Origin of the sequence: uncultured Litoreibacter sp. (genome assembly GCF_947501785.1) — a bacterium.
Lineage (GTDB): Bacteria > Pseudomonadota > Alphaproteobacteria > Rhodobacterales > Rhodobacteraceae > Litoreibacter.
Genome location: NZ_CANMXB010000001.1, coordinates 165,063 through 276,750, shown reverse-complemented (window position 1 = coordinate 276,750; position 111,688 = coordinate 165,063). Strand labels below are relative to the sequence as shown.

Below are 111,688 nucleotides of genomic sequence, written 5' to 3'. Positions count from 1 at the left end.
ACAGGCAAGGCGCAGTCCCGCAGCGAAATCACCTCGCTGCGCGTTCTGGACTCGTTCGACTCCTTCTTTTCAGACCTCTACGACGCGTGCGAAGTCATGGGCATCCCTGCGCAGACCTCCATCAGCGAAGGCGGCGTGGGCCAGTTCGAGGTCAACCTGACCCACCAGGACGCAATGCGCGCCGCCGATGACGCGTGGCTCTTCAAGCACATGGCCAAGGGGCTGGCCCGCAAACATGGCCACATTGCCAGCTTCATGGCGAAACCCTACGCAGATGATGCGGGCAACGGGCTGCATGTTCATTTCTCGGTGGTGGACGCATCAGGCACAAATATCTTTGACGATGGCGGGTCTGGGGGCACGGCTATCCTGAAACACGCTGTTGCGGGCGGCCTGCAGGCCATGAAGGCCTCCACCCTGATCTTCGCGCCCCATGCCAACAGCTACACGCGGCTGGTCAAGGGCTCGCATGCGCCAACGGCGATCTGTTGGGGCTATGAAAACCGCACCGCCTCGATCCGCATCCCCGGGGGGCCGCCGCAGGCCCGCAGGATCGAACACCGCGTCGCAGGCGGCGACACCAACCCGTATCTGATGTTGGCCGCCATCCTGGGCGCGGCCATGAACGGTATCGAGGACGCGGCCGCCCCGCCGACGGCCATCAAGGGCAACGCCTATGCGCAGGACTTGCCGCAGCTGGCAGGCGATTGGGCATCCGCCATCGACCTGTTTGCCGCGTCAAAGGACGTCGCGCGCATCTTCACGCCCCTGCTGATCGACAACCTGACCCGCACCAAACGCCAGGAGCTGCGCAAATACGCCCCCCTGTCCCCAGAGGATCAAATGAAGCTGAGCCTGGAAACCGTCTAGCCTATCACTGTTTCAAAAATACCTGCCCCGCAGGGTCCCACCTTCCCAAGGGCGCAGCGCTCGGATAGCTTGGCGCAAACACCACCCAAGAGGCCCCCATGAAAATCGGCATTCTCGAATGCGGCCACACCATGCCCGAGGTCAAATCCAAGCATGGCACCTTCCCTCAAATGTTCGAGCGGCTGCTGCGCCATGGAAACTTCACCTTCGCAAGCTATGACGTTGAATTCATGCAATTTCCGCAAAGCGTTGAGGAATGTGACGGCTGGCTGCTTACGGGCTCGAAACATGGGGCCTACGAGGACCACCCGTTTATCCCGCCGCTCGAGGAGTTCATCCGAACCGCCTACGCGCGGGCCGTGCCAATGGTGGGCATTTGTTTCGGCCACCAGATCATCGCGCAGGCGCTGGGCGGCCATGTCGAGAAGTTCAAAGGCGGCTGGGCGTTGGGGCTGAACGACTACACGTTCGACGATATCGGAACGGTGCAGCTTAACGCGTGGCATCAGGATCAGGTCATCACGCGGCCCAGCGGGGCCACGCCCGTGGCCAGCAACGCCTTTTGCGAAAATGCGGCGCTGCTCTACGGCGACCGCGCCTTCTCGGTGCAGCCGCATCCCGAATTTGGCGGGGCGATCATCGCCGATTATGCGAAACTCCGCAAAGGCACCGCCGACTACCCCGATGCGCTGATGGACCGCGCCGCCGCGCAGGCAGACCTGCCTGACGACAACGACGCGCTCGCTGCCAAAATTGCCGCCTTCTTCCACCAGCCGCGGGAGGCCGCCCATGCGTGACACCGGCCCCGACCACTGGATGGAAGCCCTGCCAGATGCCGCCAACCAGTACCTGCGCGGCAAACGGCTGGATGAGGTCGAATGCGTGGTCTCCGACCTGCCCGGCATCGCGCGCGGCAAGGCGGTGCCAGCGTCCAAATTCGCGCGGCAAAACCAGTTTTTCCTGCCCAATTCGATCTATTTTCAAACCATCACCGGCGGCTGGGGGGAAGCGGCGGGCGATGACGGTTTTACCGAGCCTGATATGGTGCTGAAGCCCGACATGGACACCGCGACCGCAGCGCCCTGGACCGGTGACTGGACCTTGCAGGTGATCCATGACGCGTTTGATCAAAAGGGCGCGCCCGTCCCCTACTCCCCGCGCAATGTCTTGAAGCGCGTGGTGGAGATGTACCGCAAAGAGGGTTGGGAGCCGGTTGTGGCCCCTGAGATGGAATTCTACCTGGTTGCCCGCAACATCAACCCGGCGGAGACCATTCAGCCGATGATGGGCCGCTCCGGCAGGCCAGCGGCGGCGCGGCAGGCCTATTCCATGTCCGCCGTCGATGAGTTCGGGCCGGTCATCGACGACATTTACGACTTTGCCGAAATGCAGGGCTTTGAAATTGACGGCATCACCCAGGAGGGCGGCGCGGGGCAGCTGGAGATCAACCTGCGCCACGGCGATCCGGTCAAGCTGGCGGATGAGATATTCTACTTCAAACGCCTCATCCGCGAGGCAGCGCTGCGCCATGACTGCTTTGCCACCTTCATGGCCAAGCCGATTGAGGGCGAGCCCGGCTCAGCTATGCATATCCACCATTCCGTGCTCGACCGCGCGACCGGCAAGAACATCTTCTCCGGCCCGCGCGGGGCGGAAACCCCCGCGTTCATGCATTTCATCGGCGGCTTGCAGCACCACTTGCCCAGCGTCATTGCCCTGATGGCGCCCTATGTGAACAGCTACCGGCGCTACGTCAAAGACCATGCCGCGCCCATCAACCTTGATTGGGGGCGGGACAACCGCACCACCGGCATCCGTGTGCCGGTCGCCGACGCCGCCTCGCGGCGGGTGGAGAACCGTTTGGCGGGCATGGATTGCAATCCCTATCTCGCCATAGCCGCGTCGCTGGCCTGCGGGTATCTGGGGTTGAAACACGGGCTAAAGCCGTCAAAGATGGTTCAGGGCGAGGCCTATGACGGGGATGAAAACATCCCCAGGGACCTGTTCACCGCGCTCAATCTCCTGACGGAAAACAAAGACATAACGCATCTACTTCACCCCGACTTCGTGCGGGTCTACTCCATTGTGAAAGCCGCGGAATATGACGAGTTCCTGCAGGTGATCAGCCCGTGGGAGCGGGAGCATCTGTTGTTGAATGTCTAGGGGCCGCACGCTTGCATGGCGCGTCGGGCTGACCGCCCTTGTGCTGGCCGGGCTTTGCGGCGCTTATTATGTGTCGGCGCCCTATAGACTGTGGGCCCCGTGGGCATCTTCCTACGCCGTCGATAGTGCCGAGGCCAGCCCCACCGGTTGGGATCGGGAGCCAATCGCGTGGAATGACGCCGACCCGCCCGTGGTGACCGCCAAGCGGACTTGGCTCCTGCCGCGCGAGGCGGAGCTGCAAGACCGTTACGTGCTGATCCTGACGGACGCCGCCACCGGGCGCGGCGACATGGTGATCACCGACCGTGACGCGTTGTTGGCGGCGCAGGGCAAGGCATTCGTTGAACACGCCCATATGGGGGTCGGCAGCTCCATCTTTGCCTCCGTCGTCACGCTGGGCCAGGGTCTCAGTCAGGTGTCCACCCTTGCTCATTTTGGCCATGGCGGCTGGGTCAGCCGCAGTTTGACCTGCTGGTTCTGCGCCCATGACGGCAAGACCGCCCTGCCGCGCTACTTCGCCGGGCTGCTCGACGCAGGCCGGCCCGTGACCCAGGTCACCCTGCGCTACGACACCCGCGCGGCCTATGACGCCGCCTTCAAGACCCTGCGCGCGCAGGATGGTCTTTGGATCGAAATGACGGGCAGCTACTGGTCGGAGGCAACAGAGACCACCCCCGCCGGCGGCCGGATCAAGACCTGGCAGCTTGCCGCGGAATGAACCTGCTCGACGCCAATGACCGCCGGGGTGCGTACCCCGCCAGCTGGTACGCGGCGACGGCCCGGCCGCTGGATCCGTTCGCGCCGTTGCGGGGGCAGACCAAGGCGGACCTCTGTGTTGTCGGTGGCGGATATACCGGGCTTTCGGCCGCGCTGCACGCGGCTGAGGCCGGGTTGAAGGTGGTGCTGCTGGACGCCCAACGCGTGGGCTTTGGCGCGTCTGGCCGCAATGGCGGCCAAGTCGGAACCGATTTCAATGTCAGCCAGCAAGCGCTTGAAAAGACGCATGGTTTGCACGATGCCCGAAAGCTCTATGATCTGGCGCAAGAGGCGGCGCGCCTGACCCGCGATTTGGCCGCGCAGCATGCGCCGGATGCGGGCTACACCCCCGGTTTGATCCATGCCTACCGTTTCGCGGCGGAGGTAGACCATACCAAGGCCGACATCGCCCATCTGCAGGACCGCTACGGCAGCGCCGATCACAAGATGCTGGACGCGGATGAGATCACGGCGCTGACCGGCAGTCCTGCCTATGCGGGCGGCGCGCAGAATATGGGGGCCGGTCACCTGCACCCGCTGCGCTACGCGTTGGGGCTGGCGCGCGCCTGCGTGGCGGCCGGTGTGCACATTTTCGAGACGTCGCGCGTTCATACCATCACCCATGGCGACCCGGCCGTGGTGCGCACCGATCAAGGTCAGGTCAGCGCGGGCCACGTCATTGTGGCGGCCAACGGCTACGGCACCGCGTTGACGCATCAGACCCGGGCCCGGGTCATGCCGATCAACAATTTCATCGCCGCGACCGCGCCATTGGGCGATTTGGCGGATACTATCCTGAAAGACAATCATTGCGCCTATGACAGCCGCTTCGTGGTGAATTACTACCGCAAATCCGAGGATAACCGGCTGCTCTTCGGCGGCGGCGAGAGCTATGGCTACCGCTTCCCGCGCGACATCGCCGCCGTGGTGCGCAGGCCCATGGAACAGGTCTTCCCCCAGCTCATGGGCATTCAGATCGACTACGCCTGGGGCGGCACGTTGGCCATCACCAGGTCCCGCCTGCCCTATGTGGCCCGTGTCGCCCCCAACGTCCTAACGGCCTCGGGCTATTCGGGCAGCGGCTTGGCCTTGGCGGGCATGGCGGGCAAGCTGATGGCGCAGGCCGTCAAAGGCCAGTCCGACGGGCTGGTGCTGCTGGAAAGCCTGCCGACCCCGCGCTTTCCCGGCGGGGGCACGTTCCGCAGCCCGCTGCTGGCCTTGGCGATGAGCTGGTACGCGTTGCGGGACCGGATTGGAGTCTAGGCGCGACTCAAAAACTGTGTTACTGAAATTCCGAAACTAGATTTCGGAAAAGGTAAACCGATGCGAGATTTCCAGAGCGCCGCCCCCGACCTCCACGAAGCCGAACCCATCCCCGCCGCGGCCAAAGCCGCGATTGAGACCCTGCTGCGCTCTGGCGACCTGTTTCGCTACACCGCGCCCGAAGACGCGCCGGTGGCCCTGCTGGAACGCGAATTTGCCGCGATGATGGGGACGAAATACGCGCTCGCTGTGTCCTCCTGCTCGGCGGCGCTGTTTCTGTCGCTGAAGGCGTTGGGCCTTCCCAAGGGGGCGAAAGTGCTGATCCCCGCCTTCACCTTCGCCGCCGTGCCCTCGGCGGTGGTTCATGCCGAGATGCAGCCGGTCCTGGTCGAGGTCGGCGACAATTACCGCATCGACATCGCCGATCTGAAGGCAAAAATAGCGGATGCCGACGCCGTGCTGATCAGCCATATGCGCGGACATACCTCTGACATGGACGCCATTCTTGAGCTGGCAGAAGCGCATGACCTACCGGTGATCGAGGACGCGGCGCATTCGTTGGGCACACTCTGGGATGGCAAGAAAATTGGCACTCTGGGGCGTGTCGGCTGCTTCTCTTTCCAGTCCTACAAGATGATCAACGCGGGCGAAGGCGGCATTCTGGTGACCGATGACGCCGATCTGGTGGCCCGCGCGGTGATCATGTCGGGCGCATATGAGCACAATTGGAAAAAGCACGACATCGTGGGCGAGCGGGCCGAGGCGTGGCAAAACCAATTGCCGCTCTACAACCTGCGCATGCAAAACCTCAGCGCCTGCGTGATCCGGCCACAATTGGCGGAATTGCCCCGCCGCGTGCGCGACGGGCTGCAGAACCACGACTATGTTGCCGCGCAGCTCAACAACAGCCCGCATTTCGATGTGCCACCCCCCCTGCCGCGCGAGACGCGCGCGCCGGATTCGATCCAATTCAACCTGACAGATTTCACCGAGGCCGAGGCCCGCGCCTTCCAGATGTTCGCCAAGGAAAACGGCGTGGGCGTGCAGGTCTTCGGCCTCAGCACCGACAACGCGCGCGCGTTCTGGAATTGGCAATTCATTGAAGGTGAGATGCCCGAGCTGCCCAAAACCCGCGCCATGCTGGCCAATGCCTGCGACGTGCGCCTGCCTGTGAGGCTGACCCGCGACGAGCTGGATTTTGTGACAGGCGCGCTGCTGGACGCCGCAATGATGGTAAAGGGCTAAACCCCACAGGTTTCATCTTGGCAAAAATATGCAAAAGCGTTGCGCTAAACACAGGCGCTGCGCCCGCATGGTTAACCATCCGCTCATTCCAACGCGCTAAACCCGCGCTCGGATCCAGCGGGGCCTAACAAACCTCGCAAAGACAGAACGGGACAGCGGCAGTTCGTTTGGGCTGCCTTGCACCCTCCGGAGACAGGCAAGGCCGGTCGGGGCCAAAACCCCGGCGGGAACCGCGACCCCTCATGTCGATCAGGGTGGCGCCACCTTTCTTCCTTCACCGTCCGAGATAGCACCGAAACCGCGCAGCCGCTGGCTGACGCGGGCAAAGGTGCAAGAATTTTCGTCGAAAATTCTTGGAAAAAACTTTTTGCAAAAGTTTTTCTACCCGAGCACTTTCATCTGATCGCCCAGCCACGGCATCCGGCCTTGGCAAAACGCGACGATCTCCTCCGAGATCAACGGCCGGATGGTTGCGGCCAAAGTGGCTGGCATGTCCTGCTCGTCATCGCGACGCGCAATCAATGAGATTTGGCGCGACAAAGGCGCGAAGGGCAGCGGGAAGGTTTCGACCCGGTCCATGAAGCGTTTGGCGCGCATGACACCCAGGGGCGTCAGGATGGTCCAGCCCTCGCCCCGCGCCACCATCGCCATGATGGAATGGTAGCTGTCGAGCTCGAACCGATGCGACAACACCAGGTTTTGCCGCGTCAGATGCGCCGCAATCTGGCGGCCCATCACGTGGCGGGAGGTATATTGTATCAAAGGCTTGGCGCGCAAAACATCCAGCATCTTGGCCTGATCACGGATCATCCGTTTGGGCGCCACAACGACGTATGGGTCCTGCAACAGAGGGTGCACTTCCAGCGCCGAGGACAGGTCCGTGGGCTCCGCCGTCACGGTCAGATCCAACCCGCGCGTTTCGAGCTTGTCGAGCAGCCGGTGGCTGGCCCCGGTTTCCAGCAGGAACCGCGCCTTGGGCATGGTTTCCGACAGCTTCATCAGCAGCGCGGGCGTCACATCCGCATCAAAATCCTCGATCATGCCAAGACGCAGCCGGACGCGGGACGACATGTCGCGCACGGTCAGCTCTGCCGTGGCCTGCGCGGCCTCGTTCAAAATGGCCTGCGCGCGTTTGAGAAACATCTCACCCGCAGCGGTCAGCGGCATCGGGCGCTCGCCGCGTTCCAAGAGCCGCGCACCAAGCGCGCTTTCGAGGTTGGACAATTGCTGCGACACGGCGGAATTGGACGCGCCCAACCTGCGGGCGGCGGCAGAGATGGAGGATTCCTCGGCCGCGGCCACGAAAATCTCGACCTGCCACAGCGTGATCTTGCCCGGTGTATCAACCATGTCTTTCTCCCGTCGCGGAACCGATTGCCCCGTTGCTCGTCTCCCTCTAGCGTAGTTTTGGACCATCAGGGAGACCCCAAATGCGTGACGACAGCCCCAACTCGTGGGAGGCGCGTGCCGACGCCCACTCCTTCTACGGATTTACCGACCTGCCTTCAGTGGCCGAGCGTGGCGCGGTGGTGCTGACCCATGGCCAGGGGCCATATGTGTTTGACGTGCATGGCACCCAATATCTGGACGCCAATTCGGGCCTTTGGAACATGGTTGCGGGCTTTGACCACCCCGGCCTGGCCGAAGCCGCCAAGGCGCAATATGACCGCTTCCCCGGCTACCACGCGTTTTTCGGGCGGATGAGTGACCAGACGGTCATGCTGTCCGAGAAGCTGGTCGAGGTGTCGCCATACAACCGCGGCAAGGTGTTCTACACCAATTCCGGCTCAGAGGCGAATGACACGATGGTCAAGATGCTGTGGTTTCTGGGCGGCGCTGAGGGCAAGCCGCAGCGGCGCAAGATCCTGACGCGCAAGAACGGCTATCATGGGGTGACAGCCGTGTCGGCCTCAATGACCGGCAAGCCGTATAACGAGGTGTTCGGCCTACCTTTGGACGGCTTCATCCACCTGACCTGCCCGCATTATTGGCGGGAGGGGCGCGACGACGAAAGCGAGGCGGCGTTCACCGCGCGGCTGGCGCAGGAATTGGAAGGCGTGATTGCCCGCGAAGGGGCGGACACGATTGCGGGGTTCTTTGCCGAACCAGTGATGGGCGCAGGCGGGGTGATCCCGCCCCCTGAAGGCTATTTCCAGGCGATGCAGGCGGTGTTGAAGAAACACGGCATCCCTTTGATCTCGGACGAGGTGATCTGCGGCTTTGGCCGCACCGGCGACACATGGGGCTGCGACACCTACGATTTTGTGCCGGACGCGATCATTTCGTCGAAGAACCTCACCGCCGGCTACTTCCCCATGGGCGCAGTGATCCTGGGGCCGGACTTGACCGACCGGCTGCAGACCGCGTCAGACGCGATTGAAGAATTCCCGCATGGCTTCACCGCCTCGGGCCACCCTGTGGGCTGCGCCGTGGCGCTGAAGGCCATCGACGTCATTATGAACGAGGGGCTGATCGACAATGTGCGCGCCCTGACCCCCAAATTCGAGGCCGGATTGGCCTATCTGGCCGACACCCCCAATATCGGCGAGGCGCGTGGCAAGGGGCTGATGGGCGCGGTGGAAGCGGTGCGCGACAAGGCCACCAAGACCCCGTTTGAAGGGCATCTGAGCGTCAGCGAGCGGATTGCCAACACTTGCACCGACCACGGGCTGATTTGCCGCCCGCTGGGTCAGGCCGTTGTTCTGTGCCCCGCCTTCATCATGACCGAAGCGCAGATGGACGAGATGTTCGACAAATTGGAAACCGCTTTGAAACAGGTCTTTGCGGAGTTTGCCTAAGCCGCTTTAACGCGAAATTAGCGTCTCTGCGCCATCAGGGGTCGGATTTTGATTGTCCCCTGCTCAGGCGATACGATGCTGCCTCACTACGCGTTTCTCGGAAATAGCCTGCTGTTCCTGCTCATGGCCTCCCTGCAAATGGGGGTGTTTGGCGATCTGTTCGACGATGAGGACAATGACGACGCCTCCGGCGGCGGCGCGCCGGTGGGCGCAAACATCACCCCCGACCCGCTATACATCGCCTCCCTTTATGACGGATCGACCATGGGGACCGACGCAGGCGACCGTTTCGTCGGCGCGGAAGGTGAAGGAGACCAGGCCTACTTTCTGGGGGCCGGCAACGACACGTTGGACGCCGCATCAGGGGATGACTATGCGCAGGGCGGTTCCGGCGACGACCGGTTGTTGATGCGCGGCGGCGCGGATCTGGCGTTGGGGGGCAGCGGAAATGACCAGATTTTCGGCGGCGCAGGGGACGACACGCTGTTTGGCGGCGAGGGGAACGACCGGTTAGAGGGCAGCACCGGCGACGACCTCCTGCATGGCGATGACGGGGGGGACCAGTTGGCCGGCGGGCGCGGCAATGACACGTTGCTTGGCGGCGCGGGCAACGACCAGATGTCGGGCGACAGGTTTGAAGGCATTGGCGGCATTGAACGCGGTGTCGACACGCTGGATGGCGGCGCGGGTGACGACACGTTGTGGCTGTTTGGCCAAGACAGCGGCACCGGCGGCGACGATGCCGACCTGTTCCGTGTGGTCAACGCCAATGACGGCGAAACGCTTGTCACGATCACCGATTTCGACCCGGAGGCCGACCAGATCGAGGTGATCTATTCCGAGATTGACGGCTCCCCCGCCCCGACATTGAGCGTCGAGGCAATCGACGGCACCAATGACGCGCAGCTTCTGTTGAATGGGCAAGCCGTGGCCACGGTTGTGGGCGGGGCCGATCTGGCATCGGACGATGTCGCGCTGACTTCGACGCTTTAGGCGGTCGCCGTGATCCAAACGGCGGCGAAAAAGAAGGCGGAGGCCACCACAACGAACCCATGCCAGATCGCATTGGCGAATTTCAGGCTCTCCCAGTGGAAAAACACCACGCCGCTGGAATAGAGCAGCCCACCCGCCACGGCGCACCACCCGGCGACCGGCGAGGTTTGGAAAACCGACCAGACCAGAAACACGCTGATCCAGCCGAGCCCGAGATAAAGACCGGCATTCAGCTTGCCCGGCGTGCGCCACATGAACAGCTTCAGGCCCGCGCCGATTAGCGCCAGCGTCCAGACAATGGCGAGGATGACATAGCCGAACACCGTCCCGATGGAGATCACCAACGGCGTGTAAGTCCCCGCAATCTTGAGAAAAATCGTTGCGTGGTCGGCACGCCGCAGCGTCGGGCGCAACCTTTCCCACGGGGTCATATGGTAGCAAAAGGACACGCTGAGCATGGCAACGAGACCGGCCCAGTAGATGGTGAGCCCCGTCATGGTGCCCGCCCCGACCATGTCAAAATGGAAGACCATGAAGACCGCAATGGCCGCAACTGCGCACCCGATGCCCGCCAAATGCACCGCCCCATCTGCCAGCTTTTCAGAAAGGGCGTAGTCCGGATATGCGTCAGGGTCAGGCTGTGACATGCCGGGAGCCTGGCGCAAAACCCTTAACATTTCAAAGAGAACGCTACGGAAAGCCGCCGCGCTCACCTGTTTGTGACGCGGCGGGGGGCATTCGTTTTGAGTGATCCCGGGGCTACTTGGTCATCTTTTGCAGCGCGGCCTGCATCTCGGCCAGTTGTTTGCGGATCGTGTCGAGCTCCGATTTGTCATCGGATTTCGCCTCTTCCGAATTCTCGTCCTGCTCTGGCGCGGAGCCCGCGGCCCAGCCCCCCATCATGGTTTTCATGAAGGCCTCTTGCTGGGCTTTGATCTGGTCGAAGCCGGGCAAGGTGGTCATCGGGTTGGACATGGTTTCCATCACTTTGGACTGCCCATCACGCAACATGTCGAAGCTGGCGGCCAGAAAGTCGGGCACCATGGTTTGTGCGCCCTCAGTATAGCTGCGCACGAGATCGGTCAGCACATTGGTGGGCAGCACATTGTCGCCCCGGCTTTCATGCTCGGCAATGATCTGCAGAAGATATTGGCGGGTGAGGTCGTCGCCGCTTTTGAGATCGACAATCTGCACATCGCGGCCGGCGCGAATGAAGCCGGAAATGTCATCCAGCGTGACATAATCGCTGGTTTCGGTGTTGTAGAGCCTGCGGCTCGCATAACGCTTGATCAGCAGCGGTGTGCCTTCGGATTTAGCCACGCAATCTCTCCCCATATTGCAGTGCAGAAAACGCTAGCGCAGGTGCAGAAGAAAAGAAAGAGATACGTTGGGTTCAGTTTTTTCTGCGTTTTCACGGCATTGCGAGATGCGTCTTGGCCGGTCCCGTGCAAAGCTGCGCGAAATTCTGTGACCGGAGCCTGATATGCGCAGCCTAATCTTTGCACTCGCGACCTTGCCCAGCCTGGCCCTCGCCGACGCCCCCTGCGGTCAGGACGCAGCCTGCGAAATTGAAGGCGGCAGCTACCACATGATTGCGCCGCCGGACTGGGATGGGGTGACGCCCTTGCCCGCCCTTGTGTTTTTCCATGGGCATAACTCATCCGCTGCAATGGTGTTCAAGTCTGGCGGGCTGAAACGGGACTTCGTCGAACAGGGTTATTTACTGATCGCACCAAACGGCGCGCTACTGCCCGGACGCAAGACCCGGGCCTGGCCTGCACGCACCACATGGGCGGGGCGTGACGATGTGGCGTTCACGTTGGACGTAGTGGAAGACGCGGCAGCGCAGGTGCCTGTGGATCTGGACCGGGTGTATGTGTCGGGGTTCTCAGCAGGCGGGTCGATGGCGTGGATGATGGGGTGCTATGCGGGCGACCGGTTTGCAGGTGTGGCGTCCGTCTCCGGCGCGTTGCGTCGGCCAATTCCTGATGAGGCCTGCCCGGCCGGCCCTGTCAATTTGCTGCAGGTGCATGGGTTCGCCGACGGGCAAGTGCCCTTTGAAGGCCGCGCCATTGGCGACTGGCATCAGGGCGATTTGTTCGAGGCGCTGGGGCTATTGCGGAAGACAAATTCCTGCCGCACCAATCCCGACGAGATCACCATTGGCGACACATTCCGCTGCCGCGAATGGTCAGCCAGCTGTGACGGCAGCGCGATCAAATTTTGCGAGCATGATGGCGGCCACGGGTTGCCGCGCGGCTGGACGGCCATGGCGCGCGACTGGTTCGAAGCGCAATGAAAAAGGCGCACCCCGCGAGGGATGCGCCTTCAGATACGTACGGTCCGTCTTGGGAGGATCAGAACCGCAGTAAGAGGTAAGCCTTAGGCTGCTTTTGCAGCTTTCTTGGCTTGTGCTGTCAGGTCGTCAGTTGCTTTTTTGACGGCAGCGGTTGCTTCTTCCGAAGCGTCTTTGCCAGCAGCCATCATCAGCTCAACAGTTTCCATTTGAACTTTTTTCGCAACTTCAGCGAAAGCAGCCATGTGCTCGGCGGAAGATTCAGCTTGAGCGGAAGCGAAGTCGGTCACTGCTTTTGTGTAGTCAGCAGGCTCGGCTTGAGCTTTGGCAACACCGGACATCTTGTTCAGTGTTTCTTTTGTCCATTTCGAGGACAGCTCAGTCGAGGTCGCAGCGGCGTCCAGAGCAACTTTGGCGAATTTCTCGCCGAATGCTGCGGAGTTTTTCACTGCTTCGTTGTAAGCAGTCATGTCCACTGGGAATGCTGCTGTCATGTCAGCGAATACTTTTGTGAAGTCTTGTGTCTTAGCCATTGTATTAGTCTCCGATGTAGGGACCTGTTCAGCGGCCCCGGGTTCTGTTTGCGTCTGCAGAATATATACGTGCTGCACTGCAGCATTTCAAGTATTTATTCTGCAGCGCAGCAAAACTTTTACAATTGGAGATTTTGCTTATTATTCAGCGGCTTCCTTGGGCAACACATAGGTTCCTGGCGCCTTTTCCAGGACCGGATGCGATTTTATTCCGGGCTTTCTAGCCTTGATTTCGGCACCAGAGCGCGACTCAAGCCACGTTTCCCAACGCGGCCACCACGAGCCTTCGTTGAAGTCCGCCGCTTCCATCCACGCATCCGGTTCGCCCGAGATTTTGGGGTTCGTATAGTGGCCGTATTTCTTCTTGCTGGGCGGGTTGATGATGCCCGCGACGTGGCCCGATTGGGACACGATGAAAGTCTTGTCCTCCGACCCCATCTGCTTGACCCCGTTAAAGCTGCCCTTCCAGGCCGCGATATGGTCCGTCTCGCACGCAACCGCGCAAAGCGGCGTTTGCACGGTGTCGAGGCTGACTGTTTCACCCAGAATTTCCATTGTGCCCTTGGCGAATTGGTTGCCCTGACAAAGCTGGCGCAGGTAATCGACCACGAAACGGCCGGCCAGATTGGTACTGTCGCCGTTCCAGTAGAGCAGATCAAAGGCAGGCGGTGCCTCCCCCATCATGTAGTTGCGGATGGCGGGCGCGTAGATCAGGTCATTTGCGCGCAGGTATGAGAAGGTGCGCGACATGAAGTAGGAGTGCAGATAGCCGCGTTCCGCCACCTGACGTTCGATCCCGTCGACGAAATCGTTGTCGAGGAAGACGGTCATCTCGCCCGCATCCTCGAAATCAGTCAGCGTGGTGAAAAGCGTGGCGGATTTGATCGACGTGTCGCCGCGTTTTTCCATCAAGGACAGCACCATCGACAGCGTCGTGCCCGCGATGCAGTAGCCGACCGCGTTGACCTGATCCTGTTTGGTGATCTTTTTGACCTCGTTGATCGCGGTCAAGTAGCCGTCATCGACGTAATCGTCGATGCCCACGTCGCGATAGGTCTCGTCCGGGTTGACCCAAGAGACGATGAACAGCGTGTAGCCCTGATCGACGATCCATTTGATCAGCGAATTCTTGGGCTTGAGGTCCATGATGTAGAATTTGTTGATCCAAGGCGGGAAGATGATCAGCGGCGTTTCCTTCACCTTATCGGTGGAGGGTTTGTACTGGATCAGCTCGAACATGCGGTTGCGGTAGACCACGGAGCCCTCAGTCGCGGCGATGTTTTCACCGACCTTGAAGGCTTTTTCATCGGCGAGGCTGACCAGCAGGTCGCCCTCGTTATGTTCAATATCATGGACCAGATTTTCAAGCCCACGCACGAGGCTTTCGCCATCGGTTTCCACCGCTTTGGTCAACGCATCGGGGTTTGTGGCCAAGAAGTTCGTGGGCGACAGCATTTCGGTGATTTGACGTGCAAAGAAGGAGACGCGGGATTTGTCTGCCCCTTCCAACTGCGGCAGGTCATCCATGGCTTGGGTGATCGCCTCGGATGAATGCAGGTATTGCTGCTTAATGAAGTTGAAATAGGGATTTGAATCCCACAGCTCGTTCTTGAAGCGCGGGTCGGACGGGCCGGTGTCTTCGGGTGGGGACAGTTTGCCATTGGCCAGCTGCTGCTGCGCCTCGGCATAGTGTTTGAGCGATTTGCCCCAGTACCCGACCTGTTGCTCGATCATTTTGGCCGGATTGCTCATCATTTCGGCCATATAGGCGGCGGCGGCCTTCACGTACATGTCCTGCCCCGGTCCTTGCAGGCCCGGATCGGACTGTTTGCGCCGCCCCATCGCGGCAACCATTCGTTTAGTCAACTCGTCTATACGGGTCATATTCGCGTTGAGGCGTTCTAGCCGCTCTGCAGAAAGTTTCTCTTCCGTTTGGTCAGTTTCGGTTGTCATCGAAATTGTTCCACCATATCTTGATGCTGCAGATGCATTATAACGTGTGAGGCCCTGTTAGCGTTCCACCGCCACAGTGAAAAGCCGAGTTAGCACATAGCGGGTATGTTACCCGCGAAAGGAGGCCACTGTGAAGTACATGGCGACATATGACCTTATGGAGTCCATGAGGTTGACCAATCAGTGGCTCGGCGCGACGGCTCAGGCGATCGGCGCGCACCCGGCAATGGCCATGACCCCGAACCCGATGTTCAAGATGCTGGACGCATGGGGACAGGTCACCGAACGCAGCTTTGCCCGCATGGTAGCAAAGCCCGATTGGAACATCCCATCTGTCGTTGGCGAAGACGGCCGCGACCACCTGATCGAAGTTGAAACCGTCATTGAGCGCCCGTTTGGCGATCTGATCAAGTTCAACGTCACCGACCGACCTTTGAAGCCCCGCAAGATCCTGCTTGTCGCCCCCATGTCCGGCCACTATGCGACCCTGCTGCGGTCCACCGTCATGTCGCTGCTGCCCGACGCCGAGGTCTATGTGACCGACTGGCATAATGCGCGCGATATTCCGGTGTCCGAAGGCAAGTTCGACATTGAAGATTACACACTGTATCTCGTTGAATTCATGCGGCAAATGGGACCGGACACGCATGTTATCGCCGTCTGTCAGCCTGCGCCGCTGGCCTTGGCCGCGACCGCCTATCTGGCGGAGGAAGACCCATCGGCGCAGCCGTCCACATTGACGCTGATCGGCGGGCCGATTGACCCGGACGCCGCCGCCACCGATGTGACCGATTTTGGCCGCCGCGTGACCATGGGCCAGCTGGAAGAAATGGCCATTCAGCGGGTTGGGTTCAAATACAATGGCGTAGGCCGTATGGTGTATCCCGGCCTGCTGCAGCTGCAGTCCTTCATGTCGATGAACGCCGAAACCCATGGCCGCGCCTTCTTTGAACAAATCCTGCGCGTGTCCAAAGGTGAGGCCGCAGATCACGACCGCCACAACAAGTTCTACGACGAGTATCTGGCCGTGATGGACATGACGGCGGAATTCTACCTGTCGACCGTGGAACGCATCTTCAAAAACGGCGAGATCGCGAAAAACGAATTTGTTGTCGGCGGCAAAACCGTTGATATCGGCAAAATCACCTCTGTCGCGGTGAAGACCGTAGAGGGCTCAAACGACGATATTTCCGCGCCGGGTCAATGCGTTGCGGCTTTGGACATGCTGACGGGGCTGCCCGACAGCAAAAAGGCCAGCCATCTGGAAGACGGCGCCGGGCATTACGGGATTTTCGCGGGCAAAAGCTGGCGCAACAATATCCGGCCGCTGGTTCTGGACTTCATCGACGCCAATTCGGGGATCAAATCGAAGCCGCGCAAGCGGGCGAAGAACCCAGCGAACGTGACGCCGATCAAAACCGGGCGCGTTGCAATTTAACGCGCGAGCCAGTCGCGCATCGCTTGCGTGGTGGCGTCCGGATTTTCCAAAGTTGGCAAATGCCCCGCGTTGGGGATGACCGATAGCGTCGCCGTCTGGATCAGCTCGGCCATGAATTCGTGGCGTTTGACGGGGCAGAGCGTGTCATCCTCCCCACACAGCACCAGCGTCGGCAGCGTCAGTTTTACAAGCGTGCTTTGCTGGTCGAGCCGGCGTTGAAGGGCGCGGGATTGGCGGACAAACACCCCCTCCCCCTGATCCATGGCCATGGCCATCACCAATTCCAGCACCTCTTCGCGCTGCGGGCCGTCCGCCAAATAGGTTGGCTTCATCTCGTCGCGCATCACCTCGGGCAAGCGCCCCGCCATGACACGGGCGATCTGCGGCTCGCGATTGGCCGCGATTTGCGGGGTTTCTTTCAGCGGATTGGTGTCCATGAGGGCAAGCCGCGTCACGCGCGCGGGCGCAATGCGGGCGACCTCCATCGCGACGATGCCGCCCAAGGACAGCCCGGCCAAAGCGAAGGTGTCGGGCGCGCCATTCAGCACATCGACGGCCATCTTCTCGATCCGGTCATGTTGCCCGATGGGTGGCAGGTGGATTGCGCGTTCCGACCCAAACGCCATGATCTGCGGCCCGAACAAGCGGGCGTCGCACATCATGCCGGGCAGCAAGACCAGCGGTTCCTTCATGCGCGTTGGTTCGCGATTTGGGTGCCTTCGACCAGCGAGCTCAGCTTGGCGTAGGCAATATCGGGATCAACGGCCCCAAAACCCGCAAATGTTCCAAAACCACAATCTGAGCCTGCAATCACGCGATCCGTCCCCATGAAAGGTACGAAACGGTCAAGCCGCTGGGCCACCACTTCGGGGTGTTCAACGAAGTTTGTGGTCGTATCCACGACGCCGGGGACCAATATTTTTTCTTCCGGGATCTCGGACGCGCGGTCGCGGAAGACCGTCCATTCGTGCGCGTGGCGCGGGTTGGAAGTCTCAAACAATAGCTGCGAGGCATTCACGCTCATCAGCGTGCCGAACACCTTGGCCATGTCGATGTCGCAAACATGCGGGCCCTCGTAATTGCCCCAGCAGATATGCACGCGGACGCGGGTCGGGTCGATGCCTGTCAGCGCGTGGTTCAGGGCCTCCACATGGGTGGCGGCGATCTTGAGGAATTCGTCGTCGCTGAGGTCCTGGAACAGCATGTGGCGCGACAAGGCGAGGTCAGGGCAGTCGAGCTGCAGGTAAAGGCCCGCGTCGACGATGGTGCGATACTCCTCGGCCATAGCGTCCGCCAGAGCGGCCAGATATTCCTCACGCGTTGCGTAGAAATCGTTTTGCAGAAACAGCGAGATGACGCCCGGGGAGGCCGCGTTCATGAAACCTTCTTCGATGCCGTTGGCGGCCATACCCGCTTTGAGGTTCGAAATGTCAGCCTGCAGATCGTCCTGGCCTTTGGATTTCACCTCCCCCGTGCACATGGGCCGCGCGTATTGCGGTGTACCGCCATCGTCGGCCAGGCGCTTGAGGAAGGACGGGAACAGCTTGAGATCACCCGGCGCGTTGCGCGGACTGTCGCCTGAGAAGCCCGTGTAGCGGTCTTTGACGTAGGTGGCGTAGCTGATCTTGGAGGTCTCGCCGTCGCTGACGATGCCCACGCCCACTTCGGCCTGCTTCTTCACCGTATCGGCGCAGGCCTTGGTCATGACCGCGTCAAAGGCCGATTGGTCATAGCTTTCGCCGTTTTCGCGGGCAAAAATCATGTCCACGACCTCTTGGGTGCGTGGCAGGCTGCCGGTGTGGGTGGTTTTGATGGTCATTGTGAACTCCCTCGTTGCGGTAGTTTCACCACGAAAAGGAGAACGGGAAAACCCCTATCCGCCCGCGTTAGCCAGCTGTCCAGCCGCCATCGACAAGGATTGAGGTGCCGGTCACAAGGCTGGAGGCGTCGGAGGCCAGATAGGCAACCGCGCCCATGATGTCTTCGACCTGGCCCACGCGGGGCAGTTTGATCTTCTCATCAATCCACGCGCGTTTGGCCGGATCAGCGAAAGTCGCCTCGGTCAGCGGGGTCAGGATGAAGGTGGGGCAGATGGAGTTGACGCGGATGTTGTCGGGGCCGAACTCGATCGCCATGGCTTTGTTGATGCCCTCGATCGCGTGTTTGGTTCCGCAATAGACCGCGCGTTCCTGCCCGCCGACATGGCCCATCTGGCTAGAGATCTGGATGATGGAGCCGCCGCCCTGCCCCTTCATCGAGATCGCGGCCTGTTGTGCGAGAAAGTAGGCGGCTTTGACGTTGATGTTCATCACCGCGTCGTAATCATCCGGGTCCGTGTCGGTGGCTTTGGAATGGCGGGCCAGACCGGCGGAGTTGCACAGGATATCGAACGGGCCTTGATCTGCGAAAACCGCTTTGACCGCGCTCAGATCGGTGACGTCCAGCTCGACGCCGGATGCGGACAGGCCGGCCGCCGTAATTTCATGAACCGCGGCGTCAATCGCCGGCACCCCGCGCGCAGCAATGACGACATGGGCGCCAGCCTCAGCCAAAGCCACGGCGCAGCCAAGGCCAATGCCGCGCGACCCGCCGGTGACCAGCGCGCGCTTACCGCTCAAGCGGAATGAGGGGGTTTTGGGCAATGTCATTTAGCTATCTCCTGTCCATTCGTCAGGGATAGCGGGTTGTTTGACGCCTTTGAAGGGCGGAAAGTCGGCGTAGCGGCTTTGGCGTTGTCTGAGCGTTTCTTCAGGTTCTGCACCTGCCGCCAACAGCTTGCCGCGCGGGGCGATGTAGCTGGAGATGGTGCGGCGGGGACGCGGCTCCCATGTCAGGTTGAAGGCGGCAAGTTTTGGAAAGTACCATTGTTCCGAATATGGGATGTGGTCGTGAATCCAATAGGCCAGATCGCGCCAATCGCGTCCTTGCGCGTATTGATCGGCGAACCATGGGATGACGATGGACGCCCCGCCTATGCGTTGGTCACCCTCCCCGCGATCCCAGATATGGCATTCGCCCGGGTAGTCATTGCGCGCGCAATTCAGCTTGTTTTCATTGCCATAAGTGTTGAGCGACGGGGAGCGGTAGCCCGACCGAACCGTGACGCAGCCGAAGGTTTCGTGCAGCGGGTCGAGCAGTTCGGTGCAAAAAGCGCGGCCAACCTCAATGGCAAGATCGGGATTTTCGGGGATATTGGCATGTTCATGAAAGTTGGAAATTTCCGAGTACAGAAATTCGCGCATGAAGAAGTATTTCGACAACCTGACCCGCCCCAATGTTTCAAGCGACCACATGGAGGCAGGTTTGCGCATTACGCGTAGCCGTTCCAGCGAAACGCGCCGTCTTCGCGCAGCGGCGAGAACGGGTTGTGGGCGACCTCCCAGATATGGCCATCAAGGTCCTCAAAATAGCCGTGATGGCCGCCCCAGAAGACGTCTTGCGCGGGCTTGAGGACTTTGCCGCCTGCAGGTTCGACCAAGGCGAGCAACTGGGCGACATGTTCCTTTTCGCGGACGTTGTGGCCAAGCGATACGGCCGCGCGACCTGACAGGGTTCCCTTTTCCAACCCGAGTTCTTCTTCGAGGCCGGATTGTGGGTAGAGGCCCAAGGTCTGGCCAATGAGGTCAAATGCGATGACCCCGTCCGGACTTTCCACGCGGCTCCAGCCGATGCCCTCGTAAAAGGTCGCTGACTTTTCCATGTCTGCAACACCGAGGGTAATTAGGCTGACGCGTTGTTCGAATTTCATGGGAGCTCCTTGATCCAAGTGGTTATAATATCGACAGTTTCCGCGTTTTGCGACGGGCTGAGAATGTCGCCCGCGATGACGTGGTTGAACGGGTCGTCCCCCTCGCCCATGACGCGCGGTTCCAGCGTGACCGGGCCGCCCCATTTGGTGGTGATCGCACGGGTGGTTTCGGCGTCCACGACCGCGTCGTCATCGGAGAAGATAAACAGCCCGGGCGTGGTGACATTCGAATAATCCGCGTCGCGGGCGTGTTTCACAATGGCCGCCATCGGGATCAGCGCAGTCGTCGGGTAGATGGTGGTCCAGTACTTCTGATGGTCGTCATTCATTGGCGCGAAGCTACGCTCCGCCCCCGCAACCAAAGTGCTGATGGTGCGTGCCAGGGGCCATTCGAGAATGGTGGCGGTGGGGTTCTTGATCCGGAAATTGGGGGAGACGAAGACGATGCCTTTGACGGCCTCGGCAAGCTCTGGGTCCGTGGCTGCGATCGCCGCAATGGTTCCGCCAGTGGAGGTGGTGATGACCACGACTTCCTTGCCGATGCGGCGACCAATGGCCAGCGCCTCCGCTGCGTCTTCCAGCCAGTCGCCCGCGACGGGCTCAGCCATGGCGATGCCACCAAAACTTTCGCGGCCATGGCCCTTTAGCCGGCCATAGAACAGGTTCGCGCCAAGCGCCTTGGCCACGTCGTCGGGGACGGGCCGGATCTCCTCAGACGTGGCGGAATAGCCGTGGATGTTGACGATGGCGATATCGGTTTGTGCGCCCGGCTCCCCCGCCCAGATGATCCGTTTCTCGACGCCTTCGGTGATATCGTCGAAACGACCTTCTTCCTTGGCCAGATAGACATCGAGATTTTCTGGCAGAATGCGGGGGTCAAACGCGATTTCAGTGTCGACAGGTTCGCGCGGCCACAGGAACCAGATCGCCACAATTGCGATCACGAGCCCCAGAAAGACCCGGCCCAGCCATTTTCCGAAAGCTCTCATCCCGTCACCTCGATCACGTTGCGAATTGCGTCTTCCACCAGTTTAAGCGCCACCGGGTCGGAGAAGCGGTGATCCCCGCCCTTGAGAACCACCAGCCGCATATCGTCGCCATCCGCATGGTCAATGAGCCGCAATGCGACCGACATGTCCACATCCGCGTCGTCGGTGCCCTGCAACATCCTGACAGGGAATGGCAGTAGGAGCGGATCGCGGAGCACCAGTTGGGTGCGGCCTTCCTCGATCAGCTTCTTGGTGATGATGTAGGGCTCGCCATAATCTGATGGCAGCGCCACTTGCCCCGCGTTGAGTTCAGCCTTTTGCGCATCGGAGAAGCCCGCCCACATGCTGTCCTCGGTAAAATCCGGGGCGGCGGCGATCGTGACCAAGGCCGCTATCTTTTCCGGGATGCGCTTGGCCATGAGCAACGAAATCCAGCCCCCCATCGAGGAGCCGACGAGGATTTGTGGCCCGTCAGTGAGGTCTGAGATCGCGGCTTGGGCGTCATCGGCCCAGTCGCCGATGCAGCCGTCGGTGAAGTCCTCAGAGGATTGACCATGGCCGGAATAGTCGAATCGCAGGAACGCGCGGTCCTGTTTTCGCGCCCAATCTTCCAAATGAATGGCCTTGGTGCCCTCCATGTCAGATTTGAAACCACCCAAAAACACCAGCCCGGGACCGTGCCCGTCATGATGGTGATAGGCGATCTTTCTCCCGGTTTTTGTCTGCAAATACTGAGGCATATGGCGTTCTCCGTCTGTCTTGTGGGCAGGCTATGCCAGCGCCGGAACAAAGGAAACCGCAACGTGGCGTCGGCGTGCTCAATACGTGACTCACTTGTCACGTGACTATTCAATCACCTATAAGCGATTCCATGGACGCGATTTTCAAAGCCCTGAACGACGCCGCCAGACGCGAGATATTGGACAGCCTGCGCAAGCGGGACGGCCAGACGCTCAGCGACCTGGAGCCCCAGTTCGACATGACCCGGTTTGGCGTCATGAAGCATCTGGCGGTGTTGGAAGAGGCGAAGCTGATCACGACCAAGAAAGTGGGGCGGTTCAAACATCACTACCTGAACGCCCTCCCCCTTCAGGAGGTCATAGACCGCTGGATTGAGCCGCTGCTGGCCAAACCCGTGGCGCAAGGCATCCTGGATTTGAAGCAACAGCTAGAAGGAGCTGCCAAAATGACCGACAAACCCGATTTCCGCATGGAAACCTACATCCGCTGCACCCAGGACGCGTTGTGGGACGCCCTGACCGACCCCGAGAAGCAGGCGCATTACCATTTCATGGCCGACCGCATCACCCGCGAGGGCAACACGGTGACCTATCACACCCCGGCCGGGGTCATGCTGATCTGCACGGAAACCCATCAAGAGCCCAAAACCCTGATCTCGTCGACGTTTGAGCCGAAATGGGAAGGGCCAGACATGGCCAAGTCCCGCTACGACTACCTGATCGCGCCGCAGGGCGACTTCTGCATGCTTGCAGTGGAACATTACGACATCCCCGAAGGCCAGCAAGGCGTTGCGGAAGGGTGGAGCCGGATGTTTGCAGGCCTGAAAACCTTCCTCGAAACCGGCCAACCGGCAAAATTCGGATATGGAGGCTAGTATGGAGTTCCCAACCGAGCTTGGCATTCTCACCTGCCTTTCGATCCTGCTGGCAACGCTTTGGATGCCCTACATCATCGGCGTGAACACGGCACCCGAGGGCACCCTGCCGGACGACGCGCCGGACGGGTTCATCCTGCCGCCCAACTGGCGGCTGCACCGGCCTTGGGTGCAACGCGCCTACCGCGCGCATATGAACCTGCTGGAACAATTCGTCCCCTTCGCGGTGATTGTGCTGCTGCTCGACCGCGTGGGCGGCTTTAACGCGGTGACCTATTGGACCTGCATCGCGTTTTTCTGGCTGCGGGTGGCGCACGCTGTGGGCTACATCACCGGGCTGACCAAATTCCCCGCCCGTCCCATCATCTTCACCCTGGGGTGGGTGTGCGTCCTTGTTTTGGCCAGCCAGGTTTTCGTTGGACGCATGGCCTAAACGAACAGCGGCGGCCTGTCCGGGCCGCCGCTAAACCAGTTTTCCCATGGGCTACGAGGGACTTTACCCGCTGACGTAAGCTTGCGCCTTGGGGCGGTAGAAATTTTTCTGATTGTGCAAGCGGCCCAGCAACTCATGCGTCCCGCGCATGGTCTCGCAAGGCTCCCCGGTCCCACTGGCAGACAGCTTGCGCTGCTTTTCACGCAGGGCGCTTTCGATCAGATCAAGATCATCTGGGGTCAAGTCGAAGGTCTTGTTGTAGGCTGGCATAGGTACCTCTAGGTCTTGGTCTCAAAAGTTTCCGATAGGCGTCATTTTGGTCCTCACATCTCTTAAGCACGCCGCCCTCGCGTCGTAAACAACAAATTTTTTGTCGCTTTTGAGGCATGCAACTGCATACCAAAATCAACCTCTTGACTGAGTTGGGCTGACGTTTCACTAAGCCCCTGAAAATAACCCGCAACCGGGCGTTTAGTAGGCGCCAAACCGACGAGGAGCCCTTAGATGGCCCAAATTTCCCTTACTTTCCCCGATGGCAATGCGCGCGAATTTGACGCAGGTGTGACCCCTGCCGAGGTGGCGGCGTCAATTGCGTCTTCGCTGGCCAAGAAGGCGATTTCCGCAACAGTCAACGGCCAGCATCACGACCTGCAATGGCCGATTGAAGCGGATGCAAGCATCGCTATCAACACCATGAAGGACGAGGCCCCTGCCCTTGAGCTGATCCGCCACGACCTCGCGCATATCATGGCGCGCGCCGTGCAGGCGATTTGGCCGGATGTGAAGGTGACCATCGGCCCGGTGATCGACAATGGTTGGTATTACGACTTTGACCGCGCCGAGCCATTCACCCCGGAAGACCTGGGCGCGATCGAGAAGAAGATGAAAGAGATCATCAACCTGCGCGACCCCGTGCGGACCGAGATCTGGGACCGTGCGCGTGCCGTTAAGTTTTATGAAGACAATGGCGAGCCATACAAGGTTGAGTTGATTGAAAGCATCCCCGGCGACGAGCCGTTGCGCATGTATTGGCATGGCGAGTGGCAGGACCTGTGTCGCGGGCCGCACTTGCAGCACACTGGTCAGGTGCCCGCTGACGCGTTCAAACTGATGAGCGTTGCCGGGGCCTATTGGCGCGGCGATTCTGACCGCGCCATGTTGCAACGCATCTACGGCGTCGCCTTCCAGAACAAGGAAAAGCTGAAGGAATACCTGCACTTCCTCGAAGAAGCCGAGAAACGCGACCACCGCAAACTGGGCCGCGAGATGGACCTGTACCACATGCAGGAAGAAGCCCCCGGCCAGGTGTTTTGGCACCCGAACGGTTGGACCATCTACACCGAGTTGCAGGACTTCATGCGCCGCAAACAGCGGGCCGGTGGGTATGTCGAGGTGAATACCCCCCAAGTGGTGGATCGCCGTCTTTGGGAGGCCTCCGGCCATTGGGAGAAGTACCAGGAAAACATGTTCATCGTCGAAGTGGACGAGGATCACGCCCGCGAAAAGGCCGTGAACGCGCTGAAGCCGATGAACTGCCCCTGCCATGTGCAGGTGTATAACCAAGGGCTGAAATCCTACCGCGACCTGCCGCTGCGCATGGCGGAGTTTGGGTCCTGCGCGCGGTATGAGCCATCGGGCGCCCTGCATGGTATCATGCGGGTGCGCGGGTTCACCCAAGATGATGGGCATATCTTCTGCCGCGAGGACCAGATCGAGTCCGAAACCGCCGTCTACATTGAGTTTTTGTCGTCCATCTACCGCGACCTTGGGTTTGAGAACTTCCGGGTGAAGTTCTCTGACCGGCCAGACACCCGCGCCGGCTCTGACGCGGTTTGGGACAAGGCCGAGGCCGCGCTGCTGTCGGCCACACGGGCGGCAGGCATTGAGCCGGAGATGAACCCCGGCGAAGGCGCGTTTTACGGCCCCAAGCTGGAATTCGTGCTGACCGACGCCATCGGCCGCGACTGGCAATGCGGCACCCACCAAGTGGATTTCGTGCTGCCCGAGCGGCTGGACGCGAATTACATTGGCGAGGACGGGAACAAGCACCGCCCGGTCATGTTGCACCGCGCGACGCTGGGCTCGTTTGAACGGTTCATCGGCATCCTGATCGAAGAGCATTCCGGCAAGCTGCCGATGTGGCTGGCCCCGCGGCAGGTCGTGGTGGCCTCCATCGTGTCAGATGCGGATGACTACGTGATGCAGACGGTCGCCCAACTGAAAGCCGCAGGCATCCGCGCGGAAGCGGACACCCGCAACGAGAAGATCAACTACAAGGTTCGGGAACACTCTGTCGGCAAGGTCCCGGTCATTCTCGCAGTGGGCAAGAAGGAAGTTGAAGATCAAACGGTGACTGTCCGCCGACTTGGGGAGAAGCACACCAAAGTTGAGGCCGTTTCCGATGTGATTGGCGCACTGTCGGCCGAGGTGACACCGCCTGACCTGCGCTGACTAAAGAAGGGCGTCTTGTACGTCCTTCTTCCAGCCGAGATAGAGCCTGTCGGCCTCAATCACCGGGCGCTTCATCAAGGTGGGGTGTTCGGCCATCAAGTCCCGCGGCGCGCGCGCGCGGTCGGCATCCGTCAGCCCGCGCCAAGTGGTTGAGCGGGTGTTTAACATGTCATCGCCCAGCGCATCATGGAATTCGGCCAGCTTTTCGGCGCTCAGCGGGGTGTCCCGCACATCAACAAATGTGACGTCCCTGCCTGCGGCTTGTAGTGTTTTCAACGCCTTACGGCAGGTGTCGCAGGCTTTGATGCCGTATAATTTCACGCAAAAAGCTCCTAATTTCCCTAAGGTCAACTTCGGCGGGTTCCCGCCTATGGCGTGTCATTACCCCGTTGTCGTTGAAATTTTACATGAACGACCTAACTCTGCAACTGTGACACAGACTTTACGTAATGGCCTTCTTCCTCACCGCAGATGCCTCAAGTAAGACTGAAAAGGCACCACACCGCCGGATGCCCTGGGCGGGACTAGAAGGAGAAACGGAAATGGCCACTGGCACCGTAAAATGGTTCAACACGACCAAAGGCTTCGGCTTTATTGCACCAGATGATGGGGGCAAGGACGTGTTCGTTCATATTTCTGCCGTTGAGCGCGCCGGGATGACCGGGCTGCGCGACGATCAGAAAATCCAGTATGAAATGATCGAAGGCCGCGACGGGCGTCAGTCCGCGGGCGATCTGGTCGCGCTGGACTAAGTCTTTCAAAAGGCGACACTATTTGGGACGGCCTGCATCACGCGGGCCGTTTTTTTTGTGCCTGCGACGGGAGTGTAGAAAGCGCGGAGCAAACCTATAGATTGCGTATAGATGATCGCGCCCGTTTGCAAAACGCGGGCGCTGTGGCACTCTGAAGACATTTAGACCTGCATTTTTGTCCAGAGGGAGCCGCATTATGGCCAAAGCAACCAAGATGATGACCGCCAACTTGATGTCGATCAGCCACGCGCTGATGGGAGAAATCAGGGTGGGCAGCCAGACGCTCAGCTACAAATTCTTCCTGCGCGCGGATACGCCGGGGCGCACCAACGCGGCGCCCCTGACGATCAGCGGGTCGGTGCGGGAGGTCGGGACGGATTTCGTGCGCCTGCGCAAATCCAGCGGCTACCGGACCCACACGGACATCGTCATCCCCTTCCATTCGATCCTGTATTTCGAGGAAACGTACCGCTCGCGCGGCGGCGAATAGCTCGCGCGGATTTGATGACGGGTTGCGGCGCGACGCCTTTAGTCTGAGGTCGCCAAAAACCGGAGACCCGATGCCCGAACTCGTCACTTTGCTGACCATCTACTACGCCTGCGCGGCGGATGCTGCGGTGGGGGTGCTGACCCAGCCGCAACGCTTTGCCTGCAACGAGACCTACCAACAGGCCAAACGGCTGTTCGCCGACGAGCCGCACCTGCGCGTTCCCGGATCAGTGCTGACGCCGGAGCAGAACACGGTCGCCTACCTGAAGCTGCGGGCATGGGAGGCGGAGAATGCAGAGCTGGTGGCGGAGTTGAAGGGCCGGTGACATGTTGCGCCTGTCATCCCCGCGAAAGCGGGGACCCCGATGAAATGAGGCGCTCCGTACCGCGAGGTCCCCGCCTTCGCGGGGATGACAAGGTAGAATGATTGCCGCCTACCGTCTCTTCTAGGCGGTTAGCCGAAAAAGAGAGACCCCAGCGTGTAGCCGCACGCTGGGGTCATTTTTGGTGAAGCTTGTGACTTCGGATGTATAAACACGTTATTGCGCAGTGGTTACCAATTTACAAACGCGCGGTGGTGGTATGGTTAATGGGGTTGGCGGCGTCTTGGAAACGATCCGGGGATCGTTTCAGCCGCCAACGGGCGGAGCCCCAGGGGTTGAGGTGGGAAAGGCGAGCAGAATTGTCCGACCTACTACTTCCTGCGTTTAAACTTATTTAGAAACTCTGGCTTCTCCCTTACCTCACGAAAAACTGCCCATGTGTTAGCATCATAATAGTCGACACCATCTAGCGCGGCAGCTTCAGCAAGTTTTTCAATATCATCAAATTCCTGCTTCACGCATGCTAAGGCCAATTCAATGGTTGGCGACTTCACGCTCCAGTCTCTACTTGCAAGTGTTTCTTGAATAAGTTGGCTTTTCTTAGATTCTTCAAGTGCTTGATCAAAGAGATACCCAAGCGCCTTGTTTATCACCATATATGCGGATATCTGATCCTTTGGCTTTGTTTTTGAAGCTAGAACGAAATCAGCCAACCGCCTGCACATCTTGGTCAGATCATTTTCAAGGAAGTCATGACTAGAAGTCAAAATTTGCCCACACGAATTGTCCAAATCCGCGGGCAATAACTTCTGCCAAATGATGTGTAACGAGAAAAAGCCGACCTGAAACACCCGGGCGGTAGCCCTACGAATGTACTTTCGGTCTATTTTTACTTTGTCACCTAGATTTGGTAATTCCTCTGGATCGCATCCGCTTTCGGTACAAATCCTCAGATATCTTTTATTCACAATCCCACCAGCATGAGTAAGCAGGTGCCGACGCTGGCATATCTCAGTAAAGTCAGAAATAAGCTTGGAGTTTGAAGTTAAGTTGACTTTGAATTTTTCTGAAATCCAATCCAATACTTGGATATGACTTTTCGAATGGAGTAGATCGTCGATCTTGCTCACAACTAACTCTGATTTGACATCCTCAAGGCTTTCAAATCTTTCCAGATCGCCCACTGATATCGTGTCGGCATCTGTGATAAATGCTTCTGGCCTTAGTTCACTCACTAGCCGAAGCAGGCTAGCTAGGAATGCCTCGTATTCAGACACTAGAGCGCCTAGCGTCGAGCGGTTCATTGCATCTGCGGCCTGAATTACTTGAGTAGATTTGCCAATCTTGTTCGCGACAATTGGAAGTTCATCAATTGGAATAACAAATTCCGAAATAGCTGTCTCATCGTCAGATATTTCGGTCACTGACGAAGACACTTCTTCTGCGTATGCTCGCATCCGATTTGCTAGCTCATCGCCAGCAAATTTGAAGTTCTGGTCGGCCAACTTCGGGACAACTTGAAAAAATGCAATTGAGGTAGTAACCCAGTGCGAAGAAAGCCTATTGAGGCGCGCTTCAATAGGGAGCTTGGGCCGTTTTGGAGCTTTTTTACTTGGTGGTACGCCAGAACCGTCTTTCGAAGATTCGTCTTGGTCATCAGCATCCCCGTCTGTACTACCCTCGTTTCCTTGCTCAACATCGACAGTAATACTTATTGTCTGACTGCCATCAGCATGTCGTGTCAGTTCTAGAACAAAGGTTTCTGGTGCAGTCTGGGACGTTAGCTCATTACCCACCAATAACCCCCTCAAACTCCCGCCATTCCCCCTTCGACATGCCCGAATTCTCCTGCGTGACTTCCTCGCCGGCCAGCATGCGGCGGACGCAGTCCAGGGCGCGGCCGGACAGCTGCGCGCCTCCCAGACGGTAATCCTCGAACGCGCCGTAGGCGGCGGGGACCCAGTCGGCGACGACCTTGCACATCGCGTCGGCGTACACCCTGATTTCATATTGCGCGTGTTTGTCTGCCCGCAGCCGCAGGAAATGGAACAGGTTGTGCAGGTCCACCTTCCAATACCATTGCGTGTAAATATTCGCGGGCAGGTTCATGCGGGCCAGTTCACGGGCGAGACCGTCTTGCCCTTCATCCGAGATCATGGATTCGTAATTGTCGTAGCAGCGCGTTGAATCGGCTTTGAGGATTTCGAGGACGCGGGCGGCCTCCTCCCCCTGCAGCGCCTGACCCCGGCCCTGATTGTTGACCACCGACTGCGCGTTGATGTGTTCGGGCGCGGGGATGTAGAATTCCCGGTCCAGGATCGAATAGCGGGCGGAGTATTCGTTGACGTTGGCGGTGCGGTGCCGGATCCATTGCCGCGCCACGAAGACGGGCAGCTTCACATGCAGCTTGATCTCGCACATCTCGAACGGCGTGGAATGCCAGTGCCGCATCAGGTAGCGGATCAGCCCGGTGTCGTTCTGCACTGACTTGGTGCCGCGCCCATAGCTGACGCGGGCGGCCTGACAGATGGCGGCATCATCGCCCATATAGTCGATCACCCGGATGAACCCGTGATCAAGCACCTCATGGGCGGTGTAGAGATGCGCCTCCATCCCCGGCACGGTGGCGCGCATGGTCTGATTGCTCTGCGCACGCTGCGCGTCGATTTCTTGCTGCTGGTCGGCGGAAATGGGCATTGCGGGGGCCTCTTTTGCGGATTGTGCGAACTGCTGAGGCCACATTTAGACGACATAGCGCGGCGCATATCAAGATAATGTGTGCGGTTATCCCCAAGAGATTGCCACGCCCGCCCCAAAGGCACGACCGGCGGCGACCAATCGGCAACATGGCCAAATTAGCGCCCGCCCCGCCCCCACCCGCCGTTGACTTTCGCGTGAGGAGCGCGGAGTTTACCGCAAAACGGGGCAGCAGAGATTTCAGCTATGTACGCACGCATTTTCGGCATTCTATCCATCAGCTTCCTGGCCGCCTGCGGCGGCGGCGGCTCCAACCCGATCACCGGCGGCTCGTCGGATGACGGCGTGGTCACCACCCCTGGCGCCGACCCGAACACCCAGTCCAACAACACCGCCTTCCTGTTTGACCCCGCCAACCTGCTGACGGCGAACCAGTTCACCTTCACCCCCGGGGCGACGGCGGCCGGCAACTCCATCACCATCAACAACCTTCCGTTTGACAATGTCAGCTCCCAGGGCGGCAGCTACCAACCGCGCGCCGGTGTGATCCTGCCCAGCGGGCAAGTGTTTGACAATGCCGCCGCCGGCGGCGACCCCTACCTGGCCGTGATCGTACAATCACCGTCGGGCACGGGCGCGCTTGCGGGCGTAGTGGCCACGGATGTCTACCAGGGCTTCGGCTATGGCGGCGCCTACATTAGCCGCCCCTCAAGCGGGCTGCCGGCCACCCGCCCCGCCGCCTACACTTATACCGGGGCCTATAACGGCGTGCGCGTGATCCGCCAGACTGCCGGCCCCAACAACGCCATTCAGCTGACAACCGGGACGGCCAATATCACCGTCGACCTGCAGGACTTTGACCTGACCGGCGCATTTCGTGGCTTCATCACCGGCCGCCAGCTATTTGACGAAAACGGCAATCCAATTCCGGGAGCCCTGGCCCCGATCGAGCTGGTGATCACGGATATCAACCAAGCCACAGCCACCACAACCGGCGGGACAACCAGAACGATCAACACGACGACCGGCGCGAACGCCCAGTCCGGCAGCTATGTCGGCATGTTCTCCGGGCCGAATGGCGGCGAGATCGTAGGCTACATCGTCGTTGAGGGCGATCTGTCCAACATTGACCCGAACTTCGTCGTCCCCGGTGGTGGCGTATCTGCAGTGACGGGGCGCGAGGTTGGCGGTTTCGTCGCTGTACAAAACCCCTAAGACAGCCCTTGAGGCGAAGGTACGCCTGATGCGCCTTTTGAAAAAAGCTTTGGGTGCCGCCGCCGTGCTGACCATATTGGCCACAGCGCCGGACGCCCAAACCCAGGTCAGCATCAAGGAAGCGCGCTTCCTCGCCTTTAAACTGGTGGCCGCAGGCAAATACGACGAGGCCGCGGCCCTGTCGCGCACCATTCTGCAAGGCGACCCGGACGACCAGGCGGCGCTTTTGGCCCTTGCCCAGGCCGAGGTGGGAGCCGGCCGGATATCGGCCGGTGTGAAAGCGGCCAAAGCTGCCTGGCGGGCCTCTGACACGGCGGCTGAGCGGTATTCATCTTCCATTGTGACGGCGCAGGCCCTCGCGCAGAACGGCAAGCGCCTGCAGGCCCAGCTATGGCTCAGGCGCGCCGCGCAACATGCGCCGAATGAGGGTTTCAAAGCCCGCGCCGCCCGCGACTTCAAATACGTGCGCGCCACCAACCCCGTACGCGCCAATCTGCGCTTTTCCATCAGCCCCTCATCCAACATCAACAACGGCTCAGCAAATGACCGCGCCACCTTGGGGGGATTGTCTTTCCTGCTGGATGGCGAGGCGCAGGCCCTGTCGGGGTTGGAATACCGCCTTGGCGGCGATCTGAGCCGCATTTTCTTGTTGTCGGAGCGCCAGAACCTGACCTTCGGCGTGGGATTTGACACCAGCAGCTATTCCCTGTCCTCGTCGGCCAAGGCACTTGCGCCAAACGCGTCAGCGAGCAACTACGCCTTTCAGGAACTGCAATTCAGCGTGAGCAGTCGCCTCAACGACAAGGACGGCCCGGCCTACACCCAGTTCCGGCTGGAACTGGGCCAGAACTGGTATGGCGGGGACGCGCTTGCACGGTTTGCAGAAGCGAAGGTCGACCGGACCATCACCGTCGGAAAGCGCGCGCAGCTGCGCTTTGGTGGCGGGGTGAAGCGGCAATGGCGGCAGGACAGCGCCTTTCGGTCTTCCACCACCTGGAATGCGAATGCGGTGTACTTGATGGGGTTGGAAAACGGCAACTCGATCAGCTTCAATGGCGCCGTTTCGGACGTCAGCTCTGCCTCTGCGGCCATTGCCCATCAGTCGGCTGAAATTGGCGTCGGGTACCGTTTGGGCAAGCCGGTTTTTGGCAAGTCCTTCCTGGAGCTATCACTCGCCGCGAAGCTGAGCGAATACGACCGTCGGACGATTTTGGCGCCTAGCCCCAGACGCGATACCCGCTTGTCGGCGAATGCCACCATCACCTTCAACGACCTTGACTATTTCGGGTTCTCCCCGACCGCGACGCTGAGCGCATCGCGCAACCGGTCCAACGTCGCTCTGAACGAAACCCAACAGCTGGGCCTCAGCTTCGGGCTGCGCTCCTCCTTCTGAGGCACGGATTCGCGTTGCACCCCGACGCCCTGCGCGCCAATGTGCGGCCATGGCAGATTGGGGCACACGGGCATTGGAACGGCGGCTGGGCGACGGCCTGCGCGCCCGCCTGCCCGGCTGGATGGCCGAAACCATCATGTTCTTCGCCAAACAAGCCTGGGCCGCGCTGTTTGGGCTGCTGATACTGGCCGCCATCGTGATCTCGAAAGCCATATGGCAACCCGACTGGGCGCTGACCCGCTACGACGCGCTGGTGATCTTTGCCGTGGTGACGCAAATCCTGATGATCTGGTCAAAGCTGGAAAGCTGGGAGGAGGCCCGCGTCATCCTGATTTTCCATGTCACCGGCACGGTGATGGAGTGGTTCAAGGTCTCCCATGGCAGCTGGTCCTACCCCGAGGCGGGCTACATGATGATCTACGGCGTGCCGTTGTTTTCGGGGTTCATGTACGCCTCTGTCGGGTCCTACGTGGCCCGGGCGACGCGGATTTTCGACATGAAATTCGCGCCCTACCCGCCCTTGTGGATGACATTTGCCTTCGGCGCGCTGTGCTACATCAACTTCTTCTCGCACCAACTGGTGTTCGAGATCCCCTACACCAACGGGATGATCTTTGATCTGCCCGACATAAGGGTCCCGCTGTTTGCGGCCTCGATCCTGCTGTTCGGGCGCACCCGGGTGTGGTTCTTTGCGGGCAAGAAGGCGCGCTGGTTGCCGCTGCCCCTGGCCGCTTTGGCCTGCGCCTTCGTGCTGTGGGTGGCGGAATATATCGGCTCCACCCTGACGGCCACCTGGCTATACGCGGGCCAGCAGCAGTTTCAGACCGTCAACTGGGCCAAGATGGGGTCGTGGTACCTGCTGCAATTCGTGGCGTTCACCACCGTCACGCTGGTCAGCCGGTCGGCGCTGATCCATCATGTGATCACCCCCAATGACCGCGACGACATTATCGGCCGGGACGCTGGCGTAGCCCCGGCCCCGCGCTAAGTTTTCAATTCTCACACAGAAGGAACAGCCCCATGAAAGTTGAATATCTCCACACCATGGTTCGGGTCAAAGACCTCGACGCCTCGATCGCGTTTTACAAGATGTTGGGGCTGGTGGAGCGGCGGCGCACCGACCATGAAGGTGGACGGTTCACGCTGGTGTTCCTATGCCCGCCGGATCAGGCCGACGGTCGCGCCGATGTGGAGCTGACCTATAACTGGGACGGCGACGAGGGGCTGCCCAGCGATGGGCGGCATTTCGGGCATTTGGCCTACCGGGTCGAGAACATCTACGAAATGTGCCAATCCCTGATGGACGCGGGCGTGGTGATCAACCGCCCACCTCGTGACGGCCATATGGCGTTTGTCCGCTCGCCCGACAACATCTCGATCGAGCTATTGCAGATGGGCGACAGCCTGCCGGCGCAGGAGCCTTGGGCGTCCATGGAAAACACCGGGCATTGGTAAGGGCGGCGCTGCTTGCGCTGTGCCTTCTGACCGGCGCAGCGCAGGCACAATGCAGGCTGGCGCTTGCCTTGGGGATGGATGTCTCCGGCTCGGTCGATCAGGTCGAATACCGGCTGCAGCTGGACGGGCTGGCCGCCGCACTGACCTCGGACGAAGTGCAGGGCCAGCTGCTGCAATTCCCTGACGCGCCCATCTGGGTGGCCGCGTTTGAATGGGCGGGGCGGTTCAACCAGCGGCTTTTGGTGGACTGGGTGGCGCTCGACAGCGCGGCCGCGATCAACGGCGTCGCGGCAACCCTGCGGGCGACCGAGCGGCGCAGCGGCATCAACTCCACCGGCATTGGCGGCGCGATGCTGTTTGCGGAGCGGCTGTTCCAGAAGCGACCGGACTGCTGGCGCTACACGCTGGATTTGTCGGGCGACGGCACCAACAATGACGGCCCTGCCCCCGAGTTCATGCGCGACCGGCTGGTTGGGCGCGACATAAACGGGCTGGTGATCGCGCTGGACCTGACCGTGGGGCGCGACGAGCGGCAAATGGATTTGATGGAGCTGTCGGCCTACTACCGCAAACGCATCATCAAGGGGCCGGACGCCTTCATCGAGGTGGCGCTGGGGTTCGACGATTTTGAGCGCGCCATGACCAAGAAGCTGCTGCGGGAGACGGAAAGCCTGATGATTGGCGATCTAGACCGGCAGCAGCGCCGCGCCGATGCGGCGGCCTTCACTGAGGAGCACATTGTAGGTGCGACACGCGGCAGGCGTGCCCATCTGTTCGACGCCTATGCCGGCGGCCTCTAGCACATCGCGCAAACTGGCGGGTACATGCGCGATCTCAGCCCCCGTGCCCACGAACAACACGTCGATCTTGTCCGCATTGGCGAGGATAGCGGCGGTGTCGTCATAGCCGCCCCACTTATGCACCGCGTCGGGCAGGATCAGCATCGGCCCTTCATGCACCTTGCCATCCACCCGGAAGAACCCGTCGCCGTAGCTGTCGATGGGTTTGGCGGCCTCGTAGTCGATTTCGGTTATCTTCATAGCGTCAGTCCCAGATTGGGAAGCCCATAATAGCGGAGGTCGCGATGATCGCGTAGGCCACCCAGCGGTAGAGCTTCTCTTTGTCAGGATTGAAAATAGCGGCTCCGACCATATTTGCCAGCAGGTAAGGCACCGCGACAAGCAATCCCAGCAAAACAGGGGTCAGGGTGATCAGCCCCCAGAACGCGAACAGCACCACCATCAGCGCATCCGCGCAGAGCAGATAGAGCATCAGGTTCGCCCGGATGACAGAGGCCGCGTGGGTGGACGCCATATAGAGCATGATCACCGGCGGTCCGGCGAGACCCGTACTGCCGGTCAGAAAGCCGCCGATGGCGCCTGTCCCGTAGATCAGCGGCTTGCTGAGCCTGCCGCGATAGCGCAGCCCGGCAATCAGGGCCACCAGCAGGATGAGCGAGATGGTGGAGACCGCGTAGCGGTAGACATCTGGCGCCATAAGCGACAGCAACGAGATGCCAATCGGCAGCGCGACAATCAACCCGACCGCCAACCGGACCACATCACGCGGATGCCCGTCGCGCAGCGCGCGCGGCACGTTGGGGAGCGGGCCTATCATGTCCATGATCCCCATGATGGTCAGCGCCCAGATGGGTGACACCACCTGACCCGCTGCGGGCAGAAAAACCATCGCGGTGCCGAAGCCCGAAAACCCGCGTACCATGCCAGCCACAAACGCAGCAAGGATGAGCACCGGCAGACCCGGCGTCGACATAAGGTCAGAAAGTAAGTCCATCAATTTTCTGTGGCGGCTCTCGCGTCGTGCTGCAAGCCCCAATCCCCCAACGCGTCCAGCACCGGGATCAGTGAGCGGCCGTAATCGGTATAGTCATAGAGAGCGAAGGTTACGCCGTCGCGCTCCTCCTCCTGACGTGAAATCAGCCCGGCGGCTTCAAGTTCTTGCATCTGCGCGGCCAAGACCTTCGCGGATACGCCGGGCAAAGTCCGGCGCAGTTCCCCAAAATGAAATGCGCGATCCCGCAGCAACCACAAGGCTCGCGTTTTCCATTTGCCAGAGATCACCTTTGTCGCGCTGAGCGCCGGGCAATGGAGCAATTTCTGATCAGCGGCGTCGGTCATTACCTTTTTGTAACCTCTTGTGGGGGTCCAAAATGCGTCAAATATGGAAGACACAAAGGAGAGCTTACATGATTGTCGAATATTTACGCTACACGATTGACCCAGCCCGCCAAGCCGCCTTCATTGCAGACTATACTGCTGCCGCAGAGCCCCTGATGACATCGCCGCATGCCGTCAGCTTTGACATGTGCCAATGCGCGGAAGAGCCATCAGAGTTCATATTGCGGATAGAGTGGACGTCTGCCGAAGACCACCTTCGAGGGTTTCGCGGCAGCGCCCCTTTCAAGGCGTTCTTCGCGCACATCAAACCGTACCTGAAGGACATTCAGGAGATGCGGCACTACGAACGGTTGGTGTCCGCCTAGGCGTCTACATTGCCGAACTGGTTTCCAGCATTGGCATCGGGCTTGGACCAGTCGCGTTTGACGCCCAGCCAAAGCAGGATCGCCGAAGCCACGAAGACCGAGCTATAGGTCCCCACGATCACGCCCCAGATCATCGCGAACACAAATCCCCGGATCACGTCCCCGCCCAGGATATAGAGCGAGATCAGCGCCAGCAGTGTCGTCACCGAGGTCATCACAGTGCGCGACAGCGTCTCGTTGATGGACAGGTTCAGGACGTCCTTGAGGTCCTTCTTGTTGTATTTGCGCAGGTTCTCCCGCACGCGGTCGAAGACCACCACGGTGTCATTCAGCGAGTAGCCCACGATGGTCAGCAGCGCCGCGATGATGGCGAGGTCAAACTTGATTTGCAGCTCGGAAAAGACGCCCAGCGTCAGCACCACATCATGCACAAGCGCCGCAACCGCGCCGAGCGCGAACTGCCATTCAAAGCGCAACCAGATGTAGAACAGCACCGCCGCTATCGCGAGGATCACCGCAATGGCCGCCGTCTGGATCAGCTCGCCCGAGACCTTGGGACCCACGGATTCAACAGAGGGAAATTTCATGTCCGGATCAATCGTGCGTAACGCCGTTTCCACGCCCTGCACGACGCTGACGGAGGCGCTTTCTTCACCCTCCTGCGCTTCGATACGCACCATGGCGACGTTCTGATCCGCCGCAAACGTTGGATCGAAAACCTCGGTGATGGAGATGTCGCCCAGCCCGGCAGGCTCCAGCGCCGCGCGGTAGGCCGCAACATCCACCGGCTGAGCGCTCTCGGTGCGGATCGTGGTGCCGCCCCGGAAATCGATGCCGTAATTCAGGCCTTGGATCATGAAAGACGCAAAGCCCACCACGATCAGCAAAACCGAAAGCCCAAGGGTCCATTTGGAGCGGGAAAAGAAATCCCAGTTGGTCTGCTGAGGAACAAGTTTCAACCGCATCTGCTTACACCTCAATCGTCTTGGGTCGTTTGCGCTCATACCACATGACTATGATCACGCGGGTCACGAAGATGGCCGTGAAGACCGAGGTCAGGATGCCCAAGCCCAGCGTGATCGCAAAACCACGCACCGGGCCGGAGCCCATGGCAAACAGGATCACCGCCGTGATGAAAGTGGTGATGTTGGCGTCAAGAATGGCCGACAAAGCCTTCTCGTAGCCGAGCTCGATCGCACGGGCCGTGCCTTTGGCGGTGCGCAGTTCCTCGCGGATACGCTCGAAAATCAGCACGTTGGCGTCGACCGCCATACCGATGGTCAACACGATGCCCGCGATGCCTGGCAGCGTCAGCGTGGCTCCGATCAGCGATAGCAGGCCAAAAATCATCCCCACATTGATGATCAGCGCGATATTGGCGAACAGCCCGAACGTACCATAGCTAAGGAACATGAAGACCAGCACCATCACGAAGGCCACGATGCAGGCGATCTTGCCCGCGTCGATGCTGTCCTGGCCAAGCTCCGGCCCGATGGTGCGTTCCTCAAGAAAGGTCATTTCCGCAGGCAGCGCGCCTGCGCGCAGCAGCACAGCGAGGTTGGTCGATTCCTCAACGCTGAAATTGCCAGAAATCTGGCCGGAGCCGCCAGTGATCGCCTCGCGAATGACGGGGGCCGAGATCACCTCCTCATCCAGCACGATGGCGAAGGGGGAGCCAACGTTCTCCGACGTGTAGATGCCGAATTTGCGCGCGCCGCCGGCGTTGAAGCGGAAGGTCACGGCGGGCGTGCCGTTCTGGTCAAAGGCGGGTTGCGCGTCGGCGAGTTCTTCGCCGGTGACCACGGGGGATTGTTCGAGAATGTAGAAGGTGCCCACGTCCTGCGGGTCAATGGACGGGTAGATCACGTTGCGCGGGCCGGGTGATTCATTTGCGTTGCTGGTGCGCGACACCACGGGGTGGAAGGTCAGCTTGGCGGTGGTGCCGATCAGTTCTTTCAGCTCAGCCGCCGAGCCGATGCCGGGCACCTGAATGAGGATGCGGCGCTCGCCTTGGCGCTGGATAGTGGGTTCGCGGGTGCCGACCTCGTCCACGCGGCGGCGAATGATTTCCAGCGATTGCTGGATGGTGCGGTCATCGGTGGCGATCTTTTCGGCTTCGGTCAGCCCCACAATGATCGTGTCGCCTTGCGCGCGCGCCTCGATGTCGTTGGACCCGACCCCGGTCAGCGACACCACGGGCGTGGCCACAGAGCGTACCAGCGTCAGCGCCTGCTGGATGCCAGCGGGGTTGGAGACCTTGATGCGCAGCTCGCCCTGGCCTGCGTTCTGGCGGCGGATGGTGCCGATGGTGTCACGCTCCGTGCGCAGCACGTCGCGGATTTCCAGCCAGTAGCCGTCCATACGGTCGTCATACACGTCTTCAACCTGCACCTCGGCCAGCAGATGCGCTCCGCCACGCAGGTCGAGGCCAAGGTTGACCAGCGAGGACGGCAGGAAGCTGGGCCAGGCGGCGCGGTTGGCCTCCAACTGCTCTGGCGTCAGCTTGGCCGTTTCCGCGTTGGGCGAAACGCCGGTCTCAAGGAACGCGACCGCGTCGTTGTGCTGTTCCACGGTGGTGTAAAAGCCGTTGGGCATCGCCAACAGAAGGCCGACCGCGACGGTCAGCCAGATCATGACGCGTTTGAAGACCGAAATTTGCAGCATTTATTTTGCCGGCTCGGTCTTGTTCATCACCTGCGCGATGGTCGACTTGATGATGCGGACTTTGACGCCGGACGCGATTTCGACCTCCACCTCGTTGGAGCCCTCGGCCATCACCTTGGACACTTTGGCGACGATGCCGCCTTGCGTGACGATCTGGTCGCCCTTGCGCACGGCCTCGACCATGGCGGCGTGTTCCTTGACCTTCTTTTGCTGCGGACGGATCAGCAGGAAATACATGATCGCGAAGATCAGGATGAGGGGAACGAAGCTGCCAAAAGCGCCTCCGGCACCTCCGGCGGCTTGGGCGTAAGCTGGTGAGACGAACATCAGCGGTCCTTTTTGGTTTTGCGGGCCTCTGTTGGGCCTGTTTCGAGTTGCCGCGCACCCTATCTGCGGGGGGGTATGGGTGCAACGGGTTAACTGCCCTGTCGGGAGCTGAAACTAGAGGTAGGAAGTGGCAACCGAAAAAGTAAGTCTTTGGGCACAATCTCGTGTCAGTCAGACCATGGGACCGTTATGAACTCGCCCTTGCCTTTGGGCAGCTTCTTGCGGGCGTGAACGCGACAGTCGACTGCAAAATCCTCGTACACCCTTACCACCACCAGCTTGCCCCAGTTGCCGGACCGTTTGACCTGAACGAACGGCTCGTTCTTGAAGGGAGATATGGTTTTCACCTCCACAAAGTCTTTGCCCAGCCTGCCGTCAGAGCCTTCTGTGCAAGGGTCGTTATGCAGAACCACCCCCAGCTTTGCTACGGCGAACTGCTCACCAAGCGCCCCGTAGACGAACAGTTCACGCCCATGCTGCAATTTATAGGCCTTCGCTGCCGATACCATGTCCCGCACGATCCGCGCCGCCTGAAGGCGGGTGTGGCTGTCAGCTTCGTAATCGACTGGTTTTCCCTGCTTGCCTATTGAATTCTGGGGCTGGGTGTCGGGAGGAGGAGGTGTCTGCAAACCTGCATTTTTGTCTAACATGGCTCTGGCTCAAATAGCATACGCTCGAGTCTGGCACTAAATCGCGGCAGTTCTTTGACGAACTGTTGGCCCAACCATGGTCACTCTGATCTGGTCTTCGCGTCCAAATTCCAATATGCGACGCCCACGAAGGTGCGCTCGGCACATAACAGTTTGAAAAGGAACCAGACCCATGCATGACATTCGCATGATCCGCGAGACCCCTGAGGTCTTTGACGCTGCCATGAAGCTGCGGAAGTCTGACGTGTCCTCCCGCGACGTGCTGGCCATTGATGCCGCGCGCCGGGCCAAAATCTCGGAAGCCGAGAACGCCAAGGCGGAACAAAACGCCACCAGCAAAGAGGTTGGAGCAGCCAAAGCCAAGGGGGACGAGGCCGAGTTTGAGCGCCTGCGCGCCTTGGTGGCCGAAAAGAAAGCCGACGTTGCACGGCTGAATGACGAGGCCAAGGCGGAAGACGCCAAGCTGGCCGATTTGCTGATGGGCCTGCCCAACATTCCCTACGATGACGTCCCCGAAGGCGCGGATGAGGAGGACAATGTCGAGATCAACCGCTGGGGCACCCCGCGGCGGTTTCCGTTTGAGCCGAAAGAACATTACGACCTTCCCTCGGTGCAGTCGGGCATGGATTTTGAGACCGCCGCCAAGCTGAGCGGCGCGCGGTTTGTTCTGTTGTCCGGCGCCATTGCGCGCATCCACCGCGCCTTGGCGCAGTTCATGATCAACACCCATGTGGACGAGAACGGGCTGACCGAGGCGTGGACCCCTGTGCTGGTCAATGACGCGTCGATGTATGGCACCAACCAGCTGCCGAAATTTGCCGAGGACAGCTACCAGACCACCGAAGGCATGTGGCTGATCCCCACATCGGAGGTGACGTTGACCAACATCGTGCGCGACGTGGTTGTGGACGAAGGCTACCTGCCCCGCCGCTACACCGCGCATTCGCAATGCTTCCGCTCGGAAGCTGGATCGGCGGGCCGCGACACGGCAGGCATGCTGCGCCAGCACCAGTTCGAAAAGGTGGAGATGGTGTCGATCACCCATCCCGACAAATCGGAAGAGGAGCATAAGCGGATGACCCGCTGCGCGGAGAAGATTTTGGAGGAGCTGCTGCTGCCCTACCGCACGGTGACCTTGTGCCACGGAGATTTGGGCTTTGGCGCGCGCCGCACCCATGACATTGAGGTGTGGCTGCCGGGTCAGGGCAAATACCGCGAGATCAGCTCGGTCTCGACCTGCGGCGATTTTCAGGCCCGGCGCATGAATGCGCGGTTCAAACCCGAGGGCGGCGGCAAACCGGAGTTCGTGCATACGCTAAACGGGTCCGGTCTTGCCGTGGGGCGCGCGCTGATTGCGGTGCTGGAGAACGGTCAGATGGCGGATGGGTCGGTAGAGCTGCCCGTTGCATTGCAGCCTTACCTGGGCGGCAAGTCTACATTGGACCCGTTCGGGACGCTGATCTGATTTCGCCGAGGCTTCGCCTCGTCGACCGGCTGGGGGCTCTGCCCCCAGACCCCCGGGATATTTAGGAACATGGAAACTTTAGAGAGGCGCTTGGGTTGGCTGGTATGACATTGAAATCCATACTTGTTTTGCTGGTGACCCTTGCTTTTGCGGTGTCTCCCTTCTTGAATCCCGAATTTGGCGGGTTTGATCCCGACCGCTACCCCAACCCGCAGATTGATCCGCCAGTGCAACCGGCGGGATACGCCTTTGCGATCTGGGGCGTGATTTATATTTGGCTGCTTTTGTCTGCGATCCTCGGGGTAAGCAAATATCGCGACAACCCTGCGTGGAACGCCACGCGCCTGCCGCTTCTGGTCAGCCTTGGGGTCGGCATGTTCTGGCTACCGGTGGCCCTGGTCTCCCCTGTTTGGGCGACAGTGATGATATTGGTGATGCTGATCTCTGCCGTGATGGCCTGCGACAAGGCCCGCAAGGCCAGCCCTGGATGGGCGCTTGCGCTGCCGCTGGGGTTGTATGCGGGCTGGCTGACGGCGGCGACGTTTGTGGCGTTCGGATTGCTGGGCGCGGGCTATGGCTGGGTCATGGCAGAGCTCGGCTGGGCCTGGACCATGGTGCTGCTGGCGGCTTTCTGTGCGCTGTCCTACCAAATGACCCTGCGTGGGGTGTGGACCTACGGCCTTGCTGTCGCCTGGGGGCTGATTGGCATCGCCGTGCAGAACTGGGGCGCGCAAACCGGGCTTGCCGTTGCGGCAGGTGTTGCCGCTTTGCTTATGCTGGGGCTTGCTGCGTCGCAATTGCGCCGCTAGCGCCGCCGCGCGCCTTTACCGCTTGGCCCGGCTGGATTACTGCTAGGGCGAACAACAGGGCGGTTTTCATGCGCATTCTCATCACCAATGACGACGGCATCAACGCCCCCGGGCTGAAGGTGATCCACGCGATTGCCACCGAGGTCGCGGGCGACGGCGGCGAAGTCTGGACCGTGGCCCCGGCGTTTGAGAAATCCGGCGTGGCGCATTGCATCAACTACGCCCACCCCACGATGATCGCGCAGATGGGCGACCGCGTCTTTGCCGCCGAGGGCGCGCCGGCTGACTGCGTGTTGGCGGGCTTGCACGACGTGATGGCGGACGCGCCGCCTGACCTGATCCTGTCGGGCGTGAACAAGGGCAACAACTCCGCCGAGAACACGGTCTATTCCGGCACCATCGGCGCCTGCATGGAGGCCGCGCTGCAAGGCGTCAAATCCATCGCCATGTCGCAGTATTTTGGCCCCGCCAATGCCAAGCTGGCCAACCCGTTTGAGGCCTCCGCCACGCATGGCGCGGAGGTTGTCCGCAAGCTGGTAGACCATGGCAATTGGGGCGGCGACAGCCACGCGCTGGGTTACCACACGTTTTACAACGTCAACTTCCCGCCCGTGGCCGCCGCAGATGTAAAAGGCACCAAGGTGGTGGCGCAAGGGCGCAGGCCGTCGGGCGGCTTCGGGATTGAACCGCATCTGCCCCCCAACGGGCGCAAATACCTGTGGATTCAAGGCAACCCGCAGAACGTGGACTCAGGGCCCGACACGGACGGCACCGTCAATCTGGACGGGTGGGTGTCGGTGACGCCCATGCGCTGCGACCTGACCGCGCATGACCAGTTGGCCGAGCTGAAGGCCGCGCTTGGATGAACGAGCCCGCGACATCTGATGCGGAACGCAAGATGCAGTTTCTCTACGCGCTGAGGTCCAAGGGCGTGATGGACAACCGCGTGCTGACGGCGATGGAGAAAGTGGACCGGGGCGCCTTTGTGACCGGCCATTTTGCCGACCGCGCTTACGATGACATGCCGCTGCCGATTGCCTGCGGGCAGACGATCAGCCAGCCTTCGGTGGTGGGGCTGATGACGCAGGCGCTGGATGTGCAGCCGCGCGACAAGGTGTTGGAGGTGGGCACCGGGTCGGGATATCAGGCCGCGATCCTCAGCCATCTGGGGCGGCGCATCTACACTGTGGATCGCCATGCGGCGCTGACCCGGCCAGTGCGCAAGATGTTCGCCGATATGGACGTCACCAACATCACCGTGGTCACCGGCGACGGCAGCTTCGGGCTTCCCGAACAGGCGCCTTTTGATCGTATCATTGTGACCGCAGCGGCCGAAGATCCGCCCGGTCCGCTGTTGGCACAGCTGCGGATGGGGGGTATCATGGTTGTACCGGTAGGTCAGTCTGATGCGGTGCAAAGCCTCATCAAGGTTACAAAGCTCGAGCAAGGCTTTGATTATGAAGAATTATTACCGGTGCGCTTTGTCCCTCTGGTAGAGGGGCTGGGACAGAACTAAAACAACCAAAGGCCCAGAAATAAGGGTCGGGTATTGAGGGTAAGTGCGATGCGGAACAGGCGTTTCAGCAAGATATTGCCAATTGTGGCATTGGGTTTCGGGCTTTCGGCCTGCGATCAGGTCGGCGACACATTCGCCAATCTGGACCTGGATTTACGCAATACGGTCGGGGGGTTAGACACCTCGAACGCGGCGCGGCAGGCCACGTTGGACCGGCCCCGGCCCGATGACCGCGGCGTTATTTCCTACCCCAATTACCAGGTCGCAGTCGCGCGGCGCGGTGACACCGTGTCGACCATCGCCGCACGCGTGGGCGGCAACCCGGGCGAGATCGCAAAATTCAACGGGCTGAACGCAAATGACACGCTGAACAGAGGCGAGATCGTGGCCCTGCCCCGATCAGTCCCCGCGCCGACAACAGTCAGCCAACCGGCCCCGCTGGATATCGCCGACATCGCGACCTCTGCGATTGACAACGCGCCATCTGGCGGCGGGATTGCGCAGGCACAGCCCTCCAAACGCATCGACGGGCCAGAGCCGATCCGGCACCGTGTCGAACGTGGTGAGACCGCCTATTCCATTGCCCGCCTGTACAACGTCTCGGTCCGCTCGTTAGCGGATTGGAACGGGTTGGGCGCTGATCTGGAGGTCCGCGAAGACCAGTACCTGCTGGTCCCGGTGGTCGATCAAAGCGTCACGCCCGCCAAGACAGAGGCAGCGCCCGGTCAAGGCACCGTAACCCCGACGCCGCCGTCAGCGTCCAAACCATTGCCGGAGCCGGTCAAAGCGGTCGAAAAGCCTGCAACGCCCGATACGGGCGGCGCGCCAGCGACCGCGACCCCAGTGGTGGCCACCAAATCGCCGGCCTTCCAGCAACCGGTCGCCGGCAAGATTTTGCGCCCCTACAAGAAGCGCAAGAATGAGGGCATCGACATCGAAGCCGCCGCTGGCGCGCCTGTGAAAGCCGCCGCGGATGGGTCCGTTGCAGCCATCACCCGCGACACCGATCAGGTCCCGATCCTGGTGGTCCGCCATACCGGCAACGTGCTGACGGTTTACGCCAATATCACTGGCATCACGGTCAAAAAGGGCGACAAGGTTTCGCGTGGGCAAACCATCGCCAAAGTCGGCCCCGGCAGCCCGCCCTTCCTGCATTTTGAGGTCCGGGAAGGCTTCGAAAGCGTGAATCCGGCAAAATATCTGAACTAAATCAACTGGTTCGATTGTTTCCAGTCGCGCTTCAATTGAGGCGCGACTGCCCCAATTAGTCACAAAAAGACACCGATTCCGGCAAATAGCTGCCCGCTCGCTGAAACATGATCTGTCTTGCAAAAACCTGAAAGGAATTGGCCGATGCCAGTCTTTTACGGATACAGCAACGTCATCTTAGGCTCGCAGAGCACCGCCAACGGCTCTGCGATTGACTATAATTTTGCGCCACCTGCCGGGCAGAATTGGCAATATACGGGCCCCACCACCAGCTTCCATGTGCGCGAAAACGATGGGGCCACGCTCTACAACGGTGACGTCACCAACGAGCAGGTCGGCGCAAATGAACAGGTGGGCGGCACATGGGAACAGCTGGCCTTTGTAAACGGCAGCTACCAGCAGACCATCTGGGATTATACGTTTGAAATAACCGCCCCCGACGGCACCGTGCTGCGGGTCGCGGTGATCGACATTGATTTCAACAATGATGACGACCTGAACGACGCGGGCGAGGACGGGTATTTCCTGATCTTCCCCGATGGGGTGCCGGACCCGGGTGTTAACTACACCATTGGCGGCATCGTGGAGAATGACGGCTCCACCCCCCATACCGGGCTTGGGGCGACCATTGTGTGCTTTGCCTCCGATACCTTGATCGACACGCCTGCGGGTCCGGTCCCTGTGCAGCATCTTTCGCCCGGCGACACCGTCCTGACCCGCGACGACGGCCCGCAAGAGCTGATCTGGACCGGCGCACGTCGCGTCGACGCCTTGGGTGACTTCGCCCCGATTGTCCTCACCGCCGGGACGTATGGGAACTCGCGCGATCTGATCGTGTCCCCCCAGCACCGGATTCTGATCACCGGCTGGCAGGCGCAGCTGCATTTCGGGGCAGAGGAGGTCTTGGTCAAGGCCAAGGATCTGGTCGACGGCAAGACCGTGTACCGCCGCGAAGGCGGCAAGGTCACCTATCACCACATTCTATGCGACGCGCATCAGGTGGTGCGGGCTAACGGCGCTTGGGCAGAAAGTTTCCACCTTGGGCCGAATTCCCTGCCCGCGCTGGACGATGGCCCGCGTCGCGAATTGCTGAGACTGTTCCCTGATCTGGGCGCCGAGCATCCCCCAAAGGTGGCCGCCGCCCATATGAGCCTGAAAGGCTACGAGGCAGCGCTGCTCAGCTAGAGCGCGATGCCCTTACGGCCAGCAAGATCGGTGAAATACTGCCACGCCACCCGGCCCGACCGTGACCCGCGCGTCTGCTGCCATTCAATGGCCTCCGCGCGCAGGGTGTCGTCGTCGATCTTGACCCCATGCGCGTCGCAATAGCCCCGGATCATCGCCAGGAATTGGTCCTGATCACAGGGGTGGAACCCCAGCCACAGCCCGAACCGGTCCGACAATGACACTTTTTCCTCGACCGCCTCAGACGGGTTGATGGCCGAGCCGCGCTCGTTTTCGATCATGTCGCGTGGCATCAGGTGGCGGCGGTTCGACGTGGCGTAGAGGATCACGTTTTCCGGCCGGCCCTCAATGCCGCCATCCAGCACCGCCTTCAGAGATTTGTAATGTTCGTCGTCATGGCTGAAGCTCAGGTCGTCGCAAAACAGCACAAAACGCTGGTCCGGTGCGTCGCGCAACAGCCCCAGCAGCCGCCCGACGCTTGGCAAATCCTCGCGCTGCAACTCGATCAGCTTCAGGTCCGCATGGTCACTGACATGGGCGTGGATCGCCTTGACCAGCGACGACTTCCCCATCCCCCGCGCGCCCCACAAAAGCGCGTTATTGGCGGCGAACCCTTTGGCAAACTGCTCGGTATTGGCCAGCAGCACGTCGCGCGCGCGTTCAATCCCCACCAGCAGGTCTAGTGCCACGCGTTTGACGTCCGGCACGGGTTGCAGCCGGTCCGGCGACACGTGCCACAGATATGCTGCAGCGGACGCGAAGTCGGGTGTGTCAGCGGCAGGCGGCGACACCCGCTCCAACGCCTCCGCGATGCGGGTCAGCGCGTCATCGTTCAAGGCCCGCGATCCTCGGCATGGATTTCTTCGTCGTCCTCATCTTCGTCCCACAGCCCCTCTTCGCGCAGCTTGGCTTCGCGCTGTTTTTCAACCCGGGCAACAAGAAAGATGGAGATTTCATAGAGGCCGTAGACCACCGTGAAGAGCAGAATTTGCGTGGTCACATCCGGCGGGGTCACCAGCGCGGCGACGCTCAGGATGCCGACAATCGCGTATTTGCGCACGTTGCGCAGCCCCTCAGCCGACGCCAGTCCCGCCTTGCCCATCAGCGTCAGCAGCACCGGCAGCTGGAAGCACAGCCCGAAGGCCACAATCATTTTCAGCGTGATATCAAGGCTCTCATTGACCTTGCCGTTGAACACGATGTCGATGCCGGTGTCTTTGGCACCGGCCGCCTCTTCCGGCGTGATTAGTGCTGCAAAGAAGGACGGCAGGTCGGCAAAGCCCAGGAAAAACTGCATCGCCAGCGGCACGACCACGTAATGCGCGAAGGATGCGCCCAGCAGGAACATGACGGGTGACGAGATGATGAACGGCAGAAATGCGTTCTTCTCTTGCTTGTACAAGCCCGGCGCCACAAACCGCCACATCTGGAACGCGATCACCGGGAAGGAGATACACAATCCCCCCACCATGGAAATGCGGATCAGGGTGAAGAAATACTCCTGCGGCGCGGTGTATTGCATCACCGGGTTGGGGTTGCCAAGGTTCCGCATGGTGTTCTCGATGGGCGTCAGCAGGAAATCGAGGATCATGCTGCCGAAGGTGAAGCAGATGGTCATGCCCACCAGAAACGCCAGAACGGACCGGATCAGCCGCGTGCGCAGCTCCGCCAGGTGCTCGATCAGCGGGGCCGAGCTGTCTTCGAGGGTTTCCGTGTCGCTCATGACGCCGCTTTCTTGGCCGCAGGCTTACGCGCGGCGGGTTTTTTGGCCGCGGGTTTTGCGGCCGCTTTGGGGGTCTTGGCTTTTGCGGCCGGTTTCGCGGCGGGCTTCTTGGCAGGCGCTTTCGCCGCCTTGGCCTTGGCGGCAGGCTTCTTCGCCGCAGGTTTGGCATCCGCCTTAGTCGCAGCAGCCTCTGCTTCCCTGCGGGCTGCTTCTTTCTTTGCCGTGGCGGCCTGTATCTTCTTGGCGGCCTCCGCCCGGTCTTTGGCCAAAGCCTGCGTCGAAGACCCTTCGTCATACTTGCCAGGGTCAATCGTCTTGGTCACCGCATCCTTGGCCGCGTTGGTCGCGGCTTTCACCGGGTTGGTCGCCGCTTTCAGCGTTTTAGTCACATCCGACACGCCCGCGTCATCGGCGGCAGCTTCCATGGCGCTGGAAAACTCCCGCGCCATGCGTTTGGCCTTGCCGGTGAACTGCCCCACCGTGCGAAACATGCCCGGCAGGTCCTTGGGGCCGACCACGATCAACGCGACCAGCCCAATGAGCAACAGCTCCATGCCACCTATTCCGCCCATCAGCGCGTCTCCCGGCTAATTGGCTTCAGGCTTTGTCTTTTTCGTCTTCCGGGGTGACGTCCTTGGCGGCAACGGCCTCGTCGATCTCTTTGCCACTGTCATCGACACCTTTTTTGAAGGCGGTGATGCCCTTGCCCACTTCGCCCATCAGCGAGGACACTTTGCCCCGGCCAAACAGTACCAGCACGACGACGGCGATCAGGATCAGGCCGACAGGTCCGATATTGTTAAACATTGCATCATTCTCCTTGAGCAGGCCGCGCTACGCTAAGGCGGCATGATTTGACCTTGGACAGATATGTAAGGGCCAAAGCCCCAATCGAAAAGCGCTTATACACGCCATTTCAGGCGGTGACGCCAAGTTTATGACGTGGATCAGCGCCAATTTGCATTTGCGCGAACACTCCTGACAGGTTTATGTCAGTTGTGCGCTTCTACAACGGCCCTCCAACTCAGAATCAATTGGAGAATACCATGACCACCTCAACATCCACCCAGACCGCCGTGGCGGAGATTGTAACATTCAAGCTGAAGGACGGTGTCTCGGATGCGGACTTCGTTGCAATCAGCCAGCAAACAGAAAGCTGGGTGCGCAGCGCCGCCGGCTTCCGCGCCCGCCACCTGTCGAAGGACGAACACGGCGTCTGGACCGACTATGTGATCTGGGAAGACATGGAAAAGGCGATGCGCGTGGCCCAGGAATTCGAGAAGCAGGATTTTGCCCCGGCCATTGGCGGCGCCATCAATCCTGAGACCATTTCCATCCGCCACAGCGCCATCCAGTGGCAAATGGCATCCTAAGAAACGGAGACCTATGAGACGTACGGACCGGCTTTTTGACCTGATCTTGATCCTGCGCGACGGGCGGTTGCACCGTGCGGAGGATCTGGCAGCAGAGCTCGAAGTGTCGGTCCGGACCATCTACCGCGACATGGACACGCTGGCCCTGTCCGGTGTGCCGGTCGCGGGCGAACGGGGTTTGGGCTACATGATGACCGCCCCCATCACCCTGCCGCCCCTGAACCTGACCCTGACCGAGCTGGAGGCGCTGCATCTGGGCATGGCCGTTGTCGGCGAGGCGGCGGATGACGAGTTGAAGCAGGCCGCCAGGACGCTGTCAGCGAAAATCGACGCGGTGCTGCCTGAAGACCGCTCCACCCCGCCCTCAGGCTGGGGATTTGCGGTCTACCCGTTTCAGGACGCCGCCGCAGGGTTCCGGTTCATGCCACAAATCCGCAAATCCATCCGGTCGCGGCAAAAGCTCGCTATCACCTATGCCGACGAAAAAGGGGCGCGCTCTGAACGGGTGGTTCGGCCGCTGCAGATGGAATATTGGGGCCGGGTCTGGACTGTCACCTGCTGGTGCGAGCTGCGCCAGGACTTTCGGGTGTTCCGCGTCGACCGTATCCGGTCGCTCAACGTCATGGCTGAACTCTTCGTTGAAGAACAGGGCAAGTCCCTTGCCGATTACATGGCGCTCAGCCATTCGGAAGGCGCGCCCAAGCCCGGAACGGCTTAATCATCGGCACCTGGCAGAAAAAACAACGCGCGGTAGCGCACAATCAGGTCACACCCGCTTATACTCGGACAGCATGCGGTAATCTTTGCGCGGCCCGACAACGCGCCAAATGGCCCGCCAATCCGGCCAGCGGGTGAAGTCATAGCTGACATGGTACCAATCCGGGTCGCAATGGTGGTTGGCATCGGGCATCAGCCGGTCCTCGGCGATCACATGAAACGGGCGGCCATCCTCAAATCTCACTGCGATGCCGGCCTCGACAGGCTCCCAGATATAGGCGCGGGTCGCGGCCATGGGCGGTTGCGCGCCGTAGGTCAGCTCCCCCGTTTCGCGGTAGTCAAACCCGCCCGCCTCGCGCGCCACAAATTCCGCCATACCCGACAGCCGGCCCTGCGCATCGGTCATCCGGTCCTCGATGATCCGGTTCAGCGCCCATGCGCCCTCAAAATCCTGCAGTTTCGGCATCCGTGCCATGGCACTTACTCCACAATAACCCCTTCGGTAACCGCGCCACTCTCTGATACAAACCGAAGCCGGTCGCCATCGGCGTGCCGCTCCAGTGCAAAACAAGTCCAGCCATCTTGCGGGGGCCATTCGCTGCAATACGCGTCGCCGCGCACGGCCCAGTTGCCCCAGGACGGCCTGCCGTGATCGTAAAGCGTTTTGCCCGAGAGGTAAAATATCTGCGTCGCCCCATCGTAGCGCAGGGTCACATCGTTGAGCGCCTCTTCCACCTCCGCGCCACTCAATACCGTCCAGTCCCCGGCCCATGCCGGTGCCGCGCAAAGCGCCATGACAGCCGCAAATACGTGTTTCAACCCACTCTCCTTCATCCCCGGCCTTGTGAGCCCCCGACCACCAGTTTAAGACGCCCCCATCTGCCACACAAATCACGAAAGATCACACACATGATCCCCAGATATTCTCGTCCCGACATGGTCAAAATCTGGTCTCCCGAGACCAAATTCCGCATCTGGTACGAGATCGAGGCCCATGCCTGCGACGCCATGGCCGATCTGGGCGTGATCCCGCGCGAAAACGCGGAGGCCGTCTGGAAGGCCAAGGACGTGGAGTTCGATGTCGCCCGTATCGACGAGATCGAGGCCGTCACCAAGCACGACGTCATCGCCTTCCTGACCCATCTGGCCGAACATGTGGGCAGCGACGAGGCGCGGTTCGTCCACCAAGGCATGACCTCTTCCGATGTGCTCGACACCTGCTTCAACGTGCAACTGGTTCGCGCGGCCGACATTTTGATCACGGATGTCGAAGGCCTGCTCACCGCGCTCAAAAAACGCGCGATGGAACACAAAGACACGCTGCGGGTCGGCCGCTCCCACGGCATCCATGCCGAACCCACCACCATGGGCCTGACCTTCGCGCGCTTCTACGCTGAAATGGACCGCAACCTGACCCGCCTGCGCACCGCGCGCGACGAGATTTCCACCGGTGCCATCTCCGGCGCCATCGGCACCTTTGCCAATGTGGACCCGGCGGTCGAAGAACATGTCTGCGCAAAACTCGGGCTGAACCCAGAACCGATTTCTACCCAGGTCATCCCCCGCGACCGCCATGCCGCCTTCTTCGCGGCGTTGGGCGTCGTCGCCTCCTCCATCGAAAACATCGCCACTGAAATCCGCCACATGCAGCGCACCGAGGTGTTGGAAGGGGCGGAATTCTTCTCCATGGGCCAAAAAGGCTCCTCGGCCATGCCGCATAAGAAGAACCCGATCCTGACTGAGAACCTGACCGGCCTCGCCCGCGTCGTGCGCATGGCCGTGGTTCCGGCCATGGAAAACGTGGCGCTCTGGCACGAACGCGACATCAGCCACTCATCCGTGGAACGCAACATCGGCCCCGATACCACGATCACGCTCGATTTTGCCCTTGCCCGCCTGACGAGCGTTATCGACAAGATGCTGATCTTCCCCGACAACATGCTCGACAACATGAACAAATTCCCCGGGCTGGTGATGAGCCAGCGGGTCCTTCTCGCCCTCACCCAAGCAGGCGTTTCACGCGAAGACGCCTACGCCATGGTACAACGCAACGCGCTGAAAGTGTGGGAACACCGCACAGATTTCCGCGAAGAATTGCTGGCCGACGAGGATGTTCTCAAAGCCCTCTCCGTCGAAGAAATCAATGAGAAATTCGACATGGGCTACCACACCAAACATGTCGACACGATCTTCAAACGCGTCTTCGGCTAGGGCTTCGTTTTGGCAAAAATACTCATCTGGAAGCCATGCCAAAAAACGTGAGTTTGCCAAACCGGGCGTTCGTGCTAGCTTCCTAATCAGAACAACAGGAGAGCAAGCATGAACACCAAGATCATTCTCGCCGCACTGGCGCTCACCCTCGCCCCCTCCATCGCCTCTGCGATGGGCTGCAATGGCGGAGATCACAAGCAGGCCGCAAGCTGCGCCGCAGGCGCGTCATGGGACGCCGATCTGGGCAAATGCGTATCTGACGCAACGGGGTAAACACCTCAGCACTTCACTTTATTCGATCAGGGCGATGCACATTATTGTTCATCGCCCTGATGCTTTTTGGCGGTATTGTTGCCCCATAAATTTATTAGGAGACCCCTCATGCGTATCACCACTCTTGCTGCCGCGGCCTTCCTGGCCCCGTCCATCGCCTTGGCCGCCAGTTCCGGCAGCACCAACCCGCCAAAGACCACCAAGACCACAACCGAATGCAAGGCCGGTCAGGTGTTTGACACCAAAACCGCCCAATGCGTCGACAAGTCATCCAACCTCATCGATGATGACACCCGCTACGATGCGGTGCGTGAACTGGCCTATGCTGGCCTTTATGACCGCGCGTCAGGCGTGTTGGACGAGATGGACGCGACCGACAGCCGCGTGATGACCTATCGCGGCTTCATCGCCCGCAAAACCGGCGACATGGAGGCGGCGATGACCTTCTACACTGCCGCGATTGAGGCCAATGCCAACAACATTCTGGCACGCTCCTATATGGGGCAAGGCATGGCAGAGGCCGGCGACCGTGTGGGCGCCAAGCTGCAGCTGGCAGAGATCCGCACCCGCGGCGGGCGAAACACATGGGCCGAAATTGCGCTGCGCAACGCGATCCAGACCGGCACGGGCTCCAACTACTAAACGAGCAATTGTCATAAAATACGGGGCATCCGCCACGGCGGCGCCCCATTTCCCTAACCCACTGTTAACCCCTCAGGCCGCATCAAAAGAAGGCGAGCGGAAGGGGTAGATACAGACCATGACCACAACAGTTATTCCGGCCGGCGGCACATCGATGCCCGCCAAACCTGCCGATATGGGGCCGGTGCTTCCAGGGCCCCAAAAGGCCGCCATTATCATCCAGATGATCCTGTCGGAAGGCGGCAGCCTGCCCCTGTCGAGCCTCAGCGCCCGCGGCCAGGCGCGTTTGATGCAGGATTTTGTCGAACTCGGACGCGTCGACCGCGCCACCTTGTCACTCGTGGTGGCCGATCTGGAACGCGATCTGTCGATGAGCGGGCTCAGCTTCCCGCGTTCGGTTGCCGACGCGCTCAGCACATTGGAATCCCATCTCAACCCTGAGGTAGTGGACAATCTGCGCGGCCAGCTTGGCCTGAGCACGCCGCCTGCCCCCTGGCCCAAGGTTGCCGCGCTCTCTGCAGAGCAATTGATAGCGCTGTTGCCCGATGAAGACCCGAAAATCGCCGCCATCGTGTTGTCCAAGCTCGACCCGGACAAGGCCTCCGAGGTGTTGGAAGATATGGACCCCGATCAGGCAACCCAAGTGACGCTTGCGATGCAAAGCACGGCCACGCTCAGCCCGGACATGGTTGCGCGGATTGGCACGATGCTGGCCGCGGCCATCCCGTCCGAAAAGCCCACCGCGTTCAAGGACGCGCCCGCCCTGCGGGTGGCAAACCTGCTCAATGCCGCCACACCCGACAAGCGGGACGCGGTGCTGGCCTCACTGACCGATCAGGACGCCGCTTTTGCCGAAGCCGTGCGCGCCTCGATCTTCACCTTTGCCGACATTGCGACGCGGATTGCCGGCCCCGACATCGCCAAAATCACCCGCGATGTGCCGCAGGAAGAGCTGGTCATGGCCTTGGCCTACGCCCAGGTCGCGGAATCTGCCTCCACCGATTTCCTGCTGGCTAACCTGTCCCAACGCATGGCCGCCGCCCTGCGGGAAGAAATGGAAGAACAGGGCGAGGTGCCCAAGAAGGCGGGCGAGGCCGCGATGGGGCGGATCACCAGCGCCATCCGCCGTCTGACCGATACCGGCGAGGTCACCATCCTTGCCCCTCCCGGCGCGGAAGAAGACGAAGCGGCCTGACGCTGACACGAAAAAAGCCGCCCGAAACACCGGGCGGCTTTCTTGGCATTGGGTTTGTCAGGCTTAATGCGCCGTGGCGCCGTCGCCAGATCCGGACTTGGCGGCCAAAGCGGCGGCCGCGGCAGCTTCTTCAGCCACCTCGTCCCACTCGATCGCATCCGGCTCGGACACCAACGCGTGTTTCAGCACATCCCTGACATGGGTCACGGGGATGATGGTCAGCCCCTCTTTCACGTTGTCCGGGATGTCGGCCAGGTCCTTCTCGTTATCCTCGGGGATCAGCACCGTCTTGATGCCGCCGCGAAGCGCCGCAAGAAGCTTCTCCTTCAGACCACCGATGGGCATGGCATTGCCGCGCAGGGACACCTCGCCGGTCATGGCGATGTCTTTGCGTACCGGGATGCGGGTCAGCACTGACACGATCGACGTCACCATCGCCAAACCAGCCGACGGGCCGTCCTTGGGCGTCGCGCCATCTGGCACGTGCACGTGGATGTCCATCTTGTCGAAGGCCGGCGGCTTCACCCCGATCTGGGGCGAAATGGAACGCACATAGGAAGAGGCCGCATCAATCGACTCCTTCATCACGTCGCCCAGCTTGCCCGTGGTCTTCATCCGGCCCTTGCCCGGCAGGCGCAGCGCCTCGATCTGCAGCAATTCGCCGCCCACGGATGTGTAGGCCAGCCCGGTGACAACACCGATCTGGTCTTCCTTCTCGGCCAGCCCGTAGCGGTATTTCTTCACGCCAAGGAAATCATCCAGATTGTCCGGCGTGATCACCACCTTGTCGACTTCCTTGCGCACGATCTTGGTCACGGCCTTGCGGGCCAGTTTGCCAATCTCACGCTCAAGGTTCCGCACGCCCGCCTCGCGGGTGTAGACGCGGATCATCTCCAGCAGCGCCTCGTCGGTCAGCTCGAACTCGCCCTTCTTCAGGCCGTGGTTCTTGACCTGCTTTTCGGTCAAATGCTGCTTGGCGATCTCGGATTTCTCGTCCTCGGTGTAGCCCGCCAGCGGGATGATCTCCATCCGGTCCAGCAGCGGGCCGGGCATGTTGTAGCTGTTCGCCGTGGTCAAGAACATCACGTCAGAGAGGTCGTATTCAACCTCAAGATAATGGTCCGAGAACGTTGAATTCTGTTCAGGATCAAGCACTTCCAGCATCGCGGATGCCGGGTCGCCCCGGAAATCCTGCCCCATCTTGTCGATCTCGTCCAAGAGGATCAGAGGGTTCGTGGTTTTCGCCTTCTTCAGCGCCTGAATGATCTTGCCGGGCATCGACCCGATGTAAGTCCGACGGTGGCCGCGAATTTCGCTTTCATCACGCACACCCCCAAGGGAGATACGAATGAATTCGCGCCCCGTGGCCTTCGCGACCGACTTCCCAAGCGAGGTTTTACCCACGCCCGGAGGGCCGACCAGGCACATGATCGGGCCATTCAGCTTCTTGGATCGCTGCTGGACGGCCAGATATTCGACGATGCGTTCCTTGACCTTTTCAAGGCCATAGTGGTCATCATCCAGCACCTTCTGCGCTTTGGTCAGGTCCTTTTTGACGCGCGACCGCACGCCCCACGGGATGCCCAGGATCCAGTCCAGATAGTTGCGCACCACGGTGGCTTCCGCCGACATGGGCGACATGTTCTTGAGCTTCTTGATCTCGGCAGTGACCTTCTCCAAAGCCTCTTTCGAGAGCTTGGTTTCCGCCACTTTCGCCTCCAGTTCGGCCACTTCGTTCTGGCCTTCTTCGCCGTCGCCCAGCTCCTTCTGAATGGCCTTCATTTGCTCATTCAAATAGTATTCGCGCTGGGTGCGCTCCATCTGGGTTTTGACGCGGGATTTGATCTTCTTTTCGACCGTCAGCACCGACATTTCGCCCTGCATCAGGCCGTAAACCTTCTCCAGCCGTTCCGCGACGGACAGCGTCTCCAGCAGATCCTGCTTCTGGTCAATCTCGACGCCCAGATGCCCGCCCACAAGGTCGGCCAGCCGGTCAGGTTCTTCCGTTTCCGCAACCGAGGACAACGCGTCCTCGGGGATGTTCTTCTTCACCTTGGCGTAGCGCTCAAACTCCTCGCCCACGGACCGGATCAGCGCCGACAGCGTGGTCTCGTCGCCCATGGTTTCCTGCAGCTCAATCGCGGAGGCTTCAAAGAAGTCGGGGTTGTCTACAAAGTTCATGATCTGCACGCGCGACCGGCCTTCCACCAGCACTTTCACGGTGCCGTCGGGCAGTTTCAGCAGCTGCAGGACATTGGCCAGCACGCCAACCTCGTAGATGCCGTCAGAGGTCGGGTCGTCAATGGAGGGGTCAATCTGGCTCGACAGCAGTATCTGCTTGTCGTCTTTCATCACCTCTTCCAGCGCACGCACCGATTTTTCGCGGCCCACAAAAAGGGGCACGATCATATGCGGGAACACGACGATGTCGCGCAGCGGCAAGACGGGGTAGGAAGCGTTCAGTTGCTCGGTCATAGTTTGTCCTTTTTGGCAAGATCGCCGCGGCCCTGATGGGCCTCCGGTCCCGCGATGCGGCAACCCTTGGGCGATCCCCGATGTGTCCAGTTTCAACTGGTTTGAAAGAAAATGGGGCCTGATCCCGACTCTTTCAACCGGTCAGGGTGTTGACGTCACTGTGACCCGCGTCCGCGGCGACCACAAGGCCATCTGACGCCGCAGATCGCCACAATTTGTGGATAAATGTCATGTTTCGCCCAATTCAGCGCCCCGATGATGCCCGAAATGACGCGTACGTAAGGGGACAATAACCAGTAATGCAGGCTTTTCTTATGTTTACCGTCATCCTCCGCCACTATCGGCGCATTGGCATATTCTCGACCGGCATGGCGGCGCTATGCCTGTCATTGGTCGCGCATTCCGGCGCCGGCATTTCGTCGGCGGGGCATCTGGTGTTTTTCGCATTGTCGCTAGTGGGTTTCGCTTTCGTGGCATTGGGGCTCTACTCGGTCAAGCCGGGGCAGCGCGGCATTTTGGAGATCGCGGGCGCGTCGGGCGTGATCAGCACATTGCTGTTGCTCTACCTGCCGCTGACGGGGCTGTTTAACGCAGTGATCGGCATCGCGGTCTTTTTCGGCGTGCTGACCAGCACCTGGTTCTTCCTGCATTCCAGCATCTCGCGCAAAATCGGGGCCCGCACGACGTGGCGCGCCCGTCACTCCTGCAACATTGCTTATCCGGCCAAACTGGTTTGGAAACATGTGGTCCCCGGGGCCACAGCGGCGGAAGATCACTGCACCGGCATGGTCGAAAGCTACGGGCAGGACCCTCATGACGAGGACACGCTGCACATCAAATTCAAGGGCCGCCGCACGGGCCGCGCGGCCTATGACGTCACCTTCCTCGAGAAGGACGCCCCCAATTTCTGCCGCTTCTACTTCGAAGGCAACGAGGCGGACGGCACGCTGGTTGATGGCATCTTTTCGCTCTCCATCGACGTTTTGGACCGCGAAAACTGCACCATCATCGCCAACGAGGAACGCTCCGGCCTGTCGCTTGGCGCCCTGATCGAGCGTTGGTTTGACGACGCGCTGGGGTTTCAACATGACCGCCTGCTGGAGCTGCTGGACGAGCGGTACGGCGACGGCGCGGGCGTGACCAAACCGCTGAAGGCGTCGGAGGCATAATGCGCGGGTTCTTCAAAGCCATCTGGCGGCAACGCCGCCGCGTGTTGACAGGCGTGTTCGGCCTGCTGTTTCTCGGGATGATTTTTGCAAATTCCGAGATTGGCGGCTTCGAAGGCATCCCCGCCTGGGCCTTGGGGCTGGGCCTTGCCATCATGGCCCCGCTGATCGCCGCGCCAATCATCTTGCTGATCATGGTTATCCCTTCCATCCGCAATGTCATCGAATGCCTGGTCGTGGCTTTGCTGATCGAAGCCGCAATCCTCGCCGCCTTTCCGGGGCTGGCCCAAACATTACAGGCCTGGGACATAGGAGCCATTTTGTGGCTGATCATTTGGCTCAGCGTCTATTTCTTCCTGTACGGGTCGCTGTCAGACCGCTTGCCGTCTTGGTTCTCCTACACCGGGCGCAGCCGTTTCACGACCACCGCCGCGCCGCAGGATGTCATCAACGCCGCCACGCCCACGCCGGATGCGGAGGAGGCCTATTATACGGGTGCCATGGAATATCTGGGCCCCGACCCGCTGGAGGAAGACAGCTTCAACGTGCGCTACAATATCGGTGAAAGCCTCTACGAGCATCAGCGGATCACCATTCTCGAACACCAGCCCGGCAAACGTTGCCGCTACTACTTCATGGGCGATGTCTCCGCCAAGAACGCCGATTTCGCCGAAGGGGTGTTTGACGTCACCGCAACCGCGCTGCCCAATGGCAAAACGCGGGTGGAAATTGTCGAAGAGCGCCCGCATCTGCGGTTGCGCCACGCGCTGTGGAACTGGTTTGACGATTCTGTTGCCGACGGCGCCGACGCACTGCGCGCCAAGCTGGAGGGCCGCCGCGACTGGTCGTTCTCCGGCCGCTTCTGGCGCAAAGTTGCAAAACTGGCCTAGCCGGTTAGGGTCGCGCGCATGAGCGCGATCACCATCACCTATTCCCTGTCCGAGGACGCGTTCATGCGCGCCGCCCGCGCGCTTTGGTCGTATCGCGGCATTGGCGACCGGGGAAACTGGCTGCTGGCGATTGCGGCGGCGGCCGTGGGGCCGGTGCTGTTGCTCAACGGGTTCGGAACCGGCTGGCTCTTCATCGCCACCGCGGTGATCTTTCTGGCGCTGACGGCGCTGCGCAACGTGCTTTGGCGGCGGGCCTACCGGAAAATGGCGAAATACACGGCCCCCATCACCGCAACCTTCACCGCAGACACGGTCGAGACCCGCTCCGCCGAGGGGCACAGCACCCTGCCCTGGACCAGCTTCGGCCAATACGCAGAAACCCCAGTCTTCTACTTCCTGTTCATGGGGAGGCGCGGGTTGTCCATCATCCCCAAATCGGCCTTCGCGACGGATGAAGAGCTCGAACAAACCCGCATCTGGATGACCCAGCTCCCCCGCAAGAAAATGCGCTGGACCTGAGAAATCGCGAAAAGGACCGCCCTGCCGCGCGATTGGCCCTCACCGGACGCACAGGCCAGGCCTCAGAAGATAAAGTCCGTGCTGTCCAGATCGCTGAGGTTGACCCCATCCAGCGTGATGGAGTTCCCGCCCCCGGTTTCGATCACCACGTCGCCACCCACCTGCCTCGCGGCGCCCTGGGTCGCCGACCCCAAGTTCAAACCCGCCAGGGACAGCCCGTTGACGGCAGACAGGTCAAGCTTTTCAAACGGGTTGAGCGCGTCGAAATCGCCCACCCGGTCAACACCGTGCCCATCGGCAAAGACAAACGTGTCCGCGTTATAATTGCCCAACATCAGGTCGTTGCCGGTGCCGCCGTCAATCCGGTCAAAGCCGGCATTGCCGCTGATCCGGTCATTGCCGCCGCCGCCAATGATGACGTCATTGCCCGGCCCGCCAAAGAACACCGTGCCATCATCGCCGCCCCGCATCGTGTCATTGCCAGCGCCGCCGAACTGACCGCCCGGGCCCGACAGGTCAATCAGCTGGTCATCGCCGGCGCCGCCAAACAGCCGGTCAAACCCGTTGCCGCCATTCAAGGTGTCGTTGCCGCCGTCACCGTAAAGGGTGTCGGCATGCGCGCCGCCAACAAGCCGGTCATTGCCAGCCCCACCCCGCAACACATCAAAGCCCGCGTCGCCGAACAGCGCGTCGTTTCCGGCCGACCCCGTCAGGACATCGTTTCCGGCCAGTCCGTTTAACGTGCCCGCAGCGCTCAGTGTCAACGTATCGGCCCCTGCGGTTGGTCCGGTGCCGCCGGTGTCCAGCTGCAACGGCGCGCTGGTGCGCGCGAAGTTCTGCGTCACCATAACGGCGTCCGTCCCGTTAAAATTACCCCGTTCAATACCGATGCCCACCACGGTCATGTTCGGGTTGAGGATGTTGGCGCGGTGACCTGGGCTGTTCATCAGGCTGTTATGTAGGTCGACCACATCGTCGGCGAGGCCTGGGGCACCACGTTCGCTCTGCCACGCGATGTTTTCGGCCCATGACCAATTGCCCGAAAAGGTGAAACCGGCACTCGCCATCCGGTCGCCGGCGCTAGAGCCACCCACGCCAGTATGCGAGAACACATCCCGTTGCAGCATCCATTCGCTGTGTTCCTCGGCGGAACTGTTCAAACGCAGCTCCAGCTGCACAGGGTCAAGGCCGCGCGACGTGCGTTCCTGATTGATAAGGTCCAGCATTTGCCGCTCAAATGTACTTGCCGTGGTCATGCGATGTCTCCTGTCTTGTGATCTGAATACGCCTGCTTTCAGGCGCTAACTTCAGCAATTTGACAGAACAATGACCGGCGGAAGGGCGCTTGCAATTTAGCAGAGACTCGCCCAACTCGGGGCGGGCTTGGCGGAAAACAGCGTCAAATTTCGGGAAGAAAGGGGTTGGTCACGGCCCCGGTGAAGGCCGCCGCCTTGGTCAGTTGTATCAGGTGATGCGTTCAGGTGGCTCGCCGGATCTTCGCGCTGAAAGCACCAGAAGGAGCCTTCCGGGGCATCCACTTGATCGGGCGTTGTTACGGGTCTGTGTCAATCGTTTCGCCGAACGTCCTTAGCAATCCATTCAGGCTGTCGCGCTGTGTGGCGGATAGCCCCTTCAAAAGCCGGTGCTGCGTCTCAACATGGTCGTTGACCGCATCCTCAATCGTCGCAAATCCCTTTTCGGTCAGGCGAATGAGGAAGCCGCGCTTGTCCTCCGGATTTGGCACCCGCTCCACCAGGTCGGCCTTGACGAGCTGGTCAATTCGGTTGGTCATTGTCCCTGATGTCACCATCGTCAGGTTAAGCAGTTCTCCGGGCGATAAGCCGTCGGGCTTTCCGGATCTGCGCAGCGTCGCAAGGACATCAAAACTGGCAGGGTTCAGCCCGTAGACCTTCCAGGTCTTTTCCATTTCGCTTCGGAGCTTGGCCGTCAGACGCGCGAGGCGCCCGAAAATTTCCATTGGCCCCACATCGAGGTCCGGGCGGGTCTTGTTCCATTGATTTATGATGCGATCTACGTGGTCCATGGGGCCATATTGCGAGAACTTATCTTGACGTCAAGAGATTATCCACTATCTTGACGTCAAGATAAGTGGAGATTTATCATGAAACATCACTTCGACATCGCCCTCACCGCAATTGCGCCGGTGGTCTGGGGCAGCACCTATTACGTGACGACAGAATACCTTCCCGATGGCTACCCAATAACCATGGCGGCGCTGCGCGCTCTGCCTGCGGGGCTATTGCTACTCATACTGGCGCGACAGTTGCCACACGGCGTCTGGTGGATGCGGGCCTTCGTTCTGGGCGCTCTCAATTTCACTCTGTTCTGGGCGCTTTTGTTTGTGGCCGCGTACCGGCTGCCGGGCGGTGTAGCGGCGACAGTCGGGGCGATTCAGCCCCTGATCGTCGTGTATCTGGCGGCGCTGCTCCTCGGTCGTACCGTAAAAGCGTCAGCGGTGGTCGCCGCGCTGATCGGGATGTTCGGGGTCGGGCTCCTTGTGCTTGGCTCAGCGGTATCGCTGGACCCGGTCGGGATAATCGCCGGGATCGGCGGGGCGATTTCCATGGGCATGGGCACGGTTCTGACCCGGAAGTGGCAAGCTCCGGTTCCGCTGCTGACCATTGCCGCATGGCAACTCACGGCAGGCGGTCTGCTGCTGGTTCCGCTTGCCCTGTTTTTTGAACCAACGCTTCCCGCCTTGGATACGAAAAACTTCGCCGGCATCGCCTATCTCACTCTCATTGGGGCAGCATTGACTTACATTTTGTGGTTTCGGGGCGTTTCCCGGATCGAGCCCGGTGCCGTCTCCGCTCTTGGATTTCTTAGCCCACTTTCAGCGGTAGTGATCGGCTGGGTCGTTCTGGGCCAGGCCTTGACGCCCACCCAAAGTGCAGGAGCCGGGTTGGTGCTCACAGCAATTTGGCTGGGGCAGCGCGCCGGGCGCGTCAGTCGCCCCGTCCTTCAGAAACCTCACGTTCATACCCCAACCTAATCGGAGAACTCACATGAAACTCATCGTATTTGGCGCCACTGGCAACGTAGGCTCCCGCGTTGTAGCCGAGGCTTCCTCGCGTGGACATGACGTCACCGCAGCTGTCCGAAACGAAGCGGGGCTCGGTAAGCTGCCCAAGGACGTGACGCCGGTCGTTGCGGATGTCTCGGACACTGCAGCCCTGGCCGCCGCCATGGCCGGACAGGACCTGGCCATCAGCGCCGTGCGGGCGCCCGCCGGGCGGGAGGGAGACATTGTTGCTCTGACGCGGTCCATCCTTGATGCCGCATCGCTGATCGATCTTCGGGTGATTGTCGTCGGCGGGGCCGCGCGCTTGCATCTCCCCGGTGGCAACCCGCACACGGTCCTGTCGGACCCCGACTTTCTGCCTGAGAGCATTGTCCCGACCGCGCGTGCGTCCATGGCACAGTGGGAACTTTGCGCATCCGATGCCTCGGCAAACTGGACCTATGCCAGCCCGTCCGCGATGTTGCTTCCGGGCAAGCGCAAGGGCGCCTGTAGAACGGGCACTGACACTTTGATTGTTGATGAGGACGGTCATTCGGCAATCTCGATGGAAGACTTTGCAATGGCAATTGTCGATGAGGTTCAGTCGGTCAAGTTTCCGCGTGCTGCCTTTACTGTAGGATACTGACGCATCAACACCCGCCGCCTAAGGTGCAGACTTTCCCAAAAGTCTGCACTCAAATCCTCGAGGAGGATTTGCACACAATTTCTCCTCGAGAAATTGTCTGGAGGCGAAACCGCAGCCCACCAACTCTATGCCGCCATTCTTGACCTGACCAATTTGCCCCGCCCCTTGCCTTTCGGGCACGCTACAGCGGCTCAATGTCGCCAAGCGCGCGGGTTGCGTGGAACTGTTTGACGAACGCGGCCAGCTCGCTCGCCGCAATGGCCGCGCGCAGCCCGGCCATAAGCTCTTGATAATAATGCAGGTTGTGCCAGGTCACCAACATGGACGAGATGATCTCGTGGCTCTTGAACACATGGTGCAGATAGGCGCGGGAATATTGGGTGCAGCAGGGGCAACTGCAGGCCTCATCCAGCGGGCGCGGGTCGTCCATATGCCGCGCGTTCTTGATGTTGACCACGCCGCGGCGCGTAAAGGCCTGCCCGGTGCGCCCCGATCTTGAGGGCAGCACGCAGTCAAACATATCGATGCCGCGCTCCACCGCGCCCACAATGTCGTCGGGCTTGCCCACGCCCATCAGGTAGCGCGGCTTGTCTTCTGGCAGCTGGCCCGGCGCGTAATCCAGCACGCCAAACATGGCCTCTTGCCCCTCGCCCACGGCCAACCCGCCAACCGCGTAGCCCTCAAAGCCAATGCCCCGCAGCGCCTTGGCGCTTTCTTCGCGCATGTCCTCTTCCAGCCCGCCCTGCTGGATGCCAAACAGCGCATGCCCCGGCCGGTCGCCAAAGGCGTCGCGCGACCGCGCCGCCCAGCGCATCGACAGCTGCATGCTCTCGCTGATCCGTTTTCGGTCCGCGGGCAGCGCGGGGCATTCGTCAAAGCACATCACAATGTCGCTGCCCAGAAGGCGCTGGATCTCCATCGACCGCTCCGGCGTCAGCTCATGCTTGGAGCCGTCTATGTGGGATTTGAAGGTGACCCCCTTCTCCGACATCTTGCGCAGCTCGGCCAGGCTCATCACCTGAAACCCGCCCGAGTCCGTCAATATCGGCCGGTCCCAGTTCATGAACCGGTGCAGCCCCCCCAGCCGGTCGATGCGTTCCGCCGTGGGGCGCAGCATCAGGTGGTAGGTGTTGCCAAGCAGGATGTCGGCGCCTGTGGCGCGCACGCTGCCCGGCATCATCGCCTTCACCGTGGCCGCCGTGCCCACCGGCATGAAGGCGGGCGTGCGAATTTCGCCACGCGGGGTGTCGATCTGGCCGCATCGAGCCTTGCCATCGGTGCCATGGAGCTTAAAGGTAAAGTTTTTACTCATTCCCGCCCTTTAGGGCCAAAACCAATAGCAGTGCAACCGCGCCCCGATATATCAAGGCACCAAATGACAGACGCAACGATCAAACTTGGCTGGGAAGAGTGGCTTTCCCTGCCCGACCTCAACCTTCCCGCCATCAAGGCCAAAATCGACACCGGCGCGCGCACCTCCGCGCTGCATGCAGTGGGGATTGAACCCTTTGGCACCGAGGCCAACCCCAAGGTGCGCTTCACCGTCTACCCGATCCCCGAAAACTACGAAGTCGCGATCCCTTGCTCCGCCCCCGTCAAAGACCGCCGCGAGGTCACGTCATCCAATGGCGAGACCGAGCTGCGTTTCGTGATCGAAACCCATCTGCAGGTCGGCGATCAAAGCTGGCCGATCGAGGTCACGCTGACCGATCGCACCGGCATGGCCTATCACATGTTGCTGGGCCGCAGGGCGCTGGTCGACCGTTGCTTGGTTGTGCCCGGCGAAAGCCATCAGCAACCCGATCTGGGCTACGACGCCTACGCGACCAAGCCAATTTACACGGTCAAGCCACGCAGCCTGCGCATCGCGCTATTGACCGCAAAGCCCAACACGCCCTCCTCGCACGCGCTGATCGAGGAAGCCGAGGTGCGCGGCCACGTGATCGAGCAGTTCGACCCCGCAAAGCTCAGCATCACCACCAGCCTCAACGCCCCCCGCATCCAGCATGGCTCAAACAAACTGCCCCATTTTGATGCCGTCATCCCGCGCATGCCGGTGACCCGCTACAACGCGGCGCTGTTGCGCCAGTTCGACATGCTGGGGGCCTATACCATCAATTCCGCGGAGGGGCTGACCGCGGCCCATGACCCGGTGCTGGTCCAGCAAAAGCTGGTGCGCAACCACATCGCGGTGCCAGAACTGACCTTCCCCGCGATCTCCGCCCACGACCTGCCCGCCGACGCCATCGAGGTGCTGGTCACCGGCGGCAAGCTGACCGTCATCACCCGCGACGGCAAGCGCTCGCTCAAGCTCACGAAGGACGAACGCCGCACCGCATTGCGGGCGGCGCGGGTGTTCAAGCTGGGCTTCGCCGCGTTGTCGCTGCTGCGCACCGCCGAAGGGCTGCAGGTGCTGACCCTGACGTCGCGGCCAAATCTGACCCATATCGAGAAGGTCACACGCAAAAACCCGGCCTCCGCCCTGTTCGACCTGATCGAAAAGCAGGCCCGCCCCCGGCCCCACAAGCCGAAGCGCAAGCGTTAGACCTTCCCGGGCTTGCCCAGAACCTCGACCAGCCCCGCCGCGATGATCAGGGCGGTGCCGATCATCTCGCGCGGGCCAAACGGCTCTCCCGCCAGCCAGGCGGCGGTTGCCACGCCCACCAGCACCTCGCTCATCAACAAGACGCCAAGCCGGGCGGGCGACAACAGGTTGGCGGGCCAGAGCGTCAAAAAGATCGCGGGTAGCGCAAGGGCCGCCGTCAGCAGCACCACCGGCCAGGCCAGCCCCAGCGCCGCCACCGGCGCGGCGGCCACCCCCAGCCAGATCGCGGCGGCCGAAACCGCCAGCGCCCCCGCCACAAAGGCGCTCATCTGTTGCAACACGCGCGACACGCGCGCGCTGAACAGAAAAACCGAGCCCACCGACCAGCAAAACCCCGAGAAAAGCGCCAGCCAGTCGCCAAAGTTCTCCGGCAGCGGGAACCGCGCGCCGACCCCGAACACAACCATCAGCCCGCCCAGACCCAATGCCAGCGCCGCGATGCGCGAAAGGGTCGCCCGCTCCCCCAGAAAGGCCACGCCAATCAGCGTGGACCAGACCGGCGTGACGTAGAAAAGCAGCAGCACCCGCACCACCTCGGTGTGGTTCAGGCTGATGGCGTAAAGCGAAAAGGCGGTGCCGGTGAACAGCCCACCCAGCACGGTCATGCGCCACTCCCCGCGCCAGGCCCCGCCCCGGTGCCACAATAGCGGCGCCAAAACCACCGCCATCACGACATAGGTGAAAAACCCGCCCCAAGCGCCGTCCACCCCGCGCTCCGCCATCATCCGAAACGGGATCCACAAAACGCCCCAAAGCGCGCCGCCAATGACAACCGCAAGGCTCGGACCCAACGCGTTTCTCATGCCGCCGCCAACCGCCCCCGGCGCGACCGCATCAAGAGGAACACCATGATCGCCACGTTGATGCCGTTCCAGCCGATGCCGTTGATAAAGGCCAGCACGTAGGACCCGGTCACATCGTAGATCCAGCCCGACATCCAGCCGCCAATCGCCATGCCCAAGATGGTGGTCATGATGACGAACCCCACTTTGGACCCGGCCTCCTTGGCGGGCAGGTATTCCCGCACGATCACCGCATAGGCCGGCACAATGCCGCCCTGCGACAGGCCAAACAGCATCGACACCAGATAGAGCGACACCAGCCCGTCAAACGGCAAAAACAGGAACAGCGCCGTCATCTGCAGCACCGACCCGATCAAAAGCGTCAATACGCCCCCCAGCCGGTCCGACAACATGCCGGAGATCAGCCGCGACACCACGCCGCCCAGCAACATCAGCGACAGCATCTCAGCCCCCACCGCCGGTCCGTATCCAAGGTCCACGCAATAGGCCACAATATGGACCTGCGGCATCGACATCGCCACGCAGCAGCCAATGCCCGCAATCCCCAGCAGCCACACCAACGTGCGCGAGGAGAAGGGCACAGACCGGCGCTTCAAAGCCGCCGCCGCCTCCGCTGTTGCCTCCGCTGCGGCGGGTACGCGCCTCTTGAGCAGCAAGGCCAAGGGGATCATGGTGACGAGGCTGACAACGCCAATGATCACATAGGCCGTCCGCCAGCCCTGATCCTCCAGAATGCCCGCCAGCACCAGCGGCCAGATCGCACCGCTCAGATAGTTGCCCGACGCCGCAATCGCCACCGCAATGCCGCGCCGTTTGAAGAACCAATGCGACACATCCGCAATCAGCGGCCCGAAACACACGGATGATCCGAACCCGATCAAAAACTGCACCAGCGACAGCACCAAGATGGACCCGCTCACCGCCGCCAGCCCGAAGCCTGCCACCAGCAACAGCGTTGCCGCGATCAGCGACACCGTGACCCCGAACCGGTCCACCGCCCGCCCGATGGCCATATTGCCAATCGCGAAGCCAATCATGGTCAGCGTGTAGGGCAGCGACGCATCCGCCCGCGTGCCGCCAAATTCGGCCTGAACGGCGGGCATGATGACAATGATCGCCCACATGCCGACATTGCCGATCACGGCAATCGCCAGGGTGATCAAAAGCCGGGTCCAGGAATACCGGCTGTCAAGAATATCCGCGTCGCTCATGGCGCGACGCTAGGAGCGTTGCCCCGGGAAGTATACCCCACCTCCCCCTGTCATCCCCGCCTTCTCCCCCCTGTCATCCCCGCGAAAGCGGGGACCCCGCAGATTGGAGCACCCCCATTAACCTCGCCCCCGTCAGCACAGCGTGTCGGTACAACCTGTGTACAACCTGTGTACGCGCTGTGTACGCCGCAATAACGGTTAACGGACTGCCTCTGGACGATGCCCTCAGCAATCCCTACATTAAGACTCAACTATCCCACCATGGATGCATCGACATGAATGACCAAACGCCCCTCGAAGGCGCCCCGCTGATCAAGCCGTCCTCGACCGATCACCCGCTGCACGAGAATATCGTGGAGGCCTGCCGCTCGGTCTATGATCCCGAAATTCCGGTCAATATCTTTGATCTCGGCCTGATCTACACCATTGAAATCAATGCCGAAAACGAGGTCGACATCCTGATGTCCCTCACCGCGCCGGGCTGCCCCGTCGCGGGCGAAATGCCCGGCTGGGTCGCCGAAGCCGTTGAACCTCTGGCAGGTGTGAAACAAGTCAACGTGGAACTCGTGTGGGAGCCCCCCTGGGGCATGGAAATGATGTCCGACGAGGCCAAACTGGAACTGGGGTTCATGTGATGTTCATTCCCGGACAAGACGCCGTCAAAATCACCGACCGCGCCGCCGCGCAAATCGCCAAACTCATGGCAACAGACGGCCATAAGGCTTTGAAAATAGGCGTCAAAAAGGGCGGCTGCGCAGGCATGGAATACACTATGGAATATGTCGACGAGCTTGGCCCCCATGATGAGGCGGTCGAGAAGAACGGCGCCAAAGTGGTGATCGCGCCCATGGCGCAGATGTTCCTGTTCGGCACCGAAATTGACTATGAAACCAGCCTGTTAGAGAGCGGTTTTAAATTCAACAACCCCAACGTCTCGGAAGCCTGCGGCTGCGGTGAAAGCATCAAGTTCGACGACACGCTTTTCGCTAAACCCTGATGCTCAAATGAGCGTTTCCGATGAAGATATCGCCTTCGCCAAAGAACTCTTCGAAGGCGTCGGTCACCTCACCACCCGAAAGATGATGGGCGGGCTATGCCTTTATTCTGATGGAACAATTTTCGCGCTGCTCTACTCGGACGGTACGCTTTTCATCAAGGCGCAAGGCGACTTTATCGACGAGGTCAAGGCGCTGGGCTGCACCCAATGGACCTACCAGCGCGAAGGCAAAGACAAGCCAACCGCCATGCCCTATTGGACCCTGCCAGAGGCCTGCCTGGACGACCCCGACGAGGCCAAAGCGCTCGCCCGCAAGGCGCTCAGCTATCTTTGAGATGCACGTAGGTTTCGTTGAACCGCTTTGTCAGATGGTCCCCTGCCAGGATCGTATCCCCTGACCCGATAGGCGCGACATTCACATCGTAATTCGGGTTGAAAAACAGCGGGATAGACAGCCGTTCCGCATTGCCACCCACAACCCGATGCGGCGTCGCGCGCACCGCCTTGTTGGTCCACATCTCGATCATTTCGCCGAAATTGATCACAAATTCCCCCGGCGGCGCCGACACCGGAATCCAGCCCCCACCCCGTTTGCGCACCTCTAGGCCCGGCGAGCCATCCGTAGCCAACAGCGTCAGGCAGCCATAATCGGTATGGGTCGCAATCCCGAAATCCTTGTCGCCTGCCCATTTGGGCCGTTCGGGGTAATAATTTCCCCGCAACAGCGCCATAGGTGCGCTAAAAGCATCTCCGAAGAACGCGGGATCTTCACCAACGGCACCAACAATATCGCCAAGAAGCGCTTTCGCGACGATCAGGGACTTGGCGTAATACTCCGAAATTCGCCGCTGAAACGCGGGCATCCCGTCTGGCCACTGATTGGGCGCATAAACCTTAAGGTTTTGTTTACCTAATGGATGGCCTTCCGGCAGCTCGTAGCCGCAGTCAAACACTTGTTTATAATCAGGATTTGCGTCCGGATCGACTTGTTCGGACCCTTGCGCGCCCCACCCCCGGTTTGACGCCGTCCGATCCATGTTAACCGCTTGTTTAAGATGCTCCGGCAGTTTGAAAAACCCCCGATACGCGTCCAACGCCGCCTCCACCTCAGGCCCCGTCAGAGCGGTGTTATGCACCGTCAAAAACCCGATCTCATGCGCCCCTTCTCGGGTCGCAGCAACCGCATCCGCGTCACCTGCAGCCAATGCCTGCGCGTCAATTCTGGGGATCATGTCCTACCCTCCAAAAGCCTCTTGCCCTCCCCTCTACCCTTTGCGAGTCTGAAGGCCAACCAAAGGGGTCACAGACATGCGCAGAAAACTCGCCGCCGGCAATTGGAAGATGAACGGAACGTCAGAAAACCTTAAGGAACTCAAGGCATTACGCGATGCGCATCCCGACCCCAAGGTCGAGATCCTGATCTGCCCCCCCGCCACTCTGATCACCTCCGCCGTCGTCACCGCCGCAGATCACCCTTTGCAAATCGGCGGCCAGGACAACCACCGCGCTGAGGCAGGTGCCCACACTGGCGACATAGCCGCCACGATGCTCAAAGATGCAGGCGCATCTTACGTGCTGTCTGGCCACTCTGAACGCCGCACAGATCACGCCGAGGTCGACGAACAGATTCGCCGCAAAACCATAACCGCCCATGCCGCGGGCCTGAAGGTCATCGTCTGCATAGGCGAAACGCTGGAAGAACGCGAAGCCGCCAACACGCTCGACATCATCGCAGGCCAGCTCGCAGGCTCCCTGCCCGATGTGCTGACGGCCGAAAACACTGTCATCGCCTACGAGCCCGTCTGGGCCATCGGCACCGGCAAGGTGCCAACGACAGATCAGATCGGTGAAGTGCATGATTTCATTCGCTCAAAACTGGTCAAACGCTACGGCGACGGCGTCGGAAAATCCATGCGCATCCTCTATGGCGGCTCGGTCAAAGCCTCCAACGCGGACGAGATTTTCGCGGTCTCCAATGTCGACGGCGCATTGGTCGGCGGCGCTTCTCTCAAAGCAAGCGACTTCTCTCCGATCATCACAGCGTTAGAGAACGCCTAGTCTCCATTTGGTTTCAAATACTCCGGGGTGCGGGGCAGAGCCCCGCTTGGCGACGCGCGTAAGCGCGGCGCAAAACCTCAGTAAAACAAGTTCAACGCCGTCAGAGACACGACCAGGAACAGCACCGTCATCAAGCTGCCCGCCTTGACGAAATCCGCCACCCTGTAGCCCGCAGGCCCCATGATCAGCGCGTTCACCTGATGGGTCGGGATCAGAAAGCTGTTTGACGTGGCAATCGCCACAGTCAGCGCAAACATCCCCGGGTTGCCCCCTGCCGCGACAGCAATCGACACGGCGAGAGGCACCAACAACACTGTCGCCCCGACATTGGACATCACCAACGTAAACGCTGTCGCCAGCACCGCCAATCCGGCCTGCAAGGCCCACAAAGGCCAGCCGTCCAACAACACCAAAATCTGCTGCGCGATCCAGGCGGCGGTCCCGGTTTCCTGCACCGCTTGCCCCAGCGGAATAAGGCTCGCCAGCAAAAACACCGTCTGCCAGCTTACCGCGCCATAAGCCTCGTCCACTGTCAGAACCTTGGACAGAATCATACCCACCGCGCCCACCAGCAAGCACAGCGACAACCGCACATCAGTGAACAGGATCAGGATCAACGCAATCGCGAAGAACCCAAGCGCCCAATTGACCTTCTGCGGCCGCAAGTCTTCCCGCGGGAAATCAGATGTGATCACCACAAAGTCACGGTCTTTCGTCAACCGGGCCAGGGCCGCCCAGGGCGTGTGGATCGCCAACGTATCGCCGGACCGCAGCATCTGCTTGCCAAGTCGGCAGGCCTCGTGTTCTTCGGTCTCGACAAGGCTCAAAACCTCTTCACCGCGGTGAATGGCCAGCAGCGAAAACCCATAGGTCTGGCGAATGCGCAACTCCTCCGGCGCTTTGCCGACAAGGCTCGACGTGGGCGGCACAACGATCTCCGCCACCCCGGCGCTGGTCGAGGCGAAGTCCTCTACGAACCGCTCAGGCGTGCTCAGCACGGTCAGCCCATAGATGTCGGCAAATTCATTCACCACGCGTCGCAGCCCCAGCACAGCCAACCGGCAGGGCGTTTCGATCCGTGTATCGACCATCGGGGCCACGACCTTCTTGCCGCGGTAATCGGTGCCGATGATATACAGATGATGCGCGTCCATAATGTCGCTCAGCGTTTGGCCGACAAGGATATTGCCCTCTGGTACCAGCACTTCGAAAATATCGGCGTTTAGCCCATAGGTCTGGCGCATGTAGGCTTGCATGGATTGACCGGACGTAGCGTCATCTTTGTCGCTACGCGCCGGCAGCACCCAACGTCCCAGCAGGACGAAATATAGGATGCCGGTGACGATCAGCATCGCGCCCACAGGTGTGACAGAGAACAGCCCAAAGGGCTCGATCTGTTGATCCGCAGGCAAGCCGCTATTGGCCGTCAGGATCAAATCATTCAACAAAATCAACGGAGAAGAGCCCACCATGGTCATGGTCCCCCCCAAAATCGCGCAGAACCCCATGGGCATTAGCAGCCGAGACAAAGGCAGCCCAGTCCGCGCTGAAATCCGAGACACCACCGGCAAGAACAGCGCCGCCGCACCGACGTTTTGCATGAAGGAAGAAATGACGGCCACGGTGCCCGATACAATCGGGATGATGCGGGCCTCGGTGGTGCCGCCCTTGCGCAAGATCAGCCCCGCGACCTTCGACATCAGCCCAGTCTTGTCCAACCCCATGCCAATGATCATCACCGCGATGATCGAGATCACTGCATTCGACGCGAACCCATCGAACAAGTGATTCACATCTGCAAGATTGCCCAGGCCCGGCAGGTAGCTCAGTGCGCCCAGCAGCACCATCACCAGAATGGCGGCCAGATCAATGCGGATGATTTCCGAGACGAACAGCCCGACGGTGAAGGCCAAAAGGCCCAGCACCACTCCCATTTCCAATGTCAGACTAATCGGGTCCAAAGCGCCTCCAACCCCACCAATTTAGCGGGGTTGGAGATTTTGGCTAGTCCCAAAAACAGCCACTATTGGTCTCATTTTATGATGACTTCCGGCCCCATGAAGTAATTGGGAAGCACCGTCGAAATCCACGGTACGTAGGTCACGATGATCAGGAAGATGAACAGCACGCCGGTGAATGGCAGCGCGGCTTTCACCACCGACATCATCGGCATGTTGGCCACGCCCGAAGTCACAAACAAGTTGAGCCCAACCGGCGGTGTGATCATCCCGATTTCCATGTTCACCACCATGATGATGCCCAGATGGATCGGGTCGATCCCCAGCTCGATGGCAATCGGGAACACCAAAGGTGCGACGATAACCAGCAGCCCGGAGGGCTCCATGAATTGCCCGCCGATCAGCAGGATCACGTTGACCATCACCAAGAACATCACCGGCCCAAGACCCGCATCCAGCATCGCCCCCGCGATCTTTTGCGGGATCTGCTCATCCGTCAGCACGTGCTTCAAGATCAACGCATTGGCGATCACAAACAGCAGCGTCACCGTCAGCTTGCCGGCCTCAAACAGCGTGTTGCGGGTGTCCTCATGGAACAGCGCGGTCACGGCGGTCCAAGGCCGCGCGAGGAAGGACTTGTTCGGCTCCCCCTCTGGCGTGGAAAGCGGCCCCATATCTTTGTAAACATAGGTGGCAATCAGGTACGCATAGACGGCGGAGACGGCTGCAGCCTCCGTCGGTGTGAAAATGCCGCCATAGATACCGCCCAGAATGATGACAATCAGGAACAACCCCCAAGCCGCCGACCGCATGGAGGCGAATATCTCACCCCAGCCGCGCCATTCGCCTTTGGGAAGGTCGCGCAGCACTGCATAGGCCCAAATGGCCAGCATCAGCATGCCGCCCGCCATAAGCCCCGGGACCACACCCGCAAGGAACATCCGCCCCACTGACACTTCGACCGTGGCCGCGTAGACCACCATGACGATGGAGGGCGGGATCAGGATGCCCAAAGTGCCCGCATTGGCGATGACGCCTGCTGCGAATTCCTTGGTATAGCCCACCTGCATCATGCCCGCGATCACGATGGACCCGATGGCCACAACTGTGGACGGCGACGAGCCGGACAAAGCCGCAAACATCATACAGGCGAACACGCCTGCGATCGCCAAACCGCCGCGCAAATGCCCAACGCAGGCGATGGAAAAGCGAATGATCCGCTTGGCCACGCCGCCCGTGGTCATGAAGGCGGACGCCAGGATGAAGAACGGGATCGCCATCAGGGTGAAATGCCCCTCGAACGCCTGGAACAACGTGCCCGCGACCGATGCCAGCGACGAGTCCGAGAACCACAGCAGGAACAAAACAGAGGACAGGCCAAGCGAGATCGCAATCGGAACGCCGATCATCAAAAAGCCGATGACCATCGCAAATAGAAGAATGACATCCATGGCTTATCCCTCGTCGCTCAGACGCGCGTTTTCGACGTCGTCTTCTGCCTCATGGCTGACGATCAGCCGGTCCGCCTTACCCACCCAGATCGCAACGGCGGCTTGCACATAACGGTACAAGAGCAACGCCATCGAAACCGGCAGGACGAAATATGGGATCAGCCGGGGGATCTTTTCGTACTCGTCCCCGTCATTGAACACATCTTCGATGAATTTCATGAAACCCGGCACGGGGATGTCGTTGGTCTCGTACCACCCCTGCCCGCGGAACTTTTCGACGAAGCCCGTTGGGAACCAGCGGCCCTCGGTTGGTGGCAGGTTGGCGAAGATCGACCAGTAATCCCATGCGCCTTTGAGCAGCAGGAAAGAGAAAACGATGCAGCTGGCAACGGCGACCAAGCCAAAAATCCGCCGCACCGGTTCCGAGAACAGGTTGATCAGCACATCCACGCCCAGATGTGCGTTCTTCTTGACGGCGTAAGACGCCCCCAACAGCACCAGCCAAGCAAAGCAATAGAGCGAGAACTCAAGCGCCCACAGAATGTTTGAATTGAACCCGTAGCGCGCGATCACATTGGCAAATGATATGATGGTCATCAGAGCCAATAGAAGCGCAATCAGGTTCTCCTCGATCTTGTCGACAAAGCCGGACATGATCTCCCCCCGTTTGATCTAGGTAGAAAAAACGCGGCCCAAGGATCTGCCCAGGGCCGCGTTTGTGTTCGTCTCAGACCGGCTTAGCTTCCCGAGTTCAACGCTTGAGCGGCCTCGATATTTGCAGCGCCCACATCGCCTTCGAACTGAGCCCAGACAGGTTTCATCGCGTCAACCCATGCCTGACGCTGCTCCGGCGTCAGCTGGCGCACTTCGCCGCCAGCGGCGATGATTGCGGCCTTGGCTTCCTCGTTCACCTGGAATGCGGCGGCGTTACGCGACGCGGTGACCTCGTTCAGGATGGTGGTGAACTGGTCGCGCACATCGGCGTCCAGCGAGTCCATGAAGTCGACCGAGGCAACAACCAAGTAATCGATGATGCCATGGTTGGTCTCAGTCGTGCCGTCCTGCACTTCGAAGAACTTCTTGCCGAAGATGTTGGACCAGGTGTTTTCCTGACCATCCACAACGCCCTGCTGCAGCGCGCCGTAGACTTCCGAGAACGCCATTTTCTGCGGGTTCGCACCCAGCGCTTCCATCTGCGCGACAAGCACGTCAGACGGCTGCACGCGGAACTTCAGCCCGTTAGCGTCAGTTGGCGAGATCAGCGGCACATTGGCCGAGAACTGCTTCATGCCGTTATGCCAGAATGCCAGCCCTTGCAGACCGCGTTTCTGCATCGAGTCCTTCATCGCCTGACCGGTTTCCGAGTTCTGGAACGCGTCTACGGTGTCGATGTCTTTGAACATGAAGGGCAGATCAAAGATGCGGAATTGCTTGGTGAACTTCTCGAACTTGGACAGCGAAGGCGCGGCCAGCTGAACGTCGCCTTGCAGCATCGCTTCGAGCACTTTGTTGTCGTCATACAGCGTGGAGTTCGGGAACACTTCGATGCAGGCTTTGCCGTTCATTTCCTCGTTGACGCGTGCGGCCAGCTCGGTCGCGGCGATGCCTTTAGGGTGTTTGTCGGTGTTGGTGACGTGGGCAAATTTCATCACCACTTCGCCTTCGTCGCAGGCGGCATATGCGGCCGATGCCGACACGGCCAGACCCAATGCGATTGCGGTTGTTGTCAAAAATTTCATGATGCTCCTCCCAGATGCAGTCTAATGAAAGGCCAGATTCTGCCTTGGCAAGATCAGAGCACCCCTCAAAATGCGGCTCAACCCTTGAGAACCAATATTTACCGCACTTCCAAATGCTCAATAAAATCAAACGCCTGAGGCAGAAGAAGTCCGGTTCACGCAATCACCCAAGCATGAAGTGGGCGGAATACCGCACACCTGCCGGGGCTTACTTGGCGCGGGACGCCACCTGCCCGATGGCGCGGGTCGCCAGCACAACGCCAAGGACAACCAGCACCACCGCGACCCAGTTGAACCCCAGCGCATTGTCCGCGCCGATGCCGCTCATCGCCATCATCACCAGCCCGCCGCAGGTCACCAATGCGCCGCAAATCGCTTGCGCCGGTCCTGGTGGGGCCGTGCCTTTGCCCCGGCTTCCGGCCTCAAAGCCCACAAAGACCAACACCAGCGGGATCAGCGCGATCACAAACAGGATCAGCCATACCGGCCGCCAAGCCCACCACGCCTCGGTGCCGGGCTCCAGCTGCAACCCCGCGCCACCCAGCGCGTAGGCCACCCCCACCACGGCCACCATCGCCGTGATGTGCCACAGGTAGATCGACATGATCATCTGGTTGAGCATGATCACCCAAGCCCATGGCTTGGTGTTCCGCAGCCACTTCGATATTGGCCCGGTCAGCAGAATAATCGCCCCGATCTGCACGCAGCCTATCGCCATCATGGCGGTCGTTGGCGGACGGGTGTTCGACATCTCTGCGCCGGGCACGCTGACCATGGCCACCGGAAACCCAAACTGCACGATCAGCACATACAGCCACGCGACACCCAGCGCGATCAGAGCCAAGGCCCATGTCTGCGGGCGTTCCGCGCCGCGCCACCAATAGCCGAACTGATGCACGCCAACCCAGACAAACCCGTAATTGGCCCAGCGCAGCCAGCCTTGGTCGAACCCAAAGGCAATGGCGTCCACAGCAATCGCGCCCAGCGCCAGCACAGCCACCGACCAGATGCCAATCGCGTCCCAAGCCCGCATCGTCAGCGGCACCACCACGGTGATCATGATGTAGACGGCCAGAAACCACACCGGCACCAGCGCCGCCTGCGAGGTCGCCGCGATCAGCTCGTTCGACACGCCCATGATGGAGGCCACAAAGGCCGCAACCGCCCAAAGCAGCACCAGCGGCACCGTCGGCTTCAATAAGCGCGCCAGCCGTCCCGCCGCCCAAACCCGGGCCTTTTCGGGGTCCTTGCGCGCCGAGGCCCAAGACAAGCTGTTGGCAAATCCGCCCACAAAGAAGAAAACCGGCATCACCTGGAACAGCCATGTGGCGTAGTGGGTCCAGCGTTGTTCGGTCAACAAGATGGTCACCTCCATCTGGCCCGCCCGCATCACCGGGGCCACCAGCAACCAATGGCCCAAGATAACAAAGCCGATCGCCACGGCACGGTAGAAATCCACCGCGCGGTTGCGCTTTTCAGGAGTGTTTTCGGCGACCCAATAGGCGCGCGCCATCATGCCTTTCGGCATGACATCTGGTGCCGGGCCGGATGTTGGGGTTGTCATACAATACTGCTCCTCTGCCTCTTACGGGCAGCCGCGTTCAGGCGCGGCTTGACGGGGAACGTAGCAACAAAGCCCGCATCCACCTAGAGCCTAACGGTAATCCTCAGGCCGGATGTTGTGCCGGGACAACTTGTCGTAAAACGTCTTGCGCGGCAGCTGCAGCGCTTTCGCCGTTTCAGTGGCGTGCCCGCCATGGGCTTGCAGCACCTCTATGATCAGCGAGCGTTCAACCTTGGCCATCCGCTCCGCCAGGCTCAGCGCTTCGCCCTCTTCCACTGCTGGCATGCCCATGGCAAAGCGCATCGCGGCATTCATCAACGCCCGCGCATTGCCGTCCCATGGGTGCGCCATCAGCCGCGCCATCTGGTCGGGCGAAACATCAGGCACGGGCAATGCCGCCTGCTCGCAGGCTATGGCCAGGTAGTGGCGAAACAGCACCGGAATATCGTCGGTGCGTTCACGCAGCGCGGGGATGCGCACGCTCATCGCTCCCAGCTTCAGCCGCAGGTCGGCCATGAAACGCCCCTCAGCCGCGGCCTCCTTCAAGCTCTGGTAAGACGCCGCCAAAATGCGCGCGCCTTGCCCGGCTTCAAGATGGTCGAGCAAGGCGAACTGCGTCACCTCCGGCAGGTTCACCACCTCGTCCAAAAACAAGCTGCCCTCGGCTGAGGCCTCCAGGGCCTCTGCCAAAGCCTCCGGCGTCAGTCCGACCGAGGGCCGCTTCACGAACCCGTTCTTCGCCCGTTCCGACAGCAAATGGATGACTTCCGCCACTTTCGGCGTCCCGGTCCCCGGCTCGCCTTTGATCAGCACCTCGCTGCCGGTTTTCGCCACGGCTCTCACCCGGTCGCGCAGCTGCTCTGACAGCTCGGACACCCCGAACAACATGCGAGACGCGGCATCACCGGCTTCCGCCGACATGCGGTGATTGCGCGAGGCCAGCACACTACGCCGCGCCGCCAAGGCGCGTTCGACGACCTCAAGAAACTGCTTCGGCGCGCAGGGCTTTTCCAGAAAGTCAAATGCGCCGCCCGACATGCCTTTCACTGCCATCGGGATGTCGCCCTCGCCCGTCAGCAAAATCACAGGCAATTCGGGGTCAACTGAGCGGGTGTAGTCCAGAAGATGAAACCCGTCTCGCCCCGGCATGCGGATATCGGTCACGATCACCCCGTCAAATTTGCGGCTGATCTGGTCTTTGGCCACGATGAACGAGCCCGCCAGAACCGGCGTCAGTTCTGCCAATTCAAGCGTCTGGCCAAGGGCTTCGCGCACCGGCGCGTCGTCATCTACAAGCAATACGGTCTGGGTCATGCCGCCGCCTCTACAGCCTCCGCAGGGGTCAATTCAACTGTGACCACCGCGCCGCCATCCTTGTGGTTGCGGCCGCGAATGGCGCCGCCAAAGCTCTGCACAATGCCGTAGGAGATCGACAGGCCAAGCCCCATACCTTCCGAGTGGCCCACCTCCTTGGTGGTATAAAACGGGTCAAATATCTTCTCCGGGTCGCTCAAACCCGGCCCGTTGTCGCGCACCGACACGCTTACTGTGTCGCCGGTTTCCACCGAGATTTCCAAGCGTTTATCCGCCCCATTCTCCATCGCATCCAACGCGTTGCCCACAAGGTTCACCAAAACCTGCTGCAGCCGCACTTCGCCGCCATGGACGTAGACCGGCGCAGGTGGCGGGTTCCAGGCCACGCGTACCTTGTCTTCGCGCAAGCGGGTCTCGGCCAGGTCCAACACCAGATCAATCACGCCAACCAGTTCGACACGACCCAAAGGTTCCGTCTCTTGCCGGGCGAAGGCGCGCAGGTTCTTGATGATGCGCCCCATGCGCCGCGCCAGATCACTGATGCGAACAAGGTTCTCGCCCGCCACATCTTCTTTGCCGCGCCGCAAAAACTCCTCCGCGTTCTCTGCGTAGGACCGGATCGCCATCAAGGGCTGGTTCAGCTCGTGGCTAATGCCCGCCGACATCTGCCCCAAGGCGCTCAGCTTCCCGGCTTGCACCAGCTCTTGTTGCGCTTGTTGCAAGGCGGCGGTGCGCTCAGCCACTCTGGCTTCAAGCCGCGCATTGGCCCGCGCCTCCACGGCAAGTCGCGCCAAAATCCCGCGCCTGCGTTCGGCAAAAAACAGGATCACCGCCCCGAAAATGAGCCCCAACCCACCAGCCACCAAGGCCTGAAACAAGGCCAGCTGCTCCGCCTCACGGCTATCTACCAGCACCTCGCCTTGCATATTCATCAGTGGCAGCGGTTGGGTCACATGGAGCGAGCGCTCGGGTAAATACGACACGTCATTTTGCACCCACAGCTCATGCCCGCCGCGAATTTCTTCGCGAAACGGGAAGAACTCGCGCAAATCCTCGATGCGGTACTCGCCGGAAAATTTGGTGCGCTGCCGCAACTGCTCCAATGGCTCGCGAGTGCGGTACAGCATCTCGGCGCGGTTGGTCACGAACACCACGCCAGAGGCGTCGGTAAAAAACACCACCTGCGGCGAGGCGCGCCAATCCGTCTCCACCGTCTCCAGATCGACTGAGACCGCAACGGCCCCCGCCACTTTCCTGTCCATGCCGAACACCGGCGCAGCGAAAGTGAAGGACCGTTGCCCCTTAGCGCCAAACTGCGCATGGAGCGAGCCAAGCCCGCCCTGCGCCGCCCGATTGAAAAACGCCGTGTCGCCCAGATTGCGCGGACCTTGGCGTTCAAACCCATGGCTTTGGGCCACGACCGCGCCCTCGCCGTTGAGCAGCATCACTTCCAACGACCCCGTCCGGTCCGCCGTCTTCAACAAAACGTCCCGCGCCGCCTGTGCATCGCCGCTGCCGCCAGTGACAAGCGGCACCAAGGAAGGGTGGTCCGCCAAAAGCACCGCCAATTCGCGGTAGCTCTGCAACTGGCTCACCAACCGGTCCGAGGCCAACGACAAGTCCGCCTTGCCTCTGTCGCTGAGCTGCCCCAGCGCCGCGCCAAGCGCTATCCACCAAACGGCCACCCCAATCGCGGCAACCGCCGCGAGGTAAGCAAGAATGGCAATCAGACGTGGGCGCATCTGGGTTTCTCCAAAGTCGGGGGCCACCATAGGCAAACCGGCCTTGCCAAGGCCAGCCCCATTCGGGAAAAGCGCTGTTATGCGCCATGTTCAGCAATCTCCATCTGATAACGCCTTTGTCCAGAACCCCTACCCGTTCTATGACCGCATCCGTCCCATGGGCCCGCTGGTCTGGTGGGACGACTACGACATGCCTGCAGCCGCAGGCCATGCCACGGTGGCCACATTGTTGCGAGACAAACGCTTCGGCCGGGAAAACCCGCTGGGTCTCAGCTACCCTGACCGGCTCGCGCCCTTTTACGAAATCGAGGCGCATTCCATGCTGGAACTGGAGCCGCCACGCCACACCCGCCTGCGCGGCCTCGTGCTGCGCGCCTTCACCTCGCGGCGCATCGCCGGGCTGGAGCCCGAGATCACGCAGCTCTGCCACGATCTGATCGACGCCTTCCCCGATGGCCCATTCGACCTACTGGAACATTACGCCCAAAAGCTGCCCGTTATCATCATCGCCCGCCTTTTGGGCGTGCCCGAAAATATGGCCCCGCAGCTGCTGGCTTGGTCCAACGCCATGGTCGGCATGTATCAGGCCGCCCGCACCCGCGCGCATGAGGACGCCGCGGTCCAAGCGAGCCTTGATTTCAAGGCCTTCCTGACCGGCTACATCGAAAAACGCCGCGATGACCCGCGCGACGACCTGATCACCAGCCTCATCGCCGCCGAGGAGGACGGCGAAAGGCTCACTACGGCAGAGCTGATCACCACCTGCATTTTGCTGTTGAACGCAGGCCACGAGGCAACCGTCCACACGCTTGGCAACGCCATCCACACCTGCCTGAGCAATGCCATCCGCCCCACATCCGATGCCTCTTTCGTGGAAGAGGCTCTGCGCCACGACCCGCCGCTGCACATGTTCACCCGGTTTGCGATGCAGGATGTGGAGGCATTCGGACACACATTCAAACAAGGCGATCAGGTCGGCCTGCTGCTCGGGGCCGCCAACCGCGACCCCGACGTCTACGGGGCCCCCGACATTTTTGACCCTGCCCGCAAGGCCAAACCCCATACAAGCTTCGGCGGCGGCATCCATTTCTGCGTCGGCGCGCCGCTGGCCCGGATGGAAATCGCGCAAGCCATGCCGGTCCTCTTCACCCGTTGCCCAAAGCTTGGGCTCACCAAACCCGCGACATACGCCAATGTCTACCATTTCCATGGGCTGGACCGCCTGATGGTGACGCGCTAACGCCTCCCATCACTGTTTCAAAAATACCTAAATCCCGCCGCGCGCAAACCGGCTCAGGCGGCAAAAACGAAGCACCGGTCGCGCCGCATGGTCAGCCACAACACCGTGCCCTCTTTCGGCAAGAACACCGCCGGCACCGTCGCCGTCAACACCGAGCCGTCAAACGCCATTTCAAACTCGATCAGGCTTTCACGCCCCATGAACCGCGCCCGCTTCACGGTGCCCTTCGCGGGCACGCCCTCTTGTGGCGTTGGGTTGGGGCCTTTGCCCTGACGGTCGAAGTCGATGCGCAAATGCTGCGGGCGGATGATGATTTCGACTGCTTGCCCGTCGCCCAACCCCGGCGTTAGAAACTGGCCGAACGGTGTTTCGGTCAACGCCCCATGAGAAACGCCTTGTATCACGTTGATATCGCTAAAGAACGCGGCGGCGGCCTTATCCACCGGGGCGTTGTAGATATTGTAGGGCGCGCCGCGCTGCACGATCTTGCCGTCGCGCATCAAAGCAATCTCGTCGGCCATGCGCATCGCTTCATCCGGCTCATGCGTCACCAGCAAAACGGCGGTGCCCTCTTCCTTCAGCACGCTCAACGTCTCGTCGCGGATGCCGTCGCGCAGGCGGTTGTCCAACCCCGAAAACGGCTCGTCCATCAGCATGATCTTGGGGCGCGGCGCGATCGCGCGCGCAAGCGCCACCCGCTGCTGCTCGCCGCCCGACAGCTGGTGTGGATAGGTGTCCGCAAACCCGTCCATGCCAACCCGCGCCAGCAGCTTTTGCACGCGGTCGCGGGCCTCGGCCTTGCTGACCTTGATCCCGAATGCCACGTTCTGCGCCACGGTCAGATGCGGAAAAAGCGCGAAGTCCTGAAACATCAGCCCGATGGGCCGGTCTTCCGGCAAAATCCGAAAGTCGTCGCCGCAGATCAACGTGCCATCAACCCACAGCTCGCCGCTGGTCTGCCGCTCAACGCCTGCGATCATCCGCAACGTGGTGGATTTGCCGCAGCCAGACGGCCCCAGCAGGCAGGTCACCTGCCCCGGAGCCACGCTGAGTGACAGGTCGTCCACCACGGTGGTGTCCCCATAGGTCATGGAGATATCCTTGAGTTCCAGCCTTGGTGTCACGCGTGCGCAGCCCTCTAACCCGATTAAAACAATCGGAAATTCCCCGGCTCAGATACCAGCCATGCCTGATTGCTGCAACCCCGCCCTAGATGCGGCGACTGCCCGACAACACGGCGACAAAGCCAACCAGCAGGACGCACACACAAATTGCCAGCAATTGCTCGTATTTATGCGCATCGGGCAAGATCGCGGCCACACTGTCCCAGCCGCGCGCAAAATAGGCAAACGCGCCCGCAACCGCGGCTGCATAGGCCACTACGTAGGACCACAACGCCACCTGCCGGCCCAGCACGAAGACCGCCACCATCACCGGCGTCAGAAACATCGACGCCGTGCCGCTGACCGCGACCGCATCAAACAAGGTGGCGTTGCCCCACAGGGTCAACGCGCCGCCCAGCGCCATGAAGACAAACATCGCAACTCGCCCGCCAGTCAATGTGCGTTTGGCCCAGCCAAGCTCCTCCACCATCAGCCGGGCGGCGGAGCTGAGCGCGGAATCCAGCGTAGACAGCGCCGAAACCAGCAGCGACACCATCAGCAAGATGAACACCCAAGACGGGAACATCGCCGACCACGTGCCTAGTAACTGCCCCTCAAACTCCGCGCCCAGAATGGCCGCCTGAATTCCGAAAAAGCCGAAGGCGATGATGCACAAGGTGGACAGCCAGAACGCATGCGCGAAGGCACGGCGCGTCGTGGCGCGATCCGCTACAAAGCCGCGATCCATCATCACCGGATCATGTGCCGGGTATGAGAACACCTGCAACAGCGCCACGGCCAACAGCACCCAGCCGGGTCGCGCTCCGCCGGCCCCGTCAGAGGCCAGAACCGCGCCCAACGAAAACCCAGGGCTGACCAGCAGGTAGGCAAAGGCCACCCCGAAAATCGCAAGGAAAACAACCATCTGCACCACATCAGTGCGCAAGGCGGCTGACAGCCCGCCCCAAGCGGAATAGGCCATGCCCAGCACTGCCACGACCACAATCGCCGTGGTGCCCGCGCCCGCCACATCCGGCATCACGGCCGAAAAAATCAGCCCGACCACCAAAAGGTTGGCAAAGACCTCTGACAACAAGCGCAGCGCTATGACCACGTTGTAGCTGCGCGTTCCCGCCTGCCCAAATTGCGCCCCCAGCCAGTCCTGCACCGAGCCCGCGTCGCGCATCCGCAGCTGGCCCACAATGTAGCCGCCGGTGAGGAAGGACAGATAGTAGGCCGCGTAGGCCAGCGTGCCGGGGAAGCCGTAATAGTAGCCCAAAATGGCCGAATTCATCAGCGATCGCGCGAAGATCCAGGTGGTCACCTGGCTCAGCACCAAAACCGCCAGCCCCGGCGCTTTGCCCGCGATCTGGCCGCCGAAGAAGCCGTCGACCCCCACCCGGCGCGGGGCCACAAGGAACGAGGCAAGAATGACTGCGGCAAAAAGGCCGGCGATCGCGAGGCTGGTCATGTGGGCTGGGTCCGGTTTTCAGGTGGCGTTAGAGCCAGTTACCCGAAACGTTTCCGTCGCGCGACCGCGAAGACCCGCCCCACGCGATTGTGACCGAGCCGCCACTAAATGGTGGCGTTGGTTGCCCCGCCATCAAGCAGGATGTTCTGCCCCACAATGAAACCCGCATGTTGCGAGCACAGGAAGGCGCAGGCCGCGCCGAATTCTTGCCGCGTACCGTAGCGGCGGGCGGGGATCGTGGCCTCCCGCTGCGCGCGCGCCTCATCCATCGAAATACCCTGCGCCTCGCTGACGCCCGTATCAAGGGAGGTCGCACGATCCGTAGCATGGATGCCGGGCATCAGGTTGTTGATGGTCACGCCCGAAGGCGCCACCTGCCGCGCGGTGCCGGCGACATAGCCGGTCAAACCGGTGCGGGCCGCGTTTGACAGCCCCAAAGCCGGGATCGGCGCTTTGACTGATTGCGAGGTGATGTTGACCACACGGCCCCAGCCGCGATCCATCATAGCTGGAAGCAGAGCTTTCATTAAAGCAATTGGCGTCAGCATGTTAGCGTCCAAAGCTGCGATGAAATCTTCGCGGTCCCAATCCGACCACAACCCCGGGGGCGGCCCGCCCGCGTTGCTCACCAGAATGTCGATCTGACCAGCCGCGGCCAGCACCTCAGCGCGCCCTGCCTCGGTGGTGATGTCGGCGGCGACAGTGGTGATCTCGACGTTGAAGCGCGACCGAATGCTGTCTGCAGCATCGATCAAAGAGGCCTCGGTGCGGCCGTTCATGACCAGATCAACCCCCGCCTCTGCCAGGGCCTCCGCGCAGCCCAGGCCCAGGCCTTTGCTCGATGCGGCGACGAGTGCGCGCCTTCCTTTGATACCCAGATCCATGGCTCTCTCCTGATTTGTGCTTCTGCCTGAGTAACGATTCGCGAGACTCTGCACAATGTGGAGGCTGCGGGGCGGCCATAACTGCACATTGATACGCAATCAGGGGCAGGATCGGTGGTTTGTTTCCGCTGGCGCACCGATACGGCTCACATTTGCGTAAAATCTTCCTAAAAAGTTGCGTTTTGGCGTCGAACCCACCAAATACAAATCATCCGCGGCGGGAAACGATGCGTCTGGGACTGCGTTTTGGGGAATGCGATCTCGTGCAAGGCACATGGCTTGCTTCCGCTTTGAATTGAGTGAGCTGCCGTCCATGAACCACCTTTCGCCAACCGAATTCCGCGCCAATCACGCATTTTCCGTGTTTGAAGCTGCGCAATTCCGGGTGACAAATGGGGTAAACCACGGCGATCCGGTCGGCGACATGGACAGCCTGTGTCTTGGGGATGTCTACGCGTTGAAACGCACCGCCAAGGTCATCACGCTTGATCTACAAGACAAGGCCGCGCCGGTTCTGGGCGAGCAGCCTTTGTTCAGCGTCACTGCCAATTCCGGCATTGAGGTCAAAGGCACCACCGCCCGCATCGCCGCAAGACTGACCTTCATGACACAGATTGGCGCTTCCGTTGACGCGCTTGTTATCGCCTGCGACGCGCCGGTTGCGCGCTTCTATTTCTATCCGCTTGGGCCCATTGAGCCCGGAACCGATTACACATTGATCGAGGCGGAGGAGCACCCCCGTGATATCCCCCTCGCCGACCTGACCGGCATGTCCTTTGGGCGTGGCACCCGCATCACCATGTCTGACGGCTCGCAACGTGCGGTCGAAGATTTGCAAGTTGGCGACCGCGTGCTGACCCGCGACCATGGGATGCAGCCGATCCGCTGGATTGGCAAACGCACGGTGCAAGGTGTGGGCGAATTTGCCCCCGTCGTGATCACCGAAGGGGTGCTGGGCAACGCCGAAAGCATCACGGTTAGCCAAACCCACCGCATGCTGATCTCCGATTGGCGGGCCGAGGTGATGGTCGGGTCTCGCGATGTGCTGATCCAGGCCGCTGATCTGGTGAATGACGACACGATCTTCATTCGCAAAGGTGGCTTTGTGGAATACACCCAGCTGGTCTTCGACCAGCACCAGATCCTCTATGCCGAAGGCGTGCCGACCGAAAGCCTGCACATGTCGCAGCAAATCCTGTCTGGCTTGCCGGAGGACGTTGCCGATGAGGTGCTGGCCTTGTTCCCTGACTTGAAGGCCAGTGAGCCCAAATTCAGCCGCGTGCCGCTTGATAGCCGCGACGCGACCAACCTGCTGAAGCAGACGGGGCGGTTCTGACCACCGTCAGGATTTGAGTATTTTCACCAAAACGAAGCCCGTGATTGCGCTGCCCCGTGGCGGCCTCTATATCCCAGCCCATGTTAGATCGCGCCTCAAACCAGCCCGTCCTGCCGCCTGAAATTGCGCGGCGCCGGACCTTTGCCATCATCTCGCACCCGGATGCGGGCAAGACGACCCTGACGGAGAAGTTCCTGCTCTATGGCGGCGCAATTCAGATGGCGGGGCAAGTGCGCGCCAAGGGCGAGGCGCGGCGCACACGGTCCGACTTCATGCAGATGGAAAAAGATCGCGGCATTTCTGTTTCCGCCTCCGCCATGTCGTTTGACTATGACACTTACCGCTTCAACCTGGTGGACACGCCCGGCCACTCGGACTTTTCGGAAGACACCTACCGCACGCTGACCGCCGTCGATGCCGCCGTTATGGTCATCGACGGGGCCAAGGGTGTGGAGAGCCAGACGCAAAAACTGTTCGAAGTGTGCCGCTTGCGCGACCTTCCCATCTTGACCTTCTGCAACAAAATGGACCGCGAAAGCCGCGATACGTTCGAGATTATTGACGAAATCCAGGAAAACCTTGCGATTGACGTCACGCCAGCCTCCTGGCCCATCGGCGTGGGCCGCGACTTTCTGGGCTGTTACGACCTGCTGCGCGACCGGCTGGAACTGATGGACCGCGCGGATCGCAACAAGGTCGCGGAAAGCATTGAAATCAAAGGGCTTGATGACCCCAAGCTCGCCGAACATGTGCCAGCCGCGTTGTTGGAAAAATTCCTCGAAGAAATCGAGATGGCCAAGGAGCTATTGCCGGAACTAGACCACCAGGCGCTGCTGGACGGCACCATGACGCCGATCTGGTTCGGCTCTGCGATCAACAGCTTCGGCGTGCAGGAGCTGATGCAAGGCATCGCCGACTATGGCCCCCAGCCGCAGCCACAAAAGGCCCAGCCGCGCCACATTGACCCGGACGAGAAAAAGGTCGCGGGCTTCGTCTTCAAGGTGCAGGCCAATATGGATCCCAAGCACCGCGACCGCGTGGCCTTCGTGCGCCTCGCCTCGGGCCATTTCAAACGCGGCATGAAGCTGACCCATGTGCGTGAAAAGAAACCCATGGCGATCTCCAACCCTGTGCTGTTCCTCGCCTCCGACCGCGAACTGGCCGAGGAAGCCTGGGCCGGCGACATCATGGGCATCCCCAACCATGGCCAGCTGCGCATCGGCGACACGCTGACTGAGGGCGAGATGCTGCGCGTCGCGGGCATCCCCTCCTTCGCGCCCGAGCTTTTGCAATCATGCCGCGCGGGCGACCCGATGAAGGCCAAGCACCTTGAGAAGGCGCTGATGCAATTTGCCGAGGAAGGCGCGGCCAAGGTCTTCAAACCCGCGTTCGGGTCCGGCTTTATCGTCGGCGTCGTCGGCGCGCTGCAATTCGAGGTGCTGGCGTCACGGATCGAGCTGGAATACGGCCTGCCCGTCCGCTTTGAGGCATCCCAATTCACCTCCGCGCGCTGGGTGAACGGCGACAAGGCCGCCGTCGACAAGTTCATCGCGGCCAACCAGCAGCATATCAGCCACGACAATGACGGCGACGTGGTGTTCCTGACCCGCATGCAATGGGACATCGACCGGGTGGAACGCGATTATCCGGACGTGAAGCTGTCGTCCACGAAAGAAATGATGGTGTAGCCCCTCACTTCGCCCTCACCCCCATTTGAAAACAGTTACATCCGCGTTCCGCTAGCTTTGCGGTCATGGACAGCATCTCATCCCGCATCGGGCGCGGCATCGCGGCCTATCTGGAACGCCCGTCGGGCGACTACATGCCGTTCTCGGTTACCAATCAGGGTATGCTCTGCGCCACGCTGCAACCCGGCGACGTGCTGCTGGTCGAAGGCAATTCCCGCGCCTCCAAGGCGATCAAATACCTGACCAATTCCACCTGGTCCCATGCCGCGCTCTTCGTGGGCGAACATGAGAGCGGCTCCCTGATCGAGGCCGACCTGCAGCACGGCGTCATTCACGTGCCGCTGACGAAATACGACCATTTCAACACCCGCATCTGCCGCCCGGTGGGGCTCACCCCTGAAGACCTCGACGGCGTCATCTCTCATATGAAACAAAGCCTTGGTCGGATCTATGACCTGAAAAACATCGTAGATCTGGCCCGCTACCTGCTGCCGCAGCCCCCTGTCCCACGCCGGTTCCGCCGCCGCATGTTGGCGCTGGGCTCAGGCGATCCGACCCGTGCGATCTGTTCCTCGCTGATCGCCGAGGCGTTTCAAAAGGTGGCCTACCCGATCCTGCCCACGGTGGAAGCGGGCACCGACAAAGATCAGGCCGACGAGATTCTGCACATTCGCCACCATTCGTTGTTCACCCCCCGCGATTTTGACCTGTCGCCCTATTTCAAGGTGGTCAAGCCCACCATCGAACGCGGCTTTGATCACCACAATCTGACTTGGGACCACCTATCGTCGCCAAACAGTGGCTAATCCGCCGATTTAGCCCCTCATTCCCCCAGTTTTGTTGACCGCGCCCCTCAACTGCACTACATGCAGCCTACCTGAGGAAAACGTCCTTGGGGCGACGCAGGGACGCGTTGGAACCTGCGTCCCAAATCACTGCAGAAACTCACTGCAACCATTTGGAAATCTATGACTAAATTTACTGACCTGAAGCTGCACACCAAAGTGCTGAAAGCCATTGCCGATGTGGGCTATGAAACGCCCACCCCCATCCAGGCCGGCGCTATCCCGCCCGCCCTGGAGGGCCGCGACGTGCTCGGCATTGCGCAGACCGGCACCGGCAAAACCGCCAGCTTCACGCTGCCGATGATCACGCTTTTGAACCGGGGCCGCGCCCGCGCGCGTATGCCGCGCAGTCTGGTTCTGGCCCCGACCCGCGAACTCGCTGCGCAGGTCGCCGAAAACTTCGACCTTTATGCAAAATACACCAAGTTGACCAAAGCTCTGCTGATCGGCGGCGTCTCCTTCAAGGAGCAAGACGCCCTCATCGACCGTGGCGTTGACGTGCTGATTGCCACCCCCGGCCGGTTGCTGGACCATTTCGAACGCGGCAAGCTGATCCTGTCGGACGTCAAAGTCATGGTGGTGGACGAGGCCGACCGTATGTTGGATATGGGCTTCATCCCCGACATCGAACGCATCTTCCAGATGACGCCCTTCACCCGCCAAACCCTGTTCTTCTCCGCCACCATGGCGCCGGAGATTGAGCGGATCACCAACACGTTCCTCTCCAACCCCGAGCGGATCGAGGTTGCGCGTCAGGCCACCACATCGGAAACCATCACCCAAGCGGTCTATGAGCTGCCCTCCGCTGGCCGCGACACCTCCAAAAAGAAACGCGACTTCCTGCGTCAACTCATTGACCTCGAAGGCGAAAAGGTCACCAACGGCATCATCTTCTGCAACCGCAAGGTTGATGTGGATATCGTCGCCAAGTCGTTGAAAAAGTACAAACATGACGCCGAGCCGATCCACGGCGATCTGGACCAATCCTACCGCACACGCACGCTGGAAGGCTTCCGCAACGGCGAAATCCGGTTCCTCGTGGCCTCCGACGTCGCGGCGCGCGGGCTCGACATTCCCAATGTAAGCCACGTGTTCAACTTCGATGTGCCCAGCCACGCGGAGGACTATGTGCACCGCATCGGCCGCACCGGCCGCGCGGGCCGCTCCGGCTCTGCAATGATGATCTCGACGCCCAAGGACGACAAGCTGCTGGCCGCCATCGAAAGCCTGATCGAATCCACGATCCCGCGTGGCGATACCGGGCTGGTGAAACCGTCCGAGGCCAAGCCCGAAAAGGCTGAGACCAAGGAAGACAAGCCAACCAAATCCCGCTCGCGCTCGCGTTCCAAGTCGAAAGAGGCCAAAGAAGAGGCCCCTGCCGAAACAAAGGACGCCGCGCCTGAAACCGAGCAAGACGCCAAGCCAGCACCAAAACGCGAGGAAAAGCGGGACGACAAACCCCGCGAAGAAAAGCGCACACGTGGCGGTCGTGGACGCGGCCGCAACGAAGATCGTGGCCCAAAGGTCGTAGGTCTTGGCGATCACATGCCCGACTTCATCGCACAAAGCTTTGAAGAACGCCGCACAGATTAAACCTACCCATCGGGTAATTGAGACGTACAAAAATCTAAGGCCTTTTCCGCGCTGAACACCACGCGCAGAGAAGGCCTTTTTCATGTCCACCACCCAAGCAACCGTCACCGTCGCTCGTCATCACGACAAATTGGTGGCGATCCTCACCCAACCGGTGAACGCGCCCAAACCCACGATCTGGCAGGTCATGACCGACCACCCGGGTTACGCGGATGTGGCCGACAATCTGTCAAAAGTCGAAGTGCTCTCCGGCGAGGGGCTCTGCATGCAACGCCGCTGCGCAGGTCCAAAAGGCGAAAGCTGGGGCGAGACCTGCGACCACTTCGTCGAAGGCCAATCCTTCGGCTTTCGCGTCCACACAGACGCCCCCGATTACCCCTACCCTTTCGCGGCAATCCACGGCGAATGGCGCATCGTAGATCTCGACGATGGTGCCGGGTTTGAAATCGAAATCCACATCACCCCAAAAGGGTCATGGTTCTCCAAACTCATGATCCGCCTTGTTGCGGTGCCAAAGTTCAAGTCCGTCTTGTTCACACTCGGTCAAGGCTGGGCCGCCCGCATGGAACAAGACACCGCCAGTTGATGGGGGGCGGATAAAGAAACATGCGTCGGGCGCAGCCCACTCAATTAGGTCACGTTTCCATCCTGATCCCGATGCATGATCAGCCGCACGCCACGCTGCCAGGTGACATAGGCCCACAGCCATTGCAGCACCACAAACAGCCGGTTCTTGAACCCAATCAAGAAATACACATGCGCGGCACCCCATAAGAGCCAGCCAATGAACCCCGTCACTTTCAGCCCAAAGATATCGGCCACAGCGCGGTTCCGCCCAATGGTCGCAAGCGCGCCGGCATCCGCGTAGCGGAAGGGCTTATCAAAGCCCTTTCCCCGCGCTTCTGCGTCCAGACGCTTGCCTACATAAATCCCCATCTGCTTGGCCACCGGCGCAATCCCCGGCAGCGCATCACCCTGCGGTGCAAACCGCGCCGTGTCGCCAATCACGTAGACGTCGTCAAATCCTTCAGGCCGCAAGGTTTTATCCACCTCAACATGCCCAGAGCGGCCCGTCTCAATCCCAAGCCAGTCTGCCGCAGGCGAGGCCTGCACACCCGCCGCCCAAATACAGGTCCGCGCGTCGATCACACCCTGATTGGTCTCGACCTGAGTGTCCGAGACGCCCGTGACCATGGTCTCCACCCGCACCTCAACGCCCAGTTCACTCAGATCAGAGGCCGCCCGCGCCGACAGTTTCTCGGCAAAGGACGGCAGAACACGCGGGCCGCCCTCGACCAAAATCACACGGTTGTCCGCCGGGTCAATCCGCCGGAAATCCCGCATCACCGACGCCGCCAATTCGCCAATCGCCCCCGCCATCTCAACCCCGGTCGGTCCCGCCCCGATCACGACAAAGCTCTGATAGGCCTTGGCCGCTTCCGGGTCGCTGTCCGCCAGCAATTCCGCCTTCTCAAAGGCGCTCAGCACCTGCTCGCGCAGCGCAAGCGCGTCCTGCAAGGTCTTCAACCCCGGCGCGTGCTCCGCCCAAGCGTCATTGCCAAAATAGCTGTGCTGCGCGCCGGTGGCGAGGATCAGCGCGTCATACCCAACCCGCTCGCCGCTCTCGCACAGCACCTCCTTGGCGGCTCGGTCCACACCCTCCACGCGGTCCATCACCACCCGCACATTGCCCTGCTTGCGCAGTACATGCCGGATCGGGGTCGCGATCTCCGCAGGGGTCAGCGAGGCCGTCGCGACTTGGTACAGAAGTGGCTGAAACAGGTGGTGGTTTTGTTGGTCAATCAGTGTGATCTGAACAGGCGATTTCGCCAGAGCCTTGGCGGCAGACAGGCCCCCGAAACCAGCGCCCACGATCACAACATGCTTTAGCGGATGAGGCATAACGCGCCCTCCATTTATGCAAATGTTACGGGCCTTGCTGACCCACCTTTACATAAACGCTGCACCGCAGAATTCATCCCCTAAGGGGCAAATTTCCGGATTTATTTGCGGCCGACGGCACAAAGGAAGTCTTTTGGTTACAACACCTTACCAATTTCGACGCACGCGCCGCAGATCAGGCCGTCAGCCTCGAAATCAGCACCACCACCTCAGGCTTCTTCCCGATCTCCTTGGAACATGTGTTGCGCACAATCCGCTTCACCTGCTCCTCCAGTTTCCCGTCATCCGCCACGGTTTTGCTATCGGCGCGCCCCAAAAACTGGCCCACTTCCTCTTCCAAAATGTCCTGCACAGACACCCGGGATTGCCCCACCTCAGGCAGCCCCCGCATCTCCGCCCAGGCATCGGTCAATGGCTCGTCTTCTTCATCAATGAGAATGCCAATCACGACCTGACCATTCAAAGCCATCCGGATACGATCCCGGACCACTCCGTCCAGCGCCCCAACCTGAATAGAGCCATCCAAGTAGAGCCGCCCTGTCTCGACAAACTCGACCACCTCAGGCCGGTTCCCCGACAGCGACACCATCGTCCCATTGGGCGCAATCACGGACGCAATGCCGCCAGCCTCGCCCAGCTTCGCATGCTCGCGCAGCATCCGGTGCTCGCCATGCATCGGCACCAAAATCTGGGGCTTCGTCAGCTCATGCATCCGCTGCAGGTCTGGCCGGTTCGCATGGCCCGAGACGTGAATAGCCGCCATCTTGTCGTCGATCACGTCGACATCCTTCTCGGACAGCCCATTGGTGATCCGGCCCACAGACACCTCATTGCCCGGAATGGTCTTTGACGAGAAGATGAACGTGTCCCCGCCCTTCAGCTCAATCCCCAGATACTTGCCCCGCGCCAGCTGCGCCGACGCCGCGCGCCGCTCCCCCTGCGATCCGGTCGCCAGCAGCATCAAATGGTCGCGCGGAATATCGCGCGCTTCTTCGGGCGTGATCGTCGCCGGGAAGTCCTTGATCAGCCCGGTCTCAACCCCCGCCCCGATCATCTTCTTCATCGCACGCCCCAGCAGCACGACCGAGCGCCCCGCCGCCACGCCCGCATCCGCCAGCGTCTTCACGCGGGCAATGTTGGACGCAAAGGTCGTGGCCACAACCATGCCCGAGGCCTCGCGCACCACGCGCTCGATCTCAGGGCCGACTGTCGCTTCCGACCGGCCCGGGTCAGGAGAGAACACGTTGGTGGAATCGCACACCAACGCCTTCACCGGCCCCAAAGACCCCCAAGCCTTGATATCAAACGGCTCACCAAGGCCCGGCGTCTCGTCGATCTTGAAATCACCGGTATGCACCACCCGCCCCTCAGGCGTGTCGATGATCAAAGCGGAGCTTTCCGGAATGGAATGCGAGATCGGCATGAACCCCACCTTAAACGGCCCCGCCTCCACCATCTCCGGCATCGCGCCCACGGTCGTGATCTCGGAGCCGTCAAACCCGTGCTCCTCCATCTTCAGCCGCCCGATATGGGCGGTGAACTTGCGGGCGTAGACCGCCGCGGTCAGACGCGGATACAGATGACCCAACGCGCCGATATGATCTTCATGCGCATGGGTGATGAATATCGCATCCAAACGGTCGACGCGCTCCGCAATCCACTCCACATCGGGGAAGATCAGATCCACCCCCGGCGTGCCGTCCATGTCGGGGAAGGTCACGCCCATATCCACGAGAATGTACCGCTCCTTGCCGGGGCGGCCATAGCCGTAGACATACATGTTCATACCAACTTCGCCCGCCCCGCCGAGGGGCAGGTAGATCAGCCTATCCGCTGCCATTAACCGTTCTTTCTGTTGAAGGCATTGATGACCACCAATCCATGGATGGTCAGCTCGTCCTCGAATACGTCAAACAGGGCATGACCCTGCTGGAACAAAGGCGCAAGCCCCCCGGTCCCGATTATCTTCAGCTTCCGCCCGCGTTCTTCCATGATACGCTGCGTAATGCCGTTGATCAGGCCGACATAGCCCCAAAAGACGCCCGATTCCATGCAGGCGATGGTGTTGGTGCCAATCACCTGTTCGGGCTTGCGCACATCCACATTGGGCAAGGCGGCCGCCGCCTGATGCAGCGCCTCCAGCGACAGGTTCACGCCGGGCGCAATCACGCCGCCGATATAGGCGCCGTCGCTGTCCACCACATCAAAGGTCGTGGCCGTGCCAAAATCAACGATCACCAGATCGCCGCCATGCAGGTCATACCCCGCCACGGTGTTGACCAATCGGTCCGGACCCACGGCGGTGCCGGCGTCCACGCGCACATCCACAGGCAAGTCGCAGCCCTCTTTGCCAACAACCAGAGGGCGACATCCGAAATAGCGATCCGCAAACACCCGCAAGTTGAACACCACCCGAGGCACCGTGGAAGACACGATCACCTCGTCAATATCGGCCTCGATCTTCTGGAAATGCATGAGCGAGGACAGCCACACATAATACTGGTCCGCCGTGCGCTGCCACTCGGTCGCGGTGCGCCAATGGGCGATGAAGGTTTCGCCGTCCCAGATTGAGAACACGGTATTTGTGTTCCCGCAGTCAATCGCCAGCAGCATGCACGCGGCCCTTCCCTCAAAACTCTAGCGAACCTCTACACCGCCCGGCCCCTGTGGTCAAAACAGGCTTCGTTTTGGCAAAAATACTCAATTCCCACCCGTTGCCATACCCGCAACCCACCGTGCGGTGCGGTTACATCTTATCAACGCAAGGCCCATAAAACCCGTCCCCGGATATCCAACGACAAAAGTGACATCGCGCCTTCGGCTTAACGCCCCGGGGGAAATGCCGTCATCGATGACTAAAGAATGGCTGCGGGGGCAAAAGCCCCGCTTCGCATGTCGCGCCTACACCAAAGGGCGGGCCCGCCTATTCGACACCTGCAGGGTGGGTTTCCAACCCACCTTCCCCTCAGGAGAAGAACACATCAGCCGCTGGGATCGCCAAGCGGCCTTTGGCCGTGGCCAAAACCAGGTTGCCCTGCGCGTCCACGTCTTCAAACGTGCCGACAAAGCTTTCTTGCATGGTACGCGCCGTGACCACCTCGCCCAGCCTGGCCGCCCGTGCCAACCACGCCTCACGAATGGGGGCAAAGCCGTAGGTCACAAACCGCGTCTCCCATATGGCGTAATGCGCGGCCAATTCGCCTAGAAAGTCCTCCTGAGACACGTCGCCGCCCAGGCTGACCGGCGCAACCGCGCCAGGCTCGACCTCTGCCGCTGCCGGGGCCGCCACCAGGTTCACGCCAATACCAATCGACAACATATCCACCCGCGCGCCGGAGCCTGCGCTTTCCAGCAAAATGCCTGCCAGCTTACCACCATGCATCAACACGTCATTGGGCCATTTCAATGCAAAAGCCTCTGCGCGGCCGGTCAAGGCAACGAAGGCGTCAAACAGCGCCAATGCCGTCACGAACGAGCGCAGGGCCACGACATCCGGCGTCTCAGCGGGCCGCAAGACCAAGGTCGCTGCGAAATTGCCCGACGGGCTGGCCCAAGCCCTGCCGCGCCGCCCATGCGCCGCGGTCTGGTGCTTTGCCATGATCCATGTAGGGCCAGAAATGTCAGAGGCGCGCCGATGCGCCTCCGACATGGTGCTGTCCGTTTGATCCAGCAGGATCAGGCCGTAGCCTTCAGGCCATTTAGTTGACAAGCGCTTGCGCGGCGGCAAGCGCCGGTGCCTCGATGCCAAAGAGGTTCACAACCCCCAGCACCATGATCGCGGCGCAGCCCATCAGCAATGCCCAGCCCACCATTGGCATGGAGCCGTCCAATGCGTCGCGCTCCTCGCCGAAATACATGTAGTAGATGATGCGCAGGTAGTAGAACGCGCCGATGACAGACGCGATCACGCCCGCAACCGCCAGCCATGCCAGCCCGCCATCCACAGCTGCCTGCAGCACGTAGTATTTGCCGAAGAAGCCCAGCATAGGCGGGATGCCCGCTAGGCTGAACATCAACACCAACATCGCCAGGGCACGCCCCGGGTGGTGCTTGGAATAGTTCTGCAGCGCGTCAATATCGGTGACAGCGTGGCCGTCTTTTTCCATCGACAGGATGAAGGCAAACGTGCCGATGTTCATCACCACGTAGATCGCCATATAGACCAGCATCGCCTGCACGCCTTCGGCGGTGCCAGCGGCCAAGCCCATCAGGGCGAACCCCATATGCGCGATAGACGAATACGCCATCAGCCGCTTGATGTCGCGCTGCCCGATAGCCGCGACCGCGCCCAAAAACATCGACACGACCGACAGGAACGCCACGATCTGCGCCCAGTCAGACACCGCCGCGCCAAAGGCGTCGTGAACAACGCGGGCGAACAGCCCCATGGCGGCCACTTTCGGGGCCGTCGCAAAGAACGCGGTGATCGGGGTGGGCGAGCCCTCATACACATCCGGCGTCCACATGTGGAACGGCGCGGCGGACACTTTGAACGCCATACCGGCGACCACAAAGACCAGCCCGAACAGCAACCCAAGACCAACGCCGCCCTCAGCAGCTGCGGTGATCCCGCTGAACAAGGTGGTGCCCGCATAGCCGTAAACCAGCGACGCGCCGTAAAGCAGCATGCCCGAAGACAGCGCCCCCAGCACAAAATACTTCAAACCGGCCTCGGTCGATTTCACGCTATCGCGGCGCAACGCGGCGACCACGTAAAGCGACAGCGATTGCAACTCCAGCCCCATATACAAAGCCATCAGGTCCCCGGCGGAGACCATCATCATCATGCCTACGACGGACAAGGCCACCAGCAATGGATATTCGAACCGCAGCAGGTCGTGGCGCGCCATGAAGTCTTGGCTGAGCACCAGAATAGCTGCCGCCGACAGCAAGATCACCACCTTGGCAAAGCGCGAGAACGCGTCGTCGATGAACGCGCCGCCGAATGCCTCCTGCACCCCGCCGCCGCCAAATCCGATAACACCCGCCAGCACCACGAACAGGCCCGCCGTGACCCACAGGATCAGCGGCGCGGTCTTGTCCTTGCCGGTGTAGACACCCGCCAGAAGGGCTGCCATGGCATAAACCGCGAGGATCACCTCGGGCAGAACAGCGTTGAGATCAGCTTGGATCATGGATCAGTCTCTCAGTTTCCAGCCACAGAAGTGGCAAGGCCGCTATCGAGCAGCGCGGTGTCATAATTGGTTATCAATGCGCCCACGGACGGGCCGATGATGTCGGTGACCAGCGACGGGTAGACGCCCAGCAGGATCGTCATCACCACCAGCGGCGCAAAGATCGCCCGCTCGCGGCCGGTCATGTCGGTGATCGACTTCAGGCTCTCCTTGATCAGGTCGCCCATCACCACGCGGCGGTACAGCCACAAGGCGTAGGCCGCCGACAGGATCACACCCGTGGTGGCAATCATCGCGACCCATGTGTTCACCTGGAACACGCCCATCAGCACCAGGAATTCCCCGATGAAGCCCGACGTGCCTGGGAGGCCGACATTGGCCATGGTGAACAGCATGAAGATCAGCGCGTAGGCCGGCATCTTGTTCACCAGCCCGCCATAAGCGTCAATCTCGCGGGTGTGCATCCGATCGTAGATCACGCCCACACACAGGAACAACGCGCCGGAGATGAAGCCGTGGCTGATCATCTGGAAGATCGCCCCGTCAATCCCCTGCTGGTTCACCGCAAAGATGCCCATCGTCACGTAGCCCATGTGGGCCACGGACGAATACGCAATCAGCTTCTTCATATCCGACTGCGCCAAAGCCACCAGCGAGGTGTAGACAATCGCAATCGCCGAAATCCACAGCACGAAGGTGCCCAAAACCTCGGACCCCACAGGAAACATCGGCAGGGAGAAACGCAGGAAGCCGTAGCCGCCCATCTTCAGCAAGATCGCCGCCAGCACCACGGAACCCGCCGTTGGCGCTTGCACGTGTGCATCCGGCAACCATGTGTGCACCGGCCACATCGGCATCTTCACCGCGAAGGAGGCGAAGAAGGCCAGCCACATCAGCGTCTGCATGCCGCCGACAATCTGGATGCCCAAAAGCTCGAAGTTGTCAGAGGCGAAGTTATGCGTCAGCAAGGTTGGGATGTCGGTGGTCCCGGCGTCCACATACATGCCGATCATCGCGATCAGCATCAGGACCGAGCCGAGCAGGGTGTAGAGGAAGAACTTGAACGACGCATAGATCCGGTTCGCCCCGCCCCAGATGCCGATGATCAGGAACATCGGGATCAGCCCTGCCTCGAAGAACAGGTAAAACAGGATCAGGTCCAGCGCGCAGAACACACCAAGCATCAGCGTTTCCAACAGCAGGAACGCGATCATGTAGTCCTTCACGCGGTGCTTCACGTCCCAGCAGGACGCAATCACCAGCGGCATCAGGAAGGTGGTCAGCAGCACAAACAGGATCGAGATCCCGTCAACGCCCATCTTGTATTGGAAGCCCAGGATCCACTCGCGCTCCTCCACGAACTGGAAGCCCGTGTTGGCCGGATCGAACCCAGTGTACAGGAAGATCGACACAAGGAAGGTCGCCGTCGTTGCGAGCAGCGCCAGCCATTTGGCGTTGCGCTGCGCGGCCTCGTCGTCGCCCCGCAGGAACAGGGCCAGAATGACCGCGCCCAAGAGCGGGATAAACGTGATGATGGAGAGAAGTGAGTTCAACATTATTCCGCTCCTCCGCCTGTTATGGCGAAGTATGTAATTAGAAGCACGACTCCCAGAACCATCGCGAAGGCGTAATGGAACATGAAGCCCGACTGCGCCCGGCCCGCAAGCCGGGTGAAGAACGGGATGATGCCCATGGCGATGCCGTTGAGCGATCCGTCAATCACGTCGCCGTCGCCACGTTTCCACAAGAAGTTGCCCAGCCATTTCGCTGGCCGCACGAAGAGGAAGTCGTAGACCTCGTCGAAATACCACTTGTTCAGCAGGAAGTTGTACAGCGGCCGTTGGTTCGCGGCCAAGCGGCCCGGCAATGATGGGTTCTTGATGTAGAACAGCCATGCCGTGAAGAAGCCCAGCAGCATCACGACGAAGGGCGAGACCTTCACCCATTTGGGCACGTAATGCGCGTCATGCAGCACGTGGTTGTCAGGCCCGTGGAAAATCGCGCCTTGGCCGGGAACTTGGGCTGGTCCGTGATCCTTGTCGTCCTTGGCCTCGTCCGTCGCCGCGTATGCGGGTTCAACCATCTGAACAATCGCGTGCTTCTCGCCCGAGATGCCGAAGAATTTGTCGACGCTTTCATCCGAGCCGAAGAACGGTTTGTAGAACACCATGCCCGAGAAGATCGCCCCAATTGCCAGCACGCCCAAAGGCACCAGCATCGTGTTGGGGCTTTCATGCGCATGCTCATGCGTGTGCTTGTCGCCGCGCGGCTCGCCGTAGAAGGTCATGAACATCAGACGCCACGAGTAGAAGCTGGTGAACAGCGCCGCGACGACCAGCAGCCAGAAAGCGTAGCCCATCGGGGTTGCCGCATAGGCGCTCTCGATAATCGCGTCTTTGGACACGAAGCCCGCAAAGCCAATCGGGAAGCCAACGTAAAGAAGTGGGATGCCGACGCCCGTGATGGCCAAAGTGCCGATCATCATCGCCCAGAACGTCTTGGGGATCTTGTGGCGCAGGCCGCCGTAATTCCGCATGTCCTGCTCGTGATGCATCGCGTGAATGACCGAGCCCGCGCCCAGGAACAACATCGCCTTGAAGAACGCATGTGTCAGCAGGTGGAACATCGCGACGGAGTAGACCCCGACGCCCGCCGCCACGAACATGTAGCCCAGCTGCGAGCAGGTCGAATAGGCGATGACGCGTTTGATGTCGTTTTGTACAAGACCCACGGTTGCCGCGAAGAACGCGGTGGTGGCCCCCAACACAACGATGAAGGTCTGCGCCTGCGGTGCAAATTCCATCAGCGGAGACATGCGGCAGACAAGGAAGACCCCCGCCGTCACCATGGTCGCGGCGTGGATCAGCGCCGACACAGGCGTCGGGCCTTCCATCGCGTCCGGCAGCCATGTGTGCAGGATCAGCTGCGCCGACTTGCCCATTGCGCCCACGAACAGCAGGAAGGCCAGCAAGTTGGCGGCGTTCCACTCTGTCCACAGGAACCGGATCTGCGTCTCGGCGATGGTTGGCACGGCGGCAAAGATGTCGTCGAAATTGATCGAGTCCGTCAGAAGGAACAACCCGAAGATGCCCAGCGCAAAGCCGAAATCACCCACACGGTTGACCACAAACGCCTTGATCGCGGCAGCATTGGCCGACGGCTTTTTGTAGTAAAACCCGATCAAAAGATACGAGGCCACGCCCACGCCTTCCCAGCCAAAGAACATCTGCACAAGGTTGTCTGCGGTCACCAGCATCAGCATGGCGAAGGTAAAGAACGACAGATACGCAAAGAAGCGCGGCTTGTAGCTGACGCCTTCGGCAAAATGGTCGTCATGCGCCATATAGCCAAAGGAATAAAGGTGCACGAGGCTCGACACGGTGGTGATGACGATCAGCATGATCGCCGTCAGACGGTCCATCCGAATGGCCCATGACGTGTCGAGGGAACCCGACTGGATCCAGCGCAAAATCTCGATGCTTTGCGTGGTGCCGTCAAAGGTCAGGAACACGATCCAGCTGAGAATCGCCGACAGAAACAGGCCCGCCGTGGCAACAACGCAAGCCGCCTGCTCGCCGATGAACTTCCACCCGAACCCGCAGATAAGCGCGCAAATCAGAGGGGCGAAAAGGATGATAATTTCCATTGTGACTTAGCCCTTCATCACGTTGACGTCTTCCACGGCGATGGTGCCGCGGTTGCGGAAGAAGCAGACCAGAATGGCCAGCCCGATGGCCGCCTCCGCCGCCGCGACCGTCAGCACGAACAAGGTAAACACCTGCCCCGCGAGGTCGTTGAGGAAGCTGGAAAAGGCCACGAAATTGATGTTGACCGCCAGAAGCATCAGCTCGATCGACATCAAGATGACGATGACGTTCTTGCGGTTCACGAAGATGCCGAAGATGCCAATGACGAACAACGCCGCCGCGACCGTGAGGTAATGTTCAAGTCCGATCATTGGGTGGCTCCGATGGATTCTGGGTAGAAAATTTTGCATCCACAAAACAGGTTGACCTGATCCCGCTTCTTGAAACGGTTGTTGATTGCCTGAATGGCAAGGTTCACGTTCAACCCGCGCGAACGGGCATCGGCGACGATGTCGCTCATTTCGCTGCGGTTATCGTACTTGGCTTTAGGCGGGGTCACGACGCTGACATCAGTGTCGAAGCCGCAACTCGTCTCAGTTCCGGGTATGTCAGGCGGCGCAATTGCAACGACCTCAGATGTCGTGCAATCGGCGACCACAAACTCGTGCCCGAGAAAGCCCGGAAATATCTCCTGCCCGATACGCCCACGTCCAAGATCAATGGCGGGGTAGCCTGAGAAGAAATCCTGATCTCCCGCATACTTAAAGCTGCAGTCCTGCGCCACAGCCGTGCGCCGATTGCGGTCCGAAAAGGCCGGACTGCACGCGCTGGCGGCGATGGTCCCGCCAACTAGGAACGCTGCAACAAGTGTGGGCACAACCATCATGCGTTACAGCCCCTGCCCCGGTTTAACGTTCTTCAATTCCATCTGCTCGGCTGGATCGCGGTAGATCTGGCTGAGGATGTTCTGGCGTTTGACGTCCTCGCGGTGACGCAATGTCAGGACAATCGCGCCGATCATGGCGACCAGCAGGATCAAGCCGGCGGCTTGGAAGAGGTAGATGTATTTGGTGTAGATCAGCAGGCCCAAGGCGGCGGTGTTCTGCGTCTCGTTCAGGTCGGGCGTGACCGCATCGCGCAATGCCGTCGCATTCTCCGCGCCCTGCCAGACGCCGAAGACTAGCGCCAGTTCCATCAACAAAATAACGCCGATCAGCCCGGCGAGCGGGACGAACTTGGCCAGCTCCCCACGGAGTTCCGCAAAATCCACGTCCAGCATCATGACAACAAAGAGGAACAGCACGGCGACCGCGCCTACATAGACGATGATCATCAGCATGGCGACGAATTCGGCGCCCAGCAGCACGAACAACCCGGCGGAGGACAGGAAGGCCAGGATCAGCCACAGCACCGAGTGCACGGGGTTTCGAGACACCACCACGAACAACCCGGCTGTGACCACCGTGATTGCGAACAGGTAGAATGCAAAATCTGCAAATCCCATCAGTCTTCCTTCTCTCCGTCCAACACCTCGGTCGCCAGCTCCATGGCTTTCGACATCGCGGGTACGCCGCCAAACATCGCGGCCTGCGCGATGGTTTCGGCTATTTCTTGTTTCGTCGCCCCGGCTTCCACCAGATGGCGCACGGTCAGCCTGATCTGGCTTTCGGCCTGCGCGCCTTGGATGGTCAACCCGGTCAGCGTCAGCAGCAGGCGTGTCTTGGCATCCAACCCCTCTGGGCTGACGCCCTTGCCCATGAACTGTTCCATCATGTCGGCTGGCATGGTGGGCATCATATTTTCGAACCCTTTGGGCGTGAACGCCTCAAGCGCAGGATTCATGGTCTTGGCCATGTCCTGCCCCATCTTCATCATCGCTTCAAAAGGGTTCTTGGCGTCGGTCATCGGTAAGGTGCATCCATTTCCAGATTGCGGGCGATCTCGGCTTCCCAACGGTCACCATTCGCCAGCAGCTTGTCTTTGTCGTAGAACAGCTCCTCGCGGGTTTCGGTGGCGAATTCGAAATTCGGGCCTTCGACAATCGCATCCACCGGGCAAGCTTCCTGACAGAAGCCGCAATAGATGCATTTGGTCATGTCGATGTCATAGCGCGTGGTGCGGCGGGAGCCGTCATCGCGCGGCTCAGCATCAATGGTGATCGCTTGCGCAGGGCACACGGCTTCACAGAGCTTGCAGGCAATACAGCGTTCTTCCCCATTGGGGTAGCGGCGCAGCGCGTGTTCGCCGCGGAAACGAGGCGACAGCGGCCCCTTCTCATGCGGGTAGTTCACCGTGGCCTTGGGCGCGAAGAAGTATTTCATGCCCAGCCCAAACCCTTTGAAGAAATCAAAGAGCAGGAAATACTTGGCCTTGCGGGCGAGAGACGTTGCCATGCGGTTAACCTCCTACGGCCCAGCGGGCATATGCGCCGCCAAAGGCCCCGTATTGAGCGAAGAACGCCACGACCACGACCCATGCCAGCGAGAAGGGCAGGAAGACTTTCCAGCCCAGACGCATCAGCTGGTCGTAGCGGTAGCGCGGCACGATGGCTTTCACCATCGCGAACAAGAAGAAGAACACGGCCATTTTGCCGACCATCCAAAGCGCCCCATCGGGCAAGCCCGGGATTGGGGACAGCCAGCCGCCGAAGAACAAGAGCGTGATCAGCGCGCACATCAGGAAGATGGCGATGTATTCGCCGGCCATGAACAGCAGGAACGGGGTGGAGGAATATTCCACCTGATAGCCCGCGACGAGTTCTGATTCCGCTTCCGGAAGGTCAAACGGCGGGCGGTTGGTTTCCGCCAAAGCGGAGATGAAGAACAGGAACACCATCGGCAAATGCGGTAGCCAGTACCAGCTGAAGAAGCCGTAATTGCCGTCCTGCGCGCGGACGATGTCGCCGAAATTCAAGCTACCTGTGGTGATGATCACCCCGATGATGATCAGGCCAATCGACACCTCGTAGCTGATCATCTGCGCGGCGGACCGCAGCGAGCCTAGGAACGGGTATTTGGAGTTCGACGCCCAGCCGCCCATGATCACGCCGTAAACCTCCAAAGAGCCGATTGCGAAGACATAGAGGATCGCCACGTTCAGATCGGCCAGCACCCATGTGTCGTTAAACGGGATCACAGCCCATGAAATAAGGGCCAAGACGAAGGCCAGCATGGGCGCGAGCATGAACACCGTCTTGTCGGCGCCCGCCGGAATGACGATTTCCTTAACCACATATTTCAGCGCATCGGCCACGGTTTGCAGCAGGCCCCACGCGCCCACCACATTCGGGCCACGGCGCATTTGCACTGCCGCCCAGATCTTGCGGTCGCCGTAGACGAGGAACAGCAGGGAGACCATCACAAAGCCGATCACCGCAAGGCATTGCGCCACGATGATCAGGGCAATTCCGGCCGGGGTTGTTAGAAATTCAGCCATGCGTCCTCACACTGTAGGTATGCCGTTTTCGGCACATTCTGCGACCACCACTTCGGCGTCGATGGTTTGTAGTCCCTCGGGCAAAGCAGCCGAGATGGTGTAAACCGCATCCGCCGCCCAAATGCCACCCCGTTCCTGCACATTTGTCCGCACATGGCGGGCAAATCCGAAGCCGCGGATCAGCGCGTATTGCGCCGCAGCGCATTTGCCGTAATCGGCCACGTCCGCATTGGTGCGCGCGCCCTTCATGCGGACCAGAAAGCTGACGATCTCGTTGTCCAGCTTGCGGGTTTCCACGCCAATATATTCAGGGGCGAAGTAATCCTCTGTCGGGTCCACCTCCTCGCACGCGGCAAGGCTGGCCAAGGCCAGTCCGAATGCCGCGATATGAAGAGGTTTCATCATTTATTCCGCCGCAATCTTTTCGCCGGCCCGCGCTTTGGCATTGGCAGACAGTTCCGCCATCAGTTCCGACGCGCGGGCAATGGGGTTGGACAGGTAGAAATCAGAGACCACGTTGCGGAACGCCGCCTTGCCCATCTTCTTGGGCTTGGCCGCGGGCAAGGTGTTCTCCGGCACGTCGTCGATCATTGCCAGATGCGGCACGGCTTCGATCATCTGGGTGCGCAGCTGCGCCATTGAATCGAATGGCAGGGTCTGGCCCAGCTCTGCGGATAACGCCCGCAGGATCGCCCAGTTTTCCTTGGCTTCACCGGGCGGGAAGCCCGCGCGCAAGGCCAACTGAGGCCGCCCTTCGGTGTTCACGAACACGCCATTCTCTTCGGTATAGGCCGCCGAAGGCAGGATGATGTCCGCGCGATGCGCCCCGCGGTCGCCGTGGCTGCCTTGGTAGATCACGGTCGGGCCCGCCGCTATGTCAATCTCGTCGGCCCCCATGTTGTAGATCACGTCCGCACCTTCGGTCGCGGCTTTCATGCCGCCCTCGGTCACGGCACCCACATCCATGGCCCCAACACGACCAGCAGCAGTGTGCAGGATCATCACCTTGGACTGACCAGCCGCCGCCGTGGCAAGTGCCGTTGCCAGCACCGCGTCGCCGTCAGCTTCATTCAACGCGCCCTGCCCGATGATCATCACGCCGCGCTTACCGTGTTTGTCGGAATGGTCCATCTCGGCCAGCTTGGCCAAAGCCTCACGGTCGGAGCCGATCTGGATATGGTCGTAGCTCAGGTCCACATTCTCGCCGATCATGGCGACCTTGCAGCCCTTGGTCCACGCCTTGCGGATCCGCGCGTTCAGCACCGGTGCTTCTTCGCGAGGGTTGGTGCCGATCAGCATGATCATCTCGGCGTCGTCAATGTCTTCGATCGTGGCGTTGCCCACATACCCGCCCCGCTCGCCCGCAGGCAGCTTGGCGTTATCGGTGCGGCATTCGACGGTGCCGCCCATGCCTTCGATCATAGTTTTCAACGCGTATGCGGCTTCGGTGGAGGCCAAATCACCCACGAGACCAGCCACCTTCTTGCCGTTCATCGCAGTAGCCGCCGCCGAAAGCGCCTCCGGCCAAGAGGCCTTCCGCAGCTTGCCGTTTTCGCGAATGTAGGGCGTGTCCAACCGCTGGCGGCGCAGGCCATCCCAGACAAAACGCGTTTTGTCGGAAATCCATTCCTCGTTCACGCCGTCATGGTTGCGCGGCAGGAAGCGCATCACTTCGCGGCCCTTGGTGTCCACGCGGATGTTGGACCCCAGCGCGTCCATCACGTCGATGCTTTCGGTCTTGGTCAGCTCCCATGGCCGCGCCGTGAAAGCGTAGGGCTTCGAGACCAGCGCGCCCACGGGGCAAAGGTCGATGATGTTGCCTTGCAGGTTCGAATCCAGCGTCTCGCCCAGATAGGAGGTAATCTCCGCATCTTCGCCACGACCAGTCTGGCCCATCTGCGTGATGCCAGCGACCTCGGACGTGAACCGCACGCAGCGGGTGCAGGAGATGCAGCGCGTCATGTGGGTTTCGACCAGCGGCCCCAAATCCAAGTCGGTGGAGGCGCGTTTTGGTTCGCGGAACCGTGAGAAGTCCACCCCGTAAGCCATTGCCTGGTCTTGCAAATCGCATTCCCCACCCTGATCGCAGATCGGGCAGTCCAGCGGGTGGTTGATCAGCAGGAATTCCATCACGCCCTCGCGGGCTTTCTTGACCATGGGGGAGTTCGTCTTGACCACCGGCGGCTGCCCTTCCGGCCCGGGACGCAGGTCGCGCACCTGCATTGCGCAAGACGCGGCAGGTTTCGGCGGGCCGCCCACGACTTCCACCAGACACATACGGCAATTGCCCGCGATGGTCAGACGCTCGTGGTAGCAGAAGCGCGGCACCTCGATCCCGGCCACTTCGCAAGCCTGAATGAGCGTCATGGCCGGATCGACCTCAACCTCGTTGTCGTCGATGATGATTTTGCGTAGGTCGCTCATGCGTTACTCCGCTGCAACTTGGCAGCCATGCGTCTTCCACATGGTGGCCTCTTTCAAATAATCCCAACCGAACGCGTCGGGGCTGTCGCCCCTCTCGTTCAGCATCTCAAGTCTCTCCAGCGCCTCGTCCAGGGTTGGCTTATGGCCTTCCGGCACCCACCACATGACGAAATGCATTTTGCCCAGCACTTCGAACCACTCGGCGCGCTTTTCGTAGAATTGCTTGTGCACGGTGCCCCAGACAAAGGTTTCCAGGCTAGCGGCGTCTTCCCAGACCGTCAGGTTCGGCACCAGCAACGCGTCGCCGCCTATCGCGTGACCCGTGGCCCCTGGCCCGCCAGAACCTTCCAGCATCCACACAAAACCCGGCATGCGTTTGCCCAGGCCGTTGATGCGGTCAATATTGTCGATGAATTCCGCGACGCGCGGGTCGTCAACGCCGGCCAAAAGCCGCCCGATATTCAGCTCTGCCAGATGATGGCCCTTCATTGCGCCACCTCCACCAGCAGATTGCCAATATCCGTCTCATCCGCCATTTCCGCCTTGCCGGCTGCGCAAACCTTGTCGGCCCCCGCGCCTGCCAGTTGGTGCTTGTCCATGAACCGCGCCTGCAGCGCGTTCAGCTGGTCGTTGGGGTTTTCCATCTCCGATGTCGGGTCGGCCTCGTCAAACCCGTCCTCCGCCAGCCAGTTCATCACATCCTCGGACATCTTCTGCGCCGCGTGCGGGTTCACGCTGAGCACCGGGCAGTTGATGGCAATGGCTTGCGCAATTTCGGTCGCGATCAACGCACCGATGAAATAGTCCGGCGCCGGGCGCAGCTCTGCCATGGCGGGCGTTGCCGCCGCCATCACAGAGGCGCTCAGCAGATATGCCGGGATGCGGTTCACAGGGCGGAGCACCTTCCATTGAAGGTGAGGCTGTCGCCGTCCTGGCTGAATGCCCAGTCTTTGGAGGCCGGGTTAATGGTCCACTCCACATCCGAGCCGCCAAAGGTCAGCAGGCAGTATTTGGTGGCTTCAAACCGGACGCTTTCGCGCACCTCAGCCACGCCCGCGCCCTTGTTGGCCACGGTCACCGCAAAGTCGCGCTCCTCGCCCTTCTTCAGCTTGGCCTTGAAGGGCAGCGTGTTCTCGGTTTCCGCCCGTTTCGAGGCGTTGCCAATCCCAAGCCGCCCGCAGGAGGCCACGGCAAGTGCCAGCGATATGATCAGCAGGCCCCGCAGCATCACGATTTCAGCCCTGAGCCGTCAATGACCTCGTCGCTGGTCAGAACACCCACGCAGAAGATGTTGACCGTCAATTGACCTTCGGCCCGGGTCCGGGTGTCTGGGATGCCGGACTCGCCTTCCTGGCAGGAGATTTCCATGGCTTTGAGCACCGCCCGGCTTTCATCCTCGCGCGGGATCACGCCGCCGTCTTTGTAGCGCATGGTGATCTTTGCCGTATCACCGGCGCGCACCGCTTTGGTGATCTCGATGGGCGGGCCCTTCGGCACCTCGGGTTTGGCGTCAAACGCCCCCGGCTCGCATGCCGCAACGAACAAACCAAGACCGAGAACTAAATGTCTATTCAAACTGTACCTCACTTCGCTACCAGTAGTTGGCCGATCAATGTCTGATCACGCATTTCTTTTCTTCCCACGACGCAAGGGTCCAGTTTCTGGCCTTCTGTAAACCTGTGCTTCGCCAAGAACCGCCGTTCCGCAGCTGCGAAATCTCGTTGGGCCTGCGCAGTTGCGGCGACCTTCTCATTTGGGCGTTGCGGACCATCTTTTCGTCCGAAAAGTGTGGAGAAATCGAGCGAGCGACACCCGATTGCCAAATCTCCGACTGCTCCCAAAACAAATAGCTTTTCGCCATCGTTCAACGCGTCATAGCGTTCGACGACCACAGCATTCCTACCGATCTGTGCTTCGGTTTCGCAAGCTGCTAGCGACAAGGCAACAGATACGAAGATGGCGAGACGCGTCATCATTCCGCCGCAACCGCCGTCGCCGCACCCGAGCGTTTATGCTTGATGCGGTCTTCAATCTCGTCGCGGAAGTTGCGGATCAGGCCCTGAATGGGCCAAGCCGCCGCGTCGCCCAGCGCGCAGATGGTGTGGCCTTCGACCTGCTTGGTGACGTCGAGCAGCATGTCGATCTCCTCGACCTCCGCCTCGCCTTTCACCAGCCGTTCCATCACCCGCATCATCCAGCCGGTGCCTTCACGGCACGGTGTGCATTGGCCGCAGCTTTCGTGTTTGTAGAACTTGGCCAAGCGCCAGATGGCTTTGATGATGTCGGTGTCATTGTCCATCACGATCACCGCCGCCGTGCCCAGACCCGACTGCAGGTCGTTGCGCAGGTAGTCGAAATCCATGATCGCGTCTTTCATGTTCTCGCCGCGCACACATGGAACGGAGGACCCGCCGGGGATTACCGCTTTCAGGTTGTCCCAGCCGCCACGAATACCGCCGCAATGCTTCTCAATCAGCTCTTCAAAGCTGATGGACATGGCTTCCTCAACCACACATGGGTTGTTTACATGGCCGGAGACCGCGAACAGCTTGGTGCCTGTGTTGTTCGGGCGGCCAAAGCCTGCGAACCAGTCGCCGCCACGGCGCAGGATTGTTGGTACCACGGCGATGGATTCCACGTTGTTCACCGTGGTCGGGCAGCCATAGAGGCCCGCTCCGGCAGGGAATGGCGGCTTCATGCGCGGCATGCCCTTTTTGCCCTCAAGGCTTTCCAGCAATGCGGTTTCTTCGCCGCAGATGTAGGCCCCTGCCCCGTGGTGCAGGTAGATGTCGAAATCCCAGCCGGATTTCGCGGCGTTGGGCCCGACGAGGCCGGCCTCGTAGCATTCGTCAATGGCAGCTTGCAGCGCCTCTTTCTCGCGGATGTATTCGCCGCGGATATAGATGTAGCAGGCGTTCGCATTCATCGCGAAGGACGCGATCAGGCAGCCCTCGATCAGCGTATGCGGGTCGTGGCGCATGATCTCGCGGTCTTTGCAGGTGCCCGGCTCGGATTCGTCGGCATTGACCACCAGATAGGACGGGCGGCCGTCGCTTTCCTTGGGCATGAAGGACCATTTCAGCCCCGTGGGAAAACCCGCCCCGCCGCGTCCGCGCAGGCCAGAGGCCTTCATCTCTTCGATGATCTTGTCGCGCCCGCGTTTGATGATCTTCGCCGTGCCGTCCCAATGGCCGCGCGCCTTCGCGCCCTTCAGGGTGCGGTCATGCATCCCGTAGAGGTTGGTAAAGATCCGGTCTTTATCTGCGAGCATCGCTTGCGTCCCTTAACTGTCGTTCTGGCCAGAGCGCCAGATCATAAAAGCGCTGACCAGCGCCCATCCAAATACGGCCAATGCGGCCAGATCGAAGAAGCCCATGGTGCGGGTGGTCCACCCGTTCATGGCTCCGATCAGCTGGACCCCGACATAGGCCACTGCGGTCCCGGCGATGATGAAGGCCAACTGCCTCCCCCGCCGGGACCGAGCACCGTTATCGTCGGAACCCGTCATGTTTTATCCGGCCTCGACCGGTTTCAATACACGCCGCCCTTTTTGACCTTCTTGGAGAACTCGGTTGTCCCCCCTTTGGCCAGAGTTTTGGCTTGTTTCGTCCACTCGTCGCGCACGATGCGGCCTTTGAACTTCAGGCGATCATCGACCCATTCGATTTCCTTTTTGCGCCATGCGGCGATCTGGTCGAAATGGTAGAAGCCCAGCTCGTTCAGCGTCTTCTCCAGACCGGGGCCAACACCTTTGATCTGCTTCAAATCGTCTGCGCCACCGGCGCGTGCCTTTTTCAAAAGCGGCGGCTTGCCGTCCTTGGCAACCGGCGCAGCCTTCGGCTTGGCCGCTTTCGCCGCTGCGGGTTTGGCCGCGGCCTTGGTGGCAGCAGGCTTGGTGGCTGCAGGCTTGGCAGCCGCCTTGGGTTTAGCTGCCGCTTTGGCGGCTGGCTTGGTGGCTGGTTTGGCGGCCGTTTTCTTAGCCGCGGGTTTCTTCGCAGCAGGTTTCTTGGCCGCCGGCTTCTTGGCCGGCGCGTCTTCCTTAGGTGGCTCAGACACCAAAGGCGCAGCTGTTGCTGCTGCCGCCGCGGAGGAGGTTGACGTGGTGGTGGCCGACCCCGCATTCAGCGCAGACGCCGCGGGCGGCGTGGAAATTGTCGCATCAGAGGATCCACCATCTTGCGCGGACGCGCCCGTATTGCCGGTGTTGACCGCGGCCTTGCTTTCGCTACAGAACATCGGCGGAAACGCGAAAATCCCGATTGCCGCAATTATGGCGCCGATCATCACCGCGGGCAGGAAGCTCCAATCCCCGACGATCATCAGCAGAAGGAATGCGAGAAGGCCAATCAGCCCCCCGATAATCGCACACCACAGATAACAGCTCGACTTTGAACCACTGGTTGTCATTTTGTCTCTCCCTGTCCGCTAGTCCCTAGCATTAGTAGACGCCGCCTTTTTTGACGCGGCTTGAAAACTCAGTACTGCCCCCTTTGGCGAGGGTCTTGGCCTGAGCCACCCAATTGTCGCGGCTGACGCGACCTTTGAATCCTTCGAG

The 111,688-nt window shown here is 60.7% G+C and carries 120 protein-coding genes (2 of these 120 only partly in view); 50 read left to right on the top strand and 70 right to left on the bottom strand.

Features of this window, described 5'->3' with window-relative positions; translation table 11 throughout:
• The 6 genes from Q0899_RS01445 to Q0899_RS01420 form a co-directional block, all read left to right on the top strand.
• Positions 1-870, top strand: partial view of a glutamine synthetase family protein gene (locus Q0899_RS01445; RefSeq protein WP_299190902.1) — the 3' portion only. It extends 432 nt beyond the left edge of the window; 870 of the gene's 1,302 nt are visible here — the last part of the coding sequence; the start codon falls outside the window, past its left edge; the stop codon is at positions 868-870.
• Positions 871-968: 98 nt separating this feature from the next.
• Positions 969-1,667, top strand: a complete 699-nt coding sequence (locus Q0899_RS01440; protein ID WP_298292424.1) for a type 1 glutamine amidotransferase — start codon at positions 969-971, stop codon at positions 1,665-1,667.
• Positions 1,660-3,033 carry a glutamine synthetase family protein gene (locus Q0899_RS01435; RefSeq protein ID WP_299190901.1) on the top strand — a complete coding sequence of 458 codons (1,374 nt, stop codon included), beginning with the start codon at positions 1,660-1,662 and terminating at the stop codon, positions 3,031-3,033. The genes Q0899_RS01440 and Q0899_RS01435 overlap by 8 nt, the downstream gene beginning before the upstream one ends.
• Entirely contained in the window at positions 3,026-3,751 is a 726-nt protein-coding gene (locus tag Q0899_RS01430; protein ID WP_299190900.1) for a hypothetical protein, read from the top strand. Before Q0899_RS01435 ends, Q0899_RS01430 begins: the two co-directional genes overlap by 8 nt.
• Entirely contained in the window at positions 3,748-5,052 is a 1,305-nt protein-coding gene (locus Q0899_RS01425; protein WP_299190899.1) for an FAD-binding oxidoreductase, read from the top strand. Before Q0899_RS01430 ends, Q0899_RS01425 begins: the two co-directional genes overlap by 4 nt.
• A 60-nt stretch (positions 5,053-5,112) precedes the next feature.
• Positions 5,113-6,297 carry an aminotransferase class I/II-fold pyridoxal phosphate-dependent enzyme gene (locus Q0899_RS01420; protein ID WP_299190898.1) on the top strand — a complete coding sequence of 395 codons (1,185 nt, stop codon included), beginning with the start codon at positions 5,113-5,115 and terminating at the stop codon, positions 6,295-6,297.
• A gap of 381 nt (positions 6,298-6,678) precedes the next feature.
• On the opposite strand, the gene Q0899_RS01415 is transcribed toward Q0899_RS01420, so the two are convergent.
• On the bottom strand, positions 6,679-7,647 hold the full coding sequence (locus Q0899_RS01415; protein ID WP_298292434.1) for a LysR family transcriptional regulator: 969 nt from the start codon (positions 7,645-7,647) through the stop codon (positions 6,679-6,681).
• An 80-nt stretch (positions 7,648-7,727) separates the two neighbouring features.
• Here Q0899_RS01415 and Q0899_RS01410 point away from each other — a divergent pair, with 80 nt between their 5' ends.
• Entirely contained in the window at positions 7,728-9,095 is a 1,368-nt protein-coding gene (locus Q0899_RS01410) for an aminotransferase (RefSeq protein ID WP_299190897.1), read from the top strand.
• A gap of 75 nt (positions 9,096-9,170) precedes the next feature.
• A complete protein-coding gene (locus Q0899_RS01405) occupies positions 9,171-10,088 on the top strand; it encodes a hypothetical protein (RefSeq protein ID WP_299190896.1) in 918 nt (305 codons plus the stop codon).
• Here the strand turns inward: Q0899_RS01405 and Q0899_RS01400 are convergent.
• Positions 10,085-10,735, bottom strand: coding sequence for a hemolysin III family protein (locus tag Q0899_RS01400; protein ID WP_299190895.1), 651 nt, complete (start codon positions 10,733-10,735; stop codon positions 10,085-10,087). The genes Q0899_RS01405 and Q0899_RS01400 overlap by 4 nt on opposite strands.
• 112 nt (positions 10,736-10,847) lie before the next feature.
• On the bottom strand, positions 10,848-11,408 hold the full coding sequence (gene phaR / locus Q0899_RS01395; protein WP_298358847.1) for a polyhydroxyalkanoate synthesis repressor PhaR: 561 nt from the start codon (positions 11,406-11,408) through the stop codon (positions 10,848-10,850).
• A 163-nt stretch (positions 11,409-11,571) separates the two neighbouring features.
• Here phaR and Q0899_RS01390 point away from each other — a divergent pair, with 163 nt between their 5' ends.
• Positions 11,572-12,387, top strand: coding sequence for a PHB depolymerase family esterase (locus tag Q0899_RS01390; protein ID WP_299190894.1), 816 nt, complete (start codon positions 11,572-11,574; stop codon positions 12,385-12,387).
• A gap of 83 nt (positions 12,388-12,470) precedes the next feature.
• Here Q0899_RS01390 and Q0899_RS01385 read toward each other — a convergent pair whose 3' ends face one another.
• Entirely contained in the window at positions 12,471-12,917 is a 447-nt protein-coding gene (locus Q0899_RS01385; protein ID WP_298292446.1) for a phasin, PhaP, read from the bottom strand.
• 141 nt (positions 12,918-13,058) lie between these two features.
• Entirely contained in the window at positions 13,059-14,870 is a 1,812-nt protein-coding gene (phaC, locus tag Q0899_RS01380) for a class I poly(R)-hydroxyalkanoic acid synthase (RefSeq protein WP_299190893.1), read from the bottom strand.
• A 130-nt stretch (positions 14,871-15,000) separates the two neighbouring features.
• Between phaC and phaZ the strand changes: the two genes are divergently transcribed.
• Positions 15,001-16,308, top strand: a complete 1,308-nt coding sequence (gene phaZ, locus Q0899_RS01375) for a polyhydroxyalkanoate depolymerase (RefSeq protein WP_298292450.1) — start codon at positions 15,001-15,003, stop codon at positions 16,306-16,308.
• Here the strand turns inward: phaZ and Q0899_RS01370 are convergent.
• The 7 genes from Q0899_RS01370 to Q0899_RS01340 form a co-directional block, all read right to left on the bottom strand.
• Positions 16,305-17,000 (bottom strand): alpha/beta hydrolase, encoded by a 696-nt coding sequence (locus Q0899_RS01370; protein ID WP_298292452.1) that lies wholly within the window; start codon positions 16,998-17,000, stop codon positions 16,305-16,307. The genes phaZ and Q0899_RS01370 overlap by 4 nt on opposite strands.
• Complete coding sequence (locus Q0899_RS01365; RefSeq protein WP_299190892.1) at positions 16,997-18,127, bottom strand: cobalamin-independent methionine synthase II family protein; 1,131 nt, start codon at positions 18,125-18,127, stop codon at positions 16,997-16,999. The genes Q0899_RS01370 and Q0899_RS01365 overlap by 4 nt, the downstream gene beginning before the upstream one ends.
• A 67-nt stretch (positions 18,128-18,194) precedes the next feature.
• Entirely contained in the window at positions 18,195-18,956 is a 762-nt protein-coding gene (locus Q0899_RS01360) for an SDR family oxidoreductase (RefSeq protein WP_298292456.1), read from the bottom strand.
• The gene (locus Q0899_RS01355; RefSeq protein ID WP_299195169.1) at positions 18,957-19,601 is read right to left on the bottom strand and encodes a hypothetical protein; all 645 of its coding nucleotides are present in this window, start codon (positions 19,599-19,601) and stop codon (positions 18,957-18,959) included.
• 17 nt (positions 19,602-19,618) lie between these two features.
• Positions 19,619-20,056: a VOC family protein gene (locus tag Q0899_RS01350; protein WP_299190891.1), complete on the bottom strand. Its 438-nt coding sequence runs from the start codon at positions 20,054-20,056 to the stop codon at positions 19,619-19,621.
• Entirely contained in the window at positions 20,053-21,045 is a 993-nt protein-coding gene (locus Q0899_RS01345; protein ID WP_299190890.1) for an alpha/beta fold hydrolase, read from the bottom strand. The genes Q0899_RS01350 and Q0899_RS01345 overlap by 4 nt, the downstream gene beginning before the upstream one ends.
• Positions 21,042-21,785 (bottom strand): alpha/beta hydrolase, encoded by a 744-nt coding sequence (locus Q0899_RS01340; protein ID WP_299190889.1) that lies wholly within the window; start codon positions 21,783-21,785, stop codon positions 21,042-21,044. Before Q0899_RS01340 ends, Q0899_RS01345 begins: the two co-directional genes overlap by 4 nt.
• Before the next feature lie 131 nt (positions 21,786-21,916).
• On the opposite strand from Q0899_RS01340, the gene Q0899_RS01335 reads away from it, so the two are divergent.
• The gene (locus Q0899_RS01335; protein WP_298292465.1) at positions 21,917-22,660 is read left to right on the top strand and encodes a helix-turn-helix domain-containing protein; all 744 of its coding nucleotides are present in this window, start codon (positions 21,917-21,919) and stop codon (positions 22,658-22,660) included.
• Between the two features lies 1 nt (position 22,661).
• Positions 22,662-23,093: an MAPEG family protein gene (locus tag Q0899_RS01330; RefSeq protein ID WP_299190888.1), complete on the top strand. Its 432-nt coding sequence runs from the start codon at positions 22,662-22,664 to the stop codon at positions 23,091-23,093.
• Between the two features lie 63 nt (positions 23,094-23,156).
• Here Q0899_RS01330 and Q0899_RS01325 read toward each other — a convergent pair whose 3' ends face one another.
• Positions 23,157-23,363, bottom strand: coding sequence for a hypothetical protein (locus Q0899_RS01325; RefSeq protein ID WP_298292469.1), 207 nt, complete (start codon positions 23,361-23,363; stop codon positions 23,157-23,159).
• Between the two features lie 234 nt (positions 23,364-23,597).
• Here Q0899_RS01325 and thrS point away from each other — a divergent pair, with 234 nt between their 5' ends.
• Complete coding sequence (gene thrS / locus Q0899_RS01320) at positions 23,598-25,544, top strand: threonine--tRNA ligase (protein ID WP_299190887.1); 1,947 nt, start codon at positions 23,598-23,600, stop codon at positions 25,542-25,544.
• On the opposite strand, the gene Q0899_RS01315 is transcribed toward thrS, so the two are convergent.
• Entirely contained in the window at positions 25,545-25,865 is a 321-nt protein-coding gene (locus Q0899_RS01315; RefSeq protein WP_299190885.1) for an ArsC/Spx/MgsR family protein, read from the bottom strand.
• A 221-nt stretch (positions 25,866-26,086) separates the two neighbouring features.
• Here Q0899_RS01315 and Q0899_RS01310 point away from each other — a divergent pair, with 221 nt between their 5' ends.
• The 3 genes from Q0899_RS01310 to Q0899_RS01300 all read left to right on the top strand — a co-directional run bounded on the left by Q0899_RS01310 (position 26,087) and on the right by Q0899_RS01300 (position 27,111).
• Positions 26,087-26,296 carry a cold-shock protein gene (locus Q0899_RS01310; RefSeq protein ID WP_298292475.1) on the top strand — a complete coding sequence of 70 codons (210 nt, stop codon included), beginning with the start codon at positions 26,087-26,089 and terminating at the stop codon, positions 26,294-26,296.
• 196 nt (positions 26,297-26,492) lie between these two features.
• Positions 26,493-26,786: a hypothetical protein gene (locus Q0899_RS01305; RefSeq protein WP_299190882.1), complete on the top strand. Its 294-nt coding sequence runs from the start codon at positions 26,493-26,495 to the stop codon at positions 26,784-26,786.
• A gap of 70 nt (positions 26,787-26,856) precedes the next feature.
• Positions 26,857-27,111 (top strand): hypothetical protein, encoded by a 255-nt coding sequence (locus Q0899_RS01300; RefSeq protein WP_299190880.1) that lies wholly within the window; start codon positions 26,857-26,859, stop codon positions 27,109-27,111.
• A gap of 368 nt (positions 27,112-27,479) precedes the next feature.
• Here the strand turns inward: Q0899_RS01300 and Q0899_RS01295 are convergent, their stop codons facing one another.
• Both Q0899_RS01295 and thyX read right to left on the bottom strand, forming a co-directional pair.
• Complete coding sequence (locus Q0899_RS01295) at positions 27,480-28,904, bottom strand: hypothetical protein (protein WP_299190877.1); 1,425 nt, start codon at positions 28,902-28,904, stop codon at positions 27,480-27,482.
• Positions 28,897-29,805 (bottom strand): FAD-dependent thymidylate synthase, encoded by a 909-nt coding sequence (gene thyX, locus Q0899_RS01290; protein ID WP_299190875.1) that lies wholly within the window; start codon positions 29,803-29,805, stop codon positions 28,897-28,899. The genes Q0899_RS01295 and thyX overlap by 8 nt, the downstream gene beginning before the upstream one ends.
• Before the next feature lie 246 nt (positions 29,806-30,051).
• Here thyX and Q0899_RS01285 point away from each other — a divergent pair, with 246 nt between their 5' ends.
• The 5 genes from Q0899_RS01285 to Q0899_RS01265 are packed head-to-tail and all read left to right on the top strand — an operon-like array spanning position 30,052 to position 34,668.
• Positions 30,052-31,020, top strand: coding sequence for a hypothetical protein (locus Q0899_RS01285; RefSeq protein WP_298292487.1), 969 nt, complete (start codon positions 30,052-30,054; stop codon positions 31,018-31,020).
• A gap of 28 nt (positions 31,021-31,048) precedes the next feature.
• Positions 31,049-32,413, top strand: coding sequence for a surface lipoprotein assembly modifier (locus tag Q0899_RS01280; RefSeq protein WP_298358879.1), 1,365 nt, complete (start codon positions 31,049-31,051; stop codon positions 32,411-32,413).
• Between the two features lie 49 nt (positions 32,414-32,462).
• Positions 32,463-33,401, top strand: a complete 939-nt coding sequence (locus tag Q0899_RS01275) for a DUF817 domain-containing protein (protein ID WP_298358882.1) — start codon at positions 32,463-32,465, stop codon at positions 33,399-33,401.
• Between the two features lie 32 nt (positions 33,402-33,433).
• Positions 33,434-33,868, top strand: coding sequence for a VOC family protein (locus Q0899_RS01270; RefSeq protein WP_298292492.1), 435 nt, complete (start codon positions 33,434-33,436; stop codon positions 33,866-33,868).
• Positions 33,835-34,668 (top strand): DUF1194 domain-containing protein, encoded by an 834-nt coding sequence (locus Q0899_RS01265; protein WP_299190872.1) that lies wholly within the window; start codon positions 33,835-33,837, stop codon positions 34,666-34,668. Before Q0899_RS01270 ends, Q0899_RS01265 begins: the two co-directional genes overlap by 34 nt.
• Here Q0899_RS01265 and Q0899_RS01260 read toward each other — a convergent pair.
• The 3 genes from Q0899_RS01260 to Q0899_RS01250 are packed head-to-tail and all read right to left on the bottom strand — an operon-like array spanning position 34,555 to position 36,006.
• A complete protein-coding gene (locus Q0899_RS01260) occupies positions 34,555-34,908 on the bottom strand; it encodes an Mth938-like domain-containing protein (protein ID WP_298292498.1) in 354 nt (117 codons plus the stop codon). The two genes, Q0899_RS01265 and Q0899_RS01260, sit on opposite strands and share 114 nt — an antisense overlap.
• A 4-nt stretch (positions 34,909-34,912) precedes the next feature.
• Positions 34,913-35,662: a sulfite exporter TauE/SafE family protein gene (locus tag Q0899_RS01255; protein WP_299190870.1), complete on the bottom strand. Its 750-nt coding sequence runs from the start codon at positions 35,660-35,662 to the stop codon at positions 34,913-34,915.
• Entirely contained in the window at positions 35,662-36,006 is a 345-nt protein-coding gene (locus Q0899_RS01250) for a helix-turn-helix domain-containing protein (protein WP_298292502.1), read from the bottom strand. The genes Q0899_RS01255 and Q0899_RS01250 overlap by 1 nt, the downstream gene beginning before the upstream one ends.
• Before the next feature lie 68 nt (positions 36,007-36,074).
• Here Q0899_RS01250 and Q0899_RS01245 point away from each other — a divergent pair, with 68 nt between their 5' ends.
• A complete protein-coding gene (locus Q0899_RS01245) occupies positions 36,075-36,371 on the top strand; it encodes an antibiotic biosynthesis monooxygenase family protein (RefSeq protein ID WP_298292504.1) in 297 nt (98 codons plus the stop codon).
• Here Q0899_RS01245 and secF read toward each other — a convergent pair.
• From secF to Q0899_RS01225, 4 genes are all read right to left on the bottom strand, one after another.
• A complete protein-coding gene (gene secF / locus Q0899_RS01240) occupies positions 36,368-37,336 on the bottom strand; it encodes a protein translocase subunit SecF (protein ID WP_298292506.1) in 969 nt (322 codons plus the stop codon). The genes Q0899_RS01245 and secF overlap by 4 nt on opposite strands.
• A gap of 4 nt (positions 37,337-37,340) precedes the next feature.
• A complete protein-coding gene (gene secD / locus Q0899_RS01235) occupies positions 37,341-39,035 on the bottom strand; it encodes a protein translocase subunit SecD (RefSeq protein WP_298292508.1) in 1,695 nt (564 codons plus the stop codon).
• Positions 39,036-39,362, bottom strand: a complete 327-nt coding sequence (gene yajC / locus Q0899_RS01230; protein ID WP_298292510.1) for a preprotein translocase subunit YajC — start codon at positions 39,360-39,362, stop codon at positions 39,036-39,038.
• 167 nt (positions 39,363-39,529) lie between these two features.
• Positions 39,530-40,012, bottom strand: coding sequence for a hypothetical protein (locus tag Q0899_RS01225; RefSeq protein ID WP_299190866.1), 483 nt, complete (start codon positions 40,010-40,012; stop codon positions 39,530-39,532).
• 172 nt (positions 40,013-40,184) lie between these two features.
• Here Q0899_RS01225 and serS point away from each other — a divergent pair, with 172 nt between their 5' ends.
• From serS to Q0899_RS01195, 6 genes are all read left to right on the top strand, one after another.
• Positions 40,185-41,477: a serine--tRNA ligase gene (serS, locus tag Q0899_RS01220; RefSeq protein WP_299190864.1), complete on the top strand. Its 1,293-nt coding sequence runs from the start codon at positions 40,185-40,187 to the stop codon at positions 41,475-41,477.
• Between the two features lie 104 nt (positions 41,478-41,581).
• Entirely contained in the window at positions 41,582-42,286 is a 705-nt protein-coding gene (locus Q0899_RS01215) for a tryptophan-rich sensory protein (protein ID WP_299190862.1), read from the top strand.
• Between the two features lie 68 nt (positions 42,287-42,354).
• Positions 42,355-43,152: a 5'/3'-nucleotidase SurE gene (surE, locus tag Q0899_RS01210; protein ID WP_298292518.1), complete on the top strand. Its 798-nt coding sequence runs from the start codon at positions 42,355-42,357 to the stop codon at positions 43,150-43,152.
• A complete protein-coding gene (locus Q0899_RS01205) occupies positions 43,149-43,802 on the top strand; it encodes a protein-L-isoaspartate(D-aspartate) O-methyltransferase (RefSeq protein ID WP_298292521.1) in 654 nt (217 codons plus the stop codon). The genes surE and Q0899_RS01205 overlap by 4 nt, the downstream gene beginning before the upstream one ends.
• Positions 43,803-43,850: 48 nt before the next feature.
• Entirely contained in the window at positions 43,851-45,011 is a 1,161-nt protein-coding gene (locus Q0899_RS01200) for a LysM peptidoglycan-binding domain-containing M23 family metallopeptidase (protein ID WP_298292523.1), read from the top strand.
• Positions 45,012-45,155: 144 nt separating this feature from the next.
• Positions 45,156-46,196: a Hint domain-containing protein gene (locus Q0899_RS01195; RefSeq protein ID WP_299190859.1), complete on the top strand. Its 1,041-nt coding sequence runs from the start codon at positions 45,156-45,158 to the stop codon at positions 46,194-46,196.
• Here the strand turns inward: Q0899_RS01195 and Q0899_RS01190 are convergent.
• From Q0899_RS01190 to Q0899_RS01175, 4 genes are read right to left on the bottom strand one after another with little or no spacing between them, the layout of a single operon-like run.
• On the bottom strand, positions 46,193-47,032 hold the full coding sequence (locus tag Q0899_RS01190) for an ATP-binding protein (RefSeq protein ID WP_298292527.1): 840 nt from the start codon (positions 47,030-47,032) through the stop codon (positions 46,193-46,195). The two genes, Q0899_RS01195 and Q0899_RS01190, sit on opposite strands and share 4 nt — an antisense overlap.
• The gene (gene tatC / locus Q0899_RS01185; protein ID WP_298292529.1) at positions 47,029-47,919 is read right to left on the bottom strand and encodes a twin-arginine translocase subunit TatC; all 891 of its coding nucleotides are present in this window, start codon (positions 47,917-47,919) and stop codon (positions 47,029-47,031) included. Before tatC ends, Q0899_RS01190 begins: the two co-directional genes overlap by 4 nt.
• Positions 47,916-48,491 (bottom strand): Sec-independent protein translocase protein TatB, encoded by a 576-nt coding sequence (gene tatB / locus Q0899_RS01180; RefSeq protein WP_298292531.1) that lies wholly within the window; start codon positions 48,489-48,491, stop codon positions 47,916-47,918. Before tatB ends, tatC begins: the two co-directional genes overlap by 4 nt.
• Positions 48,492-48,516: 25 nt before the next feature.
• Positions 48,517-48,726 carry a twin-arginine translocase TatA/TatE family subunit gene (locus Q0899_RS01175; protein ID WP_298292533.1) on the bottom strand — a complete coding sequence of 70 codons (210 nt, stop codon included), beginning with the start codon at positions 48,724-48,726 and terminating at the stop codon, positions 48,517-48,519.
• A gap of 239 nt (positions 48,727-48,965) precedes the next feature.
• On the opposite strand from Q0899_RS01175, the gene Q0899_RS01170 reads away from it, so the two are divergent.
• Both Q0899_RS01170 and Q0899_RS01165 read left to right on the top strand, forming a co-directional pair.
• A complete protein-coding gene (locus Q0899_RS01170; protein ID WP_298292535.1) occupies positions 48,966-49,292 on the top strand; it encodes a hypothetical protein in 327 nt (108 codons plus the stop codon).
• 13 nt (positions 49,293-49,305) lie between these two features.
• Positions 49,306-50,010, top strand: coding sequence for a YafY family protein (locus Q0899_RS01165; RefSeq protein ID WP_299190856.1), 705 nt, complete (start codon positions 49,306-49,308; stop codon positions 50,008-50,010).
• Between the two features lie 48 nt (positions 50,011-50,058).
• Here the strand turns inward: Q0899_RS01165 and Q0899_RS01160 are convergent, their stop codons facing one another.
• The gene (locus Q0899_RS01160; RefSeq protein WP_299190854.1) at positions 50,059-50,484 is read right to left on the bottom strand and encodes a DUF6314 family protein; all 426 of its coding nucleotides are present in this window, start codon (positions 50,482-50,484) and stop codon (positions 50,059-50,061) included.
• 5 nt (positions 50,485-50,489) lie between these two features.
• The gene (locus Q0899_RS01155; RefSeq protein WP_299190852.1) at positions 50,490-50,828 is read right to left on the bottom strand and encodes a hypothetical protein; all 339 of its coding nucleotides are present in this window, start codon (positions 50,826-50,828) and stop codon (positions 50,490-50,492) included.
• A gap of 90 nt (positions 50,829-50,918) precedes the next feature.
• On the opposite strand from Q0899_RS01155, the gene purB reads away from it, so the two are divergent.
• From purB to Q0899_RS01135, 4 genes are all read left to right on the top strand, one after another.
• Positions 50,919-52,220, top strand: coding sequence for an adenylosuccinate lyase (purB, locus tag Q0899_RS01150; RefSeq protein WP_298292543.1), 1,302 nt, complete (start codon positions 50,919-50,921; stop codon positions 52,218-52,220).
• Positions 52,221-52,328: 108 nt separating this feature from the next.
• Positions 52,329-52,493, top strand: coding sequence for a hypothetical protein (locus tag Q0899_RS01145; RefSeq protein WP_298292545.1), 165 nt, complete (start codon positions 52,329-52,331; stop codon positions 52,491-52,493).
• A 108-nt stretch (positions 52,494-52,601) separates the two neighbouring features.
• Complete coding sequence (locus Q0899_RS01140; protein ID WP_299190850.1) at positions 52,602-53,135, top strand: hypothetical protein; 534 nt, start codon at positions 52,602-52,604, stop codon at positions 53,133-53,135.
• 118 nt (positions 53,136-53,253) lie between these two features.
• A complete protein-coding gene (locus Q0899_RS01135) occupies positions 53,254-54,330 on the top strand; it encodes a FliG C-terminal domain-containing protein (RefSeq protein ID WP_299190848.1) in 1,077 nt (358 codons plus the stop codon).
• A gap of 63 nt (positions 54,331-54,393) precedes the next feature.
• On the opposite strand, the gene lon is transcribed toward Q0899_RS01135, so the two are convergent.
• A complete protein-coding gene (gene lon, locus Q0899_RS01130) occupies positions 54,394-56,805 on the bottom strand; it encodes an endopeptidase La (protein WP_299190846.1) in 2,412 nt (803 codons plus the stop codon).
• Between the two features lie 314 nt (positions 56,806-57,119).
• Here lon and Q0899_RS01125 point away from each other — a divergent pair, with 314 nt between their 5' ends.
• From Q0899_RS01125 to Q0899_RS01115, 3 genes are read left to right on the top strand one after another with little or no spacing between them, the layout of a single operon-like run.
• Complete coding sequence (locus Q0899_RS01125; protein WP_298358947.1) at positions 57,120-57,974, top strand: hypothetical protein; 855 nt, start codon at positions 57,120-57,122, stop codon at positions 57,972-57,974.
• The gene (locus Q0899_RS01120; RefSeq protein WP_299190844.1) at positions 57,974-58,861 is read left to right on the top strand and encodes a hypothetical protein; all 888 of its coding nucleotides are present in this window, start codon (positions 57,974-57,976) and stop codon (positions 58,859-58,861) included. Before Q0899_RS01125 ends, Q0899_RS01120 begins: the two co-directional genes overlap by 1 nt.
• A gap of 18 nt (positions 58,862-58,879) precedes the next feature.
• The gene (locus Q0899_RS01115; RefSeq protein ID WP_298292557.1) at positions 58,880-59,380 is read left to right on the top strand and encodes a YcxB family protein; all 501 of its coding nucleotides are present in this window, start codon (positions 58,880-58,882) and stop codon (positions 59,378-59,380) included.
• Positions 59,381-59,442: 62 nt separating this feature from the next.
• Here Q0899_RS01115 and Q0899_RS01110 read toward each other — a convergent pair whose 3' ends face one another.
• Both Q0899_RS01110 and Q0899_RS01105 read right to left on the bottom strand, forming a co-directional pair.
• Positions 59,443-60,636, bottom strand: a complete 1,194-nt coding sequence (locus Q0899_RS01110; RefSeq protein WP_298358954.1) for a CAP domain-containing protein — start codon at positions 60,634-60,636, stop codon at positions 59,443-59,445.
• A gap of 296 nt (positions 60,637-60,932) precedes the next feature.
• A complete protein-coding gene (locus tag Q0899_RS01105) occupies positions 60,933-61,424 on the bottom strand; it encodes a MarR family transcriptional regulator (RefSeq protein ID WP_299190842.1) in 492 nt (163 codons plus the stop codon).
• Positions 61,425-61,502: 78 nt separating this feature from the next.
• Between Q0899_RS01105 and Q0899_RS01100 the strand changes: the two genes are divergently transcribed.
• Entirely contained in the window at positions 61,503-62,393 is an 891-nt protein-coding gene (locus Q0899_RS01100; RefSeq protein ID WP_298358960.1) for a DMT family transporter, read from the top strand.
• 13 nt (positions 62,394-62,406) lie between these two features.
• On the top strand, positions 62,407-63,048 hold the full coding sequence (locus Q0899_RS01095; RefSeq protein ID WP_299190839.1) for an NAD(P)-dependent oxidoreductase: 642 nt from the start codon (positions 62,407-62,409) through the stop codon (positions 63,046-63,048).
• Between the two features lie 181 nt (positions 63,049-63,229).
• Here the strand turns inward: Q0899_RS01095 and tgt are convergent, their stop codons facing one another.
• Complete coding sequence (gene tgt / locus Q0899_RS01090; protein ID WP_299190837.1) at positions 63,230-64,360, bottom strand: tRNA guanosine(34) transglycosylase Tgt; 1,131 nt, start codon at positions 64,358-64,360, stop codon at positions 63,230-63,232.
• 63 nt (positions 64,361-64,423) lie between these two features.
• On the opposite strand from tgt, the gene Q0899_RS01085 reads away from it, so the two are divergent.
• Positions 64,424-65,593, top strand: a complete 1,170-nt coding sequence (locus tag Q0899_RS01085) for a RimK/LysX family protein (RefSeq protein ID WP_299190835.1) — start codon at positions 64,424-64,426, stop codon at positions 65,591-65,593.
• Here Q0899_RS01085 and Q0899_RS01080 read toward each other — a convergent pair.
• Entirely contained in the window at positions 65,590-66,456 is an 867-nt protein-coding gene (locus Q0899_RS01080; protein ID WP_299190833.1) for a DMT family transporter, read from the bottom strand. The genes Q0899_RS01085 and Q0899_RS01080 overlap by 4 nt on opposite strands.
• Positions 66,453-67,667: an MFS transporter gene (locus Q0899_RS01075; protein ID WP_298292572.1), complete on the bottom strand. Its 1,215-nt coding sequence runs from the start codon at positions 67,665-67,667 to the stop codon at positions 66,453-66,455. The genes Q0899_RS01080 and Q0899_RS01075 overlap by 4 nt, the downstream gene beginning before the upstream one ends.
• A gap of 275 nt (positions 67,668-67,942) precedes the next feature.
• Between Q0899_RS01075 and Q0899_RS01070 the strand changes: the two genes are divergently transcribed.
• Genes Q0899_RS01070 through Q0899_RS01060 form a run of 3 tightly spaced genes read left to right on the top strand, consistent with a single transcriptional unit; the run spans position 67,943 to position 68,998 of the window.
• A complete protein-coding gene (locus Q0899_RS01070) occupies positions 67,943-68,302 on the top strand; it encodes an SUF system Fe-S cluster assembly protein (protein ID WP_298292574.1) in 360 nt (119 codons plus the stop codon).
• Positions 68,302-68,664, top strand: a complete 363-nt coding sequence (locus Q0899_RS01065; RefSeq protein WP_298358976.1) for an iron-sulfur cluster assembly accessory protein — start codon at positions 68,302-68,304, stop codon at positions 68,662-68,664. Before Q0899_RS01070 ends, Q0899_RS01065 begins: the two co-directional genes overlap by 1 nt.
• 7 nt (positions 68,665-68,671) lie before the next feature.
• Entirely contained in the window at positions 68,672-68,998 is a 327-nt protein-coding gene (locus tag Q0899_RS01060) for a TfoX/Sxy family protein (protein ID WP_298292578.1), read from the top strand.
• On the opposite strand, the gene Q0899_RS01055 is transcribed toward Q0899_RS01060, so the two are convergent.
• A complete protein-coding gene (locus Q0899_RS01055) occupies positions 68,985-69,896 on the bottom strand; it encodes a 2-oxoglutarate and iron-dependent oxygenase domain-containing protein (protein ID WP_299190830.1) in 912 nt (303 codons plus the stop codon). The genes Q0899_RS01060 and Q0899_RS01055 overlap by 14 nt on opposite strands.
• 76 nt (positions 69,897-69,972) lie before the next feature.
• Between Q0899_RS01055 and tpiA the strand changes: the two genes are divergently transcribed.
• Entirely contained in the window at positions 69,973-70,722 is a 750-nt protein-coding gene (tpiA, locus tag Q0899_RS01050; RefSeq protein WP_299190828.1) for a triose-phosphate isomerase, read from the top strand.
• 77 nt (positions 70,723-70,799) lie between these two features.
• Here tpiA and Q0899_RS01045 read toward each other — a convergent pair whose 3' ends face one another.
• The 7 genes from Q0899_RS01045 to Q0899_RS01015 all read right to left on the bottom strand — a co-directional run bounded on the left by Q0899_RS01045 (position 70,800) and on the right by Q0899_RS01015 (position 80,490).
• Positions 70,800-72,683, bottom strand: coding sequence for an SLC13 family permease (locus Q0899_RS01045; protein WP_298292583.1), 1,884 nt, complete (start codon positions 72,681-72,683; stop codon positions 70,800-70,802).
• Positions 72,684-72,754: 71 nt separating this feature from the next.
• Positions 72,755-74,131, bottom strand: a complete 1,377-nt coding sequence (locus Q0899_RS01040) for a TRAP transporter large permease (RefSeq protein WP_299190826.1) — start codon at positions 74,129-74,131, stop codon at positions 72,755-72,757.
• 3 nt (positions 74,132-74,134) lie between these two features.
• Positions 74,135-74,785: a TRAP transporter small permease gene (locus tag Q0899_RS01035; RefSeq protein WP_299190824.1), complete on the bottom strand. Its 651-nt coding sequence runs from the start codon at positions 74,783-74,785 to the stop codon at positions 74,135-74,137.
• Positions 74,786-74,868: 83 nt separating this feature from the next.
• Positions 74,869-75,870 carry a DctP family TRAP transporter solute-binding subunit gene (locus Q0899_RS01030; protein WP_298292589.1) on the bottom strand — a complete coding sequence of 334 codons (1,002 nt, stop codon included), beginning with the start codon at positions 75,868-75,870 and terminating at the stop codon, positions 74,869-74,871.
• A gap of 208 nt (positions 75,871-76,078) precedes the next feature.
• Positions 76,079-77,434 (bottom strand): acyltransferase, encoded by a 1,356-nt coding sequence (locus tag Q0899_RS01025; protein ID WP_299190821.1) that lies wholly within the window; start codon positions 77,432-77,434, stop codon positions 76,079-76,081.
• Between the two features lie 90 nt (positions 77,435-77,524).
• Positions 77,525-78,748 carry a sigma-54 dependent transcriptional regulator gene (locus tag Q0899_RS01020; protein WP_299190819.1) on the bottom strand — a complete coding sequence of 408 codons (1,224 nt, stop codon included), beginning with the start codon at positions 78,746-78,748 and terminating at the stop codon, positions 77,525-77,527.
• Positions 78,745-80,490: an ATP-binding protein gene (locus Q0899_RS01015; protein WP_298292596.1), complete on the bottom strand. Its 1,746-nt coding sequence runs from the start codon at positions 80,488-80,490 to the stop codon at positions 78,745-78,747. The genes Q0899_RS01020 and Q0899_RS01015 overlap by 4 nt, the downstream gene beginning before the upstream one ends.
• 79 nt (positions 80,491-80,569) lie before the next feature.
• Between Q0899_RS01015 and Q0899_RS01010 the strand changes: the two genes are divergently transcribed.
• Complete coding sequence (locus Q0899_RS01010) at positions 80,570-81,730, top strand: cytochrome P450 (protein ID WP_299190817.1); 1,161 nt, start codon at positions 80,570-80,572, stop codon at positions 81,728-81,730.
• A 53-nt stretch (positions 81,731-81,783) separates the two neighbouring features.
• Here the strand turns inward: Q0899_RS01010 and Q0899_RS01005 are convergent, their stop codons facing one another.
• The 3 genes from Q0899_RS01005 to Q0899_RS00995 all read right to left on the bottom strand — a co-directional run bounded on the left by Q0899_RS01005 (position 81,784) and on the right by Q0899_RS00995 (position 85,188).
• A complete protein-coding gene (locus Q0899_RS01005; protein ID WP_298292600.1) occupies positions 81,784-82,821 on the bottom strand; it encodes an ABC transporter ATP-binding protein in 1,038 nt (345 codons plus the stop codon).
• A 118-nt stretch (positions 82,822-82,939) separates the two neighbouring features.
• A complete protein-coding gene (locus Q0899_RS01000; RefSeq protein WP_299190815.1) occupies positions 82,940-84,304 on the bottom strand; it encodes a sodium:proline symporter in 1,365 nt (454 codons plus the stop codon).
• 104 nt (positions 84,305-84,408) lie between these two features.
• A complete protein-coding gene (locus Q0899_RS00995) occupies positions 84,409-85,188 on the bottom strand; it encodes an SDR family oxidoreductase (protein ID WP_299190813.1) in 780 nt (259 codons plus the stop codon).
• Between the two features lie 313 nt (positions 85,189-85,501).
• On the opposite strand from Q0899_RS00995, the gene Q0899_RS00990 reads away from it, so the two are divergent.
• The 5 genes from Q0899_RS00990 (at position 85,502) to Q0899_RS00970 (ending at position 91,236) form a co-directional block, all read left to right on the top strand.
• Positions 85,502-86,524, top strand: coding sequence for a Hint domain-containing protein (locus Q0899_RS00990; protein WP_298292606.1), 1,023 nt, complete (start codon positions 85,502-85,504; stop codon positions 86,522-86,524).
• Between the two features lie 80 nt (positions 86,525-86,604).
• On the top strand, positions 86,605-88,212 hold the full coding sequence (locus Q0899_RS00985) for a peptide chain release factor 3 (RefSeq protein WP_298292608.1): 1,608 nt from the start codon (positions 86,605-86,607) through the stop codon (positions 88,210-88,212).
• Between the two features lie 65 nt (positions 88,213-88,277).
• Positions 88,278-89,018 (top strand): lipo-like protein, encoded by a 741-nt coding sequence (locus Q0899_RS00980; RefSeq protein ID WP_299190810.1) that lies wholly within the window; start codon positions 88,278-88,280, stop codon positions 89,016-89,018.
• Between the two features lie 162 nt (positions 89,019-89,180).
• Complete coding sequence (locus Q0899_RS00975) at positions 89,181-90,650, top strand: DEAD/DEAH box helicase (protein WP_299190808.1); 1,470 nt, start codon at positions 89,181-89,183, stop codon at positions 90,648-90,650.
• 82 nt (positions 90,651-90,732) lie between these two features.
• Complete coding sequence (locus Q0899_RS00970) at positions 90,733-91,236, top strand: SRPBCC family protein (protein ID WP_299190805.1); 504 nt, start codon at positions 90,733-90,735, stop codon at positions 91,234-91,236.
• Between the two features lie 44 nt (positions 91,237-91,280).
• Here Q0899_RS00970 and Q0899_RS00965 read toward each other — a convergent pair whose 3' ends face one another.
• The 24 genes from Q0899_RS00965 to Q0899_RS00850 form a co-directional block, all read right to left on the bottom strand.
• Positions 91,281-92,552, bottom strand: coding sequence for an NAD(P)/FAD-dependent oxidoreductase (locus Q0899_RS00965; protein WP_299190802.1), 1,272 nt, complete (start codon positions 92,550-92,552; stop codon positions 91,281-91,283).
• Between the two features lie 175 nt (positions 92,553-92,727).
• Entirely contained in the window at positions 92,728-94,392 is a 1,665-nt protein-coding gene (locus tag Q0899_RS00960) for a ribonuclease J (protein ID WP_299190800.1), read from the bottom strand.
• Positions 94,392-95,165, bottom strand: coding sequence for a type III pantothenate kinase (locus Q0899_RS00955; RefSeq protein WP_298292621.1), 774 nt, complete (start codon positions 95,163-95,165; stop codon positions 94,392-94,394). The genes Q0899_RS00960 and Q0899_RS00955 overlap by 1 nt, the downstream gene beginning before the upstream one ends.
• 352 nt (positions 95,166-95,517) lie before the next feature.
• Positions 95,518-96,261, bottom strand: coding sequence for a biotin--[acetyl-CoA-carboxylase] ligase (locus Q0899_RS00950; protein WP_298359018.1), 744 nt, complete (start codon positions 96,259-96,261; stop codon positions 95,518-95,520).
• Positions 96,251-97,687, bottom strand: coding sequence for an NADH-quinone oxidoreductase subunit NuoN (gene nuoN / locus Q0899_RS00945; protein WP_298292624.1), 1,437 nt, complete (start codon positions 97,685-97,687; stop codon positions 96,251-96,253). Before nuoN ends, Q0899_RS00950 begins: the two co-directional genes overlap by 11 nt.
• Positions 97,688-97,698: 11 nt before the next feature.
• Complete coding sequence (locus Q0899_RS00940; RefSeq protein WP_298293320.1) at positions 97,699-99,240, bottom strand: NADH-quinone oxidoreductase subunit M; 1,542 nt, start codon at positions 99,238-99,240, stop codon at positions 97,699-97,701.
• Positions 99,241-99,242: 2 nt separating this feature from the next.
• Positions 99,243-101,333: an NADH-quinone oxidoreductase subunit L gene (gene nuoL, locus Q0899_RS00935; protein ID WP_299190798.1), complete on the bottom strand. Its 2,091-nt coding sequence runs from the start codon at positions 101,331-101,333 to the stop codon at positions 99,243-99,245.
• Between the two features lie 6 nt (positions 101,334-101,339).
• On the bottom strand, positions 101,340-101,645 hold the full coding sequence (gene nuoK, locus Q0899_RS00930) for an NADH-quinone oxidoreductase subunit NuoK (protein WP_159808281.1): 306 nt from the start codon (positions 101,643-101,645) through the stop codon (positions 101,340-101,342).
• Positions 101,642-102,160: a hypothetical protein gene (locus Q0899_RS00925; protein WP_298292631.1), complete on the bottom strand. Its 519-nt coding sequence runs from the start codon at positions 102,158-102,160 to the stop codon at positions 101,642-101,644. Before Q0899_RS00925 ends, nuoK begins: the two co-directional genes overlap by 4 nt.
• A 3-nt stretch (positions 102,161-102,163) precedes the next feature.
• Entirely contained in the window at positions 102,164-102,778 is a 615-nt protein-coding gene (locus Q0899_RS00920; protein ID WP_299190795.1) for an NADH-quinone oxidoreductase subunit J, read from the bottom strand.
• Positions 102,778-103,179 (bottom strand): carboxymuconolactone decarboxylase family protein, encoded by a 402-nt coding sequence (locus tag Q0899_RS00915; RefSeq protein WP_298359033.1) that lies wholly within the window; start codon positions 103,177-103,179, stop codon positions 102,778-102,780. Before Q0899_RS00915 ends, Q0899_RS00920 begins: the two co-directional genes overlap by 1 nt.
• Positions 103,176-103,667, bottom strand: a complete 492-nt coding sequence (gene nuoI / locus Q0899_RS00910; RefSeq protein ID WP_298359036.1) for an NADH-quinone oxidoreductase subunit NuoI — start codon at positions 103,665-103,667, stop codon at positions 103,176-103,178. The genes Q0899_RS00915 and nuoI overlap by 4 nt, the downstream gene beginning before the upstream one ends.
• 4 nt (positions 103,668-103,671) lie before the next feature.
• Positions 103,672-104,709, bottom strand: a complete 1,038-nt coding sequence (gene nuoH, locus Q0899_RS00905) for an NADH-quinone oxidoreductase subunit NuoH (RefSeq protein ID WP_299190793.1) — start codon at positions 104,707-104,709, stop codon at positions 103,672-103,674.
• 6 nt (positions 104,710-104,715) lie between these two features.
• A complete protein-coding gene (locus Q0899_RS00900) occupies positions 104,716-105,111 on the bottom strand; it encodes a hypothetical protein (protein ID WP_298360592.1) in 396 nt (131 codons plus the stop codon).
• A gap of 3 nt (positions 105,112-105,114) precedes the next feature.
• Complete coding sequence (gene nuoG / locus Q0899_RS00895; RefSeq protein ID WP_298292637.1) at positions 105,115-107,133, bottom strand: NADH-quinone oxidoreductase subunit NuoG; 2,019 nt, start codon at positions 107,131-107,133, stop codon at positions 105,115-105,117.
• A gap of 3 nt (positions 107,134-107,136) precedes the next feature.
• Positions 107,137-107,622 carry a DUF3291 domain-containing protein gene (locus tag Q0899_RS00890; protein ID WP_299190790.1) on the bottom strand — a complete coding sequence of 162 codons (486 nt, stop codon included), beginning with the start codon at positions 107,620-107,622 and terminating at the stop codon, positions 107,137-107,139.
• Positions 107,619-108,023, bottom strand: coding sequence for a DUF5333 family protein (locus Q0899_RS00885; RefSeq protein WP_299190788.1), 405 nt, complete (start codon positions 108,021-108,023; stop codon positions 107,619-107,621). Before Q0899_RS00885 ends, Q0899_RS00890 begins: the two co-directional genes overlap by 4 nt.
• Positions 108,020-108,364, bottom strand: coding sequence for a hypothetical protein (locus tag Q0899_RS00880; RefSeq protein ID WP_298292642.1), 345 nt, complete (start codon positions 108,362-108,364; stop codon positions 108,020-108,022). Before Q0899_RS00880 ends, Q0899_RS00885 begins: the two co-directional genes overlap by 4 nt.
• The gene (locus Q0899_RS00875; RefSeq protein ID WP_298359042.1) at positions 108,361-108,708 is read right to left on the bottom strand and encodes a hypothetical protein; all 348 of its coding nucleotides are present in this window, start codon (positions 108,706-108,708) and stop codon (positions 108,361-108,363) included. Before Q0899_RS00875 ends, Q0899_RS00880 begins: the two co-directional genes overlap by 4 nt.
• Before the next feature lie 8 nt (positions 108,709-108,716).
• Complete coding sequence (locus tag Q0899_RS00870) at positions 108,717-109,109, bottom strand: hypothetical protein (RefSeq protein WP_298359045.1); 393 nt, start codon at positions 109,107-109,109, stop codon at positions 108,717-108,719.
• Positions 109,106-110,404 carry an NADH-quinone oxidoreductase subunit NuoF gene (gene nuoF / locus Q0899_RS00865; protein WP_298292648.1) on the bottom strand — a complete coding sequence of 433 codons (1,299 nt, stop codon included), beginning with the start codon at positions 110,402-110,404 and terminating at the stop codon, positions 109,106-109,108. The genes Q0899_RS00870 and nuoF overlap by 4 nt, the downstream gene beginning before the upstream one ends.
• A gap of 12 nt (positions 110,405-110,416) precedes the next feature.
• On the bottom strand, positions 110,417-110,641 hold the full coding sequence (locus tag Q0899_RS00860) for a DUF5337 domain-containing protein (RefSeq protein ID WP_298292650.1): 225 nt from the start codon (positions 110,639-110,641) through the stop codon (positions 110,417-110,419).
• Positions 110,642-110,664: 23 nt separating this feature from the next.
• Positions 110,665-111,540, bottom strand: a complete 876-nt coding sequence (locus Q0899_RS00855; RefSeq protein WP_298292652.1) for an NADH:quinone oxidoreductase — start codon at positions 111,538-111,540, stop codon at positions 110,665-110,667.
• Between the two features lie 31 nt (positions 111,541-111,571).
• Positions 111,572-111,688: the 3' end of an NADH-quinone oxidoreductase subunit E gene (locus tag Q0899_RS00850; protein ID WP_299190786.1), read on the bottom strand. Its footprint extends 1,041 nt past the window's final position; 117 of the gene's 1,158 nt are visible here — the last part of the coding sequence; its start codon lies beyond the right edge, outside the window; it ends in the stop codon at positions 111,572-111,574.

What these genes read in the sequence shown, in the direction of transcription:
- Q0899_RS01440 (WP_298292424.1), top strand. Translation starts at nt 969, where the DNA reads ATGAAAATCGGCATTCTCGAATGCGGCCACACCATGCCCGAGGTCAAA.
- Q0899_RS01435 (WP_299190901.1), top strand. Translation starts at nt 1,660, where the DNA reads ATGCGTGACACCGGCCCCGACCACTGGATGGAAGCCCTGCCAGATGCC.
- Q0899_RS01430 (WP_299190900.1), top strand. Translation starts at nt 3,026, where the DNA reads ATGTCTAGGGGCCGCACGCTTGCATGGCGCGTCGGGCTGACCGCCCTT.
- Q0899_RS01425 (WP_299190899.1), top strand. Translation starts at nt 3,748, where the DNA reads ATGAACCTGCTCGACGCCAATGACCGCCGGGGTGCGTACCCCGCCAGC.
- Q0899_RS01420 (WP_299190898.1), top strand. Translation starts at nt 5,113, where the DNA reads ATGCGAGATTTCCAGAGCGCCGCCCCCGACCTCCACGAAGCCGAACCC.
- Q0899_RS01415 (WP_298292434.1), bottom strand. Translation starts at nt 7,647, where the DNA reads ATGGTTGATACACCGGGCAAGATCACGCTGTGGCAGGTCGAGATTTTC.
- Q0899_RS01410 (WP_299190897.1), top strand. Translation starts at nt 7,728, where the DNA reads ATGCGTGACGACAGCCCCAACTCGTGGGAGGCGCGTGCCGACGCCCAC.
- Q0899_RS01405 (WP_299190896.1), top strand. Translation starts at nt 9,171, where the DNA reads ATGCTGCCTCACTACGCGTTTCTCGGAAATAGCCTGCTGTTCCTGCTC.
- Q0899_RS01400 (WP_299190895.1), bottom strand. Translation starts at nt 10,735, where the DNA reads ATGTCACAGCCTGACCCTGACGCATATCCGGACTACGCCCTTTCTGAA.
- Q0899_RS01390 (WP_299190894.1), top strand. Translation starts at nt 11,572, where the DNA reads ATGCGCAGCCTAATCTTTGCACTCGCGACCTTGCCCAGCCTGGCCCTC.
- Q0899_RS01385 (WP_298292446.1), bottom strand. Translation starts at nt 12,917, where the DNA reads ATGGCTAAGACACAAGACTTCACAAAAGTATTCGCTGACATGACAGCA.
- phaC (WP_299190893.1), bottom strand. Translation starts at nt 14,870, where the DNA reads ATGACAACCGAAACTGACCAAACGGAAGAGAAACTTTCTGCAGAGCGG.
- Q0899_RS01370 (WP_298292452.1), bottom strand. Translation starts at nt 17,000, where the DNA reads ATGAAGGAACCGCTGGTCTTGCTGCCCGGCATGATGTGCGACGCCCGC.
- Q0899_RS01365 (WP_299190892.1), bottom strand. Translation starts at nt 18,127, where the DNA reads ATGACCATCAAAACCACCCACACCGGCAGCCTGCCACGCACCCAAGAG.
- Q0899_RS01360 (WP_298292456.1), bottom strand. Translation starts at nt 18,956, where the DNA reads ATGACATTGCCCAAAACCCCCTCATTCCGCTTGAGCGGTAAGCGCGCG.
- Q0899_RS01355 (WP_299195169.1), bottom strand. Translation starts at nt 19,601, where the DNA reads ATGTGGTCGCTTGAAACATTGGGGCGGGTCAGGTTGTCGAAATACTTC.
- Q0899_RS01350 (WP_299190891.1), bottom strand. Translation starts at nt 20,056, where the DNA reads ATGAAATTCGAACAACGCGTCAGCCTAATTACCCTCGGTGTTGCAGAC.
- Q0899_RS01345 (WP_299190890.1), bottom strand. Translation starts at nt 21,045, where the DNA reads ATGAGAGCTTTCGGAAAATGGCTGGGCCGGGTCTTTCTGGGGCTCGTG.
- Q0899_RS01340 (WP_299190889.1), bottom strand. Translation starts at nt 21,785, where the DNA reads ATGCCTCAGTATTTGCAGACAAAAACCGGGAGAAAGATCGCCTATCAC.
- Q0899_RS01335 (WP_298292465.1), top strand. Translation starts at nt 21,917, where the DNA reads ATGGACGCGATTTTCAAAGCCCTGAACGACGCCGCCAGACGCGAGATA.
- Q0899_RS01330 (WP_299190888.1), top strand. Translation starts at nt 22,662, where the DNA reads ATGGAGTTCCCAACCGAGCTTGGCATTCTCACCTGCCTTTCGATCCTG.
- Q0899_RS01325 (WP_298292469.1), bottom strand. Translation starts at nt 23,363, where the DNA reads ATGCCAGCCTACAACAAGACCTTCGACTTGACCCCAGATGATCTTGAT.
- thrS (WP_299190887.1), top strand. Translation starts at nt 23,598, where the DNA reads ATGGCCCAAATTTCCCTTACTTTCCCCGATGGCAATGCGCGCGAATTT.
- Q0899_RS01310 (WP_298292475.1), top strand. Translation starts at nt 26,087, where the DNA reads ATGGCCACTGGCACCGTAAAATGGTTCAACACGACCAAAGGCTTCGGC.
- Q0899_RS01305 (WP_299190882.1), top strand. Translation starts at nt 26,493, where the DNA reads ATGGCCAAAGCAACCAAGATGATGACCGCCAACTTGATGTCGATCAGC.
- Q0899_RS01300 (WP_299190880.1), top strand. Translation starts at nt 26,857, where the DNA reads ATGCCCGAACTCGTCACTTTGCTGACCATCTACTACGCCTGCGCGGCG.
- thyX (WP_299190875.1), bottom strand. Translation starts at nt 29,805, where the DNA reads ATGCCCATTTCCGCCGACCAGCAGCAAGAAATCGACGCGCAGCGTGCG.
- Q0899_RS01285 (WP_298292487.1), top strand. Translation starts at nt 30,052, where the DNA reads ATGTACGCACGCATTTTCGGCATTCTATCCATCAGCTTCCTGGCCGCC.
- Q0899_RS01280 (WP_298358879.1), top strand. Translation starts at nt 31,049, where the DNA reads ATGCGCCTTTTGAAAAAAGCTTTGGGTGCCGCCGCCGTGCTGACCATA.
- Q0899_RS01275 (WP_298358882.1), top strand. Translation starts at nt 32,463, where the DNA reads ATGGCAGATTGGGGCACACGGGCATTGGAACGGCGGCTGGGCGACGGC.
- Q0899_RS01270 (WP_298292492.1), top strand. Translation starts at nt 33,434, where the DNA reads ATGAAAGTTGAATATCTCCACACCATGGTTCGGGTCAAAGACCTCGAC.
- Q0899_RS01260 (WP_298292498.1), bottom strand. Translation starts at nt 34,908, where the DNA reads ATGAAGATAACCGAAATCGACTACGAGGCCGCCAAACCCATCGACAGC.
- Q0899_RS01255 (WP_299190870.1), bottom strand. Translation starts at nt 35,662, where the DNA reads ATGGACTTACTTTCTGACCTTATGTCGACGCCGGGTCTGCCGGTGCTC.
- Q0899_RS01250 (WP_298292502.1), bottom strand. Translation starts at nt 36,006, where the DNA reads ATGACCGACGCCGCTGATCAGAAATTGCTCCATTGCCCGGCGCTCAGC.
- Q0899_RS01245 (WP_298292504.1), top strand. Translation starts at nt 36,075, where the DNA reads ATGATTGTCGAATATTTACGCTACACGATTGACCCAGCCCGCCAAGCC.
- secF (WP_298292506.1), bottom strand. Translation starts at nt 37,336, where the DNA reads ATGCGGTTGAAACTTGTTCCTCAGCAGACCAACTGGGATTTCTTTTCC.
- secD (WP_298292508.1), bottom strand. Translation starts at nt 39,035, where the DNA reads ATGCTGCAAATTTCGGTCTTCAAACGCGTCATGATCTGGCTGACCGTC.
- yajC (WP_298292510.1), bottom strand. Translation starts at nt 39,362, where the DNA reads ATGTTCGTCTCACCAGCTTACGCCCAAGCCGCCGGAGGTGCCGGAGGC.
- Q0899_RS01225 (WP_299190866.1), bottom strand. Translation starts at nt 40,012, where the DNA reads ATGTTAGACAAAAATGCAGGTTTGCAGACACCTCCTCCTCCCGACACC.
- serS (WP_299190864.1), top strand. Translation starts at nt 40,185, where the DNA reads ATGCATGACATTCGCATGATCCGCGAGACCCCTGAGGTCTTTGACGCT.
- Q0899_RS01215 (WP_299190862.1), top strand. Translation starts at nt 41,582, where the DNA reads ATGACATTGAAATCCATACTTGTTTTGCTGGTGACCCTTGCTTTTGCG.
- surE (WP_298292518.1), top strand. Translation starts at nt 42,355, where the DNA reads ATGCGCATTCTCATCACCAATGACGACGGCATCAACGCCCCCGGGCTG.
- Q0899_RS01205 (WP_298292521.1), top strand. Translation starts at nt 43,149, where the DNA reads ATGAACGAGCCCGCGACATCTGATGCGGAACGCAAGATGCAGTTTCTC.
- Q0899_RS01200 (WP_298292523.1), top strand. Translation starts at nt 43,851, where the DNA reads ATGCGGAACAGGCGTTTCAGCAAGATATTGCCAATTGTGGCATTGGGT.
- Q0899_RS01195 (WP_299190859.1), top strand. Translation starts at nt 45,156, where the DNA reads ATGCCAGTCTTTTACGGATACAGCAACGTCATCTTAGGCTCGCAGAGC.
- tatC (WP_298292529.1), bottom strand. Translation starts at nt 47,919, where the DNA reads ATGAGCGACACGGAAACCCTCGAAGACAGCTCGGCCCCGCTGATCGAG.
- tatB (WP_298292531.1), bottom strand. Translation starts at nt 48,491, where the DNA reads ATGGGCGGAATAGGTGGCATGGAGCTGTTGCTCATTGGGCTGGTCGCG.
- Q0899_RS01175 (WP_298292533.1), bottom strand. Translation starts at nt 48,726, where the DNA reads ATGTTTAACAATATCGGACCTGTCGGCCTGATCCTGATCGCCGTCGTC.
- Q0899_RS01170 (WP_298292535.1), top strand. Translation starts at nt 48,966, where the DNA reads ATGACCACCTCAACATCCACCCAGACCGCCGTGGCGGAGATTGTAACA.
- Q0899_RS01165 (WP_299190856.1), top strand. Translation starts at nt 49,306, where the DNA reads ATGAGACGTACGGACCGGCTTTTTGACCTGATCTTGATCCTGCGCGAC.
- Q0899_RS01160 (WP_299190854.1), bottom strand. Translation starts at nt 50,484, where the DNA reads ATGGCACGGATGCCGAAACTGCAGGATTTTGAGGGCGCATGGGCGCTG.
- purB (WP_298292543.1), top strand. Translation starts at nt 50,919, where the DNA reads ATGATCCCCAGATATTCTCGTCCCGACATGGTCAAAATCTGGTCTCCC.
- Q0899_RS01145 (WP_298292545.1), top strand. Translation starts at nt 52,329, where the DNA reads ATGAACACCAAGATCATTCTCGCCGCACTGGCGCTCACCCTCGCCCCC.
- Q0899_RS01140 (WP_299190850.1), top strand. Translation starts at nt 52,602, where the DNA reads ATGCGTATCACCACTCTTGCTGCCGCGGCCTTCCTGGCCCCGTCCATC.
- Q0899_RS01135 (WP_299190848.1), top strand. Translation starts at nt 53,254, where the DNA reads ATGACCACAACAGTTATTCCGGCCGGCGGCACATCGATGCCCGCCAAA.
- lon (WP_299190846.1), bottom strand. Translation starts at nt 56,805, where the DNA reads ATGACCGAGCAACTGAACGCTTCCTACCCCGTCTTGCCGCTGCGCGAC.
- Q0899_RS01125 (WP_298358947.1), top strand. Translation starts at nt 57,120, where the DNA reads ATGTTTACCGTCATCCTCCGCCACTATCGGCGCATTGGCATATTCTCG.
- Q0899_RS01120 (WP_299190844.1), top strand. Translation starts at nt 57,974, where the DNA reads ATGCGCGGGTTCTTCAAAGCCATCTGGCGGCAACGCCGCCGCGTGTTG.
- Q0899_RS01115 (WP_298292557.1), top strand. Translation starts at nt 58,880, where the DNA reads ATGAGCGCGATCACCATCACCTATTCCCTGTCCGAGGACGCGTTCATG.
- Q0899_RS01110 (WP_298358954.1), bottom strand. Translation starts at nt 60,636, where the DNA reads ATGACCACGGCAAGTACATTTGAGCGGCAAATGCTGGACCTTATCAAT.
- Q0899_RS01105 (WP_299190842.1), bottom strand. Translation starts at nt 61,424, where the DNA reads ATGGACCACGTAGATCGCATCATAAATCAATGGAACAAGACCCGCCCG.
- Q0899_RS01100 (WP_298358960.1), top strand. Translation starts at nt 61,503, where the DNA reads ATGAAACATCACTTCGACATCGCCCTCACCGCAATTGCGCCGGTGGTC.
- Q0899_RS01095 (WP_299190839.1), top strand. Translation starts at nt 62,407, where the DNA reads ATGAAACTCATCGTATTTGGCGCCACTGGCAACGTAGGCTCCCGCGTT.
- tgt (WP_299190837.1), bottom strand. Translation starts at nt 64,360, where the DNA reads ATGAGTAAAAACTTTACCTTTAAGCTCCATGGCACCGATGGCAAGGCT.
- Q0899_RS01085 (WP_299190835.1), top strand. Translation starts at nt 64,424, where the DNA reads ATGACAGACGCAACGATCAAACTTGGCTGGGAAGAGTGGCTTTCCCTG.
- Q0899_RS01080 (WP_299190833.1), bottom strand. Translation starts at nt 66,456, where the DNA reads ATGAGAAACGCGTTGGGTCCGAGCCTTGCGGTTGTCATTGGCGGCGCG.
- Q0899_RS01075 (WP_298292572.1), bottom strand. Translation starts at nt 67,667, where the DNA reads ATGAGCGACGCGGATATTCTTGACAGCCGGTATTCCTGGACCCGGCTT.
- Q0899_RS01070 (WP_298292574.1), top strand. Translation starts at nt 67,943, where the DNA reads ATGAATGACCAAACGCCCCTCGAAGGCGCCCCGCTGATCAAGCCGTCC.
- Q0899_RS01065 (WP_298358976.1), top strand. Translation starts at nt 68,302, where the DNA reads ATGTTCATTCCCGGACAAGACGCCGTCAAAATCACCGACCGCGCCGCC.
- Q0899_RS01060 (WP_298292578.1), top strand. Translation starts at nt 68,672, where the DNA reads ATGAGCGTTTCCGATGAAGATATCGCCTTCGCCAAAGAACTCTTCGAA.
- Q0899_RS01055 (WP_299190830.1), bottom strand. Translation starts at nt 69,896, where the DNA reads ATGATCCCCAGAATTGACGCGCAGGCATTGGCTGCAGGTGACGCGGAT.
- tpiA (WP_299190828.1), top strand. Translation starts at nt 69,973, where the DNA reads ATGCGCAGAAAACTCGCCGCCGGCAATTGGAAGATGAACGGAACGTCA.
- Q0899_RS01040 (WP_299190826.1), bottom strand. Translation starts at nt 74,131, where the DNA reads ATGGATGTCATTCTTCTATTTGCGATGGTCATCGGCTTTTTGATGATC.
- Q0899_RS01035 (WP_299190824.1), bottom strand. Translation starts at nt 74,785, where the DNA reads ATGTCCGGCTTTGTCGACAAGATCGAGGAGAACCTGATTGCGCTTCTA.
- Q0899_RS01030 (WP_298292589.1), bottom strand. Translation starts at nt 75,870, where the DNA reads ATGAAATTTTTGACAACAACCGCAATCGCATTGGGTCTGGCCGTGTCG.
- Q0899_RS01025 (WP_299190821.1), bottom strand. Translation starts at nt 77,434, where the DNA reads ATGACAACCCCAACATCCGGCCCGGCACCAGATGTCATGCCGAAAGGC.
- Q0899_RS01020 (WP_299190819.1), bottom strand. Translation starts at nt 78,748, where the DNA reads ATGACCCAGACCGTATTGCTTGTAGATGACGACGCGCCGGTGCGCGAA.
- Q0899_RS01015 (WP_298292596.1), bottom strand. Translation starts at nt 80,490, where the DNA reads ATGCGCCCACGTCTGATTGCCATTCTTGCTTACCTCGCGGCGGTTGCC.
- Q0899_RS01010 (WP_299190817.1), top strand. Translation starts at nt 80,570, where the DNA reads ATGCGCCATGTTCAGCAATCTCCATCTGATAACGCCTTTGTCCAGAAC.
- Q0899_RS01005 (WP_298292600.1), bottom strand. Translation starts at nt 82,821, where the DNA reads ATGACCTATGGGGACACCACCGTGGTGGACGACCTGTCACTCAGCGTG.
- Q0899_RS01000 (WP_299190815.1), bottom strand. Translation starts at nt 84,304, where the DNA reads ATGACCAGCCTCGCGATCGCCGGCCTTTTTGCCGCAGTCATTCTTGCC.
- Q0899_RS00995 (WP_299190813.1), bottom strand. Translation starts at nt 85,188, where the DNA reads ATGGATCTGGGTATCAAAGGAAGGCGCGCACTCGTCGCCGCATCGAGC.
- Q0899_RS00990 (WP_298292606.1), top strand. Translation starts at nt 85,502, where the DNA reads ATGAACCACCTTTCGCCAACCGAATTCCGCGCCAATCACGCATTTTCC.
- Q0899_RS00985 (WP_298292608.1), top strand. Translation starts at nt 86,605, where the DNA reads ATGTTAGATCGCGCCTCAAACCAGCCCGTCCTGCCGCCTGAAATTGCG.
- Q0899_RS00980 (WP_299190810.1), top strand. Translation starts at nt 88,278, where the DNA reads ATGGACAGCATCTCATCCCGCATCGGGCGCGGCATCGCGGCCTATCTG.
- Q0899_RS00975 (WP_299190808.1), top strand. Translation starts at nt 89,181, where the DNA reads ATGACTAAATTTACTGACCTGAAGCTGCACACCAAAGTGCTGAAAGCC.
- Q0899_RS00970 (WP_299190805.1), top strand. Translation starts at nt 90,733, where the DNA reads ATGTCCACCACCCAAGCAACCGTCACCGTCGCTCGTCATCACGACAAA.
- Q0899_RS00965 (WP_299190802.1), bottom strand. Translation starts at nt 92,552, where the DNA reads ATGCCTCATCCGCTAAAGCATGTTGTGATCGTGGGCGCTGGTTTCGGG.
- Q0899_RS00960 (WP_299190800.1), bottom strand. Translation starts at nt 94,392, where the DNA reads ATGGCAGCGGATAGGCTGATCTACCTGCCCCTCGGCGGGGCGGGCGAA.
- Q0899_RS00955 (WP_298292621.1), bottom strand. Translation starts at nt 95,165, where the DNA reads ATGCTGCTGGCGATTGACTGCGGGAACACAAATACCGTGTTCTCAATC.
- nuoN (WP_298292624.1), bottom strand. Translation starts at nt 97,687, where the DNA reads ATGATCCAAGCTGATCTCAACGCTGTTCTGCCCGAGGTGATCCTCGCG.
- nuoL (WP_299190798.1), bottom strand. Translation starts at nt 101,333, where the DNA reads ATGGAAATTATCATCCTTTTCGCCCCTCTGATTTGCGCGCTTATCTGC.
- nuoK (WP_159808281.1), bottom strand. Translation starts at nt 101,645, where the DNA reads ATGATCGGACTTGAACATTACCTCACGGTCGCGGCGGCGTTGTTCGTC.
- Q0899_RS00925 (WP_298292631.1), bottom strand. Translation starts at nt 102,160, where the DNA reads ATGATGGTTGTGCCCACACTTGTTGCAGCGTTCCTAGTTGGCGGGACC.
- Q0899_RS00920 (WP_299190795.1), bottom strand. Translation starts at nt 102,778, where the DNA reads ATGGGATTTGCAGATTTTGCATTCTACCTGTTCGCAATCACGGTGGTC.
- Q0899_RS00915 (WP_298359033.1), bottom strand. Translation starts at nt 103,179, where the DNA reads ATGACCGACGCCAAGAACCCTTTTGAAGCGATGATGAAGATGGGGCAG.
- nuoI (WP_298359036.1), bottom strand. Translation starts at nt 103,667, where the DNA reads ATGGCAACGTCTCTCGCCCGCAAGGCCAAGTATTTCCTGCTCTTTGAT.
- nuoH (WP_299190793.1), bottom strand. Translation starts at nt 104,709, where the DNA reads ATGGCTGAATTTCTAACAACCCCGGCCGGAATTGCCCTGATCATCGTG.
- Q0899_RS00900 (WP_298360592.1), bottom strand. Translation starts at nt 105,111, where the DNA reads ATGAAACCTCTTCATATCGCGGCATTCGGACTGGCCTTGGCCAGCCTT.
- nuoG (WP_298292637.1), bottom strand. Translation starts at nt 107,133, where the DNA reads ATGAGCGACCTACGCAAAATCATCATCGACGACAACGAGGTTGAGGTC.
- Q0899_RS00890 (WP_299190790.1), bottom strand. Translation starts at nt 107,622, where the DNA reads ATGAAGGGCCATCATCTGGCAGAGCTGAATATCGGGCGGCTTTTGGCC.
- Q0899_RS00870 (WP_298359045.1), bottom strand. Translation starts at nt 109,109, where the DNA reads ATGATGACGCGTCTCGCCATCTTCGTATCTGTTGCCTTGTCGCTAGCA.
- nuoF (WP_298292648.1), bottom strand. Translation starts at nt 110,404, where the DNA reads ATGCTCGCAGATAAAGACCGGATCTTTACCAACCTCTACGGGATGCAT.
- Q0899_RS00860 (WP_298292650.1), bottom strand. Translation starts at nt 110,641, where the DNA reads ATGACGGGTTCCGACGATAACGGTGCTCGGTCCCGGCGGGGGAGGCAG.
- Q0899_RS00855 (WP_298292652.1), bottom strand. Translation starts at nt 111,540, where the DNA reads ATGACAACCAGTGGTTCAAAGTCGAGCTGTTATCTGTGGTGTGCGATT.